The sequence below is a fragment of the Pseudomonas congelans genome (assembly GCF_900103225.1).
Lineage (GTDB): Bacteria > Pseudomonadota > Gammaproteobacteria > Pseudomonadales > Pseudomonadaceae > Aquipseudomonas > Aquipseudomonas congelans.
Genome location: NZ_FNJH01000004.1, coordinates 113265 through 228607, shown reverse-complemented (window position 1 = coordinate 228607; position 115343 = coordinate 113265). Strand labels below are relative to the sequence as shown.

Below are 115343 nucleotides of genomic sequence, written 5' to 3'. Positions count from 1 at the left end.
AGTGAGTTCGTCGAGTGCTTTCAAAGCGTATCGCCTCCAGAGGGGAATTTCAGGCTTTCAACGAAGCGGCGGCCTGCCTGGCTCGTCGGGCGTGTTGCAACGGTCAGAACCCGTAGACCGGGTCACTTGGTGGTAGTTCTGATGATCAGGCCTGCGCCGGACTACCGGTTCCGGCTTCGCTCGAAGGCGGCCAGAATCGTCCGTTCCGATTGCACCAGATAATCCTCGAGCATGCGCGTCGCCTCATCGGTCTTGCCCGCGTCCAGGCGCCCGAGTACCGCGGCGTTCATGTCCAGATAGGGCGAATGCAGCAGCTCCGGATTGTTGAGCAAGCCGAAGGCCAGTCGCAACTCGGCCGATATCTGCGCATAAAACGCCACCAGTCGCGGGCTGTCGGACAGTTCGACGATGGCCTTGTGAAACATCATGTTGGCGGTGCCCACGGCAATCCAGTCCCTGGCCTCACGCGCCTGCACGCCCGCCTCGACCGCATTGCGCATGTGCAGCACACCGGGATGCTGTGGATAAGCCTGGGCAATCGCCCCGCATTCGATGAAGCGCCGAATGCGGTAGATATCGATGATCGAAGCCATATCGGGCTTGGCCACGGTAACCCCGCGATTGGGCTCGTGGGTCAGCAGCCCTTCGCGGGTCAGCACTCTGAAGGCTTCTCTCAGGGTATTACGGGAAATATCCAGACTCTCGGCCAGAGCGGCTTCCGAGAGGCGTTGACCGGGTACCAGCTCGCCCTCGACCAGCATTCTGCGAAGCTCAGTGGTGATCGATTCTCCGAGGGTGCGCGGGAGGACAGAAGCAGCGTCGTTCATAAAGGGTCCAGAGAAAGAAAAGCCAGGTCGATATTCCACGACAGCTCATTGGCTGGCAAGGACGAAGGTCAGCAGATGCTTCATCAGGTAGCACGCGTGAGTCCCGGCGTAACAACATGGTGCATATGGTTGATTCATGTAATCAGCATTGTTCAACAATATTATCTTTATGTATCTACAACTTGGCGCGCCTGAATGACCCTTGGCATGGTCATTGCTCTGGCAGAATACCTCTCATCTCAGGAATGCCGCCGTGACACAGACTGCCAATGAGTTCACCAAGGCGCGCCGCGCCTCTCTGATCGCCGCGATCTTCATGATGGCGACGTCTGCCATCGGTCCTGGCTTTCTGACCCAGACAGCCACGTTCACCGCGACTCTGGGGGCCGCGTTTGCCTTCGGCATCCTGGCCTCGATCCTGATCGACTTCGTGGTGCAGTTGAATGTCTGGCGCATCGTGACGCTGACCAGAATGCGCGCGGCCGATCTGGCCAATGCGGCGATCCCGGGTAGCGGTTATCTGCTTGCGGTACTGGTCATCTTCGGCGGCCTGGTATTCAGTCTGGGCAACATCGCCGGTGCAGGCCTGGGCTTGAATGCGTTGACTGGTCTTGATCCCAAGTGGGGTGGCGCCTTGAGCGCGCTGATCGCCATAGCGATCTTCTCGTCGCACCGCGCCGGCATCGCCATGGACCGCATCATGATGGTACTGGGCACCCTGAAGGTCTGCCTGATTCTGTTCGCCGCCTTTGCATCGCACCCGCCGCTGGGCGAGGCTCTGCGTCAGACAGTCCTGCCGGACATGGTCGATTTCGCGGCCATCACCACCATTGTCGGCGGCACGGTCGGCGGCTATATCACTTACGCCGGTGCTCACCGCTTGCTGGATCGCGGCACCGTCGGGGTCGAGAACATCGATGTGGTGTCCAAGGCGGCACTGACCGGTATTCTGGTCACCGGGGTTGTTCGTTACATACTGTTTCTGGCGATCCTCGGCGTGGTCGCCAGCGGCGTCGTCATCGACGTGTCCGGCCAGGGCGCAAACCCTGCGGCCCAGGCGTTCACCGCTGCCGCTGGCAACTTCGGCCTGATCATGTTCGGTCTGGTGCTCTGGGCGGCCGGCATCAGCAGTGTGATCGGCGCGTCCTATACGTCGATGTCGTTCATCACAGTGTTTTCCAAACGCATCACCGAGCGCGCACGCAATCTGGCGACTGTCGGCTTTATCCTGATTACCGTGGTCGTATACGTCATGTGGGGCAAACCACCCGCCGCGCTGCTGGTCTTTGCCGGGGGCTTCAATGGCTTGATCCTGCCACTGGGCCTGAGCATTTTCATGTACGTCGGCTGGCGCCGGTCCGACATGATGGACGGCTACCACTACCCGCGCTGGCTATTGGTGCTGGGCGTGCTGACTTGTCTTCTGTCGTGGTACATGGCGTTCAAATCAGTCGGTCCCATCTTTGCCTTTATCAATGCAGCCTGATTTCGGAGAACAAAAAATGCCTGCGATAGACCTCAACAGCGACCTCGGTGAAAGCTTCGGCGCCTGGAGCATGGGCGATGACGAGGCGATTCTCGATGTGGTCAGCAGCGCCAACGTGGCCTGCGGTTTCCATGCCGGTGACCCGGCCGGGATCCTGCGCACCCTCGAGGCCGCTGCGGCCCGGGGCGTTGCCATCGGTGCGCATGTGGCCTACCCGGACCTGGTAGGGTTCGGCCGCCGTAACATGGACATCCCGAGCGACCAGCTGACCGCCGATGTCATTTATCAGATCGGCGCGCTTCAGGGTCTGGCCCGCAGCGCCGGGACAAGCGTGAGCTACGTCAAGCCTCATGGCGCGCTGTACAACACCATCGCCGGTGATCAGCGTCAGGCCACGGCGGTCATTCAGGCGCTGTTGCGCATTGATCCCGCGCTGAAGCTGGTGTGCCTGGCCAACTCGCCGCTGCTCGACTGGGCACGCGAAGCCGGGCTTTCCTGCGTCGCCGAAGCGTTCGCCGACCGCGCCTACACCGCCGAAGGCACGCTGGTCTCGCGCTCGCGGCCCGGTGCGGTTCTGCACGACGCCGAACGGATCGCCGAGCGCATGCTGCGCCTGGTGCGTGAAGGCGTCATCGAGGCTGAAGATGGCCGCGAAATCAGCCTGCAGGCCGATTCCATCTGCGTACATGGCGACAGCCCGGGCGCGGTGAACATCGCACGCATCCTGAAAAACCGTTTGCACGACGCAGGCGTCACTGTCCGCGCATTCAATCGAGGCTGATCATGAACTCACTGCAACACGCCCGCGAGGCCGCCAGCGCCGCCCGTGCCCGTTATCGCCAGGGATTCGTCGCGCCGACCGCTGGCCAAGCGCCCGGCCTGACCCAGTGCAACATGATCACGCTGCCGCGTGAATGGGCGTATGACTTTCTGCTGTTCGCGCAGCGCAACCCGCAAGCCTGCCCGGTGCTGGATGTGACCGAGCCCGGCAGCCACACCACACTGCTGGCTGAGCAGGCTGATCTGCGCACCGACCTGCCGCTGTACCGGGTCTGGCGCGATGGGCAACTGGCCGAAGAACTGAGTGATGTGAGCCACATCTGGGCGCAGCACACTGATCTGGTCAGCTTTCTGATCGGCTGCAGCTTCACCTTCGAAACCGACCTGATGCACGCCGGCATTGATGTGCGCCACATCAGCGAAGGCTGCAATGTGCCGATGTACCGCAGCAACCGGGTCTGCCGCCCGGCCGGCCGCCTGCAGGGCAACATGGTGGTGTCGATGCGCCCGATCGCCGCGGACCGGGTTGCCGAAGCGGCGCGCATCACCGGTCGCTATCCCGGTGTGCACGGCGCGCCGGTACATGTCGGCGAGCCTGGACTGCTCGGCATCAACGACCTGGCGAACCCTGATTTTGGTGATGCGGTGACGATCAGGCCCGGCGAGATTCCGGTGTTCTGGGCCTGCGGCGTGACCCCGCAGGCGGTGGTCATGGCGTCCCGTGTGCCGTTTGCGATTTCCCACGCGCCGGGCCACATGTTCATTACCGATATTCCGGACAGCTACTACCACGTATAGGAGAGGCTCATGCGTTTCTACCCGGCCAACCTGGATGCCCTCCTGGTTGAACTGTCGAATCTGGACGAGACCCTGGCCCTGTTCGAATCGTTACAGCAGATGCCCATCGCTGGCGTCGAGGAAATCGTCCCGGCCGCCCGAACCTTGCTGGTGCACTTTCGTCCGTCAGCCATCGGTTTCGAAGCGCTCGCCACACAGATCGCCTCGCGCGACATTCGTGGCAAGGCCCGCGAGGCGGGCAAGCTGATCGAAATACCTGTGCATTACAACGGCGAAGACCTGGCCGATGTCGCCCGCGAGCTGGACATCAGCGTCGAGGAAGTGATCAAGCGCCACACCGGCAGCGACTACAACGTTGCCTTCTGCGGCTTTGCGCCCGGTTTTGCCTACCTCAGCGGCGGCGCCGGTTTCGTGGTGCCACGGCGCAGCACGCCGCGCACACGTATTCCGGCTGGCGCCGTGGCACTGGCCGGTGGTTTCAGTGGCATTTATCCACAGGCCAGCCCCGGCGGCTGGCAGATTATCGGGGTGACCACCTCAACCATGTGGGATCTGGGCCGCGACGAGCCCGCCTTGCTCCAGCCCGGCTACCGCGTGCGTTTCCAGGATGCCGGACCGCTCCCGGAGACCCGTGTGCAGGTTGCCGCACCTGTCCGGCCGCAGGCGACGACGGTCAGCGAAGACTATCTGCAGATCGAGACGCCAGGTCTGCAGACCCTGTTTCAGGACCTGGGCCGCCCCGGCCGGGCGGGGCAGGGAGTTTCCGCATCGGGTGCGCTGGATCGCGGCGCCTTGCGCGCTGCCAACCGCGCGGTGGGTAACGATCCGGCGACGGCGTGCCTGGAAATTCTCATGGGTGGCCTGACGTTCACTTGTCAGGGGCAGACCGTTGTGGCGATTACCGGGGCTCAGGCCAGCGTTGAAGTGCTGACCGCCGAAGGAGAAAGGCTGCAGGCACCGTTGTATGCACCGCTGGCCTTGCAGAGCGGCGATCAGGTGAGCATCGGCTCGCCCAGCGCCGGCCTGCGCAATTATCTCGCGGTTCGTGGCGGTTTCATTCATGAACCGGTGCTTGGCAGCCTGTCCACCGACACGCTGGCCCAGGTCGGACCGGCGCCGCTGGCGGCGGGTGATCGACTTGGTTTTCAACGCAGGTCCGGTGGATCGGCTGTGTCGGTCAGTGAACAGCCCTCCTTCGAAATGCCGCGTGCCGATCAGGTCATCACCCTGGATGTGGTCATGGGCCCGCGCAGTGACTGGTTCAGCGCCGAAGCCCAGCAACTGCTGGCGCAACAGACCTGGCGGGTCACGCCGCAGTCCAACCGTATCGGTATTCGCCTGGCGGGCGAGCAATCGCTGCAACGTGCCGTCGATGGCGAGTTGCCCAGCGAGGGCACCACGGTCGGCGCCATTCAGGTGCCGCCCAGTGGCCAGCCGGTGCTGTTCCTGGCCGATCACCCGTTGACCGGCGGTTACCCGGTGATCGGCGCAGTCGCCACCTACCACCTGAACAAGGCCGGGCAGATTCCGGTCAATGCCCGCATTCGCTTCAACCCGCTGAGCGCCTTCGAGCCCGTGCGCCCCGCCACTTCAGACGAGACCAAGAACAGATGAAAAAGGTTCTGATTGCCAATCGTGGCGAAATTGCCGTTCGTATTGCCCGTGCCTGCCGTGACTACGGGGTCGCCTCGGTGGCGGTGTACGCCGATGCCGATATCGACGCGCTGCACGTACGTCAGGCCGATGAAGCCTATGGGCTGCAGGGCGAGCGCCCGACCGACACCTACCTGAACATCGAAAAGCTGCTGGCGGTTGCCGCTCGTGCCGGTGCCGATGCGGTTCACCCCGGCTACGGCTTCCTCTCGGAGCGCGCCGAATTCGCCCGCGCTGTGATCGACGCCGGTCTGATCTGGATCGGTCCCGATCCTGCGACCATCGACGCGCTGGGGGACAAGGTCCAGGCCCGGCGTATCGCCCTGAAGGTCGGCGCACCGCTGGTGGCCGGTACGGAAGACCCGGTGAGCGATGCGTCTGAAGTGGTCGCGTTTGCCGAGCAACATGGCCTGCCGATTGCCATCAAGGCAGCCTTTGGCGGCGGTGGTCGCGGCCTGAAAGTCGCCTGGAAGCTCGATGAAGTCAGCGAGCTGTACGAGTCTGCGGTGCGTGAAGCGGTGACCGCGTTCGGTCGTGGCGAGTGCTTCGTCGAGCGCTTCCTGGATCGCCCGCGGCACATTGAGGCCCAGATCATTGCCGACCGTCATGGCCGGGTGGTTGTGGTCGGCACCCGTGACTGCTCGTTGCAGCGTCGCAACCAGAAGCTGATCGAGGAAGCGCCGGCCCCTTATCTGACGGACGAGTTGCGCCAGCGCATTCATGAGTCGGCCCGCGCGGTCTGCGCCGAAGCGGGTTATGTCGGTGCCGGTACGGTGGAGTTCCTGCTCAGCGGCGATGGCACCTTGTCGTTTCTGGAGGTCAACACGCGCTTGCAGGTCGAACACCCGGTGACGGAAGAAACCAGCGGCGTGGACCTGGTCATCGAACAACTTCGCGTCGCCGACGGCCTGCCGCTGTCGTTCGATGGCACGCCTGTGCCGCGCGGCCACAGCTTTGAATTCCGCATCAACGCCGAAGACGCGGGCAACGGCTTTCTGCCGACGCCGGGGTCTATCACTGTCTTCCAGCCGCCATCCGGCCCGGGCGTGCGCCTGGACACCGGCGTGACGGAAGGCTCACGGGTCTCACCGAACTTCGACTCGATGATCGCCAAGCTGATCGTCACCGGCGCAACCCGCGAACAGGCCATCAGCCGCGCCCGCCGTGCGCTGGCCGAGTTCAAGGTGGAAGGCGTGGCCACCGTGCTGCCGTTCCATCGGGCGGTGATGGCCCATGACGACTTCACTGCGGCCAATACCTTCGCCGTCCACACCCGCTGGATCGAAACCGACTTCGCCGAGCACGTCACCATCGCCCCGCGCAACGCAGAACCGGTCGACCCCGGCGTGCTGCGTACCTTCGTTGAAATCGACGGCAAACGCCACGAGCTGGGCCTGCCTGCTGCGCTGCTGGCTGGCATGAGCCTGAACGCTGCTGCACCAACTGATGCCAGACAGCCAGCTGTCGACGCCCCGGACCCGCATGCAGTCCTGACCCCGGTAGCGGGCAATCTGCATGCCTGGGCGGTTGAAGACGGTGCGACGGTAGAGAAGGGTCAGGTGATCGCGATCATGGAGGCGATGAAGATGGAAACATCGATACTGGCACCGTGTGCCGGAACCGTGCAGATCAGCCAGGAGCCTGGTGGGTATCTGGAGGCGAAGGTGGTGATTGGGCGGGTTGAGGCCTGAGTTATTCGCTAGTGTGCGTCGACCGGGTGGCAACCCGGTCGACGTACGCCGTCAGTCTTCTCAATCCAGCCGCAACTCAGGCGGCTCGGGCGCATCCTTGGTCGCTGGGGTCACGGTGGTGTTCACAGGCTGCAGGGTGGTTTTTCCGGTCGGCGCATTGCCCTTGTCACCGGGCTCTGCAGGCACCAGTTTGTATTCCAGACCCTGAGTGTTCTTGAGGTAGATCTCCATCTGGCGGAACGAGATGTTGATGTGCTGCTTCTTGAACTCGCGATTGATGAAGCGGTTGATCTCGTCGAGCACCGGGTTGCGGTCGCCCAGATCGCGTACGTGCATGCGCAGTTCGTGGTCGAGGGTGCTTTCGCCGAAGTTCAGGAAGTAGACGATCGGCTCTGGTTCCTTGAGCACCCGAGGGTTTTCCCGGGCAGCTTGCAGCAGCAGGGAGCGCACCAGGTCCAGGTCCGAGCCGTAATCCACGCCCAGCTTGAGGGTTACGCGGGTAACGGTATCGGTCAGCGACCAGTTGATGAGCTGGCCGGTGATGAAGGTCTTGTTCGGGACGATGATGTCCTTGCGGTCGAAGTCGGTGATGGTAGTGGCACGGATGCGGATCTTGCTGACCGTCCCCGACAGGGCACCGATGGTGATGGTGTCGCCGATCCGCACCGGACGTTCGAAGAGGATCATGATGCCGGAAATGAAGTTGGCGAAGATTTCCTGCATGCCGAAGCCCAGACCCACCGACAGCGCCGCGACCAGCCACTGCAATTTGTCCCAGCTCACGCCCAGCGTCGACAGCGTGGTGACGAAGCCGACACCGGCGATGGTGTACGACAGCAGTGTGGTCGTCGCATAGGCACTGCCTTGCGCGAGGTTCATGCGTGACAGCACCAGCACTTCCAGCAGGCCGGGCAGGTTGCCCGCGAGCACGAAGGTAATGACGATGATCACCCCCGCACCGAGGAAGTCGCTCAGGCTGATCGGCACCATGCTCATGTTGGCACCGGTGCCGCTGGTGTATTCGTAAAGGATGATGTTGTCCAGGTAGGCGAACACCGTGATCAGCTCGGCCCACACCAGGTACAGAGCGCCGACGAATCCGGCCAGCAGGGCCAGACGGATCAGGCGCAGCGACTGCTGGTTGACCTGTTCGATGTCCAGCTTGGGTTCTTCGACCGGAATGTCGCTGTCGCCGTTTTCTCTGGCTGCCTGACGTTTGGCCAGCGCGCGCTGATAGGCCAGGCGCCGGGCGGCGACGCTCAGGCCGCGGACGAAGGTTGCCTCGACCATCAGCCAGATCATCATCAGGTACAGGGTGTCGATCAGACGGTCGCTGAGCTTGAGCGCGGTGTAGTAATAGCCAAAGCAGACCGCGAGGAAGAGCGCGACGGGCAATGCCGTGAACACCACGCCGACGGTTTTGCGGAACAGTGAGGCATTATGATGCGTGGGGCTTGAGATCAGTAGACGAGCGAGCAGCCAGGTCATCAGTGCGTAGCAGGTCAGCACCACGCCGATCCCCAGCACGTCGTCGGCCAGTGCGGCAGGCTGGTGTTCAGCGACGGCCACTACCGCCACCAGGGCCAGGACTACCAGCCCCAGGCGCCGCACCCAGCCACGCAGGAATTCGACCTGCGCCGTCTCCCAGCGGAAATGCAGTTGCGCGACGCCTTGCGGGGCCAGGACGCGATAGGCGGTGTAGAACACCAGCCAGGCCAGGGCGATCTGCAGCAATGCCTCGCCCAGGTTGGCGTTTTGCCCACGGGCGTCGATCTGCAGCGCGTAGCCGCACAGGGCCAGACCCAGTGCGACGGGCATGGCCAGCAGCACGTTGATCAGCAGCGCCAGCGGTGTCTTCCATTGGCTGTCACGTTTGAAGTGGCCGATGTCGGCGTGCAGGCGATTGAGCTTCTGGTACAGCGCCTTGCGTCTCCAGGTCAGTATGCCGATCAACAGCAGCAAGGGCAGGAACAGCAACGGCCGCTGAGTCAGGCCGTCTGACAGTTCGCTGAGGCTGGACGTCCACGGCAGGGTGGCGACCTGCTTTTGCAGACGCGGCCAGATATTCTGAAACCATTCCACGTCCAGCGGCTTGTTGCTGGGGATCCAGAACATCTGCTCGTCGAGTGTGGAGCGCAGCCCCTGAGCAGTACTGGTCAGCTGCTTCTGGTTCAGTTGCAGGGTGATGGACTCGTTGAGCAACGCGCTCAGCTCGCGATTGAGGCGCTCCAGCAAGTCACTGCGGGTGATGGCCAGGTCCAGCAGCGTCCGGCGCAATTGCGGGGTGACGTTTTCAGGTGGCTGGGTGGCGAGCAGCTTTTCGACGTATGCGGTCGGCGTGCTCATCTGTTCGCGTTGCTGGTTGATGTCGAACTGATACAGGCGGATGTTGGCGATTTCGTCGGCCAGCCCTTTGTCCAGCTCCAGATGCGGCAACGCCTGCTTTTGCTTGTAGAGGATCTTGGACAGCAGCAGGCTGCCGCTCAGCACGTTGATCTGCTCGCTGAGGGCTTGATCGGTCTGGGTCAGGTTGTCCAGTTGCTGCTTGGTCTTGAGGTTCTGCTGGGTAAGCTCGTTGAGGCGATCGGTGCCGCGCAACAGGTAGTCAGACAGCTTGAGGTTGGCGGCGCTTTCGGTCGCCAGCAGGCTGCTGCCGCCGGACTTCTGCGCTTCCAGGGACAGATCGGCGACCGTTTTCTGCGACTGGGCGCGACGCTTGTCGTTGATCAGGGTCTGCAGGTCCTGAATTTCCTGCTCCTGGCGCGCGACCTTCTCGGTCAGCAAGTCATGCTGGCTGTTGCCCAGGTCCTGCAACTGGCTGTTGCCGGCCAGCTCCTGGCGGCGCAGCAGGTTGAGGGCGTTGATCGAGGCCAGCTCTGCATTGAGCAGGTTGCGCTGGTCGGCGCTCAGGGTCTTGCCGTTGTCCTTGCCATTCTTGAGGATGGCGTTGATCTGCTGGATGCGCGTCTGGTTGGCGCTGATTTCGGTCTGCGCACGTTCCGGCCGGGTCTGCGCGGTAATGGCCAGGCTGTTGGCGTCGTTGAGTTCGCTCTGCAGATCACTTTGCTGGGTGCTGCGCTGACTGAGCAGTTGCTCCAGCTGCGGCACGTCGAGACCGCCATAGCGCTGGGCCACGGGCACCACTTTGCTTTCTTTCAGGCGGGCCAGTTCACGCTGGTTTTCCGATGTCTGTTTGGGCGCCTGGGCGAGCTGCTGTTTGAGCGCTTCGAGCTTCTGTTCGCTGTCCTTCTTGCTGGCCAGAAAAGCCAGTGTCTGTTCGAGGACCTGTTGCAGCGCCTTTTGCTCGGCGTCAGGCAGCTTGCGGTCGGCAATCTTGTCGAGGCTTTGCTGAACAGCGTCGCTGCTGGGCGGATCGGCGGCGAGCGCCGGGAAGGAAGACAGGCAGAGCGCAAACAGTGCGGCAGCACAAAAGGAACGCAGGGAAAACATAGACACCGGTCGCATGATGATACGTGTGGGTTGGCAGTTTAAAGGAACAGTCCGGGGCCCGGGCGGGTTCCTTCGGGGAATTTGACGCCCACTTTCTGGATCTTGTTCCCGTCCATGACGGCAACTGTCCAAATAGTTCCATTCCATTCAACCTGGTCGCCGACCACCGGCTCGCCACGGTTCTTCTGCACGATGAACTGGCTGAGCGGCATTCCAGGGTCGATGCCGTCGAGTTTCAGGCCATACAGGGCCGCCACTTCACCCAGCCTTGCGTCGCCTTCGAGCACGAAGTCGCCGAAGAAACGCAGGTCCAGCCCGCGCTGCGGTGCCTGGCTGAACAATTTGCCCAGCGCCGGGAGGTCGTGTTCGTGGCCGATCACGCACAGCAGATCACCCACTTCCAGGGTCGTACTGCCGGACGGGTGGAGCAGTTGCTGGCCGCGGAACAATGCCGCGATACGCGTGCCTTCCGGCATCTTCAGCTCACGCAGCGCCGCGCCGATGCACCATTTTTCGGCGCCCAGTCGGTAGACGAACAACTCCCACTCGCTGGTGACGTGTACCTCCAGCGCGGCCCGGGAAATCGGCGCGGGATCAGGCGGAACCGTCACTTTCAGCAGTTTGGCCATCCACGGCAGGCTGGTGCCTTGCAGCAACAGCGAAACCAGCACGATAAAGAACGCCAGGTTGAAGTACAGCTGCGCATTGGGCAGGCCGGCCATCAGCGGAAACACCGCGAGGATGATCGGTACCGCGCCACGCAGGCCGACCCAGGCGATAAAGACTTTTTCGCGGTCATGGAAGGCCTTGAACGGCAGCAGGCCGACCATCACAGACAACGGGCGTGCCACCAGAATCATCCACAGCGCCAGACCCAGTGCGGGTATCGCGATCGGCAGCAGATCGTGCGGTGTGACCAGCAGGCCCAGCACCAGAAACATGCCGATCTGCGCGAGCCAGGCCATGCCGTCGAGCATATGCAGGATGCCATGGCGGCTGCGAATCGGCCGGTTGCCGAGCACCAGGCCGCACAGGTAGACCGCGAGAAAACCGCTGCCGTGGATGGCGTTGGTCAGGGCGAAGATCGCCAGACCGCCGGCAATCACCAGAATCGGGTAGAGGCCGGCGGCCAGATTGATGCGATTGACCAGTTGCAGCAGAATCCAGCCGCCGCCCAGGCCGATGAAGCTACCGATACCGAATTCCTGGATCAGGTGCCCCAGCAGTCCCCAGTGCAGCCCGGTCTGCCCGCTGGCGAGCATGCCGATCAGGGTGACGGTCAGGAACACCGCCATGGGATCGTTGCTACCCGACTCGATCTCGAGGCTGGCGGTAACGCGCTCGTTCAAACCTTTGCCGCCCAACAGGGAGAACACCGCCGCGGCGTCCGTGGAGCCGACGATCGCGCCGATCAGCAGGCCCTGGATGACGCTGAGATTGAATAGCCACGCAGCCATCATCCCGGTCAGTACCGTGGTGATCAGCACGCCTACCGTCGCCAGCGACAAGGCCGGCCACAGCGCAACCCGGAAACTGGCTACCCGCGTTCGCAGCCCGCCGTCGAGCAGGATCACTGCCAGTGCAAGGTTGCCCACCAGGTAGGCGGTCGCATAGTTGTCAAAGATAATCCCGCCGCCATCGACGCCTGCGACCATGCCCACTGCAAGGATGATGACCAGGATCGGAATGCCGAGGCGTGACGAAAGAGAACTGACCAGGATGCTTGCGGCTACCAGCAACGCGCCGATCAGGAACAGGCTGTTGATGGTGGTGGCGTCCAAGGGCGGTACTCCGTAGAAAACTGAATTGAAGCAGGAAGGGCGAAAGCTGACCATGCAGTCCGCGTGCCAAGGGATTTAACCTGTTGAATTGCTTGGCTGTCAAAGAGCAATTTCGAGTGATTGACCCAGGCCGGCGCTCCCGGGCTCACGATTGGTTGCAATCCAGCGGCTGACACAGAGTTATATACCGCAGACCAGGCCTTCTTGCGCCCTACTGTCGGGGCTCCTACCACCAAGAAGGTTTTTCATCATGGACGATGAATTTGCAGCACAGTACGACTTCGGCGATGACGACAGGGCTGGCGATGATGACTCTGACGCAGAGTTCTGGGCGCGGGTAGACGAAGACTATTCGGTCAGCGATTACTTCCGGCTCAACCCGATCAATCTGCAGTCACCTGCCGCTCTTGCCGCGCGGGATATCGCACAGGAATGCCAGTCAAGGTGGGGTATCGAGATCGATCCGGACGACACCCTGATCGCCACTCTGTATATCGAAGCCCCGAAGCTCCATCCCGCCCCTCACCGCGCCAATGTCGCTCACTCGATGACGCTGACCGAGGCGCTGCTGCGTAACTGGCAGCAAAAGGGCAATGGCGACTGGTTTGATCACCTCGGGCACTTGCAGCCCCATCATGATGGCGGTCTCGACTGTCAGGTTGTGGATGAAAAATTACCGTCTTATGACTGCGTCGCTTATGAGGCGGTGTACCGGAAAACCGATCCGCAGCACTACGATTCGACGACGCAACTTAGCCTGACTGCCGAGGCGTTCAAGCAGTACATCTGGGACCAAAACCTGCAAGCCTGCTATCTCGCCTACCTGAAACAGTTCTGGCAGGCGCACGCAGAAGACTACAACCTGATGCTCAAGGCCGGTCTGTTCAGGGCGGCCTGGCTGCAAGCCGAGGAAAACATGCTCAAGGCCGAGCACAAGGACATGGTGCTGGAGGCGCTCGGGCTGCCTGCCGATCAGGGTTGGAAACAGCTGAGTTTCGACGCTTTTGTAGCCGCGCCGATTTCCACTCGCGTGACGATTTCCGAGTTGCAGGTGCATGGCTACAGCGCGGCCGACATCATGGTCATACGCAGTGCCGATTCGCCGACCGTGCTGCTCTACATCCCTGGCAATTCGTCACCGATTCACGCATTCGCCAGCGCCGACGCACTCAAGGACTGGGTCGCGCTGATGTGCAAGGATCCGGGCAAACGCCGGTCCTTAGAGGGGCATTTCAATGCCACGGATGACGTCGATGGCTTTTTCTACAGTGGTGTTGCCACCGCCCTCAGAGGCTTCGCTGTCTACCCGAAACTGCTGGACGCCGCGACCGGTGCGTGGAACCCGCGCAAACTGGTGCGGTTCGGCGAGCCGCTGCAGCCCTGGCCGTTCTCGCACTTCAAGGATCGGGTCAAGGCGAAATCTGAAGCTGACGCGCTGCAAAAAATACGTAGCCATGGCGACTACTGGAAAGAGGAAGCCAGCAGTGGCTTGAGCGAGTGTGTGTCTGTTCTGGGCGGTGTTGCCATCGTCTTTCCCGAACTGATTCCGGTCATCGCGGGGCTGTCCCTTGCACTGGTCGGGCTGGGCGTCGACGCGGCAGTCAATGGCCGTACGCTGGACGAGCGCCAGGCGGGGCTTGGGCGGATTGCATTCGGGGTATTGAACGCGCTGCCGATTCTTGCCGAGGAGGGCGCTGCGGTCGAGGCTGGCGCCGAAACCGGGCTGATTGACAAGACGGGAGACGGTTATGAAGTCTCCGTCCCAACCCCCTCGATCGACCCTGCTGTCGAGGTCGAGCCGATTCCGGTGTTCAGGGAAGAGCCGCCGGCCTTGCGTTCGCTCGATGCCAAAATGCGCCGCCTGCTGCGCGCGCTCGAAGTGACTCAGGATCTGCCGGGACTGGCGTCGGGAGAAGTGGCGGGCATTTATCCGCTGCAAGGCAAAAGTTACATCGAACTGCATGACCAGGCGTTTCGGGTCGAGTGGGTGCCACAGGAAAAGCAGTACCGGATTCGCTCTGATTCTGATCCGCGTGTCTGGGGGCCTTACGTGAAGACTATCGACACCGGCTATTGGGATCTGGACCTCAAGCTCGGTTTGCGCGGCGGGGAGAGCTTTGACGGCTCGCGATTGCCGCCTGTCAGCGAGGCCGAAAGCGCCGTGGTCACGGTCGTACCCGACGAGCCTGCCGTCGAGGTGCAACGCTGGGGACCCAAGGTTCAGGTCGAGTTGCCACTGGATCAGATCATGGTCGAGGAAGTAATGAGCGAGGCAAAAGGGACGGTCGTAGAGAAGTACTTCATTCAGATCGGAGGGGGCAGGAAGAACGTCTATTACGATGCGGACATTCCGTGCTGGCGAACTGACCCGTCTTCAAATGGCCTTGTCTGGCTGGACCGCAACGGAGTCTGGAACGGCGGGTCGGAAGATGCATTCAGGAAAGTAGAGGCCAACCTGCCACAGAGTCGGCGCTTCGAAATCTATTCTTTTCCTCGCGTGCCCAGGTTGCCTGCAGATGCCGAGCCCATCAGCCGTGTGGTTCACCACATATGGCTGGGCGAACGCATGCCGGGCGATAACCTGCTGGAAAAGATGCTGGACAACATGCGCACCAGCCCGGACTTGCGCTTCGAACTGCATATCGATATCAATCACCCGACGGCGCATCAGCAGTTGCTGGATTACTTCAGTGCCCATCCACAGATGCAGATTTCCAGGCTCAAGGAAGAAGCGTTCTTTCCCACGTTCCTGAGTGGTGAAAACGGCGAAGCCTTCAACTATTTCATGCACTCGGATAATCGTAATTATGCGGCGGCGTCGGACATTCTGCGCTATCGGCTGATCAACGAATACGGTGGTATTTATCTGGATTGCGATGACACCATCAATGTCCCTTTCGCAGGCACGCCATTGAAAGCAGGGCCCAATGATGTGTTGCTGGGAAGGCGTCTGGATGCGCAGCAATTGAGCTACACCGGGCCGGGTAACAGCCATTTCGCCAGCCATCCGGATAATCCGGTCCTGAAGAGGATCCTGAAGGAAATAAACACGCGTTTCCAGAATGAAAAACAGACCAACAAGGCGTTTTTCAGTACACGCAGACCCTTTATCGACCACAGCAACGAAGCCTCGCGAAGCGCTTCCAAGGAGCGAATGACGCCATACATGACGCGCATTTCGGACCTGACCGGTCCCAAGCTCATGTCAGACGTCTTGAGAATGCTGCGGCCAGATTATTTCGATCTGCTGGAGCGTTCCTATTTGCCGGTCGACGAGGTCTTGTCCGTGTTGTACATCGATCACCTTAACGAGGCCGTGGACTTTTATTTTCCATTCAAGAGCAGGGCGAAGATTTCCCCGGGCTCCGAGAATGGTTGGTAAGGCATTCAGTATTTGCAGTATTTGCAGTATTTGCAGTGGCTCGTTGGCTGAGCCGCCACCTGTATTCACAAGTTCGTGGCGGTATAGATAGTTAGCGCCATGAACGCTCCGATGAATGATTACGTGCATGACTTCTCTCATACAGGAAGACGTCATGCCACCGAGTTCTCTGCAAACACCTGAATCCGACCAGAAACTGCTGCGCGAACGTGCGCAGCAGTTCGTTCTCGATTATCCCGATCTTTACGACCTGGCACACACCGCCGCCAGCAGGATCATTCTTCAGCACACACAGCGCGTGTTCGCTCCGGAGCGGGTGTATTGGCATCGTTTCAGCAGTGCCAGCAGCAGTCCGCGCACGTTTACCGGCTGGCAGCATTCCGGAACGCCGATGCAGTCGATGACCTTGATCGAGCTGCTCATGCGGCACTTCAGCGCCCACGATCAGGAAGCCAGCGACGAGCTTTCCCTGTACGGCGGCTTCTATACCGATGGCCAGGATCATGGGGTTTTCGACGAGCGCAATGAGGTGCCCATGCTGCCTCAGGACGTGCTCAAAGACATGTGGACGCTTGATTTCAGCACGCTGTACACCCGCCGTATGGAGCGATTCTGGAGCCTGCACAGCGAGAACTTCTGCACCCTGGCCAAGGCACACTATCTGGTTGCAGCCAGTCACTGTCTGCGCAAGGGCCAGCTTTCAGCCGTCGATTTCAAGCATGTTACGTGCGTCGTCACCACCGACCCCTTGCAGCCCCCTACACTGAAGACGTTGCAGGGCACGCCTCCTGCAACTCCCGGTGTCACGGTACACACGCTGGATATCGATGGCATCAAGGCTCATGACATGCTGCGTATCGTCACTGCCACTGGCCGCGAGATAATCTACTGGCCCGATGCCGAACAGCCGTTCATGGTGTTCTATAGCGAGCGCGAGGTGTACCGCTGGCTCAAGGCCCGGTTTATGGGCGAGCACGCAGACAAGGCGATAACGCGCCAGTTTCTGCATGGTGAGGCGTCACGGACAAAGGACGGTGAGCGATTCTTTCGCGCGGTGAGCCAGTTGCTCGCGCACGATTGGCGTGCCGACGTTCGACTCGTCAACCTGGCGCAGGCACCTATTGCCGGTGATCCCTTCGTGTATCTGCGAGACTTCGCCCGTCAGGGAATGACCGCCGAGGCGCGTGAACTGTTGACCTCCAATGCGGATATGCGCAAGCAGATGTGGATCGGCTACCTGGGCGCGTTCCTGCAAGTGTTTGGCGGGCTTGCGCCGTTGGGTTGGCCGATCGCCTTGACGCTGGTCGGCGCAAGCGTCGCCAATACCGGTTTGAACATCGATCAGGCGGTCAATGGCAAGACTGCGGTGCAGCGCAAGGCGGGTGTGTTGGGCGCGATCAACAACATTATTTATCTGCTCTTCAACCTGCCGCTGTTGATGTCCCTGCGTGCCGCCCCCCAGCCTGTGTCGGTGGCCGCAATCGAAGGGCTGCCGATCTCCAGCGAGGTACTGGAAGGCAGCAGCGCGCCGGCCCATACGCTGGACAATATGGAAGGCAACCTGCTGCTCGACAGCCTTACGCCTTCAGCCGCGGAGGGCAGGTTTCGCGGCATCTACACGCTGGGCAATGGCGAAACCTGGATCAAGCTTGCGCAATTGCCCTATCGCGTGATGTTCAATGAGCCGCAGCAATGCTGGTTTATCGTCAACCCGGACAACCCGTTTGCATTCGTGGGCAGCAAGCCGGTGCGCCTGAGTGTCAGCGGGGAGTGGGCGTTACTTGACTCGCCGGGTCTGCAGGGCGGTGCCCCGATGGATGTGCCGGTGCCGTCCAGCAGTGCATCCGCCGCGACGGGCAAGCCTTATTTGACAGTGCAATCGGCCTTTTGGGACAGGTATCTGCAAACGGATCTGTTCAGTGAGCAGCACTATGCCGAAGCGGCCTTGGCCCGCCAGAAAGACGTCATGAGCATTTGGCAGCCAGACCCTGAAGATGTCCCTGTGTCGGACTCATCACCTGACGGCGACGAGGTGTACAAAGACCCTTGGCATGGCAAACATCGGGTCTTCAAGCTTGGTGAGGACGATTACTACGGCAGAAATATCATGCTCTATACCCAGGATGACGCTGAATTCAATCAGTTCCTGCGCACGGGCGAGAGCAAAAGGGTCAATCAGGTACAACTCATCGAACGACTGGCCGATGACATTCATGTGGTGGGGTACAACAATGATGTCGAGTTGTACCGAGGCGGCAGCGGTGATCGAGGGACTTCGGGGGCCGTGTTCCGCAGCGGGCAGATCAAGGTCGGTGATGTGCTGGTCAATACCGATGTCACCTCGTTCAGCGAAAACCCCTATGTGGTCAGCGCCTTCGCCAGCAGTCGGGCCGGCGCGCCGATTAACGCCATGCAGGGGCCGGTAACCTTCGATGACACGTCGGTGGTCTTCGTTTTGCCCAAGGGGCGTTACCTGAGGGCCACACCGGTTGCGCCGTTTTCAGCCTCCCCCGAGGAGGCCGAATCGATCTTTTTGCCCGGCTGCTACTTTCAGATCGATAGCATCGAAGAGGTGAGCGGCGAGTTTTACCGCATCATGAAAATCCAGATGCAGGAGGTCGATCGCCCTCATCCGGGACGGGCGCTTTACGACATGCGCACGGGCGAGCCCTTCAGCCGAGAGCAGTACGCACTCAAACTGGGTAATGATGCCAAGCCACTGGTCGACCTGTTTTTCCCGCAGGAGCCATTGGCTGACCTGTTCGGCTTTCACTGATTGACCGTATGCCGAACCTGCGTCCTGTCTGCTTAAAACCACTCACCGCGCATCGACAGGCAGGTTTCATCGCGGCTCTCCAGAATCGCCAGTTCATGATGGCAGCCCGGTACTTCCCATGTCAGGAAGTATCGGGCTGCCTGCAGCTTGCCGCGGTAAAAGTCGTTGTCGGCCTGATTGCCGCGGCTCAAACCTTCTTCTGCGCGGATCGCCTGTTCGAGCCATCGCCAACCGACTGCCGCGTGGCCGAATGCCTTGAGGTACAGCGCCGAGTTGGCCAGCGTGCTGGTGATTCTGCCCTGGGCCAGATCGGTCAGCAGCCCGAGGGTGACGGCCTGCACGCGTGCAACCAGTTGCTGCAGGGGCTGGCGCAGCTTGTCGAGTGACTGATGGGCCTGGGCGCGTTCGCAGGTCGCCGAGATCAGGCGCAGCAGTTGCTTGAGACCGGTGCCGCCATTCTGAGCCAGCTTGCGGCCCAGCAGATCAAGTGACTGGATGCCGTGAGTGCCTTCATGAATCGGATTGAGGCGGTTATCCCGGTAATACTGCTCGACCGGGTATTCGCGCGTGTAACCGTGGCCGCCCAGGACCTGGATCGCCAGTTCGTTGGCCTTCAGGCAGAACTCCGACGGCCAGGACTTGACCACCGGGGTCAGCAGGTCCAGCAGTTCGTGTGCGTGCTTGCGATCGTCTTCGGTTTCGCCGGTCTGCGTGTCATCGAACAGTCGCGAGGCGTACAGGCACAGGTCAAACGCGCCTTCCACGTAAGCTTTCTGGGTCAGCAGCATGCGCCGCACATCAGCATGTTCAATGATGGATACCGGTTTGCTGTCCGGGCTTTTGCTGTCCGGCAAGCGTCCTTGCGGCCGCTCGCGGGCGTACTCCAGTGAATAAAGGTAGCCGGAATAACCCAGCATCGCCGCACCAAGCCCGACGCCGATGCGCGCTTCGTTCATCATCTGGAACATGTAATTCAAGCCATGGTGAGGTTTGCCCACCAGATAGCCGACACACTCACCGTTATCGCCGAAATTCAGCGCGGTGGAAGTAGTGCCTTTCCAGCCCATCTTGTGAAACAGGCCAGCCAGCAGCACATCGTTGCGCGTGCCGAGGCTGCCGTCATCGTTGACCAGAAACTTGGGCACGATGAACAGCGAGATGCCTTTGACCCCGCCTGGCGCATTCGGCAGTTTTGCCAGGACCATGTGCACGATGTTTTCCGAAAGCGCATGATCACCGCAGGAAATGAATATCTTGTTGCCACGCAGTCGATAAGTGCCGTCGCCTGCCGGCTCGGCGCGCGTACGGATATCTGACAGCGACGAGCCGGCATGCGGCTCGGTCAGCGCCATGGTGCCGAAGAAGCGTCCTTCGAGCATGGGTTGCAGAAAACGCTGCTTCTGCTCGTCGTCGGCAAAACTCTCGATCAGGTTGGCGGCGCCCATCGTCAGAAACGGATACGACGTGGTGCCGACATTGGCAGCCTGAAAGTGGGCAAAACAGGCTTGCGACAGCAGCGTGGGCAACTGCATGCCGCCTGCGTCGAAATCGCGTGATGCATTGAGAAAGCCTGCCTCGAGAAACGCGTCTATCGCGGGCTTGACCTCTGGTATCAGGATCGCTTCGCCATTTTCATAGCGCGGCTCGTTTTCGTCTGCCTTGCGGTTGTGCGGTGCGAAGTATTTTTCCGCAATGGCGCGCGCCGTCCCCAGCGCCGCATCAAAGGTTTCCCGCGAATGCTCGGCAAAGCGCTCGCGACGTGTCAGACCTTCGGCGTCCAGCACTTCATACAGCTCGAAAGCCAGATTTCGGGAACTGAGCAGCGACTCGGACATGATGGCGTACCTGTTCTTGGAATGGCTCAAGTCTAGGTCGGGTTGAGGGGGGAGGGTAGCAAGATTGATTCGGGTGATGGTCAAGCGTGTGCAGGGGGTATCGAGAGTGGTCAGAACTGCGTGCCAACGCGGAGCATTGGCACGATAGTCATGTCAGAGCATGGGGACGGTCGGTGTCCTTCGACACCTCCCGTTCCGCACGCTCCAGCGTGGGAATGCCTTTCGTGACGCTCTGCGTCAGCTGTTACCGCATGGCATCAGCCGATCGTCATCAGGCTCGCATTGCCACCCGCCGCCGCAGTATTGACGCTCAAAGCCCGCTCGATCACCAGACGTTCCAGCGGCACGTTGGTTTCGCCGTGGGACAGGCCGTTGACGCCGACGATGGCACCGCTGCGTTGTGCGATCTGCTGGCAGATGGCGCGTAGCTGATCGGAGTCGCCGTGGTGCAGGACGGCGTCGATGGCGACTTCGTCCTTGGTCCAGTCAGGTATCAGTTTGATGCGTGCCTGCACGTCCTTTGGCAGACGGGCGCGGAGCGGTTTGCTGATGTCGGTTTCCGGCCACACCGCAGAGCCGCCCACAGCCAGGACCGCCGCCAGTTGAATCAGCAGGTCGTTCTCGTCGTCAGCCAGGCAAAGTACATGTTCACGCGGCAGGATCGCGTAGCTGTTGCGCTCGCCCGTCGGGCCCGCCAACTGGCGGGTGATGCCGCTTTGCGATTGCTCGGCGTATTGGCTGCACAGGGTGTCCAGATCAGTTTGCTGGTGGCTGGCAGCCCAGGCCTTCAGTGACTGCAGCGGCTTGCCCAGCACTTCACGCAGGCGCGTATCCGGTGCAGACAGCGCGTCGCTGCGGACGAACGATTTCTCGATGGCATCCTGCGGGCGCGTCGACAGCAGGCGATACAGGTAAAGGGGGCCACCGGCTTTGGGGCCGGTGCCGGACAGGCCTTCGCCGCCGAATGGCTGAACGCCCACCACTGCGCCGACGATGTTGCGGTTGACGTAGACGTTGCCGGCATGGACGTTATCGATGACCTTGGCGATCGTCTCGTCGATGCGGGTATGCACGCCCAGAGTCAGGCCATAACCGGACGCATTGATCTGGTCGATCAGCAGGCCAAGCTCCTTGCGCTTGTAACGCACCACGTGCAGTACCGGACCGAAGATTTCGCGTTGCAGCTCATCGAAGCTTTCCAGTTCGATCAAGGTTGGCATCACATAAGTGCCACGCTTGAGTTCGGCGCTGTCGGCGATGGCCACCTGATAGACCGTGCGGCCCTTGTCGCGCATGGCCTGGATGTGTTTTTCGATGCCCGCCTTGGCCTCTGCGTCGATCACCGGGCCGATGTCCACGGACAGGCGTTCCGGATTGCCGAGGCGGCTCTCGGCCATCGCGCCCTTGAGCATTTCGATGACGCGGTCGGCAGAGTCTTCCTGCAGGCACAGCACGCGCAGTGCCGAGCAACGTTGACCGGCGCTGTCGAATGCCGAAGACACTACGTCGATCACCACCTGTTCGGTCAGCGCCGACGAGTCGACAATCATCGCGTTCTGGCCACCGGTTTCGGCGATCAGCGGAATGGGGCGACCCTGTGAGTCCAGGCGACCCGCTACATTGCGTTGCAGCAGGCGGGCGACCTCGGTCGAGCCGGTAAACATGACGCCTTTGACACGTTCGTCGCCGACCAGCCCGGCACCTACGGTTTCGCCGCGTCCGGGCAGCAATTGCACCACGCCTTCCGGGATGCCCGCTTCAAGCAGCAGGCGCACGGCCTGTGCGGCGATCAGCGGTGTCTGCTCGGCAGGTTTGGCCAGCACCGGGTTACCTGCCGCCAATGCAGCTGCCACCTGGCCACTGAAAATCGCCAGCGGGAAGTTCCACGGGCTGATGCAGACCACCGGGCCCAACGGACGGTGACCGTCGTTGGTAAAGTCGTTGCGCGCCTGCACGGCGTAGTAGCGCAGGAAGTCCACGGCCTCGCGCACTTCGGCGATGGCGTTGGCGAAGGTTTTGCCCGCTTCACGGACCAGCAGGCCCATCAATGGCTGGATTTCAGCCTCCATCAAGTCAGCGGCACGCTCCAGAATCGCCGCGCGTTCGACAGGCGGAGTCGCCTGCCAGATCGGACCGGCGCTCAAGGCGCACTGGATGGCGTTATCGACGTCTTGTAGAGAGGCTTCCTGCACATGACCGACCACGTCACGCAGGTCCGATGGGTTCAAGGCAGCACTCAGCGTGCCTGCACTCGAGTGGCAGCCCAGCATCGGGGCAGCTTTCCAGTCGTTGTGCGCGGTCGCCAGCAGGGCTGAAGACAGCGAAGCCAGACGATGCTCGTTGGCCATGTCGATGCCGCTGGAGTTGGCGCGTTCGGTTCCGTACAGATCACGCGGCAGCGGAATGCGCGGGTGCGGCAGGCCGAAACCGCCTTCCTGTGTCGCCATGCGTTCGATCTGGCTGACCGGATCGGCCACCAGTTCCTGAATGGAGATCGAATGGTCGGCAATCCGGTTGACGAACGAGGTGTTGGCGCCGTTTTCCAGCAGGCGCCGAACCAGATAGGCCAGCAGCGTTTCATGAGTGCCGACCGGGGCGTACACGCGGCAAGGACGATTCAGTTTGCCGTCGGCGACTTTGCCCACGACCTGCTCATACAACGGCTCACCCATGCCATGCAGGCACTGGAACTCGTACTGGCCGGGGTAATAGTTCTGCCCGGCGATCTGGTAGATCGCCGCCAGGGTGTGGGCATTGTGCGTAGCGAATTGTGGATAGATGACTTCCGGTGCTGCCAGCAACTTGCGGGCGCAGGCGATGTACGACACGTCGGTGTACACCTTGCGTGTGTACACCGGATAGCCTTCCAGGCCTTCGACCTGGGCGCGCTTGATCTCACTGTCCCAGTACGCGCCCTTGACCAGACGGATCATCAGACGATGACGGCTGCGGCGCGCCAGGTCGATCACGTAATCGATTACATAAGGGCAGCGCTTCTGATAAGCCTGGATCACGAAACCGATGCCGTTCCAGCCGGTGAGCTGCGGTTCGAAACACAAGCGTTCGAGCAGATCCAGCGACAGCTCCAGGCGATCGGCTTCTTCGGCGTCGATGTTCAGGCCGATGTCGTATTGCTTGGCGAGCAGGGTCAGCGACAGCAGGCGCGGGTACAGTTCATCCATCACCCGCTCATACTGGGCGCGGCTGTAGCGTGGGTGCAGTGCCGAGAGCTTGATGGAAATCCCCGGACCTTCGTAGATGCCGCGACCGTGGGAGGCCTTGCCGATGGAGTGAATAGCCTGCTCGTAAGACGCCAGGTACTTCTGCGCATCATGTTCGGTGAGTGCCGCTTCACCCAGCATATCGTAGGAGTAACGGAAGCCCTTGGCTTCGAAGCGACTGGCATTGGCCAGAGCTTCGCCGATGGTTTCGCCAGTGACGAACTGCTCGCCCATCAGGCGCATGGCCATGTCGACGCCCTTGCGGATCATCGGTTCGCCGCTTTTACCGATGATGCGGCTCAGCGAGGACGTAAGGCCCGCCTCATTGTGAGTGGCAACCAGCCTGCCGGTAAGTAGCAAACCCCAGGTGGCGGCGTTGACGAACAGCGACGGGCTGTTGCCCAGGTGCGGCTGCCAGTTGCCGTTGCTGATCTTGTCGCGAATCAGGGCATCGCGGGTGCCCTTGTCCGGAATACGCAGCAGTGCTTCGGCCAGGCACATCAGCGCGACGCCCTCCTGAGAGGACAGTGAAAACTCCTGCAACAGGCCTTGAACGATGCCCGCGCGACCGCCAGCACTTTTCTGGTTACGCAGTTTCTCCGCAATCGACGCGGCCATCTTGTTGGTGGCTTCGGCAACAGGTGCGCTCAGGCGGGCCTGCTCCAACAGCATCGGCACCACTTCCTGCTCGGGGCGACGGTAGGCCGAAGTGATGGCTGCACGTAATACGGACTGCGGTTGAATGCTCTCGGCAAAATCCAGAAAGCATTGCAGTCCTGCATCCTCCACCAGCTCGCCGCGGTCTTCGTTGTCCTTGCCGGCAACGCCGTTGAGCTCCAGCAGGGTTGCACCACTCTCGAGCTTTTCCAGGTAATTGAAAATCGCCTGCTTGATCAACCAGTGCGGGGTGCGGTCGATGGAGTTGGCTGCGGCTTTCAAACGCTCGCGGGTCGGGTCGTCAAGTTTGACGCCCAGAGTGGTGGTGGCCATGTGTTGTCCTCTTTATAGCCACGCGGAGGTGGCATCGGCTTTGGCGCAGATTAGCGTCGCGACGGGGTAGGGTGCAACCGGGTGCAACCTGATTTGGAGAATATTTCATGAGGTTCCCGGCGAGTGGTTGATAAAAACGACTCTGCGCTCAATGCTGGTGCGCGTTTTTTTGTAAATTGAACTGAAAGCGCCCTAAAATGGCGCGTAAATGCGCGTGCGCCGGGTTTTTTGTAACAGGTACAACTTGCGCGATGAAATGGGTTGCACCTTGTTTGCTTTGTTTAATAGGATTCGTTCCTGCGGTGCAACCGCCAGTCATTGATTGCCGATCCTTGCGGAGCGATCAGTCAACGCGGTGTCGGGTGCAAAAGCAGGGATGGGCCGGATATCGGTCGCTATTCCCTTTGGCATCGGGTGCCAACATAAAAATAATGCCAAGGCAGAACTCATGAGTGTCAGCAACCCTACCTTGATCACGTTCGTGATCTATATAGCGGCAATGGTATTGATCGGCCTGATGGCCTATCGCTCTACCAATAACCTTTCGGACTACATTCTTGGCGGACGCAGCCTCGGCAGCGTGGTCACCGCCCTTTCAGCAGGTGCCTCTGACATGAGCGGCTGGCTGTTGATGGGTTTGCCCGGTGCCATCTATATGTCCGGCCTGTCGGAGAGCTGGATCGCCATCGGTCTTATCATCGGCGCCTACCTGAACTGGCTGTTCGTGGCCGGCCGTCTGCGTGTGCAGACAGAGCACAACGGCGACGCACTGACCCTGCCGGATTACTTCAGCAGCCGTTTCGAAGACAACAGTGGCCTGCTGCGCATCATCTCGGCCATCGTGATTCTGGTGTTCTTCACCATCTATTGCGCTTCGGGCATCGTCGCGGGGGCGCGTCTGTTTGAAAGCACCTTCGGCATGTCCTACGAAACTGCCCTGTGGGCCGGTGCTGCGGCGACCATTGCCTACACCTTCGTCGGTGGTTTCCTGGCGGTGAGCTGGACAGACACCGTGCAGGCCACGCTGATGATCTTCGCGCTGATCCTTACGCCGATCATCGTTCTATTGGCAACGGGCGGCGTCGATACCACCTTCCTGGCGATTGAAGCGAAAGATCCGACCAGCTTCGACATGTTCAAGAACACGACTTTCATCGGCATCATTTCCCTGCTTGGCTGGGGCTTGGGCTATTTCGGTCAGCCACATATCCTGGCGCGCTTCATGGCAGCCGATTCGGTCAAGTCGATTGCCAGTGCCCGACGCATTTCCATGGCCTGGATGATCCTCTGCCTGGGCGGCACCGTGGCGGTGGGTTTCTTCGGCATCGCCTATTTCTCGGCGCACCCGGAGGTTGCCGGGCCGGTGACTGAAAACCCGGAACGGGTATTCATCGAGCTGGCCAAGCTGCTGTTCAATCCCTGGGTTGCAGGCGTGCTGCTGTCGGCCATTCTGGCTGCGGTCATGAGTACGCTGAGCTGCCAGTTGCTGGTGTGCTCCAGTGCGTTGACCGAGGACTTCTACAAGGCTTACCTGCGCAAAGGCGCTTCGCAGGTCGAACTGGTCTGGGTCGGTCGAGCAATGGTATTGCTGATCGCGATCATCGCCATTCTGCTGGCGGCCAATCCTGAAAACCGCGTGCTGGGCCTGGTGAGTTACGCCTGGGCCGGTTTCGGTGCAGCCTTTGGCCCTGTAGTGCTGATTTCGGTGCTGTGGAAGGGCATGACCCGCAACGGCGCTCTGGCCGGGGTGATTGTCGGGGCGGCGACCGTGGTGCTCTGGAAACAGTTCAGTACGATGGGACTGTATGAAATCATCCCGGGCTTCATCCTTGCCAGCATCGCCATCGTGGTATTCAGCCTGATCGGCAAGCCTGCTTCTGCGTCCATGCAGACGCGTTTCCTGGCAGCCGAGCAGGATTTCAAAGCCAACCGCTGAGAGGTCTGACTGAAACACAAACGGCCCGTTCTTCCTGGTGAAGTGCGGGCCGTTTTGTGTATGGGCAGGGAGCAGCGTGTCAATCAGCTCTGGTTGTGATCGATGTCCAGGTTGTAGAACGTCGCCTTGCCGCCTTCCGAGGTGTAGCCAGTATTGTCCTGGGTATACACCCCCGCCTTGAAGTACAGGGGCTTGTCCCGCCAGGTCTCGCTGATGCGCGTGCTCCAGTCCTTATCCTTGGCGCTGACGGACAGTTTTCCGCCCTTGCTCAGGTGAATGACGTAATTGAATGTCTCATTCAGCTTCACCCCTTCTGCGATGGTGTAAACCTTGCTTTCGTCATCGTCATAGCGGTTGCGGACTTTTGCAACGATATCGCCGGTCTTGGTGTCTTCCTTGTATTGAAACTCGACTTTCAGAAGCGGCTCTGTGCTCTCGTAGGCGTGTATTTGTCCGATGACAACCTTGCCTGTGGAGGGCACCTGGTCGACTTCCAGTTTGGCATTCAGATAGTTGTCGGCATCCGGATATACCCAATTGTGCAGCGAACCATCGGCCCACGTTTCGCGAAGTTCGCTACGGGAATATTTTGCGTTCTCGGTTTTACTGCCGGTAACGGGCGACCAGAACACAATGGAGTCGGTTTTTGATTTGAAATATTTACCGTCATAGCCTTTTACTAACTGAGCGGTTTCGATGGTCTTGGGGGGTGACCCCACCGGGATGCTGAGATTCCACGATCCAAGATCTACCATTATGTCTCCGTCCGTAAATGTCTTTGTATCGCTCATAGAAAAAGCCTCTGGCGCGAGACTTCAGCCGACTTTTATACGGCTTGTAGGACAATTTGTTAATAAAAAAATGTCGAACGGATGGCGTCAAAGTGCTGTCACTTCTTCTGCAGGGCAGAGCCTGCAAGGGGTGTAGAGAATGACCGTTAGTCGGCTAGATCGAACTTTGACAGTAGGGAAGAGGCGCCTTGCTTCTGCTTTTGGCAAGACGAGGCTAGAGTTATTCCAAAGTATGACGGTCGTCCTGAGTCTCAGGCGTCATGCCCACACAGAGAAGCAGCATGGAACGCGTGCCAACCCAGCCAGATGATGGCTCTTCAGTTTTACTTGTTGTAGACGATTACCCGGAAAATCTGGTGACGATGTGCGCTGTTCTGCAAAGAACGGACTGGCACATCGTGACGGCAAGTTCCGGAATCGAAGCATTGACGGTACTTCTCGAGCAGGAAGTCGACCTGGTTTTGCTGGATGTGCAGATGCCGGGCATGGACGGTTTCGAGGTCGCGCGACTGATGCGCGGCAGTCAGCGCACCCGCCTTACGCCGATTATTTTTCTCACCGCCAATGAGCAGACCCAGGACGCGGTACAGAAGGGCTATGCGAATGGTGCGACGGATTATCTGTTCAAGCCCTTCGACCCGAATGTGCTCAAGCCCAAGGTACAGACCCTGCTGGAACAGCAGCGCAATCGCCGTGCGCTGCAACAGCTTTCGCTGGAGCTGGAATCGGCTCGTGCGTTTAACGCGTCGGTGCTTGCAAATGTCGCCGAAGGCATTCTGGTCGTTGATGAAACAGGCACTATCAGCTTCGCCAACCCGGCCATCTGTCAGTTACTGAACACCACCGTCGATCACCTTCGCGGCACCCAGGTGCTGGACTACATCATCGAACCGAAGGTGGGCAACTGGCTGGATTCGGGTTTCTACCAGCACTATCGCAAGGCCGATACCTATCGGGCGCATGACGCCATTCTGCGTACCGCGCAAGGCACGCAGCTGCCGGTTGCGCTGTCCTGCGCGGCGCTGCCTGCTGAACAGAAAGCGATGGTGTTGACGGTTCTCGATATGTCGGTGGTCCGTGATCTTTATCAGCAACTTGAAAAACAGGCCGTTACCGATGCCTTGACAGGTCTGCTCAATCGCCGGGGGCTTTACCAGGCGGTTGAAAGCATGCTGTTGCGCAATGAGCGGGCTGATAAGTATCTGGTCGTGCTGTTCATGGACCTGGATGGTTTCAAGCAGATCAACGACGCGCTGGGCCATGAAGCGGGTGATCAGGTATTGCTCTGGGTCGCCGAGCAGTTCAAGGACAGCATGCGCCCCTATGATGTGCTGGCGCGCATCGGCGGCGACGAGTTCACGGTGGTGATCGACGGGCTGGATTACCCTGAGCAGGCGGCCAAGATCGCCGAAAAGCTCATTGAGCGGGTGTCCGGCAGACGCCAGGTCGACGGTGTCGATATCACCCTGGGTGCCAGTGTCGGCATTGCGACTTTTCCGGACTGCGGCTCGAATCTGGACGGTTTGCTGCGCGCGGCAGATATCGCCATGTACGAGGCCAAGCGTGCGGGGCGGCAGCAATACCGGTTCTATGATCAGAACATGAACGGGCGCGCCCGCTCGCGACTGATGCTTGAGGAAAGCGTACGCACGGCCATCGACGGCAAGGATTTTTCGGTGGTGTACCAGCCTCAGATCCATGTGGCGGATGGTCGCTTGCGTGGGTTTGAGGCCTTGCTGCGCTGGCAGCATCCTGCAGTCGGAGAGGTCCCGCCGGCGCTGTTCATTCCGCTGCTGGAGGAGACTAGGCTGATCAACCGGCTCGGCAGCTGGATCTTTGATCAGGGCGCCGAGCAGCGTCAGGCGTGGAGCCGGATCTTTGCGCCCGACACGGTGCTGAGTGTCTGCGTCAGTCCCACACAATTCTGTCTGCCCAATCTGGCCTCGGAATTGAAACGCGCGATGGATCGCTTCGAACTGAAGCCGGGGCAGATCGAGGTGGAAATCACCGAAACCGCGCTGGTGAACAACCTTTCGCACAGCCATAAACAGCTGAAGTTGTTGCATGACGTCGGCGTGCGCATTGCGCTCGATGACTTTGGTACGGGCGAATGCTCGCTGTCGCACCTGCGCAATCTTCAACTCGACACCTTGAAGCTGGACAGGCGTTTTGTGGCCAACATCGTCGGATCAAAGCGCGAGGCGGCGATGGCCAGCAGTATTATCGACCTGAGCCGCAACCTCGATATGCTGGTGATTGCCGAAGGCGTCGAGACGGCCGAGCAATATCAATGGCTGGCCGACAACGGCTGTCAGGTCATACAGGGGTTCTTGATCGCTCATCCAATGGTGCCGGAAGATGCGTTGCGCTTTCCCGGACACTTTGACGTGGCGGGCTTGAGGCAGAACAGATTGTTGTAGAATGACGTCTTTCGATCTCATGCAAAGGCCCCATGACTGCATCCCGCCATGCTCCGCTCAAATACCTGCAGGCCTATCCGCAGGCGCTGCAGGATCAGGTGCAGCAACTGATTGCCGAGGGTCGCCTGGCGGATTATCTGCAGCAGCGCTACCCCGCGCGTCATCAGATCCAGAGCGACAAGGCCCTGTACGCCTATGCGCTGGCGCTCAAGCAGGATCACCTGCGCAACGCGCCAGCCATCAAGAAGGTTCTTTTCGATAATCGTCTCGACCTGACGCATCGCGCGCTGGGTCTGCACACCAAGATATCCAGAGTACAGGGCGGCAAGCTCAAGGCCAGTAACGAGATTCGTGTGGCCGCGCTGTTCAAGGAAGCGCCGCCGGAGTTTCTGAAAATGATCGTCGTGCACGAGCTGGCGCACTTTCGTGAGTCAGACCACAACAAGGCGTTCTACCAGTTGTGCGAGCACATGTTGCCCGGTTATCACCAGCTGGAATTCGATTTGCGCGTGTACCTGACGTACCGCGATCTGCAGGCCGCATGAGCGCCATGCTGAGCCAGGCACTGAAAAAGGATTCGACGATGCAGATCAGCAAGACCAAAAGCAGTTTCTATCGCCGCCTGTACGTGGCGTATCTGATCGACTCACAGATCGCCAGCAGTGTCCCTGAGCTGATGGCGGCAACCGGCATGCCTCGTCGTACTGCTCAGGACACGATCAGTGCGCTGGCCGATCTGGACATTGTGTGTGACTTCGAGCAGCTCGAAGGCGGCCGCAATCACGCCGGCAGCTACCGGATCCGTGACTGGGGCGCCGTTGACAAGAATTGGATTGCCGACAATCTGCCGCGCATCAAGGCCGTGCTGGAGTATCCCTGAGCGGTGTTCAGTCCAGATCGCGACGCATGCCGATATGCGGGATGTCGTCTTCCAGGTAGACCTCGCCCACCGGATTGAAGCCATAGCGGCTGTAATAGCCCTGCAGGTGCGCCTGTGCCGATAGATAGATGGGTTGGTCGGGCCATTTGCGTTCGGCGTTTTCCAGAGCTTGTTCCATCAGTTCATGGCCGATGCCCCTGCTGCGGATCGAAGGCGCTGTCACCACCCGGCCGATGGTCACGTCGCCGCCTTGCTGAATGGGGTCAAGCAGACGCAGGTAGGCGACCAGCTTGTCTTCCTGCCAGGCCATCAGGTGGCAGGTGTCGCCCGTCAGGTCCTGTCCGTCGACGTCCAGATACACGCATTGCTGCTCGACCACAAACACCTCGGCACGCAGTTGCAGCACGGCATAGAGTTGCTCGATGCTCAGCTCGGTGTGATGTTTGCAGATCCATTTGATAGACATGTCGCAGACTCGCAGGGAAACCAGAAGCGAAGTCTAAACGTATCCGGCGACATTCCCAATAAACGCCGTCAACGATGTGAATGTTGCGTTGGGTGAGCATGTTGCCTGCCCGGCTTGTCTACTGCCTGCTTCAGGTCTTCAATTAAAAACTGCAGGCGCTCTCACGGACGAGCGCTTTACTGCCGATAGGATTAAATCGGGCACGCCGCCCCTTTCAGGAACCTGAGCATGTCGCAGTTGCTTCGAGCGGTGGGGTTGCTGGTCGTTCTGCTGATGGCGCACGCCAATGCAGCGGAGAAGCTGCGTCTGGTCGCCGACCCCTGGCCACCGTTTACCGACGCGCTGCTGCTCAACGGCGGGCTGGCAACCGATATCGTCAATACCGCGCTGCGCCGTGCCGGGTACACCACGCTGTATGAGCAAGTGCCGTGGGCACGCGCGATGCTGGGCTTGAGCCAAGGGCGTCATGATGTGCTGATCAATGCCTGGTTCAGCGAGGAACGTACGAAAATTGGCCAGTTTTCTGCGGAATATCTGCTCAATCGGGTGCGCCTCATCAAACGCAGGGAGTCGACCATTGGCACGCTGACCCATGAGCAGTTGCACAAGTACATGATCGCGGTGGTGCGCGGTTACGCTTATTCGCCTGCGTTTGACAGCGACACCCTGTTGCAGAAAGTCCCTGTGCAAAACTTCTCCACTGCCATACGCATGCTTGCCGCCGAGCGTGTCGACCTGACCCTGGAGGACGAATACGTAGCCCGCTATAACCTGGCGATGGAACCGGACGAGGTTCGTGACCGGGTCGAGTTTCTACCGGGTTCGTTGAGCGAGAACAGCCTGCATATTCTGGTCAGCCTGAAAAATCCCCACCACGAAAAGATCGTCGCTGACTTCGATCGCGAAATTGCCGCCATGAAAGCGGACGGTACCTACGATGAATTGCTCAGACTGCATGGGTTGCAGGCGCCTCCGGAGCTTTGATCAAGTGCGCGGCGAGGGTGCGCAGCGGTGCCAGTTGGCGGCAGATCAGTGCCAGTTGGGCTTGCACCAGCCGCTGACTTTCATCCATGTCTTCGGGCAGTTGCTCAAGTTGCGCGGCCAGCCCTTCCTCGGCATCGCTCTGTACCGCAACAGGTTTCTTCTCGGCAAGCCCTGCGGCGATTTCGTCGATGCTGGCGGCCAGTGTGGCACCGACGTTATCGATCAGGTGTTCGCGGACATCACTCGGCAACTGCGTATCACGGTGCGCGCCGAGGCCTGAGAGGTAGCTGAGCAGCGTGTGTGACAGCACCAGAAAGCGGAAGCCGACGTCGGCCTCCTTGCGGAAATGACCGGGCTCCATGAGCATGTTCGCCAGCGTGGTCGACAGCGCTGCGTCGGCGTTGTGGGCATTGCGCCGCGCCAGCCGGTAGGCCAGGTCGTCACTCTTGCCCTTGGCATACTGTTGCATGATCTGCCGCAGGTAGATGCTGTTGCAGGTCAGGGTATTGGCCAGCACCTTGTTCAGGCGCCGCCCCTGCCAGTCGGGAAGAAACAGGAATACTGCGAGACCGGCGATAAGGCTGCCCAGCAACGTATCGAACAGCCGGGGCAGGAACAGGCCGTAACCGTCGCCGACCTGGTTGAAACAGAACAGCACCATCACCGTGATGGCGGCAGTCGACAGGGTGTAGCGCGTGGTCCGATTGACGAAGAACACCACACCGGCCAGCACCGCGCACATCGATTGCAGAATCGGGCTGGTAACCAGATCGAACAGCACCCAGCCGACCGTCAGGCCAATCGCGGTGCCGATGATCCGCTGGCCGAGCTTGAGCCGGGTGGCGCCGTAGCTGGGCTGGCAGACGAATACCGTGGTCAGGATGATCCAGTAGCCCTGTGACGGGTGAATCAGGTGCACCATTGCGTAGCCGATGGTCAACGCCAGCGGCAGGCGCAGGGCGTGACGAAACAGCAGCGAGGTCGGGGTCATCTGCAGGCGCAGGCGCGTCCAGACATCCTTGAGGTTGCGCGGCGAGCGGTCCAGCAGGCTGCTGTCGGTGGCGTCGGCCACGGCGTCCGGGTTGCTGGCATCGCTGATCAGACGGTCCAGGGTACCGAGGTTGGCGGCCAGCGCACGCAGCGAACGCAGCAGGCCACGCCACGCAGGGTTGCTCTGGATGCGCAGATGCTCGAGGGACGCGTGCAAATCTTCCATGGCTTCGGCGAAGCTTGGGTCATACACGAACGGCTGACGCAGCTGGATGGATTCCGACAGCGCCTGACAGGCAACCCCCTGTTGCCGTAGCAGGCGCTGACAGCGGAACAGTACGTCGCTGTGGAAAAACGCATCGGCCAGTGAGTTGTAGGGGTAATGCGACGAGCTGGCGCGCTCGTGGATGTCCTGAGCGATGAAGTACAGCTTCAGGTAGCGGCTGACTTTGGAGCCGGGGCGACCGCTGCCGACGCGGTGCAGGATGATTTCCTTGGTGGAGTTCAGCGCGGCGACCACTTTGCCGTTCTGCTGCGCCAGTTCCAGACGACGAGCCTCCACGTTGAGCGTACGAATCGGTTCGAACAGGGTCGACTTGAGTTTCAGGTACTGGCCCAGCTCACGAAACAGCCGCGCCAGCGCCTGTTGCACCGGCTGGTTGGAAAACAGCATCTGCCACAGCACCGACAGCAGGCCGTACCAGGCAGCGCCCGCCACCAGCAGCATCGGTTCATGCCAGAAGTCCAGTACTTCACCGCCACGCTGATCGACGCCGATCATGGTGTAGACCGAAAGGATCAACGTGCCGTAGGCAATCGCGCCATAGCGTTCACCCAGCGCGCCCAGCATGGTCAGGCAGAAGCTGGCCAGCGCCAGTGAACAGACAAACAGAATGGGGTAGGGGAAGAGCAATTCGACAGCCAGGGCGGCGATGCTGAAACACACCAGGGTCACGGCCAGGGCATTGAGTCGGCCTTGCCAGCTGTCATCGGTCTCGGCCAGGGCGCAGGCGATAATCCCCAGAAACAGCGGGATCAGTAACGCCATTTCGTTCTGATACCAGCACAGCGCCATGCTGCCGGTCAGTGCGATAAAGACTCGAACGCTATAGCTGAATTTATCCAGCGCCCACAATCGACGGAATGTATGACGGAGAGATTTCGATGCCATGGGTCAGCTGACGGCCTTGTTCACAATTGATCGATCGTGCAGGAGGATATGTACAGACCAAATGACTGGCTGTACATCCGCCTCGCAAAATTTATACCGGTTTGCCGTGTCTTGATGTTGCGTATCAGCGACTACGTCACACGTATTGTGCGGCAGCATAGGCCGACGCCCACGCCCACTGAAAGTTGAAGCCGCCCAGATGGCCGCTCACGTCCAGTACTTCGCCCACGAAATAAAGACCGGGGGATTTCAGCGATTCCATGGTCTTGGACGACACTTCACGGGTATCAATGCCACCCAGCGTCACTTCGGCCGTGCGATAACCCTCGGTGCCCGCCGGGACCACCTGCCAGCTCGCCAGCTTTTCGGCGATCTCGGCCAGTTCGGCGTGGGTGTACTGCTTCATCGGTTTTGAAACGAACCAGTGTTCGGCGATCAGGTTGGCCATCTTCTTGGTGAAAATCTCGCCCAGCAGGGTTTTCAGTTCACTGTTGGGGCGCTCTGCCTGCTGTTGGTTGAGCCAGGCGGGTACGTCATGATCAGGCAGCAGGTTGATTTCCACCGTGTCACCGGGCTGCCAGAACGAGGAAATCTGCAGGATCGCCGGGCCACTGAGGCCGCGATGGGTGAACAGGATGTTCTCGCGGAAGCTCGTGTCGTTGCAGCTCACCAGGCAATCCACCGAGGTGCCTGACAGCTCGGTGCACAGCTCCTTGAGCTGATCGGTGATGGTGAACGGCACCAGCCCGGCGCGGGTCGGCAGCAGCGTGTGGCCGAATTGCTTGCCGACCTGATAGCCAAAGCCGGTCGCGCCCAGGGTCGGAATCGACAGACCGCCCGTGGCAATCACCAGCGACTGGCAGTTCAGGGTGCCCATTGTGGTCTGCAGGCTGTAGCCGGCGTCGGTCTTTTCGATCTGCTGCACAGCGGTGTCCATGTGCAGGCTGACACCGGCTTGTCGGCACTCTTCCAGAAGCATTTCCAGAATGTCGCTGGACTTGTTGTCGCAAAAAAGCTGGCCGAGCTTCTTCTCGTGATAAGGCACGCCATGTTTGGCGACCATCGCGATGAAATCCCATTGGGTGTAGCGGGCCAGGGCCGATTTGCAGAAATGCGGGTTCTGCGACAGGAAGTTGGCCGGCTCGGTGTACATGTTGGTGAAGTTGCACCGCCCGCCACCGGACATCAGGATCTTCTTGCCGGGCTTGTTGGCGTGATCAATCAACATCACCTTGCGCCCGCGAGCGGCAGCGGTGAACGCACACATCAGGCCGGCGGCACCGGCGCCAATGATTACAACGTCAGTAACGGGCACAGCGTGGTTCCTCGATCTTCAGGTCATGATCGTTCCCATGCTCCGCGCTAAGCTATACACAAGTCTGTTCTTGATTCTGGCCGAAGGCCGTGGGAGCGAATGTGTTCGCGAAAGGGTCGGTATGTTCTCCGAAGATTTATCGTCTGAACTACCGTCTTCGCGAACAAGTTCGCTCCCACGCCCTACGGGCAGAGGCCTGAAAACCGCGTTTTCGGGCCCTTCGGTGCCTGTATATGACGCTTGGCGCGGAGTGTAGGGACTATCAGGGTCAACGATAAACTTTACAAAATCCGCACGCGCAGCGACTTGCCCTTGATCTTGCCGTTGTTCAAACGCTCCAGAGCCTGTTTGGCCATGCTGCGCTCTACGGCAACGTAGGCCTGGAAGTCGAAAATCGCGATCTTGCCGACCTGAGTGCCAGCAATGCCTGCCTCACCGGTCAGTGCGCCGAGAATGTCGCCCGGACGCAGTTTGTCCTTGCGGCCCGAACCGATGCACAGGGTGGTCATGGCAGGCAGCAGCTTGCCGCCTTCCTTGATGCTCAGTCTGTCGTATTGCTGCCAGTTCAACGGCGCTTTCTGCAACTCTTCGATGGCACGGGCGCGCTGGCTTTCCGACGGCGCCACGAGGCTCACGGCAATACCCTTCTCGCCCGCACGACCGGTACGGCCGACGCGGTGGATGTGGATTTCCGAATCGCGCGCCAGCTCGACGTTGATCACCATGTCCAGCGCGTCGATATCCAGACCGCGCGCGGCCACGTCGGTGGCGACCAGTACCGAGGTGCTGCGGTTGGCGAACATCGCCAGCACCTGATCACGGTCACGCTGTTCCAGATCGCCATGCAGACCGACCGCAGACATGCCCTTGGCGGTGAGGTGATCGACCACTTCCTGAACCTGCTGCTTGGTGAAGCAGAACGCCACGCAGGACGTCGGACGGAAATGGCCGAGTACCTTGACCACTGCTTCCAGTCGCTGCTCCGGGGAGATCTCGTAGAAAATCTGCTCGATCTGACTGTCGGCGTGCAGTGCCTCAACCTTGACGGTCTGCGGGTCACGCATGAACTTCGACGACAACTGCTTGATGCCAACCGGGTAGGTCGCGGAGAACAGCAGGGTCTGACGGCGCTGCGGGGTCTGCTCGATGATGTCGGCGATGGCGTCGTAAAAACCCATGTCCAGCATGCGGTCGGCTTCATCGAGAATCAGCGTGTTCAGGCCGTCCAGGACCAGCGAGCCCTTGCGCAAATGCTGCTGTATGCGACCCGGCGTGCCGACGATGATGTGCGCGCCATGCTCCAGCGAGCCGATCTGCGGGCCAAAGGACACGCCGCCACACAGGGTCAGGACCTTGATGTTGTCCTCGGAGCGCGCCAGGCGGCGGATTTCCTTGGCGACCTGATCCGCCAGCTCGCGGGTCGGGCACATGACCAGTGCCTGGCAACCGAAGAAACGCGGGTTGATCGGGTTAAGCAGGCCGATACCGAACGCAGCGGTCTTGCCGCTGCCGGTCTTGGCTTGCGCGATCAGGTCCATGCCCTTGAGGATCACCGGCAGGCTCTGCGCCTGAATCGGTGTCATTTCGGCATAACCAAGCGACTCCAGGTTAGCCAGCATGGCAGCGGACAGAGGCAGGGAATTGAAAGCGGTGTTAGTCACGACGGTGGACCTGCAAAACAAAAATGTCGCGTAGTGTATCACCCGCCAGTCAGACCTGGCACCGACGATAAAGGTCGTGGGAGCGAGCTTGCTCGCGAAGGGGCCCTTACAGTCCCAGAAGATGGGGCGTCAGGACCATGGTCTTCGTGAGCAATGCGGATCGCCGCCCCGGTCACTCCCACAGGATCCAGCAATGAGCGCGGAGCATGGGCGCGATATCCAGGGCAAAAAAATCCCCGCTGGAGGGCGGGGTTGAGGTTCGAGCGTGGCAGCTCGCAAAGGTGTACAGCAAGGCCCGTCCGGGGACGGGCCTGCAGGGCTTACAGCAGGATTGTGCGGATGTCCGCCAGCAATTCGCTCAAGCGCTTGGTGAAGCGGGCAGCAGCTGCGCCGTTGATCACGCGGTGATCGTAGGACAGCGACAGCGGCAGCATCAGTTTCGGCTGGAAGGCTTTACCGTCCCAGACTGGCTGGATGGTTGCCTTGGAAACACCGAGGATCGCCACTTCCGGCGCGTTGACGATCGGCGTGAAGCCGGTGCCGCCAATGTGGCCGAGGCTGGAGATGGTAAAGCACGCGCCCTGCATGTCGTTTGCAGTCAGTTTCTTGTTGCGCGCCTTTTCCGCCAGTGCGGCGGCTTCGGCAGCCAGTTGCAACAGGCTCTTCTGATCGACGTCGCGGATGACCGGGACCAGCAGGCCGTCCGGGGTGTCCACGGCAAAGCCGATGTGCACGTACTTCTTGCGGATCACGGCCTTGCCGCTAGGCGCCAGCGAAGCGTTGAAGTCCGGCAGCTCCTTGAGCAGGTGTGCGCAGGATTTGAGCAGCAGCGGCAGAACTGTCAGCTTGACGCCAGCCTTCTCGGCAGCGCCTTTCTGCGCGACACGGAAAGCTTCCAGGTCGGTAATGTCGGCCTGGTCGAATTGCGTGACGTGCGGAATGTTCAGCCAGCTGCGGTGCAGGCCGGAAGCGCCGAGTTGCATCAGGCGCGTCATCGGTACTTCTTCGATCTCGCCGAAACGGCTGAAATCGACTTCCGGAATCGGCGGGATGCCCGAGCCACCGCTTGCGCCGCCAGCTGGAGCTTCCTTGGCCTTCTGCATCATGGTTTTGACGTAAACCTGAACGTCTTCTTTCAGCACACGGCCGTGCGGACCGGTGGCGCTGACCGCGCTCAGCTCGACGCCGAATTCGCGGGCCAGCTGACGAACGGCCGGGCCTGCATGAACCTTGGCACCGTCTTTGGCCGGAGCCGCTGGAGCAGGTGCAGCCTCTGCCTTGGGAGCAGGGGCTGCAGGAGCTGCGGCCTCAGCCTTGGCCGGGGCAGCAGCGGGTGCGCTGGCTGCAGGCGCCGGAGCAGCGGCGGGCGCGGCGCCTTCGACTTTCAGTTTCAGGATCAGGTCGCCGGTACCGACTTCCTGGTCCAGCTTGACTTCGATGCTCTCGACAACGCCTGCTGCCGGAGAAGGAATCTCCATGCTGGCCTTGTCGGATTCCAGGGTGATCAGCGACTGATCGGCCTGGATGCTGTCACCGACCTTGACCATCAGTTCGATGATCTTGGCCTTGCCCGACGAACCGATGTCCGGCACGTGGATGTCCTGAACGCTGGCGCTGGCTGCCGGGGCAGGCTCGGCGGCAGCCGCAGGTGCAGGTGCCGCTTCGGCCGGCTTTTCGGCAGCGGCAGGGGCAGCGGCAGGTTCGGCAGCAGGTGCCGGGGCCGCAGCCGCTTCGCCTTCCACTTCCAGTTCGAACAGCTCGTCGCCTTCTTTCAGGCGGTCGCCCAGCTTGACCTTCATGGCCTTGATGACGCCAGCCTTGGGAGCAGGGATTTCCATGCTCGCCTTGTCCGACTCAAGCGTCAGAACGCTCTGGTCGGCTTCGATGCGATCACCGACCTTGACCATCAATTCAATGACTTCGCCTTCACCGTTGCCGATGTCGGGTACACGAATTAACTCACTCACTATGTCTCTCCTTAGGAGAACCTGTTCACTCACGAATACGCTGGTTCAGTTACAACGAAACAGCCTTGGATGCTCATTTACGGCAAGTAAATTCCGCATCCTCGGCTGTTTACGCTCTGATCAGCGCTCTTGAAGCAGACTCTTAGCAGTCCAGTGGATTGCGTTTTTCAGGATCGATGCCGAACTTGGCGATGGCTTCAGCCACGACTTTAGGTTCGATATCGCCACGATCAGCCAAGGCTTCCAGGGCTGCCAGCACCACGAAGTGACGATCGACTTCAAAGAAGTGACGCAGCTTCTTGCGGCTGTCGCTACGGCCGAAACCGTCGGTGCCCAGGACTTTGTATTCCTTGGTTGGAACCCACTGACGAATCTGATCAGCGAACAGCTTCATGTAATCCGTGGATGCGATGACCGGACCTTTGCGACCGTTCAGGCATTCCTCGACATAGCTCAGCTGCGGCTTCTGGCCAGGGTGCAGGCGGTTGTTGCGCTCTGCAGCCAGACCGTCGCGACGCAGCTCGTTGAAGCTGGTGACGCTCCACACGTCGGCACCGATGTTGAACTCGTCACGGAGAATCTTCGCCGCTTCGCGAACTTCACGCAGGATGGTGCCCGAGCCCAGCAACTGGACGTGGTGCGCCGCTTCCTTGGTGTCTTCTTCGAGCAGGTACATGCCCTTGACGATGCCTTCTTCCACACCGGCCGGCATGGCTGGCTGGGCGTAGGACTCGTTCATCACGGTCAGGTAGTAGAAAACGTCCTGCTGCTCTTCGAACATCCGGCGCATGCCGTCCTGGATGATCACTGCGAGTTCGTAACCGTAAGTCGGATCGAAGGTGCGGCAGTTCGGGATGGTCGATGCCAGGATGTGGCTGTGACCGTCTTCGTGCTGCAGGCCTTCACCGTTCAGTGTGGTACGGCCGGCGGTGCCGCCGATCAGGAAGCCACGGGTGCGGCTGTCGCCAGCGGCCCAGGCCAGGTCGCCGATACGCTGGAAACCGAACATCGAGTAGAAGATGTAGAACGGAATCATCGGCTGGTTGTGGCTGGAATACGAAGTACCGGCAGCGATGAAGGAGGACATGGCGCCCGCTTCGTTGATGCCTTCTTCGAGGATCTGGCCTTTCTTGTCTTCGCGATAGAACATCACTTGTTCTTTATCGACTGGCTCGTAGAGCTGGCCGACCGACGAGTAGATGCCCAGTTGGCGGAACATGCCTTCCATACCGAAGGTACGCGCTTCGTCCGGGATGATCGGCACGATGCGCTGACCGATTTCCTTGTCCTTGACCAGTTGCGTCAGGATGCGCACGAAAGCCATGGTGGTGGAAATTTCACGATCGCCCGAGCCATCCAGGATGGCCTTGAGGGTCTCGAGTGGCGGGGTCGGCAGGCTGAAGCTCTGCGCGCGACGCTGCGGTACGAAGCCACCCAGCGCAGCACGACGCTCGCTCAGGTAACGGGCTTCGGCGCTGCCTTCTTCCGGCTTGTAGAACGGCAGGGCTTCGAGTTCGGAGTCCTTGACCGGAATGTCGAAACGGTCACGGAAGTGACGCAGGCTGTCGACATCGACCTTCTTGGTGTTGTGCGCAGTGTTTTTCGCTTCGCCGGCGCCGGTGCCATAACCCTTGATGGTCTTGGCCAGAACAACGGTCGGTTGACCCTTGTGGTTGACGGCTTCGTGGTAGGCCGCATAGACCTTGTACGGGTCGTGGCCGCCACGGTTGAGTTTCCAGATCTCGTCGTCGGACAGATCGGCAACCATCGCCTTGAGTTCAGGCGAGTTGAAGAAGTGCTCGCGGACGAACGCGCCGTCCTTGGCCTTGTAGTTCTGGTATTCGCCGTCGATGACTTCGTCCATGCGACGTTGCAGGATACCGTCGACGTCCTTGGCCAGCAGTGGGTCCCAGAAACGGCCCCATATGACTTTGGTGACGTTCCATTGGGCACCACGGAACACGCCTTCGAGTTCCTGGATGATCTTGGCGTTGCCGCGAACCGGGCCGTCGAGGCGCTGCAGGTTGCAGTTGACGACGAAGATCAGGTTGTCGAGCTTCTCGCGACCGGCCAGGGCGATGGCGCCCAGGGATTCCGGCTCGTCGGTCTCGCCGTCACCCAGGAAGCACCAGACTTTCTGCTTGCCTTCCGGGATGTAACCGCGGTGCTCCAGGTACTTCATGAAGCGCGCCTGGTAGATCGCCTGGATCGGGCCAAGGCCCATCGATACCGTCGGGAACTGCCAGAAATCCTTCATCAGCCACGGGTGTGGGTAAGACGACAGGCCATTGCCGTCGACTTCCTGACGGAAGTTGGTCATTTGCTCTTCGGTGATGCGGCCTTCCATGAATGCACGGGCGTATACGCCTGGCGATGCGTGACCCTGGAAGTAGATCAGGTCGCCGCCGTGTTCGTCGGTCGGGGCCTGGAAGAAATAGTTGAAGCCGATGTCGTACAGCGTGGCGCTGGAGGCGAAGCTGGAGATGTGACCGCCCAGATCCGGGTCGCCGATGTTGGTTTTGACAACCATGGCCAATGCGTTCCAGCGCACCAGCGAGCGAATGCGGCGTTCCATGAACAGGTCGCCAGGCATGCGTGCTTCGTGGGTGACAGGAATGGTGTTGCGATATGGCGTGGTGATGGCGTACGGCAGCTGCGAACCACTACGGGTGGCCAGCTCGCCCAAACGGGTCATCAGGTAGTGAGCGCGGTCTTCGCCTTCTTTGTCGAGAACCGATTCCAGGGCGTCCAGCCATTCCTGGGTTTCGACGGGATCGAGGTCTTGCATGGCTTGCTCCAGGGCGGAAAGGCTTCCAGAATCGGTTGCCTGAGTTTGCGACTGGCCTTGTGGGCAGACGACATAAATTCTTGGATTACCGGAGGGTGGGATCCGGCGGCGTGTAGTTTTACTACAAATCGACGACGATTTCAGCCCTCCGAGTATCGGACCCAGTAGTAAAACTACAGAGAAGCGTCTCAATCGCTCCTGTTGTCGTGTAGCTTAAAACGTTACTGTTGATCGCTATTGAATATCTTGCAGGGAAAAAGCGGATTTTTATGCTTCTAATTTGATTTTTCCAGCAATTTATAACCTTTGTTCGACAAGCGGTGCTGGCAGACGCGTCTCGCCGTAACGACGGACGGGCGTCTGCACGCCGATCAAGGATAGACCATGAGCCTACCTTTACTGGCCGAATTTCCGGCCATTCTGCTGCCATCGATCACCCGCGCCCGGCAGATGTTTCAGGCCGCGCTGACTGCCTTGTCCGAGGACGCGCTGGCTTCTTTCAAAGCCTGGCCCGAGGCTCGAAAGGCAGCATTCGACCGGGTCTGCGCCGCCAGTGATTTTGTAACCGAACAAGTCTGCCGAGATCCGCAGATGCTCCTGCAACTGGCCGACTCGGGCGAGCTGGAGCGTAGTTTCTCTGCCGGCCAATTGCGCGGTCAGCTTGCCGACGCGCTGTCGAGCGCCGCCAGCGAGGATGAACTGGGGCGTAATCTACGTCGACAGCGCGCACGCCAGCAAGTACGGATTATCTGGCGTGACCTGACCCGTCAGGCAAACCTGATCGAAACCTGCCGTGACCTGTCGGACATGGCCGATGCGTCGATCGATCTGGCTTACCAATGGTTATACCCCCGGCATTGCCAGCAGTTCGGCACCCCGACAGGACGTCATTCCGGGCAGCCCCAGCATATGGTCATTCTGGGCATGGGCAAGCTCGGCGCGGTCGAACTGAACCTGTCTTCGGACATTGACCTGATCTTCGGCTACCCGGAGGGCGGCGAAACCGTCGGCACCAAGCGTGCGCTGGACAATCAGGAGTTTTTCATTCGCCTGGGCCAGCGGCTGATCAAGGCGCTCGACCCGGTGACCGTCGACGGTTTCGTGTTCCGGGTCGATATGCGCCTGCGCCCTTACGGTTCTTCCGGGGCGCTGGTGCTCAGCTTCAACGCGCTGGAGCAGTATTATCAGGACCAAGGCCGGGACTGGGAGCGCTACGCGATGATCAAGGCGCGTGTGGTCGGTGGCGATCAGGCTGCCGGTGCCGAACTGCTGGCGATGCTGCGTCCGTTCGTTTACCGCCGCTATCTGGATTTCTCGGCCATCGAAGCGCTGCGCACCATGAAGCAGCTCATTCAGCAGGAAGTGAAGCGCAAGGGCATGGCGGAGAACATCAAGCTGGGGGCTGGTGGCATTCGCGAGGTGGAGTTCATCGCCCAGGCCTTTCAACTGATTCACGGCGGCCGCGACCTGAGTCTGCAGCAGCGGCCGTTGTTCAAAGTGCTGAAAACCCTTGAGGGGCAGGGCTATTTGCCCTCGGCCGTGACCGAAGAATTGCGCGAGGGCTACGAATTTCTGCGTTACACCGAGCACGCCATTCAGGCGATTGCCGACCGTCAGACGCAGATGCTCCCGGACAACGAACAGGATCAGGCGCGTGTTGCCCTGATCATGGGCTTCGCTGACTGGGCGGCCTTTCACGAACGGCTGATGTACTGGCGTGGCCGTGTGGCCTGGCACTTCCGCCAGGTCATTGCTGACCCCGACGCCGACCCGGACGACGAGCAAGATGAAGATGACGAAGTGGTGGTGGGGGGCGAGTGGCTGCCGTTGTGGGAGGAGTCCCAGGACGAAGAAGCCGCAGGCCGCCAACTGTCGCAGGCCGGCTTCGTCGACGCCGAGAAGGCGCTGAAAAATCTGGCCAACCTGCGCAGCAGCCCCAACCTGCGTTCGATGCAGCGTCTGAGCCGTGAACGGCTGGACGCGTTCATCCCTCGTCTGCTGGCTCAGGCGGTGGAACATGAGAAGCCCGACCTGGTACTGGAACGCGTGCTGCCCTTGGTTGAGGCCGTCGCGCGGCGCTCGGCGTACCTGGTGCTGCTCACGGAAAACCCCGACGCGCTGCGACAACTGCTGACCCTGTGCGCCGCCAGCCCGTGGATTGCCGAACAAATTGCACGCTTCCCGTTGCTGCTCGATGAGTTGCTCAACGAGGGGCGCCTGTTCAATCCGCCGCTGGCCCCGGAACTGGCGGCTGAGTTGCGGGAGCGGCTGATCCGTATCCCCGAGGACGACCTTGAACAACAGATGGAAGCCCTGCGGCATTTCAAACTGGCGCACAGCCTGCGGGTCGCGGCGTCCGAGATATCCGGCAGCCTGCCATTGATGAAAGTCAGTGATTACCTGACCTGGCTGGCCGAGGCGATTCTCGATCAGGTGCTCGCGCTGGCCTGGCGCTACAGCGTGGCTCGTCACGGCACGCCTTTACGCCCGGACGGCACGTTGTGCGATCCGGGTTTCGTGATCGTCGGCTACGGCAAGGTCGGCGGCATCGAGCTGGGGCATGGCTCCGATCTGGATCTGGTGTTCATTCACGATGGCGATCTGGAGGCAGAGACCGACGGTGCCAAGCCGATCGATACGGCGCAGTTCTTCACTCGGCTGGGGCAGCGGGTGATCCATTTGCTGACCACCCAAACCAACTCCGGTCAGTTGTATGACGTCGACATGCGCCTGCGTCCTTCGGGGGCCTCTGGTCTGCTGGTCAGCTCTCTGGGCGCTTTCGCCCGTTATCAGGCCAATGAAGCCTGGACCTGGGAGCATCAGGCGCTGGTCCGGGCGCGGGTCATGACCGGCAGCCGGGATGTCGGCGAGCAATTCGAGAAAGTCCGTGCCGATGTGTTGGGGCGCGAACGCGATCTGGACAAGCTGCGCGCCGAAGTCAGCGAGATGCGCGCCAAGATGCGTGACAACCTCGGCACCCGCGTGACAGCGGCCGGCAGGGCGGCCAATGCCTTCGAGGCGGCGGTGCCATTCGACCTCAAGCAGGACGCCGGAGGTATCGTCGATATCGAATTTATGGTGCAATACGCCGCCTTGGCGTGGTCCAGAGAGCATCCCGCGCTGCTGCAATACACCGACAACATCCGGATTCTCGAAGGGCTTGAAGAGGCCGGACTGCTGCCGGATACGGATGCCGGCCTGTTGCGCGAGGCCTACAAGGCGTATCGCTCGGCGGCACATCGCCAGGCCTTGCAGAAGCAGGCAGGCGTGGTCAGCGGCGATCAGTTTCATGCCCAGCGGCGTGAAGTGATGCGGATCTGGACGCAGATGGGGTTGAGCTGAGCCTCACGGCAACGCCACATTCCGCTGCAACACTCTATAAAGCTATGACAGGGAGGCGACAGGTTGTGTGGGAACGTCACGCAGTCTGATCGGCCTCCCTGATCGTTTCTGGTCGTTTTTGGATAGAACATGAAAATTCTGATCGTTGGGCCTAGCTGGGTCGGTGACATGGTGATGGCACAAACGCTGTTCCAGTGTCTGAAACAGCGTCATCCCGAGTGCGAAATCGACGTGCTGGCCCCTGAATGGAGCCGTCCGATACTGGAGCGCATGCCGGAGGTTCGTGCTGCGCTCAGTTTTCCGCTGGGGCACGGAGCCCTGGAACTGGCGACCCGTCGCCGGATCGGCAAGTCCCTGGCTTGCCAATACGATCAGGCTATCCTGCTGCCCAACTCGCTGAAATCCGCGCTGGTGCCGTTTTTCGCCGGTATCCCGAAACGTACCGGCTGGCGCGGCGAGTTTCGCTACGGCCTGCTCAATGACGTGCGAACCCTCGACAAGCAGCGCTACCCGCTGATGATCGAGCGTTTCATGGCCCTGGCCTTCGACAAGGGCGTCGAGTTGCCGCGTCCTTACCCGCGGCCAAGCCTGCGCATCGACCCGACCACGCGCGATGCGGCACTGAGCAAATTCGGCCTCACTCTGGATCGTCCGGTATTGGCGCTGTGCCCCGGCGCGGAGTTCGGCGAGTCCAAGCGCTGGCCCGCCGAGCATTACGCACAGGTTGCTGACGCGAGCATTCGCGAAGGCTGGCAGGTCTGGCTGTTTGGCTCGAAAAAGGATCACCCGGTCGGTGAGAGCATTCGTCAGGAGCTGATTCCCGGCCTGCGCGAGGAGTCCGTCAACCTCAGTGGCGAGACCTCGCTGGCCGAAGCCATTGACCTGCTGTCGTGCGCCGATGCCGTCGTGTCCAACGACTCCGGCCTGATGCATGTGGCCGCGGCGCTGAACCGTCCGCTGGTGGCGGTCTACGGGTCGACCTCGCCGGGCTTCACGCCGCCGCTGGCCGATGAAGTCGAGGTGGTGCGACTCGGCATCGAGTGTAGTCCGTGCTTTGAGCGTACTTGCCGTTTCGGCCATTACAACTGCATGCGTCTGCTTGAGCCGGACGCCGTGACTCAGGCGCTGAGCCGCCTGAGTAGCACGCCGGTGGAGGTTGCCTGATTTTGCGGGTACTGCTGATCAAGACCTCTTCACTGGGTGATGTGATTCATGCCTTGCCCGCGCTGACCGATGCGGCGCGTGCGCTGCCCGGCATTCGCTTTGACTGGGTGGTCGAGGAAGGCTTCGCGGAAATTCCCGCCTGGCATCCTGCGGTCGACAGAGTGATCCCGGTGGCGATTCGCCGCTGGCGCAAGCACCTCTGGCAGACCTTCAAATCCGGCGAGTGGCAGCGCTTCAAACAGCAGGTGCGCGAACAGCGCTATGATCTGGTGATCGATGCGCAGGGCCTGTTCAAAAGTGCCTGGCTGACACGCTATGTCGATGCACCGGTGGCCGGTCTGGATCGGGATTCGGCACGCGAGCCGGTCGCCAGTCGCTTTTATGATCGTGCTTTTCCAGTGGCACGCGGGCAGCATGCGGTCGAGCGGCTGCGTCAGTTGTTCGCTCAGGCACTCGGTTATCCACAGCCATCCGGCATGGGCGATTACGGTCTCAAGCCGCTGGCGACCCTGAATGACAGTTTGCAGGCCCCGTTCGTGCTGTTCCTGCATGGCACGACCTGGGACACCAAACACTGGCCCGAGCTGTACTGGCGACAACTCGCCGAATTGATGGCTGCGCGCGGTCTGCAGGTGCAGTTGCCGTGGGGCAATCCGGCAGAGAAGGCTCGCGCCGAGCGTATTACCGACGGTCTGAGCAATGCGCACGTGCTGCCAAAGCTGAATCTGGCAGGGGTAGCGCGGGTGCTGGCCAGCGCACAGGCATGTGTCGCGGTCGACACCGGCATCGGGCACCTGGCCGCCGCACTGGATGTGCCGACCATTTCCCTGTTCGGCCCGACCAATCCGGGCCTGACCGGAGCTTACGGCAAGTCGCAGGTGCATCTGGCCAGCGACTACCCGGGCTGCACGCCGTGCCTGCAAAAGAAATGCACGTACCAACCGACCGCCGACGATCAGCGCCGGTTCGACCTTAAACGCGAGTGGCCGATGTGCTTCACTCGCTTGAATCCCGAGCGAGTAGCGAGCCAATTGGGCGCGCTGTTGCTGGCAAAGGAACCTGGCTGATGCAACTGGCTTTTGTACTCTACAAATACTTCCCGTTCGGTGGCCTGCAACGCGACTTCATGCGCATCGCGCTGGAGTGTCAGCAGCGCGGTCATCAGATCCGCGTCTATACCCTGATCTGGGAAGGCGATGTGCCGCCCGGTTTCGAGGTGCTGGTCGCGCCGGTCAAGGCGTTCTTCAATCATCGACGCAACGAAAAGCTCAGCGCATGGATGGAGGCGGACCTGGCCAAACGTCCGGTGGACCGCCTGATCGGGTTCAACAAGATGCCCGGTCTGGATGTGTATTACGCCGCCGACGGCTGCTTCGAGGACAAGGCGCAGAACCTGCGCAGCCCGCTGTATCGCAAGTGGGGCCGTTATCGCCACTTTGCCGACTACGAGCGCGCGGTGTTCGCCAGGGACTCGAAAACCCAGGTGTTGATGATTTCCGAGGTGCAGCAGCCGCTGTTCATCAAGCATTACGACACCCCGCCGTCGCGCTTTCATTTGCTGCCGCCGGGGATTTCCCAGGATCGCCGCGCGCCGCCGGATGCGCCTGAGATCCGTGCAGGCTTTCGCATGGAATTCGGCCTTGCCGACGATGACCTGTTATTGGTGCAGATCGGCTCCGGTTTCAAGACCAAGGGCGTGGATCGCAGCCTGAAGGCGCTCGCGGCTCTGCCCGCCGAGCTGAAGAAGCGCACGCGACTGTTTGTAATCGGTCAGGACGACCCCAAAGTATTCCAATTGCAGAGCGCGTCGCTCGGCCTGGGTGATCAGGTGACCTTCATGAAAGGGCGCAGCGATATTCCGCGTTTTCTGCTGGGTGCCGACCTGCTGATTCATCCGGCTTACAACGAAAACACCGGGACCGTGCTGCTCGAAGCGCTGGTTGCCGGTTTGCCGGTGCTGGTCAGCGCGGTCTGTGGTTACGCTCACTATATTGCCGAGGCCGATTGCGGGCGGGTGCTGGATGAGCCGTTCGAGCAGGCGCAGCTCAATCGCTACCTGTCGGAGATGCTTCAGGACGATGCCGCACGCAGTGCCTGGTCGAGCAATGGCCTGACCTTTGCCGACACGGCAGACCTTTACAGCATGCCGCAACACGCTGCGGACGTGATTCTGGCGGAGCACTACTGATGAAGCTGTTCCTTGCTGAGCCGTTCAAGAGCCTGTGGGCGGGGCGCGATGCGTTCGTCGAGGTCGAAGGCCTGAGCGGTGAGGTCTACCGCGAACTGGAAGGGCGCCGCACGCTGCGCACCGAGGTCGACGGGCGCGGTTACTTCGTCAAGATCCACCGCGGTATCGGCTGGGGCGAGATCGCCAAGAACCTGGCGACCGCCAAGCTACCGGTGCTGGGCGCGGGCAAGGAATGGGACGCCATCGAGCGTCTGCACGAAGTCGGTGTTCCGACCATGACCGCCGTGGCCTATGGTGAACGTGGCAGCAACCCTGCCGCGCAGCACTCGTTCATCGTCACCGAAGAACTGGCACCGACCACCAGCCTCGAAGACGTCAGCCTCAACTGGCGTAACGAGCCGCCCGAGCCGCGTCTGAAAAGAGCCTTCATTGCCGAAGTCGCCCGCCTGGTCGGCATGATGCACCGCGCAGGCGTCAATCATCGCGACTGCTACATCTGCCATTTTCTGCTGCACACCGACAAGCCGGTGACCGCTGACGATTTCAAACTGTCGGTCATTGACCTGCACCGTGCCCAGACCCGCCGTGCGATCACGCCGCGCTGGCGCAACAAGGACCTGGCCGCGTTGTATTTTTCGGCGCTGGACATTGGCCTGACCCGTCGCGACAAGCTGCGTTTTCTCCAAGGCTATTTCCAGAAGCCGTTGCGCGAAATCCTCCTCAAGGAAGCGGCATTACTGACCTGGCTGGATAAAAAAGCCGACAAGTTGTACCAGCGCAAAGTGCGCTACGGAGACGCACTCTGATGGCGGGCTGGAAGCTCGAGCCCGAGTACGCCTTCCTGGAGCAGGAATTCGGTAGCCTGGATGCCGTGTTCGCCCTGCAAGGGCAGCAGTTGACCCGCGACCCGCTGTCCGACGTCATCCGCGTCGAGCGCGGCGGAGTTTACTACTACGTCAAACGCTACGTGGGCGCGGGCAAGGGCCTGCGTCGCTACATGGGCAAGCCGAGGGTCAAGTCCGAATGGCAGAACCTCAAGCGCTTCGCCAAATGGGGCATCCCCACCGCAGAGGTCGTGGCCTGGGGGCTCGAGCGCAATGGCGCGGCGTATGATCGTGGCGCACTGATCACGCGTGGCTTGCCGAACACTGAAGACTTGTCGGCGCTGGCGCAACGCAAGGACCCGCGACTGGCCGACCGCCACTGGGTCGACGCGCTCAGCCGCCAGTTGGCTACCTTTACACGGATCATGCACGACAACCATTTCACACATAACGATTTGAAATGGCGCAACCTGCTGGTCGATAACGAAGGCAGGCTTTTTTTCATCGACTGCCCCAATGGCGCATTCTGGTGGAGCTTCATGCTGCGCTACCGGATCACCAAGGATCTGGCCTGCCTGGACAAGGTCGCCAAGTATCACTTGTCGGCCACCCAGCGTCTGCGCTTCTACCTGCAATACCGCCAGCGAACGCGTTTGAACGCCTCCGACAAAAAACGTATTCGACATATCGTCAGCTTTTTCGAGGGCCGTGAATGAGCGTTTTTATTGCCAGCGCCGACCAGCCTTTACTGGCGCGTCACAACCTGGCTGATTTTGAATCGCTTTGGAACATCAGACTCGATGCGGTCGATGAACCCAATACCGGACGCGGCGGCTGGAGCAGTGTGTTCCGCCTCGACCTGGACGGTCAGGGGTTTTACCTCAAGCGCCAGAGCAATTACCTGACTCATACGTTGCATCACCCGTTTGGCGAACCGTCGTTCTCGCGCGAGTTTCGTAACATCAGTCGCTATCGCAAGCTGGGGATTCCGGCGCTGCAGGCGGTGTTCTACGGTGAGCGCAAGGTCGGCGGCGAGCGTCGGGCGATCCTGATGACGCGTGCGCTGGACGGCTGGACCGATCTCGACGAACTGTTGCAGCAGTGGGACCACATGGAGGCCGCTCAGCGTCAGGCAATACTGCACGCCTGCGGCCAGCTGGCGCGCACGCTGCACGGCGCCGGACAGGTGCATGGCTGCTTCTATCCCAAGCATATTTTTCTTCAGGCCGCCGGTACGGCGTATAAGGCGCAACTGATCGACCTGGAAAAAACCCGCCCGGTGATCTTTGGCAAGCGTGACCTTGCCCGCGACCTCGAACCGCTGCTGCGCCGTGCGCCTATGTGGAATGAGACGGATCGGCGTGAGCTGTTGGCGGCTTATCTGCAAGCCACGCCGAACAGCCTGCTGGTCGACGCCTGGAGTGCGCGTCTGGGCAAGCGCGGCGCTCACAAACGAGACCTTCAACACCGCGATGATAAAGAGACCCGTTGATGCGCCTGTCTGAACTCAAGACCGCCGGACGTACCCCCGAGTTGCCGATGAGCCTGACGCTGGCCGACGCTGCCGGATCGGCTGAACTGCAATTGCTGACCCTGCTGCGTGTGTTGCCGGGGCAGCGTTATGTCGGGGCCGGTGTCTGGCGAGGCCGGCCGGTGCTGGCAAAACTGCTGGTGGGCGACAAGGCGGCCCGGCACTTTCAGCGTGAGCTGGCCGGAGTAAGGCTGCTTGCCGAGCAAGGCCTGACCACACCGCTGCTGCTGGCCGACGGTCTGCAGGACGGCGAGGGTGGCTGGCTGTTGTTCGAGTTTCTGGAGCAGGCCTCAAGCCTGGGCGATGCCTGGAACGCCGTTCAGCACCTGCCACCGCTGGCAGACGAGCAGCAAGCGGTGCTCGGCGAGGCGCTATCGGCTATTGCCCGGCAGCACGCAAAAGGCCTGTGGCAGGAAGACCTGCACCTGGACAACCTGCTGCGCCACAACGGGCAGCTGTACCTGATCGATGGCGCCGGCATTCGCGCTGAGCAGGCTGGTACGCCGTTGTCCCGGCAAAAGGTGCTGGAAAACCTCGGCGTGTTCTTTGCCCAGTTGCCCAGGTCTTTCGAACCTTTCACTGAAGAGCTGCTGGTTTATTACCTGTTGAGCAATGCCGAACATGGTTTGCCGATGGAAGCGCTGCAAAAGCAGATCGACAAGGTTCGCAGCTGGCGGTTAAAGGATTTCATGAGCAAGACCGTGCGCGACTGCAGTCTGTTCAGCGTCGAGGACAGCGCTTCGGTATTCCGCGCCATCCGTCGTGAAGAAGAGCCTGCGATGCTGCCGGTGCTGAGTCAGGCGGATGCCTTGCTCGACAAGGGCCACCTGTACAAGACCGGGGGCGCTGCGAGTGTCGGTCGTGTCGAAGTCAGCGGTCGTACGCTGGTCATCAAGCGCTACAACATCAAGAACTTCAGCCACTGGCTCAAGCGTTTCTGGCGCCCCAGCAGGGCCTGGCATTCGTGGCGTGAAGGCAACCGGTTGATGTTCCTCGGCATCGCGACACCCAAACCGCTGGCAGTGCAGGAAAAGCGCTTTCTCGGTTTGCGCAGCAAGGCCTGGCTGGTCACCGAATTCATCGACGGACCGGACATCATCGAACGCTTTGCTGCGTATGTGGAAAGCGGTGATGCGCCAGAGGTCGAACTGCTGGCGCTGGATCGGCTTTTCGCGCAGCTTATCCAGGCGCGCATCAGCCACGGTGATTTCAAGGGGCATAACCTGTTCTGGCATGTGGATCGCTGGGCGATGATCGACCTGGACGCCATGCAGCAGCACAGTTCGCAATCGTCATTCGCGGCGGCCTACGCCCGGGACCGGGCCCGCTTCATGCGCAACTGGCCCGCGCAGAGCGCGCTGCACCAGTTGCTGGAACAGCGCTTGCCGAAGCTCGCGACAGACTGAGCCCAGCTGACTCTCTTGCCAGCGCGGATCGCTCATCGGTAGGTGCAGACTCTCGTCATTCGGTTCTGGACGCTCTACGTTCTCTGTGTGACGCAGAGCGTCCGCATCCTCAGGTAGCGCGTTTGAGGTTCATCGCTTCGAGTGCCGCCACCAGTGCATCGATGTCGTCGAAGGGCTTGAGGTGGATACTCGGCCAGCGCAGACGTTCGATGTACAGCTTGCCTTCGGCATTGCGCAGCACCGGTGTGTGGTGAATCCAGGTGTCGCGTGCGCGATGGACGATGGTTTGCAGGTCGCCTTCACCCTCCTGTAACAAAAACATTCCCGGCCTGGAGAGGCGTTTCTCGGTGCTCGGCAGCCTGGCTGACTGTGCACGCAGCACTTCCATCTCCACCCGATAATCAGCTTTGATGTAGACCTTTTTAGTCGCTATGCGACCCGAGACGAGCTCCCCCGGATCCAGCGTTATGCCCTTCGAATGCCCCGGAGCCACATCGACGACCCGCAGGCCGATCCCGCCTTCCAGTTCGGCAATACCGGGCACGACGCCCTGGTAGGTATTGGAATGGCTGTTGCCGACCAGCGCTATCCACTTGTGTGACCCCATTACGTCCTGATGCCTGCGGATTGTGCGCGAGGCAAAGTAATTCATCATTTGCTGGCGGGTAAGGGGCTCTTCCTCGGCGAGGCCTTTGAGGTGGTAACTGCTTGCGCAATCGATGGCGCGAATCTCCAGACCCTGCTGCCGCGCCCTGATGATCAGCCGTTCGAAGGTGTAGACCCCGTCCGGATCGGTGTGATGCCCGCGGTCCAGGGTTTTCAGGTCATGCAGCAGGGTTTTGCTCATCTGCCCCGTTTCGAGGAAACGATCCAGGTCTGCCTGATGCAGATCGCTCAACAGGTGCTCCATGTACAGCGTTTTGACGTTCTGCTGCGACAGCAACGGCAGGTTGTCGATAATCAGCTTTTTGCTGGCGATCGAAGAGTGTGACTCGCCAATAACCAGGCCTTCAGTATGGCGATACAGGGTCTCAAGCAATCCGGCGGTGCTTGTCTGAGGTTCGATGGCGGGTAACGTCGGGCGAGGCGGCAGTTGAGTTGCACTGATCCTGGCGGCGTCCTGTTGCAGATTCTTGCGCCGCAGGTCGAATGTATTGCGCACGGTATCGAGTTCGATGTCGTCAAAAAAATACTCCATATCGAGCCCCTTCTTTTCGAAGTTCGCCAGGCGATGCAGCGTTGTTCTGGTGTCCAGCGGCATTTCGTAGGTGGCATCGGTCAGCGATTGCTGGATGGCCGTCATTGCTCTGTCAGCGCTCCAGTCATCAGGTTCCACGCGCAGCCAGGTATCGTTTTCGTCAAGGACAAACCCGTACTCGCCCGCCCAGCGCTCTCCCTCGGTAATCGCGGCCGGGTCGCCCAGCTCGCGAATCAACAGGTTATCCAGAGCAGTGGCAGGGGGCAGCGGTCCGGCGGGCAGCGCCGGATCGGCAAACGCTATGGTGAAGTCGCAGTGGGTCGGCGTGTTTTCAGGCGCACCACTCGCGCCTTGCCTGATGCGGGTCGGTCGTCCGGCGGGGATGTCCTGAACATGCACACTGACTGCGCCCTGCATTTCAGCGATGCCGGGCACTTGATCGTGTGTGGTGGCAAGCTTCTGGTCGAGCAGTGCCACCCAGCGCCTGGCGGAGGCCGGCTCGATGTCCTGATTCATAACGTTGTGGCCGAAGAAATTGCTCATTTTCATGGCCGAGGTCGGGTCATCGGCAGCCGCCAGAACCGTATGGCCGATAAACGGATAGCTGATCGAGGAACTGAACGGGCGAACCTCGATACCGTAACGGTGGGCTGTCTTGATCAGGTGATAGTAATCGTATTCGCTGCTGGCGTTATTCAGGGCGCCACGATTGGTCTCTTGCAGGTAGTACTTGAGCTCACGAGAGCCTGAGCGACTCTTTTTGCCCAGTTGGCGATACCTGGCCAGCTTGCGAAGGTGTTTGTCGGTCAGCAGGTGCTCGATGTACAGCACCTCGACACGCTGCTCTGCGAGCAAGGGCATGTTGAGCAGCAGCAGACGCTTGCTGGCCACTGACTTCGGGGCCTCGCTGAACACCAGCCCGTTACTGTGGCTGAAGATGTGCTTGATGAGTGTGTCGACGCTGCCGGGCAGGCCATAGGCGGGCAGGTTCGGCCTGGGTAGCGGCGTGAAACCGGCAAAAAAAGCCAGGGCGTCTTGATAGAGTTTTTCCCGGCGCGCGGTGAAGGTCTGGCGCACCTCGGTGAAATACGTTTCGAAATAGACTTCCAGGCCTGCGCCGGTCGGATCGAAGACTTCCTTGTTGATGACGATGTCCAGGTGCGCACGCATGTCGCCCGGCATCTCGTAGTCGCCCAAGGTGTTCAGCGAGCTGGCGCTGGCTTCCTCAGGCAGCGGTCGATAAGTGCCCGGAGCGTCAAGCCCGCCGCCGCGCAGGCGCTGCCGTTCGACGAGCAGCCACTGGTCCTGATCATTCAGGCGAACCGGCTGTTTGCCGAAGAAGGCGAACGGATTGGCCGGGTCGATGATCTGCCAGTAACGCAAGTGTGCGTCGTACTGAACTTCAAAGGCCCGGTCTGACAGCTGGATGTAGTGTTTTCCATTGATCGCCTGCACGCCTTTTGCGTGACCATCGGCGATGCGTGGCACGTTATCCAGCGAAATGTCGACGGCCAGATCGATGCGCAAACCCGATGGCACGCGCTTCGCGGCCGGTGGCAGCGGGAAAAGCGGCTGCCAGGCGCCACCTGTCTCTCGTGCAGCGAACTGACCGGTTGCCAGCGGTGGTGCCGAGGCGACATGGGACGCCTGGAAAACCGCAGCATGCCCGTGGACATTGGGCTTGCCGAGCAGGAATACCTGCTCTTGCAGCTCTACCGGGTACAGATCCTCGTAACGTGGCAGCGAAGGCTGGCGCTGGAGCGAGCGCAGCACCGGGGTCGAATGCTGACTGTTCTCAAGCTGATGCAAAACGCCCAGTCCTTTCAGACCCACCAGCAAATCGCTGCCTGCACCGAGGCCGTTGAGCAGTGCCGACAGCATGTAGCTCGTGGCGCGCTCCCGGTCGCCCGCGCTCAGCGCGGCCAGTGCCTGACTGCTGTCATGCAATGAAATCAGGCTGCCCACCGCAAAGCTTGCCGGCGGGAAGGGCAGGGTCAGGGCCGTGGCAATGATTTCGACACTGACCCAGATCAGCTTGGCCAGCATGTCGTGGCGGCCGGTGGTGGTTTCTTCCACATCACGCAACCGGCGCTCCAGTGGCCGGTTGAAACAGGTATCGGCAAAGTCTGAAATGAATGCCCTGGGGATGACCGGAGGCTTGTTGGCGTTGCCCCTCTGCATGTCCCGCAGGAAGAACGACAGGGTCCGGCGGGCCTTGATGCGGCAGCGATCCTTGTAGTAATCGATCATCCCTTCGCTGTTCAGCGAGTTTACGAAGTCGCTGAACAGACGGAATTCGATACCGTCAGGTGCCTGCGGCGTATAAAGCAGCGCGGCGTGACGGATCTGTGTCGGCAAAATGATCAGGCAGCCCTGAACGGTTTCGATGTGAGTCAACAGCGGACTGGGGATAACCAGTTGATCGACATCGGTCAGTCCCGAGGCGATCAGGGGTTTGTCCACATGTACTTGCAGGGGGTAAAGGGGATATTGCTCGCGTGAAGCCAAATCGCTCAGGTGCGCGTTATCCAGTGATTGCTTGAGCCAGACATACTGCGCGGCTTCGACATGACCTTTCAGAAGACTGCGCAGTGCAGCTGCCTTCATCTGCAGTTGGGTGATCATCACGCTGCACTGGCGACGGTAGGCGTAGCCATCGTTTTCGCTGTTCAGCAGGGTGTTTCTGATCAGCGCAATGTACTCGTCCGCCAGCCACTGGCCGCGCACCGAGCCAGCGACAGCAGCAGGTGACAATGCGCTCAGGTCGATACCCGGCGGGCCGCTGAACGTGGCGTCGGTGGCTGCTGAAGTCCTCAAGGGATCGATACTGTCGTCGTAGCCTTTGAGCAGCATGTCGGTGTAGGTCAGCGTTTCGCGTTCGCTGGTTATCACGACCAGATCGGGGTCTACCGTACCTGCAGGCACGCCCAGCAGTTTGCCTATCTGTTGGCTGGCACGCTGGTGCAGGTAGTCCTTGAACGATTGAACGCCGGTGTGCGGTTGGGCCTTATAGTTGCCGAGCGCGCCATCAATGGCGTGTTCAAGGGCCATTAGTTCCCGGCGTTGGGCGCGGCTGGCGCGCAGGTACCAGTCCGGAGTATGGCGCGCCTGCTCGGAGAGCAATACGCGGGTCTGCTCGTCGGTAAAGCTGCGCAACGCCGTCTCGCAGTCGGGGTGATCGATGAATTGCAGAAAGTTCTTTGCGGGCTGCGGTTTCTCGCGCAGGGCCGCCAGTTGCGCGGCCAGTTCCGGGCGGGCAGCGACCTCTACCTGATCGAGCAGCCAGGCCGTCATTACGGGCGATGCGGTCCAGCCGATCAGCTCATGCAGCAGGTGGGTCTCGGTGTCGAAGGCCTTGAAATACTGCTGCCCAGGCGCCTCGACGGCGACCATGACTAGCCGCTGCGCCCGGACTTGAGCGTCCTGCTTGCGAAACACCAGCAATCTGGCCATCACGTTGCGGTCATTCAGTTTGATCTGCTGCACACGCAACGTGGGATCAGGCGCATCCGCTGCCTTGTTGGTCAGCGCTGCGACAATGGCAAAATCATCGGGCTGGATATGCCCCTGCATCTTCGCCGCCCAGCCGAGCGTGGTCAGTCGGGTTCGCGCCAGTGCGCGCAGCATCTGTTGGTTGTGTTCCTGTTGGTAGGCGTCGCGCTGAAACGTGCCAAACACCGCGCGCAGATCGAGTTCGTCAATCACACGGGCAAGGTAGGCCGGGCTCAAGGCCGAATAGGCTGCATCCAGCGGCTGGCCATCGAGGGTGATGAGCGTCTGCTCGAGGAAGTCCGAGCCCGCTGTCTCGTCACCTGGATGCAGGCCATAGAGTGCCAGTTCGGTCAGCGGCAGCGTCACGCGATAGGTCTCGCTCGTCGATGGCAGCGTGCGCCGGGTGTCGATGATCAAGGCCCGAGGGTCCAGATCGTGGCCCAGGTCATTGGCCAGGCGCGTGCGCAACTGCATGTCGGCAAACCGCTCCGGCGACGCCGCGCTGCCCAGTACGCTGAGCATTGCTGCATGCGCCGCGTCGTAGTGTTGCAGGTGCAGGGCATAGGTCTGCAGGTCAGCCGCGCTGGCGATCTTCATCCATTCGGGCAAGTCCCGCTGATACTGACGTTGTCTGTTGGTCAGTTCACGCAGCTCGAGCATGGCGGCCGGGCCCAGCAGGCCAGGCATGTCGATGGCTTGCTGGATCAGCGACTGACGCTTGAGCCGATCCGCCATGCCGGGCTGTTCGCAGGCGTAACGGATGTCGTTGCGCTGTTTGTTCAGCAACCGGTCGAACGCGTGAATGAACGGTGCCGTGGTGACGGGCTGCAAGTGCACGTCGGCAGCCGTGAAGGGTTCCAGATACAGGTCGGCGTCCTGCAGTATCTCGGCCAGCCGGTCCTGATGCTGTCGTTCCGCGTTGCTGAGCAGCGCATCGCGCAGCCCGGGTGTGTTGAGCCACTGCGCAAGGCTTGTGATCATCATGGCCTGTGTGGCAAAGCCGGTGATTCCGAGCCCCGGCAGCATCAATAACGTGCGCCCCTGACCCTCGGAAATCACCAGCACACCGGCCATTTCAATCTGTTCGTCGTCGTGCAGTTGCACCCGTACCGTAGAGCAGGCAAGCGCGGAGTCTTGTGCCTGATCGGGTGACTCGGGCAGACAGGCCAGGTAGCCACTGTCGAGATCGCGCTCGTGAATCCTGACGCGGGCTTCGTCGTGCAGGGCCCGTTGTAACGCCGCTACGAGTCGATCCCGGCGGCTTTCACCGGTTTCGCCCGGGGCGCTCCAGTAGTCGTCGATCTGTTGCAACAGGCTGAAGATTTCCAGTTCGCGCTCGGACACGTCGGTGCCTTCGAGGGCGCTCAGCAAGGCTTCGCCAGGTCGGGGTAACGCGTCCAGTTCCCTGGCCAGAAGGGTGCGCAGTTCATCGAGCCTTTTCAGTGACGCGGACGCGCCAGGCCAGGTATCGACGGGCGTCACCGGTACAGGGGTCAGGGTTGAAAGGTTGAAATTCAGAGGGGGTGTTTGCGTCATGACAGGCTTTCCATTGCGTTAGGCGCTGAGGGTTTGATCAACGGCCTCGGGGGGCTGTGACTGAAGGCCTCAATTAATCAGACGCAACCAGCCGCGACGTTATAGATAAATATGGGGTGTGACGAAAAAGACGTTTCGTACACCGTCTGGCGGGCGGCCTTCAGTGACATTTCAGCGCGTCGAGCCAATCCGTGGTCATTACGCTATAATCCCGCCCTTTAGCTGCCCTCAGCCCGCTGTGCGGGGGCACACCTTTTCTCGGGCGCCCTGCGCCTGCATGCAGACTAAAGAGGCTAGACACTAGTGGCATTGACGATCCTTGGCCTGTCCGGCGCCCTTAGCCATGATCCTTCCGCAGCGCTTTATATCGACGGCAAGCTGATAGCAGCGGCCGAAGAAGAGCGCTTCGTTCGTGATAAGCACGCAAAGAACCGCATGCCCTACGAGTCGGCGAAGTTCTGTCTGGAACAGGCAGGCATCAAGCCTTCGGACGTCGACGTGGTCGCGATTCCGTTCGCCCCGATCAGCCTGTTCGGCAAGGCCCGCTGGCATTACGCCAAGCGTTACTGGTACGCGCCGGATCGCGCCCTCGATGCGCTGCTGATGGGCAATCGCCGTTACAAGCGCTACCGCAACAAGATCGTCTGGTGCCTAGAGCAACTGGGCTTCGATCCGAAAAAGATCAAGATCGAGCCGGTCGAGCACCACTTGGCCCACGCTTCCAGCGCTTACCACTGCTCCGGTTTCACCGAGAAAACCGCGATCATGGGTATCGACGGCAAGGGTGAGTACGCCACGACCTTCTTCGGCTATGGCGAAAACGGCAAGATCCACAAGATCAAGGAATTCTTCGATCCGGACTCGTTGGGCGGCCTGTACGGCGCGATTACCGAATTCCTCGGTTTCGAGATGCTCGACGGCGAATTCAAGGTCATGGGCATGGCGCCGTACGGCGATGCCAGCAAGTATGACTTTTCGCGTCTGGCGGCCTTCGAGAATGGCGAGCTGATCATCAATACCGAGCTGGCCAACGTCATCGGCCTGCGTCGCTATAAAGAGAACGGCAAGGGCTTCTACTTCTCGCCGAAGCTGATCGAATGGCTCGGCCCGAAACGCGTTGGCGACGTGGCCGACGAGCCCTACATTCACTACGCCGCAAGCATGCAGGCGCTGTTCGAAAAGCTCGCGCTGCAGATGATGGATCACTACCTGGGTGACATTCTCAAGGAAACCGGAAAGATCGCTTTCGCCGGTGGCTGTGCGCTGAACGTCAAACTGAACCAGCGCATCATCGCCCGCCCTGAAGTCAAAGAGTTGTTCGTGCAGCCTGCGTCCGGCGATGCCGGTACGGCGGTGGGCGCTGCGGCCTATGTATCGCACGCCCGCGGTGTGCCGGTCGAGAAGATGGAACACGTCTACCTCGGCCCTGCGTACAGCAACGAAGACGTGATTGCAGCCTGTGCCCGTCACCCGAGCAAGCCGGTCTGGCGCCAGATCGACAACACGCCGGAGCGGATTGCCGAGATCATGGTCAAGGGCAACCCCGTTGCCTGGTTCCAGGGGCGCATGGAGTTCGGTCCGCGCGCGCTGGGCGGTCGTTCCATCATCGGTTGCCCGAGCGTCACCGGCGTGGCCGACCGCATCAACCATCAGATCAAGTTCCGCGAGCGCTGGAGGCCTTTCTGCCCGTCGATGCTCGACACCGTCGCCCCGCAGATGATCAAGATCGATCACCCGGCGCCGTTCATGACCTTCACCTTCGAAGTGGCCGAGGAGTGGAAAACCCGCGTTCCGGAAGTCGTCCATGAAGACGGCACCTCCCGTGCTCAGGTGCTCAAGCGCGAATACAACCCGCGTTACTACGACATGATGAAAGCGCTGGAAAACCTGACCGGCAATGGCGTGTCCCTGAATACCTCGCTGAACCGCCGTGGCGAACCGATGATCTGCTCGCCGACCGATGCGCTGAACATGTTCTTCGGCTCGGATCTCGAGTACCTGATCATGGAAGACATCCTGGTGGTAAAAGAGGGCGTCGAGGCTTATGACACGCTCGGTTGAACGTCACGTACTGCAATTCTGTCACGGCTATGACGGGCCGTTTCTGGACTGCGCACGGCAATACGCCAGCCTGTTCGCCGGCAAGGGCTACCGGGTAACGACGGTGTTTCTGACCGGCGCCGCCGACCCGGAAGTCGTCGCCGACTGCGGTTCGGACGAAGTGCTGTTCATGGAGTACAGCTCCAGTGCCATTCGTGGCTTGAAGCTGGGCGCCATCCGTGACCTGCGCAGGATCGCGGCGACGCGCTCGTTCAGCTTTTGCATTGCGCACCGCTTCAAGCCGGTGTACATCGCCCTACTGGCGACGAAGTTGCCGGTGATCGGTGTGCACCATGCGTTCGGCGATTACCGCCGGCGCAGTCGCAAGCTGTTCGCCAACCTGTTTCGCAAGCGCCTGAGCCTGCTCGGTGTTTCCGACGCGGTTCGCGACGACATGCGCAGCAGCCTGCCCAAATGGCCGGCCGAGCGCATTCAGACCCTGTACAACCGGATCGATGTCGAGCAACTGCAGGGCAGTCAGTTTTCCGCTGAAGGCGCCCGCGCAGAGCTGGGCCTGTCGGCGTCGGCCTGGATCGTCGCCAATGTGGGACGTCTGCATCCCGACAAGGATCAGGCCACGCTGTTGCGCGGTTTTGCCGAAGCGCTGCCCGATCTTCCGGATAACAGCCAACTGGTGATTCTCGGCAAGGGTCGCCTGGAAGAAAACCTCAAGGCGCTGGCGCTGGAGCTGGGCATCGGCCCGCAGGTGCTTTTCCTCGGGCAAGTGCCTGAGGCGCGGCGCTACTTCAAGGCCTTCGATGTGTTCGCCTTGAGCTCGGACCATGAACCGTTCGGCATGGTCCTGCTGGAAGCGATGGTCGCCGGTGTACCGCTGGTTGCAACCTCATGCGGCGGCGCTAAGGAAGTGGTCGAAGACGTTGGCCTGCTGTTCCCGCTCGGTGACGTGCATAGCCTGGCACACGGCCTGGTGCACATGGCCGGCCTGGATGCCGAACAACGTCAGGACTGTGCCGAGCGCATGCTGTTGCGCTTGCGCGAACGCTTCTCCGATCACGCGGTACGTAATGTCTTCTGGCGTCTGCCACAAGTCTCCAGCCTGACAGCGGGGGCCTGATGCTCAATCGATTCAAGGGCTGGCGCGAGCGTGGCTGGGTGCAGATCGATGCGGCTGCCTACGAGCAGGCCTGGCAGCGGTTTGGCGGCAGCGTCGCCACTCATCCGCTGGTGGTCGCGCGTCTGTCTGCCTTTTCCGGCATCGCTGTGCGTTATCTGGCCTGGGAGCAGGGCGGTGAAGTCAAGGCGGCGATTGCCACCTGGGGGCGCTCGCTGGCGCTGTCCAAGGACGAACTCAAGCGTCACGGCAAGAAAGGGCTGTTCGATCTGGGTAATGCCGAGCTGATTCTGCCGGTGGCCGACGATATCGAGGTGCCGGTCCGGCATCGTGCCCGCTATGTGTCCTCGCTCAACGAAGGCCGCATCAGTACCTTCAAGCCACAGACCGAATCCCTGGCGATGGCGCGCACGCCTGAAGAACTGTCCAAGAAGTTTCGTTACAACCAGCGTCGTGAGCTTCGTTTGCTGGAGGAGGCCGGCGGTACGGTAAGGCCTGTCAGCGAGTTCAGCAGCGCCGAACTGGCGAGTATGTACTGCGATCTGTTTCAGCGTCGCTGGGGCTTCGAAGCGACCGGCGCCCGGCACAAGGCCGAGGTCATCGAGCTGTTGCGCGAGCTGCTGATCGGTTCGGTGGTGTTTCTCAACGATGCGCCGATTGCCATTCAACTGGTGTATCGCGTCGAAGCGCCGCAGTGGGTCAGCATCGAGTACGTCAACGGCGGTGTTGATCCGGAAACCCGTGATTTCAGTCCGGGCAGCGTGCTGAGCTTCGTCAATACCCAGTCCGCCTGGGAGAACGCCCGCGCACTGGGCAAATCACTGCGTTTTTCCTTCGGTCGTGCCGACCGCGAGTACAAGGACCGATGGTGCAACCCCGTTCCGGTGTTCCAGATTTGAGTCGCAAGCAGCAATTGCTCAAGCGCCATCGCCGTAACAAGCGGCTGGCGTTGCTGGGTGGGCTGCTCCTGTTGATTGCTGTTGGCGTGCTGGTGGCCTGGTGGCTGGCCCCGGTGCTGGCCGTTTGCGCATGGGTCGCTCATGAGGCCTGGTTCGCCGATCATCTGTTCTATTCACCGTCTGACGACTACCAGTACAACTTTGCTGCCGACAGCGAAGTGCCGGGTGTCCGCCTCGACGATGGCACGCTGCTGATCGACCCCGCTGTGCAACTGAATGGCGACGAAACGCTGATACTGGCGCTGACGGTCAAAAGCACCTGGCTCGGACGTTTTCTCGATCCGGTGGTCGAGCTGCAAGGTCAGGGCATGAACGACCGGCAGGCGTTCGAGCGCGGCGTCTGCGGTGTGCGTTATCTGAACCTGACCGGGCTTGCCGAGCCGCTGGCCGCAGGTGTGCTGAAACTGCGCGGGCGTTGCTGCCGTCTTGCCGGTACGCCACGGCTCTGGCTGTTTCGCCAGCCGGATGCGCGAAAACAGCGTGTCATGGTCATCGCACCGCACGCCGATGATGCCGAGCTGGCCGCGTTCGGGCTTTATAGCCAGGCCGAGGAGGCGTGGATCATCACGCTGACCGCCGGTGAGATCGAGGCCGAGCATTATCGGCAGATGGGCATGGAGCGTGCCGAAGCCGCACGCATGAAAGGCCGCTTGCGGGCCTGGGACAGTATCGCCGTGGCGCGATGGGGCGGGGTGCCCGAGTCGCAGTGTGTGCAACTGGGCTATTTCTGCCTGCAACTGCCCGCCATGCAGGCTGCGCCGGATACGCCAGTGGGCTCGCGGGAGGCGGATCTGACCGATACCCGCCTGTTCCGCCAGTTCAATACCCTGCCATTGCCCGGCGACAACGGTCAGCCGACCTGGAATAACCTGCTCGCCGACCTGCGCGCGCTGATTCTCAAAGCCAGGCCGCAGGTTGTGGTGATGCCGCATCCTGCCATCGACCCCCATCCCGATCACATCTGCGCCCAGGCTGCAGTGCGCGAAGCCTTGCTCGGGCTCGAATGGCAGCCGGACGTGGTGCTCGGCTATGCCAACCACTTGCACGACAACGACCGCTGGCCGATGGGCGATGCCTACAGCGGCATTAGCCTGCCACCGGTATTCGATGCCGCGTTGCCGCTGGTGCCGTACAGCCTTCAATTGTCGGTTGCCGCGCAACGTGACAAGGCCATGGCACTGGGCATGATGCATGACCTGCTGCCGCCGATGCCGTTCAAGCGCCGTGTGCGCCGTGCGCTGCAGCGTATTCTGGCCGGTCGTCACTGGCCGGCCGAGGGCGAAAACGAATTCTTCCGCAAGGCGGTGCGACGACACGAGTTGTTCTGGTGCAGCCGTGATCTCTGATTCAGCAGGCGCAGTACTGCAAGGAAAACCATGAAAGTTCTACTGCTGGTCCAGAAAGAGCAGCGTGCGATTCTGGACCGTCTCTACGACGGCATCGCCGCACATTGTGAATGCGAAGTGCGCTGGCTGAGCTCTGTGGAGCAACGAAACCTGCGTGGCTATTTCCGTCGAGAGGTGGACGTCAGCCGCTATGACCGGATCGTGTTTTTCCTGCGTTTCAAGCAGGAAGTGCGTCAGGTCGGGTTCATCCGCACGATTCCCAATCTGGTCATCCTCGAACACGATGCCTACCAGAACTACATCCCGTGCAAATACACCGGCAAGTTCAGCGCGCACTACCGCAAGCTGCCCTGGGCGCGGGTGATCTGTTCGGGGTTCATGGTCAGCGAGCGTCTGCGTCAGGAAGGTTTCGACGCCGTGTTCGTGCCCAAGGGCTATGACCAGAGCCTGTTGCAGTTGCAGTCACGCGAGCGTGACATCGAACTGGCCTTCGTGGGCAGCACCAACAGCGTTGCCTACAGCGGTCGCAAGGCGTTGCTGGACGAGTTGGGTCAGGTCGAGAATCTGCTCGTCACGCGAACCAAGTCCGGCGAAGAGTATTGCGACACCCTGAACCGCATCCGTTTTTTCGTCAGTGCCGACGTGGGCATGGGCGAGTACATGATCAAGAATTTCGAGGCCATGGCGTGCGGCTGCGTGCTGCTTGCCTTCGATCAGGGTGCTGAAGAAAACCGCGCGCTGGGCTTTGTCGACATGCACAACATCGTGCTCTATCGCGATATTCCCGAGCTTCGCGAAAAGCTGGCGAAATTGCGCGATAACGTCACACTGGCCAGTGAAATATCCTGTAATGGGCAGACTTTGGTCGAGGAACGCTTTACATTCCATGCCCTTGGAAAAGCCATCGTGGACGCCATGCATGCGCCACTGCGCAGCATGCCGGCGGCGAGCTGGATCGATCGCCTGCGGTCACGATTGGGATGGTAGGGAATTATGAATATTCAATGATTGGGAACGAATGATGGTATTCAGCGAAAACAGCGACATTACGCTGGTCGTCACCAGTTGTGGTCGATTCGACCTGTTGAAGCGCACCCTGGAAACGTTCGACCATTTCAACACTGCGCCCATACGCCACGTGCTGATTACCGAAGACTCCGGCGATGACCGGGTTCAGGCCTGCATTCCCGAACACTGGCACCCGCATACGCGCTTTATCATCAACAACCCCAAGCTGGGGCAGATGCGCTCTGTCGATGCGGCCTATTCGCTGATCGAAACGTCCTGGGTGTTCCATTGCGAAGACGACTGGGATTTCTACCGTCCGCACTTCATCGAAGAGTCGATGACGCTGCTGGAACACGACCCCCAGGCCTTGCAGGTCTGGTTGCGCAGCTACAATCACGATCTGCGCATTCACAGCCCTTACGTTTACCTGAACGAGCGTGAAGTGGTAGAAGGCATCCCGTTTTACAAACTGGGCTCGCACAAGCCGGAATGGCAGGGTTTTTCCTTCAATCCCGGGCTGCGTCGCCTGGCTGATTACCAGCAGCATGCGCCTTATGCCGGGCACGGTGGCGAGAAGAAACTTTCACAATTATTCGCTGCGCAAAACCGTTACGCTCTGATTCTGGAAAATGATGCCGTGTTGCACACCGGGTTTGGTGAGCACGTGGAGGTGCCGCAGGAGCGGCTTGACAAACAGCGTCGCAAACGTCGGGATCGCGTCAAGCTGCTCGTCGCTGTGCTCGCTGGCCTAATAGCAGGTTGGTTGCTTAATAATGTCAGTTGACCCGATAAGAGTACCCGGCAGCAAAGTACAGCAGTACTTCACGGCTGCCATCGTCATCTTCCTGCTGAGTTTCATCCTCAACCCTTCGGCCAAGATCACCAACAATCTGTTTTACGCATTAACGGCGCTGCCGGGATTTTTCTTCCTGATCAAGTACCGCGGTGCTGGCGTGTTTGCCAAGCCCCTGGGTATTGCGTGGGCGGTGTTCATGGCGTGCTTTCTGGTCCCTGCGTTACAGGCGCAGGAGTTCCAGTATTACAAGCACATCATCTACGTCAGTCTGTTTGTCTTTGTCGTGGCCGCGATTACCGATAGCGGTTTCTTCAGGCGCGGCGTATTCGTGCGCAGCATGTTCTGGGCGCTATGCCTGTACATCCTGCTCAGCAGCATTCGCAGCTGGGTGACCGGGCAGTTCGAGTTCGGCCAGCGTGTGGCGATTCTGCCGGGGCGAATGGAGAACGTGATCTACGCCAGTGCCTGGCTGGTCTGCAGCCTTGCGTTGGCCATGCCGTTGTGGGCAAGAGAGCGTCGCTGGATCGAGGCTGTCTGCGCCGTTCTCGTTACCCTGGTGATAACCGCCTTTGTCGTGCAGACGCGTACTGCGCTGGTGGGCTGCGCCGTTCTGTTTGCCGTCTGCACCGCCTACTCGCTGTACCGTTTTCCGCTGCGCACGATAGTGGCCTTGCTGGCGCTGGGCGTCGTGGCGGCGGCAGCCTTCTGGTTCGTCAAGGATGAGCAGTGGGTAGCCCTGCTGATGGTCAGGGGTGATTCCTACCGCATCGAGCTGTTTGAAATCATGACCGGTGAATGGCGTCGCTGTGGCTGGATGCTAGGCTGCGGTGTCGATTTCTACACGACCCAGACCCTGACGGGCGGGGTACCGATCCAGCACCCGCACAATATTTTCGTGTCGCTGGGGCTGTATACCGGCGCGGCATCGCTGGTGATGTTTCTGGTCGTGATGGCGATGACGCTGTGGGACGCCTTGCGCAACGGCGATGCCTGGGGGCTTTACCTGTTGTGCGCGCTGGTCATGCTCAACTTCGACGGCGCCCAGCTGGTCGGTAATCCAGATGAGCTCTGGGTGCTGGTGCTGTTACCTGCGACCATGGTGCTCGGGCGAGTGGTGCAGACGCATCGGCTCAGGCAGCAGCAATAGCATCAAAAAATGGCCGCTTCGAAAGCGGCCATTTTTATGGGGCGGGTTATTGGACAGCCTGAGCCAGTTCAGAGGTGTCGCAGAGGGTCTGAGCGCTCATGTAGCCATCGAGGAAAGCCGGGTTGCCGTTTTCCAGCAGCCATTGGCGGTCCTCCTGATAGCGCAGCATGTGCTTGAAATTGCGCAAGCGAAGGCTTTTGCGCAATGCACGGCGATAGGTTTTCATGTCGGCAATGTCAATCAGGCCGAGGCTGCCTTCCGGCGTAAGGATCACATTGCCAAGATGAGCCGAGCGAAAGTAGATGCCTTTTTCGTGCAAGCCGGCGATGAAGCTTCCCAGTTGCCTGCGCAGCTTGTCGTCGGCAATCGCACTGCCCAGCAGCTGGCGCAAGGTGTAGCCGGCCAGCGGGTCATAATGTACGGCATCGCGCTCGATCTCGGCGATGCGGCTTACCGTGAGTATCCGTGGGCAGGGAATGCTGCGTTCGGCCAGCGTTTCACAGTTGTCTGCGAAACGCTGCGCGTAGGGGTACCAGGCTGCGGAGCTGACTAGGCGTTTGCGCCGAAACAATTTCAGCATGGAGCCGTCACGCAGACGGAGTACCTTGTCGCCCGTGCCGTCGGCTTCAAGTACTTCGGCACCTTGAACCAGTTCAAGGTAATGGGCGTGGTCAAGCGCTTGCATCGATACTCCGGTTTTTACGCCCTTGGGAACGGACGAGCCGCCTATGTTACCGCAGCAGGCAGCCGCGAAAACCGCTGTGATACAATTCGGCCTCTTTTTAACACGACGGATTCTCATGACAACCTCCGAATCGTCCACAACCTCCAGCGTGAAAATCTATTTCCGCCTGTTGTCTTATGTGCGTCCGTATGTGGGCATTTTCCTGCTCAGCATCATTGGTTTCGTGATCTTCGCTTCGACCCAGCCGATGCTCGCCGGCATCCTGAAATATTTCGTCGATGGCCTGACCAATCCCGAAGCGGTGCTGTTTCCCAATGTCCCTTATCTGCGCGAGTTGCAGCTGCTGCAGGCCGTGCCATTGCTTATCGTGCTGATCGCCGCATGGCAGGGGCTGGGTTCCTTTCTGGGCAACTATTTCCTGGCCAAGGTTTCCCTGGGGCTGGTGCATGACCTGCGGGTCGAGCTGTTCAACAAGCTGCTGGTATTGCCCAATCGTTACTTCGACACGACCAATTCCGGTCATCTGATCTCGCGCATCACCTTCAACGTCACAATGGTGACCGGCGCTGCCACCGATGCCATCAAGGTGGTGATCCGCGAAGGCCTGACCGTGGTGTTCCTGTTCATCTATCTGCTGATGATGAACTGGAAGCTGACGCTGGTCATGCTCGCGATCCTGCCGTTGATTGCCGTCATGGTCGGCACCGCGAGCAAGAAATTCCGCAAGCAGAGCAAGAAAATTCAGGTGGCAATGGGCGATGTCACGCATGTTGCCTCGGAAACCATTCAGGGCTATCGCGTAGTCCGCAGCTTCGGTGGCGAGTCCTACGAGCAGGCGCGCTTTGCTCAGGCCAGCAACAGCAACACCAAGAAGCAGCTGCGCATGACCAAGACCGGCGCCATCTACACGCCGATGCTGCAATTGGTGATCTACAGTGCCATGGCGGTGCTGATGTTCCTCGTGCTGTTCCTGCGTGGTGAGGCGACTGCGGGTGATCTGGTTGCCTATATCACCGCTGCGGGCCTGCTGCCCAAGCCGATTCGTCAGCTGTCGGAAGTCAGTTCGACGATCCAGAAAGGCGTTGCCGGTGCCGAAAGCATTTTCGAACAGCTGGATGTGGAAGAGGAAGTCGACACCGGCACCATCGAGCTTGATCGCGTGACCGGCCATCTCGAGGTGAAGAACCTCAGCTTTTTCTACCCGCAGACCGAGCGTCAGGTGTTGAACGACATCAGCTTCTCCGCCGCGCCGGGGCAGATGATTGCCCTGGTGGGACGCTCCGGCAGCGGCAAGTCGACCCTGGCTAACCTGATCCCGCGTTTCTACGGGCATGACATGGGCAACATCCTGCTCGATGGCGTCGAAATCAACGATTATCGCTTGCGTAACCTGCGCAGGCACATCGCTCAGGTCAATCAGAACGTCACGCTGTTCAACGACTCGATTGCCAACAACATTGCCTACGGCGATCTGGCCGGTGCGCCGCGTGCCGACATCGAAGCGGCTGCCGCTGATGCGTACGCCAAGGAATTCATCGACCAGTTGCCGCAGGGGTTCGATACCCAGGTGGGCGAAAACGGTGTGCTGCTGTCCGGCGGTCAACGGCAGCGTCTGGCCATTGCCCGCGCGCTGCTCAAGAACGCTCCGTTGCTGATTCTCGACGAAGCCACCTCGGCGCTGGACACCGAGTCCGAGCGTCACATTCAGGCGGCGCTGGACCACGTCATGAAGGGCCGTACCACGCTGGTCATCGCCCACCGCCTTTCGACCATCGAAAAGGCCGACCTGATTCTGGTCATGGATGCCGGGCAGATCGTCGAACGCGGTACGCACTCAGAGCTGCTGGCGCAGAACGGCTACTACGCCCGCCTGCATGCCATGGGGCTGGACGAGCCTGCTCCTGTCGGCGCGGTCTGACCTCTTCTTCACCGGGCGGGCCCACGCGGTCCGTCTGCCTTCGGGCGGCGTGATTCAACAGCCTGTCGGTTGCAAACCCCTGTGCTAAGATTCCGCCCCTGTCCATTTTTCAAGTACGGGTTGTTCCATGAAGCTATCCATGCCGCGCTTTGATCAGGCCCCTGTCCTGGTGGTTGGCGATGTCATGCTCGACAGATACTGGCATGGTGGTACCTCGCGTATTTCCCCTGAAGCGCCAGTGCCTGTGGTCAAGGTCGATCAGATCGAGGACCGTCCGGGTGGCGCTGCCAACGTGGCCTTGAACATCGCTGCGCTGGGCGCACCCGCCTCGCTGGTCGGTGTGACGGGGGATGACGAGGCTGCCGAGAGTCTGACCAACAGCCTGAAGGCTGCTGGTGTGCTGGCGCGCTTTCAGCGCATTGCCGATCAGCCGACCATCGTCAAACTGCGTGTCATGAGTCGCCACCAGCAATTGTTGCGCATCGATTTCGAAGAACCGTTCAGGACCGATCCGCTGGCGCTGAGCGCAGAGGTCTATAGCTTGCTGGATGGCATCAAGGTGCTGGTCCTGTCGGATTACGGCAAGGGCGCACTGAAAAACCATCAGGCGCTGATTCAGGCAGCCCGCAAGCGCGGCATTCCGGTGCTGGCCGATCCCAAGGGCAAGGATTTCGCGATTTATCGCGGTGCCAGCCTGATCACACCGAACCTCAGCGAATTCGAGGCCATCGTCGGTCATTGTGTCGATGAGGCCCAATTGGTCACCAAGGGTGCGCAGTTGATGCAGGAGCTCGATCTCGGCGCTCTGCTGGTGACCCGCGGTGAACATGGCATGACGTTGCTGCGTCCTGACCAGCAGGCGCTGCATCTGCCAGCCCGTGCCCGCGAAGTGTTCGATGTGACCGGCGCTGGCGATACGGTGATTTCTACCCTGGCGGCAGCGATTGCTGCCGGCGAGGAGTTGCCGCATGCGGTAGCGCTGGCCAATCTGGCGGCGGGCATCGTGGTCGGCAAGCTGGGTACCGCGGCCATCAGCGCCCCCGAGCTGCGCCGGGCCATTCAGCGTGAGGAGGGCTCCGAGCGCGGTGTACTGGGTCTGGAGCAACTGCTGCTGGCGGTCGATGATGCGCGCGCGCACAAGGAAAGGATCGTCTTCACCAATGGCTGCTTCGATATTCTCCACGCAGGTCATGTGACCTATCTGGAGCAGGCGCGCGCCCTGGGTGATCGCCTTATCGTTGCCGTCAACGACGATGCGTCCGTCAGTCGCCTGAAAGGGCCTGGCCGACCGATCAACAGTGTCGACCGGCGCATGGCGGTGCTGGCAGGTCTGGGGGCCGTGGACTGGGTCATCAGCTTCCCGGAGGGAACCCCTGAAAACCTGCTGACCCACGTCAAGCCCGATGTTTTGGTCAAGGGTGGCGACTACGGTGTCGATCAGGTGGTCGGTGCCGATATCGTTCAGGCTTACGGTGGTGAGGTGCGTGTGTTGGGGCTGGTGGAAAACAGCTCCACCACCGCCATCGTCGAGAAGATTCGAGCCCAGTAACTGTAATGTTGCCGCTTGCATCCCGGCGTGCTCAAGGATCCAGCACCTTGCAGCCGCCGGATGACTTACTTGCTCAGGCTGCCGCGTGCCATTTGCAGCAGCTCCCGGGCCTTGCCGGTCAGGCGTTTCAGCCCTGACTTCTTCGCCGGTGGGGCCATGCCCTGCTGACGCAGCCAGTCCTTCCAGCGAATCCGTTCTTCACGTACCACCCAGCCATCCTGCGCGGCGAAACTTTCGGCAAGGTACAGCCCTCTCGTGCCAGCCGGAATCAGCTTGTCGCGCTTGAGCGTGTACAGCTCGGGCAGGGGCGCGCCATTCTCCAACGGCATCAGGTACAGGTCAGGCTTGCTGCGGTTGAGGCGGGCGACCAGTTGATCGTTTTCCAGGGCTTCATCGACATGGAAAAGACTGACCGGGCGGGCTTCCTTGGGGATTTCCAGGCGCATGTCGTAAATCAGCTGCAAGGACGCCGTAGGCAAATGCACATAGGCCCGTGGACGTTCCAGCAGGGTCAGACTGCCGGTTCGCACGGGTCTTGCGGCCCCGGAGAGGGGGCTCAGACGAAAGGGCATGGCCTCGCGATAATGCAGCGCGGCAGCATAGGGCGCAGGTAGCCAGGTCTCCTTGAACAGCCCGCTGAGCCAGCCCTGCGGTGTTTCGATCAGGCACTCTTCGGCCACTTCCTGAATCGCGGTGTGCAGCGGCAGCGTCAGCTCATGGGCCGGAACGTAACCCGAGATCAGCTTGAGCACGACATCGCCGCGGTCCTGACGACGCTGACGGACCAGCACCCAGTAATCGCGATTCTGCCAACTGACGGTCAGGCGAACGGACACCCCCAGATTGGCCAGCTCGGTGGCAAAGTGTTCGGTGTCCGGCACGTCGATCTTGCGCCGCCGCTGCAAGGTCTGCGCGAAGTTCATCGGCATGCCGACGCTCTGGTAGCTCAGGCTTTCCGCAGTGGCCTCGACAAACAGCGGCAGGGTCTTGAAGTTGCTGGGATTCTTCCGGATCAGTGTTCGCGGCATAACGGCTCCTTCTTGCGTTGGGGTCGGCCGCCTCAATCAGGCTTGACGGCAAATCACGGCAGCGGCAGTTGCAACGTTGTGTGCCAGGTGCAACGGGTTGATGGTGCCGACAATAGCACTGGCAACCGCCGGATGTTCAAACAGTAGCTGGAAACTGGCGTGTACCGGATCCATGCCGGGTGTCAGGCAGACATGACCACTGGCCAGTGCTTTCTTTACCAAAATGCCTTTGCCATGAACCTGCGCGTAATCCAGTACCGGCTTTTCGTCCTGTTCGTTGAGGTTGTAGGTGACCATTGCGCAGTCGCCGTCACGCAATGCCAGCAGGCCGCCTTCGACGGTCTTGCCGGAAAAGCCGAAGCCGCGAATCTTGCCTTCGCGCTTGAGATCAGCGAGCGTCTGGTACACCTCGGCGTCGTTGAGGATCGCCAGATCGTTGCCGTCCGAATGCACCAGAACCAGATCGAGAAAGTCAGTTTCAAGACGTTTCAGGCTGCGCTCGACCGATGTACGAGTATGAGCGGCGCTGAAGTCATGGCTCGACTGGCCGTTGACGAATTCCTCGCCGACCTTGCTGACGATCACCCAGTCCTGGCGCTGACCGCGCAGCAGCGGCCCCAGTCGCTCTTCGCTGGTGCCGTAGGCGGGGGCTGTGTCGATCAGGTTAATGCCCATGTCGCGGGCCATGCGCAGCAGCATCTGAGCCTGCTGGTCATCGGGAATCTTGAAGCCGCAGGGGTATTTGACGCCCTGGTCGCGCCCCAGTTTGACGGTGCCCAGCCCCAGCGGCGATACGTTCAGGCCGGTACTGCCCAGCGGGCGATGCAGATCGTGCAGGGTTTTCAGGCTCATGGCAGCAGTTCATCCCAGACAGGTATGGCCATCGGCGGCCGTGGCACGTCGCTCAGCGGAGCTTGCGGGGTCGGGTGGATACCGTCTCTGGACAGCTGCGACAGCACCCGGTCGGCGAAGTCCGGGGCCAGCGCCAGCTTGGTCGGCCAGCCGATCATCAGGCGTTGCTGGCTGTCGAGGAAGGCGTTGTCCGGGCGCACCAGCCCTGATTGCGCCGGCTCGGCACGATCAACGCGCAGTGTCGCCCACTGCGCCTGACTCAGGTCGACCCACGGCAGCAGCGCCTCAAGCTCTTTGCGGGCGACGGCGATCTGCGCGTCCGGTTGGCGTGCCACGCCATCGGCTTCGGCCAGATCGCCACCCAGATACCACACCCACTGGCCATCTGCTGCCGGGTGCGTGGTCACAGTGATGCGTGGCTTGGGCCCGCCACCCAGGCAGTGAGCGAACAGCGGCTTCAAGGTCGGACCCTTGACCAGCACCATGTGCAACGGGCGGCGCTGCATCTGCGGTTGCGACACGCCAAGAGCGTTCAGCAGGTCGGCGTTACCGCCACCGGCACTGAGCACAATGCGCTGCGCATGAATATCGCGACCATCGACGCGCAGACCGATCAGCTCATCGCCCTCGTACAGCGGTTCAATGTGCTGACCGGCCAGCAGGCTGTCACCGGCCAGCTCGGCGAGCCGCCCGATCAGGCTGGGTACATCGACCACCAGTTCTGCAAGCCTGTATACCTTGCCTTTGAATTTCGGGTTTTGCAGGGCTGGCGGCAGTTGCTCGCCCTTGACCTGATCCACGCGACCGCGCACGGCCTTGCTGGCGAAGAAACTGGTGAGGTTGCCGGCGATGGTGCCTGGCGACCACAGGTAATGGGCCTCGGACAACAGGCGTACGCCGGACAGGTCCAGCTCGCCTTTTCCGTCTAGGGCTTCACGCCAGCGGCGCGGCATGTCGGCAATCGCTTCGGAGGCACCCGACAGCGCGCCGTGCAGTGCGTACTTGGCGCCGCCGTGGATGATCCCCTGAGACTTGAGGCTTTGCCCGCCACCCAGGCTGGCGCTTTCTACCAGCACTGTCGAGAACCCTTGACGACGCAACCGGGCATTGAGCCAGAGACCGGCGACGCCAGCCCCGACAATCAGCACGTCAGTGGAAATAACCGATGGCATGAGCACCTCAGTGAGCAAAAAGTACGAGCATTATAAAGGATCGGGTTTTCAATGCCCGGCGGTTTTCGAGAACAGCTGAATGACCGCCACACCCGCCACGATCATGCCCATGCCCAACAGGGCGGGCAGGTCGAGCTTCTGGCCGTAGATGAAGAACGCCGCGATGCTCACCATGACGATGCCCATGCCCGACCAGATGGCGTAAGTGATGCCTACCGGGATGGTGCGCATCACCAGAATCAGCATCCAGAACGCGATCGCATAGCCGGTAATCAGCAGCACCAGGGGCAGTGGTGTGCTGAATCCCTTCACGGCTTTCATGGACGTGGTGGCGATGACTTCCGCGCAAACAGCGATAGCCAACAGGTAATAAGCGTTCATGGTGCATTCCTTTTCGTCAGGCGGCGCATTCTAGCGACTTGTGATGGCGGGCTGATAAACTCCGCGCCCATGAATAGAACTCTTTATACCGTACTGTTTCATCTCGGCCTGCCACTGGTTGCCCTGCGCCTGTGGTTGCGTGCGCGCAAGGCCCCGGCGTATCGCCAGCGCATCGGCGAGCGCTTCGCCCGCGGCTTGCCGGTCATGCAGCGCGGCGGTATCTGGGTGCATGCGGTGTCGGTGGGTGAAAGCATTGCCGCGGCGCCGATGATTCGGTCGCTGCTGGTGCAATATCCGCAGTTGCCGATCACTGTGACTTGCATGACGCCCACAGGTTCGGAGCGAATCAGGGCGTTGTTCGCCAGCGAGCCGCGGATTCAGCATTGCTACCTGCCCTACGACCTGCCGTGGGCGGCCGCTGGTTTTCTCGATCAGGTGCAGCCACGGCTGGGGATCATCATCGAGACCGAACTATGGCCCAACCACATCCATCAGTGTTCCCTGCGCGGGATTCCCGTGGTCCTCGCCAATGCCCGGCTTTCGGAGCGCTCGGCACGAGGGTACGCACGCTTTGCCGGGCTGACGCGACCGATGCTCGCGGAAATGGCCTGGCTCGCGGTGCAGACTGAAGTCGAGGCGCAGCGCTTTCGTGATCTGGGCGCACGTCCCGAGTGCGTGGCGGTGACCGGCTCGATCAAGTTCGACCTGAGCATCGACCCGCAACTTCTGCAACGTGCCGCCCACCAGCGTGAACAGTGGCAGACCGCGCAGCGTCCGGTATGGATCGCTGCCAGTACGCATGCGGGCGAGGATGAAAGCGTGCTGGCGGCTCATCGCACGTTACTGACCAGTCACCCCGATGCGCTACTGATTCTGGTGCCGCGTCATCCCGAGCGTTTCGACAGCGTGCATGCGCTGTGTCTGCAGCAGGGTTTTGCAACGGTGCGACGTTCCTCTGCACAGGCTGTCACGACGGACGTCTCGGTGCTGATGGGCGATACCATGGGGGAATTGCTGTTTCTCTATGCGCTGGCTGACATCGCTTTCGTTGGCGGCAGCCTGGTGCCCAATGGCGGACACAACCTGCTGGAGCCTGCGGCGCTGGCCATGCCGGTACTCAGCGGCCCGCACCTGTTCAACTTCCTCGAGATTGCCGCAATGCTGCGCAAGGCCGGTGCGTTGCAGGAGGTCAACGATGCGGCTGCGCTGGCCGCCGCCGTGCAGCGTCTTGTCGACCAGCCACAACAGGCGCGCAACATGGCCGATGCCGGGCTTGCGGTGATGAAGGCGAATCAGGGCGCGCTGCAACGCCTGCTCGACGGGATCGGGCGGTTGATGGGCAGGCACTGAATCGGGGAGGACGCGGAGCGTCCGGAACGGCATGCCCACGCGGAGCATGGGCACGATAGTGATTTCCAGACACCTTGCTTCTTTCACGCTCGTCCAGACACCTATCGTTCCTCACGCTCCAGCGTGGGAATGCCTTGGGTGACGCTCCGCGTCACAAATCTGCGTCGCGCTGCATGACTTGAAATCGGGCGCAGAGCATCCAGAACGGCCAGCAATCTCAGCGCTTTGCGGGCCGCTCGAAGTTCTTCTGCGCGGCAGTTGCCAGGTCCGGCGGCAGGAAGTCCTTGTCCGGGTTGTAGTCGGCCTTCAGGTAGCGCGACAGATCCTGCAGGTCGCCCGGGTTCAGGGTGCCTGCTGCCTGCTTGAGGCGCAGGTTGTCGAGGATGTAGTCGTAACGCGTGTTGTTGTAGTCACGTACCGAGGCATACAGCTGGCGTTGCGCATCCAGCACGTCGACGATGTTGCGGGTGCCGACCTGATAGCCGATTTCAGTGGCTTCCAGCGCGCTCTGGTTGGAAATGATCGACTGCTTGCGGGCCTGGACCTGTTCCACGTCGGTATTCACCGCGCGATGCAGGTTGCGCGTGTTTTCCACCACCTGACGACGCAGGCTTTCACGGCGTTGCTCGCTCTGGCTCAGGCGCGCATAGGCTTCGCGTACCTGAGAGCTGGTCAGACCACCGCTGTAGATCGGAATATTCAACTGCACGCCGATGCTGCGCTGCTCGGCGTCACCGCCGTAGTTGCGGCCGGTGTAGTTGGGGTTGCTGAAACCCAGTGCATCGTTATCGCCACGCTGATAAGTCGCCACGGCATCGAGCGTCGGCGCGTGTCCGGCCTTGCGCTGACGCAGGGTTTCTTCGGCGGCATTGACCGCGTAGTTGCTGGCCAGCAGATTGAGGTTCTGCTGCGCGGCAGTATCAACCCAGGCCTTGGCATCATTGGGCGTCGGCGCCAGCACAGGCAGCGTGTGCACGATGCCTTCGATCGAGTTGTACTCCCGGTTGGTCAGCGTTACCAGCGCCTGAAAGGCATCCTCGACCTGACGTTGGGCAATGAGTCGGCTGGCGCGTGACGTGTCATAGCTGGCCTGCGCCTGCAGCACATCGGTCTTGTCCGACAGGCCGACATCGAAGCGCTCGTTGGCCTGATCCAGTTGGCGCTTGAAGGCCGCTTCCTCGGCCTTGGTCGAGGCCAGATTGTCCTGTGCACGCAATACGCTGAAATAGCTTTGTGCCGATTGCAGGATCAGATTCTGCTCGGTAGCCGACAGCTCGAGTGCCGCCTGTTCGTTGCTCGCTTCGGCAGCCTGCAACTGGAACCAGCGGTCGGCGCGGAATATTGGCTGGCTCAGCGTGGCCTGGTAGAGGTTGCCGCTGCGGGTGGCCACGGCCCTGGGCTGATCGATGCTGGTACGGGTGCTGCTGTTCTGGGCACTGCCGGAAATGTTCGGCAGCAAACCGGCACGGGCCTGCGGCACGGCTTCCTTGCGCGCATCGTAATCGGCGCGCGACGCCGCGAGGTCGGCGTTGTTGTCCACTGCCTGCTGATAAACGCTCAACAGCCCTGTCTGCGTTGGCATTGGCAATTCGGCTGCCCAGGTCAACCCGCTGGACGCAAACGAAACAGCCACGACCAACGAAAGTTTGCGCAACATGAGGCATTCCCTGTTCATGAAGAAAATAATTACAGTTCGGGTTGAAGAGACACCGGGCTAGGGAGTGTAGAGCCAGACGCTTTTGGCAACAATCGTCGATTTGCGCCATTTATCGAGCCCCATGCAAATAGGCTGGCGTTGCGACGCCACCCCGTCATAGACTGGCGACGTTCTTGTCGGGGTGCCTTGCTATGAGGCTGAGATCGGTTAAACCGGATCCCGTTGAACCTGATCAGGTTAGCGCCTGCGTAGGGAACAAGATTTCTCGTCTCCCGGCGAGTCCTCTTGAGTGCCGTCCGGGGTCGATTGTTCAAATAATGAACAGTTTCGCCTCCTTTCGATACTCAGCGCCAGCACTGGTGCACCCGTCCGTCATGTCAGGTCACTCCGACAATAAATCCGCAACTGGATGTCTGGAGAGCCGTGATGAGTATAAAAGCAAAAAACGCAGCCCATTTGAGCGAGTCGGCGCAGGTCGATTCCGGATCGGTACAGCCGTTTACCCGTTCGCAGAAAATCTACGTTAAGGGCTCGCGCCCGGACATCCGCGTGCCGATGCGCGAAATCACCCTGGACGTTACTCCGACTGACTTTGGCGGCGAGATCAACGCCCCGGTCACGGTCTACGACACCTCCGGCCCCTACACCGACCCCAATGTGATCATCGATGTGCGCAAAGGCCTGGCTGACGTGCGCTCGCCATGGATCGACTCGCGCAATGACACCGAGCGTCTGCCGGGTCTGAGCTCCAACTTCGGTCAGCAACGCCTGAGCGATGCCGAACTCACTGCGCTGCGTTTTGCCCATGTGCGCAACCCGCGCCGGGCCAAGGCCGGCGCCAACGTCAGCCAGATGCACTATGCGCGTCAGGGCATCATCACTGCCGAGATGGAATACGTCGCCATCCGCGAGAACATGAAGCTCCAGGAAGCCCGCGCTGCGGGTCTGCTGACTCAGCAACATGCCGGGCACAGCTTTGGCGCGAGTATCCCGAAGGAAATCACTGCCGAGTTCGTGCGTGAAGAGATTGCCCGAGGACGCGCGATCATCCCGGCCAACATCAACCACGTCGAGCTTGAACCGATGATCATCGGCCGCAACTTCCTGGTGAAGATCAACGGCAACATCGGCAATAGCGCACTGGGGTCTTCTATCGAGGAGGAGGTCGCCAAGCTGACCTGGGGTATCCGCTGGGGCTCGGACACGGTCATGGACCTGTCCACCGGCAAGCACATTCACGAAACCCGTGAGTGGATCATCCGCAACTCGCCGGTACCGATCGGTACGGTGCCGATCTATCAGGCGCTGGAAAAAGTGGGTGGTGCAGCCGAGGACCTGACCTGGGAGCTGTTCCGCGACACGCTGATCGAGCAGGCCGAGCAGGGCGTCGATTACTTCACCATCCACGCCGGCGTGCTGCTGCGTTACGTTCCGCTGACCGCCAAGCGTGTCACCGGAATCGTCAGCCGTGGCGGTTCGATCATGGCCAAATGGTGCCTGGCGCACCACAAGGAAAACTTCCTTTACACCCATTTCGAAGACATCTGCGAAATCATGAAGGCCTACGACGTCAGCTTCTCACTGGGCGACGGCCTGCGTCCGGGCTCGATTGCCGACGCCAACGATGCGGCGCAGTTCGGCGAGCTGGAAACACTTGGCGAACTGACCAAAATTGCCTGGAAGCATGATGTACAGACCATGATCGAAGGCCCCGGGCATGTGCCGATGCAGTTGATCAAGGAGAACATGGACAAGCAGCTGGAGTGCTGTGACGAAGCGCCGTTCTACACCCTCGGCCCGCTGACCACCGACATCGCACCGGGTTACGACCACATCACTTCAGGCATCGGTGCGGCCATGATCGGCTGGTTCGGCTGCGCCATGCTGTGTTACGTCACGCCCAAGGAGCACCTGGGACTGCCGAACAAGGATGATGTCAAAACAGGGATCATCACCTACAAGATCGCGGCCCACGCGGCGGACCTTGCCAAAGGCCATCCGGGTGCGCAGATCCGCGACAACGCGTTGAGCAAGGCGCGTTTCGAATTCCGCTGGGAAGACCAGTTCAACCTCGGCCTGGACCCGGACACCGCGCGTTCGTACCACGACGAAACCTTGCCAAAAGACTCCGCTAAGGTCGCGCATTTCTGCTCCATGTGCGGGCCGAAATTCTGCTCGATGAAGATCACCCAGGAAGTTCGCGAATACGCCGCCAATCAGCGCATCGAGGCGGTGGACGTCGACGTCGCCAAGGGACTGGCCGAACAGGCCGAACGCTTCAAGCAGGAAGGCAGCCAGTTGTACAAGAAGGTGTAGAGGGCGATAGCCCGTCGTTATACACAGTTCCGCTTTGATTCTGCCCGAAGGGCGTAGGAGCGACCGGGGCGGCGATCCGCATTGTTCGCGAAAGGGGCGTTACATCCGCTGAAGATGTATCGCCCGGAATAAAGCTTTCGCGAACAAGTTCGCTCCTAAGCCCTTCGGCCAGAAGCGTGCTCTGCGTCCGATTCTGAGTGAGCAGTGCGGCGGCACTCGGTCCCTTTACTTTCCACACGAGACACCTCTGTGAACACACCCGGTACCTATTCTCCCGACACCCCTGTCCCCGCCAGCCAGCGCGTGTTCGGCGGGCGGGATCTGTTTTCCCTGTGGTTTTCCCTCGGTATCGGTCTGATGGTGCTGCAGACCGGAGCCTTGCTGGCGCCGGGGTTGGGCATGTCCGGCTCGATGCTGGCGATTTTCCTCGGCACGCTGGTGGGCGTCTTGCTGCTCGCCAGCGTCGGCGTGATCGGCAGCGATACCGGCCTGTCGTCAATGGCCGCGCTCAAGCTCAGCCTGGGCAGCAAGGGCGCGTCGCTGCCAGCGATATTGAACCTGCTGCAACTGATCGGTTGGGGTTCGTTCGAGATCATCGTCATGCGCGACGCAGCCAGTCTGCTTGGCGCCAGGGCTTTTGCAGAGGGCAGCCTGTGGAGCAATCCGCTGCTCTGGACGCTGTTGTTCGGCGCGCTGGCGACTTTGCTGGCAGTCAGCGGGCCATTGACCTTCGTACGCCGGTTTCTGCGCAAGTGGGGCCTGTGGATACTCTTGACGGCGTGTGCGTGGCTGACCTGGAATCTGCTGGCCAAGGCTGATCTGACCGCGCTGTGGGCAACGTCCGGCGATGGTTCGCTGCCGTTTGCCTCGGGGTTCGACATTGCCATCGCCATGCCACTGTCCTGGCTGCCGCTGATTGCCGACTACTCACGCTTCGGGCAGCGCGCTAAGAGTGTCTTCGGCGGCACGGCCGCAGGCTTTTTCATCGGTAACTTCTGGCTGATGAGCCTGGGCGTCGCCTACACCCTGGCGTTCGCCCCGAGCGGCGAGGTGAATGCCTTGTTACTGGCGCTGGCCGGTGCAGGCCTGGGTATCCCGCTGCTGCTGATTCTGCTGGACGAGACGGAGAATGCGTTCGCCGATATTCACTCGGCTGCGGTCTCCAGTGCTCTGCTGTCGCGCATCAAGGTCGAGCATCTGGCGTTGGCGATTGGCGTGATCTGCACGCTGATCGCCTGTCTGGCACCGTTGGCGCAGTATCAGAACTTTCTGTTATTGATTGGCTCGGTATTCGCGCCGCTGTTCGGCGTCGTGCTGGTTGACCATTTCATCCTGCGTCGTCGCAGTGGTCAGGTAGCGGAGGGCGGTTTGCGCTGGATGAGCCTGCTGGCGTGGCTCGGCGGGCTCAGCACCTATCATCTGCTGGCCAATCTTTATCCTGAAGTGGGCGCAACACTGCCAGCGCTCATTGTCGCTGGCGTGTTGCAGCTGCTGATCGGCGGTGCGATCAACCGCGGCCGGGGAACAGTTCCGGCTTGAGAATGCCATTGAGCTGCGGATAAGGAATCTTCAGCTCGATGTGACCCATCGAATACGGCGCGATGGTATCGACCGAGTACTTGAGGATCACTGCACCGTAGGTCAGCGCAATGTTGGGGGTGCGCTTGAACGGCCAGGTCTTCATGAACTCGCTGTCTTCATTCATCTTGGTCGATACCAGCCAGCCCTGGTGGGCCAGTTGGGCTTTCTGCCAGAACTCGCTTTCCTTGCCCGGGACGATCATGTCGGCCAGGGTCAGGACTTTCTGCTGCTGACGCGAATAGTTGATGAACGCCCGGCCCGGGTTGCCGTGGGCACCGCCGGTGTCCAGATAACTGGACAGTTCGACCACTACGATACCGTCATGCTGCTCGCGTACCTTGGCCTGCAGATAACTGGCGTTGCGACCCTGGGCCTGGCTCAGGAACTGCTCCTGATAGGCTTTGATCGACGCAGGCGGCGATGCGCTGCTGTCGGCAACGGTCAGTTGCAGCAACGTCTTCTGAACGATGGCGTCCAGTCGCGGCTCATCGGGGAAATGCACGGTATCGATGTTCACCAGCGGGCAGTCGGCTGTGGTGCAGCCCGGCTTGATCAGCTCGGAAGCATCGCGCTGGACTTGCAGCGGTGCGCGCATGTTGGGCGTGAAGAGGCTTTGGCAGGCGCCGAGCAACAGGGCCAGGCAAGCCAGTGAAGTGATCCTCAATAACGACATGTTGATCCTTGGCAGTGTCAGTAAAGGCGGTTGCGTTGTACGTATGCAGGCTGGTTGGACTGTAAACAACGTCTTCGGTTCGATCATGGCAGATTAGAATTGTTTTAAGTCCCGGCCGTCTACCCTGCATCTTCAAGGGGGCTGCATCCGACTGCCGATGCGCGTTAGGATGGCCCGATGTCAAACACGGCGGCAAGCGAGAAACCCATGACCCAGACCACACGATCTGCACCAAGCGCTTTTGAAACCATAAAGCGTGAAAACTGCTTCAAGGGCTTCTATAAGCTGGACAAGCTGCATGTGCGCCACGAATTGTTCGCGGGCGGGATGAGCAAGGAAATCAGCCGAGAACTGTTCGTTCGCCACGACGCCGTCTGCGTGTTGCCTTATGACGCCAAGCGTGACGAAGTCGTGCTCATCGAGCAGTTTCGCGTAGGGGCCATGAAAAAGACCAGCAACCCTTGGCTGGTCGAACTGGTCGCAGGCCTCATCGACAAGGACGAGCAGCCGGAAGAAGTTGCTCATCGAGAGGCGGAGGAGGAAGCTGGGCTGAAGTTCGAAGCGCTGTGGCCGATCACCAAATACTTCCCTTCGCCGGGTGGCAGCGACGAGTATGTCCACCTGTTTCTGGGGCGCTGCAGCAGTGAAGGCGCGGGCGGCCTGCACGGGCTCGAGTCTGAAGGCGAAGACATCCGGGTTACCGTCTGGTCATTCGATGACGCCATGCAGGCGATGAAAGACGGAATAATCAAGAACGCATCGACGATCATCGCCTTGCAATGGCTGGCGCTGAATCGTGCAGAGATAAGGGGTTTATGGTCGTGAATCTATTGCGCGAACGCTACCGTGTCGATCTTGCCGGACTGCAGGCCGCGTGCGAGGCCAACTACGCGCGCCTGATGCGCCTGCTGCCCGACATGCGCAACGAACAGCGCTCACGCCGCGTCGCCGTTACCCAGGGTGATCAGATGCTGGGTGTACTGGCCGTCGAAGTGTTGCTCGACTGCCCGTACACCACCACCCTGCAAGTCCGCCAGGAACACAGCCTGCCCTGGCTGCCGGTGCCGGTGCTTGAGGTGCAGGTCTACCACGACGCACGCATGGCCGAAGTCATCGGTGCCGAACATGCGCGGCGCTTCCGGGGCATCTATCCCTACCCTAATGCCGACATGCACCAACCGGATGAAAAAGCCCAGCTCAACCTGTTTCTGGGCGAATGGCTGAGTCATTGCCTGGCGTGTGGGCATGAGTTTGAGGCGGTGCGTTAACTCCTTTCCTCAGTTGTTCTCGTACTACCGCTTCCCGGCTTCGCTCTGGATTTCTCCCACATCTGATTGACCAGCAAGTGACATCAACTGACAGTGGGTGTGCTTCGGTCCTGTAGGTTGTTTCTGAAAATAACCCGGCACCTTGGATTTGAAACCCAATGCCTTACATTCGACCTGAATTGATTTGCAGGTATAACGAATGAGTTACTTAGGCACTCCTCGACGTCAGTTAGCGTGCTTCGCGGGAATCACTTTCAGCCTTTTCAGCTATATCGAGGTGATAACCCTGACAGGCAGCGCTCTGCGTGGGGAGCACTCCCTGTATATGGCCATTATCGGAGCGGTCATCGGTATTCTGTCTTTGAGGCTCATGCCGTGGATCGTTCATCTGGCTGGATTGGCAGGAATGATTCTTGGTGTTGCCCTTGAGCTTTTGCTGGCGGTATATCTCTGGCCCGGAATGCCTTATGAGCGCGTGTTGAGCTATCTCTTGGGTGCGGGACTTGCAGGCATGGTGTCGGCCGGACTTATTGCTTCGATTGTGCTCAAGCACCGAGCGAATCAGCAAATGTGACCAAATGCTCGTCCGCACGCACATTCCCGGTTTACCCGCTCGTTGCCGCATCACATAATCGCGCTGAATCCTCTCTGGGAGACGGTCTTGCCGAGCGCAGCCCTTTCGTCGTCAGTTTTGCTGGTGCAGATATCCGATAGCCACTTGTTTGCCGAGGCGGACGAGGCGTTGTTGGGCATGAGCACGCGGGACAGTCTGGAAAAAGTCGTTGACCGAGTGCTGGTCGAGCAGCCGCACATCGATCTTGTGGTCGCCAGCGGCGATATCTCGCAGGACGGCAGTGTCGAGTCTTACGAAGCGTTTCGTCGGATAAGCGGGCGGATCGACGCGCCAGCGCGCTGGTTTGCCGGTAATCACGACGAGCTGCCGCAGATGGAGCAGGTTGCGCAGCAAAATGGGTTGCTCGACCCGGTGGTGGACATCGGCCAGTGGCGGGTGACGCTGCTGGATTCGGCGGTGCCCGGTTCGGTGCCGGGTTTTCTCGCGGAGACGCAATTGCAGTTGCTGGAGCAGTCGCTGAGCGAAGCGCCTGACCGGCATCACCTGGTCTGCCTGCACCATCATCCGGTCGCGATTGGTTGTGAATGGATGGCGCCGATCGGTTTGCGCAATGCCGATGCGTTGTTTGCCGTGCTCGATCGTTTTCCGCAGGTTCGCGCCATACTGTGGGGGCATGTGCATCAGGAGTTTGATCAGATGCGTAACGGCGTGCGCTTGCTCGCCTCGCCGTCTACCTGTATTCAGTTCGCGCCGGGCAGTGTGGATTTCAAGGTAGACACCACGGCGCCGGGCTATCGCTGGTTGCGACTGCATGACGACGGACGGCTGGAAACGGCTGTTTCCCGAGTGGTCGGCCTGGAGTTCGAGGTCGATTACGGCGGCACCGGCTATTGAATGAGCAGGCGGATACGTTTCCTGTGAGGTGCTGTAGCGTAAGTCCCTGTAAACTACACGGCTTTGCCTTGCACCCGGGAGCGACAGCGTGACGAGCGACACACCTTCACTGCTATATATCCATGGCTTGAACAGCTCGGCCCTGTCGAGAAAGGCCTGTCAGCTGAGCGCGCTGATGAAGTTCCTGGGGCTGGCTGATCGTCTGCAAGTCCCTGAACTGCATCATCATCCGCGTCAGGCCATGCTCCAGCTTGAGACGGCTATCACGGCGCTGGGACGGCCATTGCTGGTCGGCAGCTCCCTCGGCGGCTACTATGCGACTCATTTGGCGCAGCGGCACGGCCTCAAGGCGGTGTTGATCAACCCTGCGGTCAATCCACATCAGCTGTTCGACGGGTTTCTCGGCGTGCAACAGAACCTGTACACCGGCGAGCAGTGGCAGTTGACCGAAGATCATATTCGGGCGCTGGCCGAGCTGGAAGTTCCCGCGCCACAGGATCCGCAGCAGTTTCAGGTATGGCTGCAGACCGGTGACGAGACGCTCGATTATCGTCGCGCCGAGAAGTTTTACCGCAGCTGCGCCTTGCGCATTCAGGCGGGCGGCGACCACAGCTTTCAGGGCTTTGCCGAGCACATGCCAGCACTGCTGACCTTTGCCGGATTTGCCCCCGATCTGTTGCAGAAGATCGATCTGTCGGCGCTGTAGGTGATCGATGCCCGGTCACATGAATGCAAGAACATTGAACCCCCGAAATTCCATGAAAGATTGATAACGAGAACCCATGGCCAATCCCAGCGCTAGCTCTTATAACGCAGACGCCATCGAAGTCCTCTCGGGCCTCGATCCGGTTCGCAAACGTCCGGGCATGTACACCGACACCTCGCGGCCTAACCACCTGGCTCAGGAAGTCATCGACAACAGCGTCGACGAAGCCCTGGCCGGTCACGCGCGTTCGGTACAGGTCATCCTTCATGCCGACAATTCGCTCGAAGTCTCCGATGACGGCCGCGGCATGCCGGTGGACATCCACCCGGAAGAAGGCGTGTCCGGCGTCGAGCTGATCCTCACCAAGCTTCACGCAGGCGGCAAGTTCTCCAACAAGAACTATCAGTTCTCCGGCGGCCTGCACGGCGTGGGCATTTCCGTGGTCAACGCGCTGTCCACTCAGGTTCGGGTGCGGGTCAAGCGTGATGGCAACGAATATGAAATGACCTTCGCTGACGGCTACAAGGCCACCGAGCTGGCGGTCGTCGGCACCGTTGGCAAGCGCAATACCGGGACCAGCGTCTATTTCGCCCCCGATCCGAAGTATTTCGATACACCGAAGTTTTCCGTCAGCCGTCTCAAGCATGTCCTCAAGGCCAAGGCGGTTCTGTGCCCGGGCCTGCTGGTCAGCTTCGAAGACGAATCCAGCGGCGAGAAAGTCGAGTGGCATTACGAAGACGGCCTGCGCTCCTACCTGCAGGACTCGGTCACCGAGTTCCTGCGCCTGCCGGACGAGCCGTTCTGCGGCAGCTTCACCGGTAACAAGGAGGCGGTCGACTGGGCGCTGCTCTGGCTGCCCGAAGGGGGCGACAGTGTTCAGGAAAGCTACGTCAACCTGATCCCGACCGCGCAGGGCGGCACCCACGTGAACGGCTTGCGCCAGGGCTTGCTGGATGCCATGCGCGAGTTCTGCGAGTTCCGCAACCTGTTGCCGCGTGGTGTGAAGCTGGCCCCGGAAGACGTCTGGGAGCGCATTGCTTTCGTCCTGTCGATGAAAATGCAGGAGCCGCAGTTCTCCGGGCAGACCAAAGAGCGTCTGTCGTCCCGTGAAGCGGCGGCCTTCGTCTCGGGTGTGGTCAAGGACGCGTTCAGCCTGTGGCTAAACACGCACTCCGAGCTGGGTCTGCAGTTGGCCGATCTGGCGATCAACAACGCCGGTCGTCGTCTCAAGGCGAGCAAAAAGGTCGAGCGCAAGCGCATCACCCAAGGGCCGGCGTTGCCGGGCAAGCTGGCCGACTGTGCCGGACAGGACCCGGCACGCTCCGAACTGTTTCTGGTCGAGGGTGATTCTGCCGGTGGCTCCGCCAAGCAGGCACGCGACAAGGAATTCCAGGCGATCCTGCCGCTGCGCGGCAAAATCCTCAACACCTGGGAAGTGGACGGCGGCGAAGTGCTCGCCAGTCAGGAAGTCCACAACATTGCCGTGGCCATCGGCGTTGACCCCGGCGCAGCCGATATCAGCCAGCTGCGTTACGGCAAGATCTGCATCCTGGCCGACGCCGACTCGGATGGTCTGCACATTGCGACGCTGCTGTGTGCCTTGTTCGTGCAGCACTTCCGCCCGCTGGTCGACGCCGGGCACGTGTATGTCGCCATGCCGCCGCTGTACCGGATCGACCTGGGCAAGGAAATCTACTACGCGCTCGACGAAGCCGAGCGTGACGGAATCCTTGACCGTCTGGTCGCTGAAAAGAAACGTGGCAAGCCGCAGGTCACCCGATTCAAGGGCCTGGGTGAGATGAACCCGCCGCAGTTGCGCGAAACCACCATGGACCCGAACACCCGGCGCCTGGTACAGCTCACGCTGGATGATTTCGCGGCCACCTCGGAAATGATGGACATGCTGCTGGCGAAGAAGCGTGCAGGTGATCGCAAGTCCTGGCTCGAGTCGAAGGGCAACCTTGCCGAGGTCCTGACTTGATACGAGCCTGGCTCGCCGCCCTGATCCTGATTGCCGGGCCGGTTGTCGCTGCGCCGTTCGAGGCCCTGAAGCTGCAATCCGAGCACCCGGTAGATGACATGGCCGGTGGCAATCTGTCAGGTCTGGCAATGTGCAACGGCCAGTTGTGGACCGTGTCCGACCGTGACGACGATGTGCTGTACAGCCTGGATGTGTCGCAAGACACCTGGAAGGCTCAGTCACATCACATTGACGCACCGTCTCCGCAAAGCTATCTGCCATTGAAGTTGCGTTTCATGGCGGGGCTTTCCGCGCTTGTACGCGGCGGCAGTCTGGATTTCGAGGGTGTCAGCTGCGATGCAGCCGGCAATCGCTATCTGGTCAGTGAGGCTTATGGCGCAGTGCTCAAGGTTCCGGTCAGCGGCAAACCGTTCTGGCTGGATTTGCCGCAAGCGCTGGTGGATCAGGCGCAGGCTCAGGGCATGTTGCAGCGTTTCAACGCGATTTTCGAAGGGATTGCCGTGAATCCTGCGGGCGACCGTCTCTGGCTGGCGGCCGAACGCGAGAAGCGCGGCTTGCTGGTGGTGCAACGCAACAAGGAGCAGTGGTCCTGCGGGCAGAACTGCGTGCTGCTGTCCGAGTCCGGTCTGGATGCGTTGCCGCCGGAGCAGGGCAGCAAAAAGGTGTCGACGGACTTTTCCGATGTGTCGTTGTACAACGGCAAGCTGTTCACGCTGGAACGCGCGGTGTATCGCATCTGTCGGCGTGATATCGAGACCGGACAGGTCGAGCGTTGCTGGTCGTTCGCCAAGGAGGCCATGGTGCCGTCGCGTCGTTACGATCAACCCTACGGCCTGACCGAGGCGCTGGTGGTGGACGAGAAGGGCGCGTGGGTCGGCATCGACAATAACTTCGGTGTGCGTGCCGACGGTGAGAAACGCCCGATCGTCTGGCGTTTCGCGACACCCGAGGCGGGCTGGAGCGCCGGGCAGTGAGCGACGTGCAGCCCGGCAAGCGCGCTGGCAAGGTGCTGATGATCGTGGTCTGGGCGGCCGGTCTGTTTCTCGCGACGCGCTTTTTCGGCGATTGGGAAGACCGGCAGCAGAACCCCAATGCCGTGGTTACCTCGCAACACGGTGACGGCTATATAGAAGTGCAGCTGGCAGGTAATCGTCAGGGGCACTTCGTCACCACCGGCCAGATCAACGGTCGGACAGTGGAGTTCATGATCGACACCGGGGCGACCGATGTGGCCGTACCCGGTGATATGGCTGACCGTCTGGGGCTCAAGCGTGGCTTTCCGGTCACGGTCAGCACGGCCAATGGCAACAGTCAGGGTTTTCGAACCACGCTTGACCGCTTGCAACTGGGCGATATCGTCCTGACCAATGTGCGTGCCCTGGTGGCACCCGGTCTGGACGGTGAACAGGTGCTGCTGGGTATGAGCGCAATGAAACAACTCGAATTCACACAGCGTGGCGGCAATTTGCTGCTGCGCCAGTCAACGAAATAATGAGGCCCGCATGAGCGACTCCCTTGACCTCAGCCTGGATGGTGTAGAACGCCGATCGTTGGCTGACTTCACCGAACAGGCCTACCTAAACTACTCCATGTACGTGATCATGGACCGTGCCTTGCCGCATATCGGTGATGGCCTGAAGCCTGTTCAGCGACGCATTATCTACGCGATGAGCGAACTGGGCCTGGGTGCCGACGCCAAGCACAAGAAGTCGGCGCGCACCGTCGGCGACGTGCTCGGCAAGTTCCACCCGCACGGCGACTCGGCCTGTTACGAGGCGATGGTGCTGATGGCTCAGCCGTTCAGCTACCGCTACACGCTGGTGGACGGGCAGGGCAACTGGGGTGCGCCGGATGATCCCAAATCCTTTGCGGCCATGCGCTACACCGAGGCGCGTCTGTCGCGCTACTCGGAAGTCCTGCTCAGTGAATTGGGCCAGGGCACCGCTGACTGGGTGCCGAACTTTGACGGCACCCTGGACGAGCCCGCGGTGTTGCCGGCACGTTTGCCGAACATCCTGCTCAATGGCACTACCGGCATTGCCGTCGGTATGGCTACCGATGTGCCGCCGCATAACCTGCGCGAAGTCGCCAGCGCCTGCGTTCGTCTGCTGGACGATCCCAAGGCCACGGTTCCCGAGCTGTGCGAGCACATTCTGGGGCCGGACTATCCGACCGAAGCGGAAATCATCACGCCGCGTGCCGACCTGCTGAAAATCTACGAGACCGGGCGTGGCTCGGTGCGCATGCGCGCGGTTTATCGCATCGAAGATGGCGACATCATCGTCACCTCACTGCCGCATCAGGTGTCCGGTGCCAAGGTGCTGGAACAGATCGCCGCGCAGATGCAGGCCAAGAAGTTGCCGATGGTTGCCGACCTGCGCGACGAGTCGGACCACGAAAACCCTTGCCGTATCGTGATCATCCCGCGCTCCAATCGGGTTGAGATGGACGAACTGATGCAGCATCTGTTCGCGACCACCGAGCTGGAATCCAGTTACCGGGTGAACATCAACATCATCGGTCTGGATGGCAAGCCGCAGCTCAAGAACCTCAAGACGCTGCTCGGCGAATGGCTGACGTTCCGTATCGGTACGGTGCGTCGCCGTCTGCAATTCCGTCTGGACAAGGTCGAGCATCGTCTGCACCTGTTGGACGGTTTGCTCACGGCTTACCTGAATCTGGACGAAGTGATTCACATTATCCGTACCGCCGAGCATCCGAAGGCGGAGCTGATCGCGCGTTTCGATCTGTCGGAAATTCAGGCCGACTACATCCTAGACACCCGCCTGCGTCAGCTGGCGCGTCTGGAAGAAATGAAGCTGCGCAGCGAGCAGGACGCCTTGCGCAAAGAGCAGGCCAAGCTTCTGGCGTTGCTGAGCAGCGAGTCCAAGCTGCGCAAGCTGGTGCGTGCCGAGCTGATCGCCGACGCTGAAACCTATGGCGACGACCGTCGTTCGCCCATCGTTGCGCGTGCTGAAGCCAAGGCGCTGTCTGAAAACGAACTGATGCCCACCGAGCCGGTGACTGTGGTCCTGTCGGAAAAAGGCTGGGTACGCTGTGCCAAGGGCCACGACATCGATGCTACCGGGCTTTCCTATAAGGCGGGGGACGGCTTCAAGACCTCGTCCATCGGCCGCTCCAATCAGTTCGCCGTGTTCATCGACTCGACCGGGCGCAGTTATTCGGTTGCGGCTCACACCCTGCCGTCTGCTCGAGGCCAGGGCGAGCCGCTGACGGGCAAGCTGCAACCGCCACCAGGCGCGACCTTCGAATGCGTATTGCTGCCGGAAGATGATGCGTTGTACGTGATCGCGTCGGATGCCGGTTATGGTTTTGTCGTCAAAGGCGAAGACCTGCAAGCCAAGAACAAGGCGGGCAAGGCGCTGCTGAGCCTGCCGGCCGGGGCGAAAGTCATCCTGCCTCGCCCCGTGCCCGATCGTGAGCAGAACTGGCTGGCGGCGGTGACCACCGAAGGCCGCCTGCTGGTGTTCAAGATCAGCGATTTGCCGCAGTTGGGCAAAGGCAAGGGCAACAAGATCATCGGTATTCCGGGTGAGCGGGTAGCCAGTCGTGAAGAGTATGTGACTGATCTTGCAGTGATCGGACAAGGCGCTACGCTGGTACTTCAGGCGGGTAAACGAACGCTGTCGCTGAAGCCAGAAGACCTCGAACATTACAAGGGTGAGCGCGGCAGACGTGGCAATAAACTGCCAAGGGGCTTCCAGAGGGTTGATGCATTATTGGTGGAAAATAGCTGAAAACATTGATCTGGCACCAAGGTTCTTCGTTTTGCCATGAAGTACGATGCATAATCGCTGGAGTCATGGTGCATATTCACGGATGATATGGGGTCTTGGGGTGCATGCGTGGCTCAGTGCCTGCATGGGTCTTGAAAGTACTAATACTGTGGCCTGTCTCTGGACGGCCACCTGGATGGGACGATGAATTTTCTACGCCTTCCCTTGATCCTGCTGATGACTGGCGTTCTGGGTCTGGCTGGTTGCAGTGTGCACCAGCCGACCGCGCTTTATCAGCTCGATAGTGGTGAGCCTGGTCAGCCGAAACAGAGTAGTGGTCTGGCAGTATTGCTGGGTCCTGTTTCGGTGGCCGACTATCTGCAACGCGAAACCCTGCTGCAACGCCAGCCTGACGGTACCTTGACTGCCTCGTCCGATGGACGCTGGGCGGGTAACCTGTCTTCGGATATCGACCAGTTGCTCTTGCGTCAGCTGGCCTGGAAGCTGGACAGCCAGCGCGTCGTCATGGCGCCTGCGACGGCCAGCTTCACGCCCGATGTTCAGGTCGTGCTGTCCATCACCCGTTTGGACTCCGGTGCCAAACAGCCCGCGGTACTGGACGCGCAATGGCGACTTCTTGACCGCAAGGGTCATGTCCGTGACAGCCGGCTTGTCCACCTTGAACAAGTCCATGCCGGCAGCTCTGCCGATCAGGTCAAGGCCCAGGGCATGCTGTTGCAGCGCCTGGCTGATCAGGTCAGCACGGCGATCAAGCCGATTTCCTGGCAGGCGCTCGAGGAGCCGAAGAAAACGCCTGTCGCCAAGGCCAAAGAGCCTGACAAGCCAAGAATTCCACTGGCTTCCCCCATACGTACCGATCTTGAAGTGTTCCGCTTCTAGGATTGGCCCAACAAAAAGCCCGCAGCGATGCGGGCTTTTTGTTGGGCGCTCTTCTCTGGTTCTCACACCCAGGCGTTCCTGACGTACTGCACAGTCAGGATAGGACGCAGAGCGTCCAGAGCGGCATGCCCACGCGGAGCATGGGCACGATGGTGATCTTGCGGGCACCTGTCATTCCTCACGCCCCGCGTGGGAATGCACTTCTTGACGCTCGGCGTCAACTGTTTGCGCCGGGCCAGGTTAGTCAGGATCTGATGCAGAGCGTCCGGAACGGAATGCCTACGCTGGAGCATGGGCACGACGGTGATCTTGTGGACACCTATCGTTCCTCACGCTCCGCGTGGGAATGCAGTTCGTGACGCTCTGCGTCACCTAATTGCGCCGGACCAGATCAGTCAGGATAGGACGCCGAGCGCCCAGAGCGGCGTGCCCATGCAGAGCATGGGCACGAGAGAAGAGTATACGGAGGAGATCAGGCCTTGTTGGACTCGTGCATGCGCGCCAACTGGCGTTCGAGCATCGACGGGTAGGGCTCCATCAGGCGTTCTACGCAGCAGGCCCCTTCCGGGCTGGCGATCGGGCGGATGCGGGCGCGTTGTCGGATCAACGGGTCGTCGTTGATGCGGCGTTCGACCAACAGCAGGTTGCGGCTGTGCTGAGACAGCGCCAGTGCGTCCTGCGCCGTTTCAGTCAGCAACAGGTCGATCTGGCTCAGACCACTCAAGCCTTCGCCCAGCGTAAGGCCCAGTTGCAGTTGCAAGGTGATGCCGCTGTCGGCCACCTCGATCTGCAAGGCGTGACTGAGTGCGCGCAACAGCTCACCGCAGCAGATTGCGTTGGTCAGGTAGTCATCACCGCTTTCGTGACTGTGGAACAGCATCAGCGTGCTGCCGTCATTCAGCGTATGCAGCTCGCTTTCATACAATGACGCAGCCTGATCGAGGCAGTCGCGGTAGCGTTGCAGCAATTCGGTCAGGCGTGCGCGCGGCAGGCGGCGCAATTGATCCTGCGCACCCAGCTGCACGGCCAGCACTGCACTGTTGTGCGGTTCGACCGGCGCTACCGAGGCAGACACGGGGCGAACGGCTGGCGAGTTGTCCGAGTGGTCGCGCAGATCGGCGAACGGATCGTCATCGTCGTCTTCATCTTCATCTTCCTCGGCAACGATGCGGCGCTGCACCGGTGGTGCCGGCAAGCGCGGTTTTGCTTCGCTGTTGCGTGCCGAAACCGGTGGCGCAGGCTTCTCTTCCGGCTCCAGATAAGGATCTTCGCTGTCGTCTTCCTCGCCCTCATACTCGGGCTCGGGCAGCGGTTCTGGCTCCGGCACCGGCGGCGCGAACGAGGTGCGCAGCTGCCGCGCCAGATCGCCGATTTCATCCTGGCGATCAGTGGCTGGTGTGTACGGGTCAATATCGCGCAGCCAGATACGCATCTGCATCAATGGCGTGGAGATGTGACGGCCAAGGCGCAGGCTCAATGCCAGCGCCAGCGCCAGCAGGATACCGGCCAGAATGCCCATGCTTTGCAGGCTGATGGTCATCGGCTGCTGGAACTGCGACATGTCGAGGCTGATGCGCAGATGGCCTGCCATCACGTCCTGGAACGTGATCTTGATTTCATACAGGCCCTGAGCTTCCCCCAGTAGCCCGTTTTTCGGGCGCTGACCGGCCTCCGCGAGGATGCGGTTATCCACACTGTAGATAGCGGCATGCGCTACCAGTGGATTCTTGACCAGATTGCCCAGCAGCACGTTGAGACTGAGGATGTCGTTGGACACCAACAGCTCGGTAGCCGAGGTGGCGGTCTGGGTGGTCAGGGCCTGCCCCAGCGCATCAGCCTGTTCATGCATGGCCTGCTTGAACTGCAGGCCCATGACACCGGCGTAGATCACCAGCGCCAAAGCGACCAGGATCACGTTATGGCTGGCAATGCGCAAAGCGATCGGTACACGGCGATGACGCAGGGCACGAAAGATGAGCAGGAAGAAATTATCGGTTTTAACGGGCGTGGGCCGGTTCACAGAGCACGGCTCTTTCGGTGAAGTTGTCGCGCAGTATAACGAGCGACCCAGTGGCGGCAAAGCGCTGCCTGTGCCCGGTGGTCACTGAATGTGGTTAGAATGCGGTTTTTTTCCACTGCGGGGGTGCGCCTTGCGCGAAATCGTCCTGATTAACATCACTGGTGTCGACCGTCCCGGTCTCACTGCAGCCATCACCGGCGTTCTCGCTCAGGGTGGCGTGAACATTCTCGATATTGGTCAGGCGGTGATCCACGACACCCTGTCGTTCGGCATCCTGGTTGAAATTCCGGATACCGTGCAGGGATCCTCGGTGCTCAAGGACATCCTGTTCACCGCCTACGAACTGGATCAGCAAGTCCGTTTCACTGCGGTGTCCGAAACCGATTATCAGCATTGGGTCGAAGGCCAGGGCAAGGCGCGTCACATTGTTACGCTGCTGACCCGCAAGGTCACGGCCGAGCAATTGCAGTGTGTCAGCGCTATCACTGCCAAGTATGGACTGAATATCGATCAGATCGATCGTTTGTCCGGTCGCATGCCGCTCGACACCCCGGCCGACAAGGGCAAGGGCTGCATCGAGTTCACCGTACGCGGCGAGCCTGCCGACCCGAAGGCCATGCAGGCCGAATTCCTCGCGGTTGCGCAGGATCTCAACGTCGATATCGCATTCCAGCAGGACTCGCTGTTCCGTCGTAATCGGCGCCTGGCGGTGTTCGACATGGATTCGACCCTCATTGAGGCCGAAGTCATCGATGAGCTGGCCAAGGCCGCAGGCGTCGGCGAGCAGGTTTCCGAGATTACCGAACGTGCCATGCGCGGCGAACTGGATTTCAGCGAAAGCTTCAAGGAGCGCCTGGCCCTGCTCAAGGGCCTCGATGTGAGCGTGCTGGATGAAATCGGCGCGTCTCTGCGTCTGACCGAAGGCGCTGAAACGCTGTTCTCCGAGCTCAAGCGGCTGGGTTACAAGACGGCGATTCTGTCGGGTGGCTTCACCTATTTTGCCAAGCAGCTGCAAGCAAAGCTGGGCATCGATTACGTTTTTGCCAATGAGCTGGAAGTGGTTGACGGCAAGGTGACCGGCGTAGCGGTCGAGCCGATCGTCAATGCGCAGCGCAAGGCCGATCTGTTGCGCGAACTGGCCCACAACGAAGGTTTGAGCCTGGAGCAGACCATCGCGGTCGGCGACGGTGCCAATGACCTGCCGATGCTGGCTATTGCCGGTTTGGGTGTCGCGTTTCGCGCCAAGCCACTGGTCAAGCAATCGGCCAAACAGGCCATTTCGACGCTGGGACTCGATGGCGTGCTGTATCTGTTGGGTTTCCGCGATCGCGAAGGAAAGCGCTGACGCTCAGGCCGTCGTGTTCTGCCCCTGATTGCAGGGGGCAAATTGCGACGGCTGTCGCAGTGACCGTTACAGCGTGCCCCACAAGGAATCGAATTCCTGATCCGGCCTGGTCTTTTCGCTCTCGGCGGCTTTCGGGGCGTCGTACATCTGATACTCGAACTGATTGTAACTGGCGCTGCTGACCTGCCGGTTGCTCAGTGAGGCGCGACGCTCTTCACCACCGACATTGATCATTACCTTGTTGCCTTCCTGAAACGGCAGGCGCGGTGCGAGCACGGTGGGCGGTTTTTCCATGGCGCGAACTTCCGGCAGCATCAGGGTTCGCAGGTACTGGCTGTTCTGCTGTTCGCGAATAAGCTGCATGCCGCACGGCTGAGCAAACGGGGCGATCAGTTCGATCCCCATCTGTGTACCACCGCTGCGTACCTGACGGATCCAGCGCACCATGGCAATGCTCCAGCCCTGGCCTGCGTCATCCTGAATGCCCACCAGTTCGCCAGCTTGCAACTGCTGAGGCACGTCCTTCTGCCATGCCAGGCAGTAACCGCCCGGGCTGTGGTTGACGATATTCAGGTCGAAAGTCGGAAACGTATGCTGGCCGTTGGAAAGCGATTCGCTGTCGCCGTCGTTTTTCGGGTATTCGATCTCTTCGTAGGGCAGCAGGACGGATGAGGTCTTGCCGCGCTGAGTATCAAAAGCAGAGGCCCACGGATCGTCTGCGTCATCATTGGCCATCTTCAACGAAAAACTCGCTGCACTGGTGGCGCTGTTCAATTGCAACAGCTCGCTGAACGACTTCTGGCCGGCGACATAGAAATGCAGCGCGCTCATACCGATGCACAGTTTCAACGTGCCCTTGCCGGGAGTGCGTTGAAAGGTGCGTTCGGCCACATCACCCCAGGCGACCGCCAGATGTTGCAGCAGGTCAGTGTTGATACCGGTTGGAATCAGCAGCGGCGAGGGCGTGCGCTGATCATCCGGCAGGGCCAGGTACTGATTGATCGCTTCCGCCAGCGCGAAGGTATTGATACCCAGCAGCCGTGGAGATTGTTCGTCGTTGAACAGGGTGCGATACAGCGGCGGTTTGTCGACTGTCGGGTCCAGGGCGAACAGGCTGCTTTCCGTGGCGGGCGAATGCAGTCTGACTAGCGGGCTCCAGGCCTCCAGCGCGTCGGCCAGTTTGCCGATGTTCAACTGACGCATCTGATTGCAGCGCGAACAGCCCATCAGCAGCGCGATCACGTAGGTCTGTTCCACGCTAAGCACTTTGCTGTGATGGGCCAGGGGTTCTTCGACCGGCGTATTGTGCAACTGGTACTGACGGGCAATCTGGTAGATCTGATGCAGTTCGAGCCACAGTCCGTCCTGAACGGGGCAGTAGAGCTGATTGGCGCGGATCAGCGGCCCGTTGAGCCCGTGTAATGCTCGTTGCAGTGCAGTGCTGAACAGCCCTGCCTGATCTCGGGTGTAGCGTGGGGCGACTTGCTGAATGATCTGTTTGTAACCGGTCGCCAGATGGTTTTGCAGCGCCTGGCAGAGGTTGGCAACCTTGCGTGGTCGCTCGTCCAGCACAATGGCCTGATTGAGAAAGTGACGTTCGAGGTGCTTGCAGACGAAGTACACCTCGGGCCGCAATAGCTCGAGCAATTGCAGGCGGTTTTCGCTCGGAGTGATCAACTGGTTCAGCTCGGTCAGCCCTTGATAGAGCTGTCGCGCCATTTCTCCGAGGTTCGCCTTGGGCAATCTGGAGATCCAGCGTTTGAGGTCGCGTGGGTTGGCTTCACTGAATGTCAGGCTCGACTGCGTCGGCGTGGGGGCACGCAATAGCAGAGGGAGGCTAAAATTACTCATGTGACAGGCAAACTCCAACAACTCACTGGCCCGGACGATGGCTTCATAGGGGGGCGAGGTTATCGCGCACCTGCGGTTTGCCGAGCATACGCCCATGAAAGTGCGAAGTATCCTACAGCATCAATCGTGCGACTTTACCAGTATAGGCATCGCTTCGCAGAAAATATGGCTCTAAGCCATTATCGTCCGGCGGCACGTTGCATGAGCGCCACTGTCCATCATCGGACACTCATGCATCGAGGCTCAGGCCGCCATCATGCCTGGGCCGGAACAGCCAGTGCCTGGCCCATTTGAACCTTGGAGCCAGCGGTCAGTTGTTCAGCCCATTTCACCTGACCTGGACCGAACAGCACGATGGCGGTAGAGCCCAGCTTGAACCGACCCATTTCGGCACCTTTTTCCAGGTGGATCGGTGCACGCGACGCTTCGTCGTAGCTGAACGTCTTCAGTTCACGCTTGGGCGGCGTGACCAGCCCGGCCCATACCGTTTCGACAGACGCCACGATCATCGCGCCCACCAGTACTACGGCCATGGGGCCGCGTTCGGTGTCGAACAGGCAGACCACTCGCTCGTTACGGGCGAACAGTTCGGGTACGTTTTCGGCCGTGGTCTGGTTGACCGAGAAGATGCGGCCCGGTACGTAGACCATTTCGCGCAGCGTGCCAGCCAGTGGCATGTGGACGCGGTGATAATCTTTCGGCGACAGGTAGACGGTCGCGAACTCGCCGCCCATGAACGGCGCCGACAGCTTGGGATCACCGCCGAGCAGTTCGAGCACGCTGAAACTGTGGCCCTTGGCCTGGAAGATCCGGCCGTGGTCGATGGAGCCCAACTGGCTGACGGCACCATCGGCTGGCGAAAGAATCGCGCCTGGCGTGGTATCGAGAGGGCGGGCGTCGGCTTTCAATGCCCGTGTGAAGAACGCGTTGAAGTGCTCGTAGGAAGTCAGGTCTTCGACCAGTGCCTGCGACATGTCCACCTGATAACGGCCGGCAAACCACGCGGTGAAAGCGTTTTTGAACCAGCGTACGCGGCATTCGGCAACGCAGCCTGCCAGTCGGGACAGCAGGTGGTGCGGCAGCAGGTATTGGCTGATGATGAACAAGCGGTCTTTCATTGAAGGTCCTGAGGATGAGTGTCCTGAATATTTCTGTGAGGTCCGTCCCGGTTCGGTGGCGCGGACCGGTTCGACGCGTTCGGCTGGTGCTGGGGCTGGCTGAGCAGGCGCTGCGGGTTGCGCGACTTCGACTGCCTCGGCCGGCGCGGCGGCCACATCCGGTACTGCTACCGGTGTCTCCGGGTGATTGCCCCATTCACCCCACGAGCCGGCATACGCCTTGACCCTTGGATAGCCCAGCGCCTTGGCCACCAGATAGGTGAAGCCCGAGCGGTGATGGGTCTGACAGTGAGTGATGATTTCCTTGTCGGGTGTGATGCCCAGGTCGCGAAGGATCTCCGGCATGTCCTGGCGAATACGCAGGTTGCGTGCCTTGTCCATGCCCGCCGTCCACTCGAAATTGACGGCGCCGGGTATGTGTCCGCCTTTGGCTGCGACCACTTTCTCGCCCGAATACTCGGTTGGCGCGCGGGCATCCCAGATCGCCAGGTCGGCGGCGCCCAGACGGCTTTGCAGGTACTCACGCGTGGCGGTAGGTTCGTCGTGCAGCGTCAGCGTTACCGGGGCATCGGCAGCAGGCGGAACGTCAGTGCTCAGCGGTAGCAATTGCGCTTCCCAGGCCAGCAGCCCACCGTCCAGGTAGTGATAACGGCTGTGGCCGATGACATCCAGCAGCCAGATGAAACGCCCGGCCCAGCCGCCGCCTTCGTCGTCGTAGACGACATAGACGGCGTCGGGGTTGTGGCCCAGCTCGCCGAACAAGTGCTCAAGACTGGCAGTGTCGGGCAGCAGGCCGGGGGCAGGAGGCTTGCCCAGTTGTGTACGTTTCGGATCGACGAAGCGGGCACCGCGAATGTGCCCGGCTTCGTAGCGAGCGCTGCTGGTCAGATCCACGAGGATCAGTTCCGGGGCGTCTAGACGCTCAAGCAGATCGTTGGGTTCGATGACCAGCGACAAGCCAGTGAATGCGGACATTTGCAGCCTCCGATGAAAGGAAAGGGGCGAATTGTACGCCAGGCCTCATGCTTTGCGATGACTAAAGATGCCCAGTGCCCGTTCAATACATTGCGCGGTTTTTCCGAATGCCTGAACGGAAATTTCCGACAAGGCCCCGCCGCCCTGGTCGGCGACCACCAGCAGCATCACTTTGCCGTTGTTGCTCAGCGAGCGAATCAGCCAGTGCTGGCCGCTGAACAGGGTTTTCAGCTGCGGCGGCAGCAGGGCGGCAAATTGCGCGCTGTTGGCGGGCGTCATGCGTAACTGCGTCGGCTGGGTCAGCAGGCGTTGCAGCACGGTGCTTTCCTTGATGAACAGCTGCAAGGCCGCGGCATCCTTCGGCAGTCCCGCAGTCTGATTGACGCGCAGCACAGTCGCGGTCTTGTCCAGCATCAGCAGCATGACCCGCTCCATGCCGCACGACATGAAGGCGTCGCGCGCCGAGGTGGTCAGGTGCATGGCGTTGATGAACGGGCTGGGATCCTGCAGCAGCTCGGCGCATTGCTTGCGCCACAGTTGCAGGGCGTCGGCCGATGGTGGTGGTGCAGGTTCATTGTCGCGCCTTACACGGCGCGCGTCCCAAGGCCAGATCAGCGATTCGGCCGGGTGCCAGAGGTCTTTTTCCGCATGGATGCGTGCGCTGCTGGCGGCATTCTGGTGCGCCTGTTGCTGTACTTCGCTGATCGACTGTTGCAGGTACAGGCTGGTCAGCCGTTCCCAGCGCAGGCAGTGCGGGCTGTTCCAGGCATTTTGCGCGGCCAGCGCCAGGCCATTGCCCAACAACACGGTATTGGCTGGCTGATTCAGCCAGCGTCGCAGGTTGGGGTTGTCGTCCATAAGTTGTTGCTGGTGCAGCGGGCTGTGTTCTTCGCGGGCGATGCGCAGCGCCTTGGCCAGATCGCGTCGCTCGTTGATCAACAGTTTATAACCGCGCGTGACCCAAATCGGCAGGCGCCAGAACTCGGCGAGTGCCAGGCACAATTCCAGCAGGTTGACGCCAAACAGCTCTTTTTCCACGGCAACGCTGGAGTGGCCTTTGTGAATAACCCGCAGTTCCAGTTCTTCAAGCAGCTTCGGATAGGCCAGCGCCATCGGCCACAGCGGCGACAGAAACAGCAAGCTGCCCATGTGGATGTCCTGCCAGAGTCGCGCAAGGCGGCTGGCAAACAGGCCGTTGGCCTGTTGCGTGGCGTGCTGGCTGACCAGAATCAGTTGGCGATAGGCCGCAGGAATGTCTTCGGGCGGTTTGGCCGGCAAACGGCCCAGAAGGACTTCGGTGCGCGCCAGACCCAGGCGGTTGATCGCAATTTCGAGGCTCTCGGCCTGCTCGGTCAAACCATGGGTGTGATGGTTGGCCTCGCGCATCACGCTCAGCACCAGCGCAGGACTTTCCTGCATCATTTCGGCGATTTCACGCAGCGAGCGACGACTGTCGTTCAGTGCGGCGCGAACGTGCCCATGATTGACGGCAGGGACCGGCAACGCGATGCCGTCAAGCAGTTTGACCCAGGCATCCAGCGTCTTCGGAACGAGGTGATGTGCGGCGTGTTCTGTCGGCATTCGAGGGCCTGTGCGGCTGATTATCTAAGCTGGGAAATCGCCAGCGTACGGGGCGCTGAGGCCATTTTCCTCCTTTTACGGAGGCGGATAAATGGGTTTTTCAAAAGAACCGGCTATAGTCTCGCCCAGTTAGGCCGATAAGGAGAAGAAGAGATTCAACAACTTCCGGACTGTCCCTGAACCCGACTCAGTAAAGTATTTTTTCCTATGGCTAAAATCATCGGCATCATTGTCGTTATCGCAAGTGTCCTCGGCGGATATGTGCTCTCCCATGGCAAGATCATGGCGCTGTTCCAGCCCTACGAGGTCTTGATTATCGGCGGTGCTGCACTGGGCGCGTTCCTCCAGGCCAACCCTGGCTACATGTTCATGCACGTGTTCAAGAAGTCGCTGAAGATGTTCGGTACGCGCTTCACTCATGCCTATTACCTCGAAGTGCTGGGGCTGGTCTACGAAATCCTCAACAAGAGCCGCCGTGAAGGCATGATGGCGATTGAAGGCGATATCGAAGACGCTGCCTCCAGCCCGATCTTCGCCAAATACCCGGGTGTCCTCAAGGATGAGCGCATGACTGCGTATATCTGCGACTACCTGCGCATCATGTCGTCCGGCAACATGGCCCCCCACGAGCTGGAAGGTCTGTTCGACATGGAACTGCTGAGCATGAAAGAAGAGCTCGAGCATCCATCCCACGCCATTACCGGTATCGCAGACGGTATGCCCGGCTTCGGTATCGTGGCTGCGGTACTGGGTATCGTGGTGACCATGGCATCGCTGGGTTCGGGCGACAAGGCTGCGATCGGTATGCACGTAGGTGCGGCGCTGGTCGGTACATTCTTCGGTATTCTCGCGGCCTACGGTTTCTTCGGTCCTCTGGCCACCAGCCTTGCGCACGATGCCAAGGAAGAAATGAACGTCTACGAGAGCATCAAAGCGTCGCTGGTGGCCTCGGCCTCCGGCATGCCGCCTTCGCTGGCTGTCGAGTTCGGCCGCAAGGTTCTCTATCCGCTGCATCGCCCCAGCTTCAGCGAGCTGGAACAAGCGGTTCGCGGTCGCTAAGTCATGGAAAATAATCAGCCGATTATCATCAAGCGCGTAAAGCGCTTTGGTGGCGGACATCACGGCGGTGCCTGGAAAATCGCGTTTGCCGACTTCGCGACCGCGATGATGGCGTTCTTTCTGGTGCTGTGGCTGATGTCGTCTGCCACCCCCGAGCAGTTGCTCGCGGTCGCCGGGTACTTCAAGGACCCGGTCGGTTTCTCGGACAGCGGTTCGCCGTATGTGATCGATCTGGGCGGTTCGCCGGAGATGTCGCCGAACCAGACGCTGAACCCTGAGGTAAAGACCACGCCATCGCCGGATACTGTGCCGATCGAGGCGGAAACTGCCGAGACCAAGGCTGAAGCGGTGGAGCAGGAGCGTCTGGAGATGCTGCTCCAGGAATTGCAGAACAAGGTCCAGGAAAATCCGCAACTGCAGAAATTCAAGGACCAGATTCTGTTCGAGATCACTCAGGACGGCTTGCGTATCCAGATCATGGATGCTGAAAACCGGCCGATGTTCGACTCGGGAAGTGCGCGCCTCAAGCCTTATTTCGAAGACATTCTGCTGGCCTTGGCTGACACCATCAAAAGTGTGCCGAACAAGGTCAGTATCAGTGGCCATACCGATGCGACGCCTTTCGTGGGCAGTGGCGGGTTCGGCAACTGGGAGCTGTCGGCCAACCGTGCCAACGCTGCGCGCCGCGCACTGGTAGCGGGGACGTATCCGGATTCACAGGTGGCCAGGGTAGTGGGGTATGCGTCGTCTGCTCTTTATGACCACCAGAACCCGACCAACCCGATCAATCGCCGCATCGATATCGTGGTACTGACCAGAAAGGCCCAGCACCGCATCGAGGGCGATCAGAACTCCGGTGGTGCGCCAGCCACGCCAGCCACGCCAGCCACTCCGGCAGCACCAGCGCCATCGACACCGGCGGTGCCTGCTGCTCCGGGTGCTTCTACAACTGCGCCGCCCGATCCGCAGGCCTACGCCCAGCCGCGCGAGATCCGGCAGAAGCTGAACATCTTTGATGATGGCAAGTTGCGGGTCGAGCCAGCTCAGAACTGAGCTGCCACGGGTACAAAAACGCCGCGATCATCGCGGCGTTTTTGCGTGCGGCGTTCGGTCTCAGTAGCTGTCTTGCGGCAGGCTGGCAATGATCGAACGGTAGCTGTTCATGCGCTGCTGTTGCACGCGGCCGTCTTCAAGCCCCTTGAGCAGGGCGCAGCCCGGTTCGCGGTCATGCTTGCAGTCACGAAAGCGGCACGTGCCGATCAGATCGTTGAACTCGATGAAACCTGCCTCTACATCAGCACGGCTGACGTGCCCCAGGCCGAATTCACGGATGCCCGGCGAGTCGATCAGATCGCCGCCACGCGGGAAGTGGAACAGGCGGGCGGTGGTCGTGGTGTGTGTGCCCTGGCCGGAGACTTCGGACAGCGGGCCGACCCGAGTGTCCGTTTCCGGCAGAAGGCTGTTGACCAGCGAGGACTTGCCGACGCCGGACTGGCCGACGAACACACTGATGTGCCCGTCAAGCTGGCTTTGCAGGCTCTGCATGCCGTCACCGTGGTGCGCGGAGACTTCCAGCACCGGATAACCCAGCGTGCGGTAGACCGCCAGCAGCGCGTTGAGCGCGGGCGCATTCTGTTCGTCGATCAGATCGGCCTTGTTGAGCAGCAGCAACGGACGAATCCCGGCATGCTCGGCGGCCACCAGATAGCGGTCGATCAGGTTGGCATGCGGCTCGGGCATCGGCGCGAAGACGATCACGATCAGGTCGACGTTGGCAGCCACAGGCTTGAGCTGGCCGCGTGAATCCGGGCGGCGCAGTTCGGTGGTGCGAGGCAGTTGCGCGACGATGACGCCAATGCCCTGATTGCCGGCGCGCCATACCACGCGATCACCGGTCACCAGTGCAGGCAGGTTGGCGCGCAGGTGGCAGCGAAAGACCTGACCGGTCGCTTCGCCTTCCTGAGCCTCGACTTCGACCTGTACGCCGAAGTGAGCGATCACCAGGCCCGTCTGCTCGGGGCCGAGGTCGCCACCCTCGAGTGTTTCAAGCGTAGCGGACTCGCGTTTTGCCGCGCGGGCAGCACGCTCGCCCTGAATTTTTTCGATGCGCCAGTTCTGACGACGATTGAGTTGGCGTTTGGCCATGGGTGTTCCGATGTGATGTAACCGATGAATTAGGCAGTACGATTGATCGGCAGGAGTCTAGCACGGCAGGGTGAGCTAAACTGCGCGCCTATGCTGAGGAGTCGACACATGCAGAACAAGCAGAACCTGATCTGGATCGATCTGGAAATGACCGGTCTTGACCCTGATACCGATGTCATTATCGAAATGGCCACGATCATCACCGATAGTGAGCTGAACACCCTGGCCGAAGGCCCGGTGATCGCTGTTCATCAGAGCGACGAGACGCTGGCGAAAATGGATGAGTGGAACACTCGCCAGCACGGCGGTTCGGGCCTGACCCAGCGCGTGCGGGAAAGTACCGTCAGCATGGCTGAGGCGGAGGCGCAGACCCTCGAGTTCATCAAGCTGTGGGTGCCAGAGCGCAGTTCGCCGATCTGCGGCAACAGCATCTGCCAGGATCGCCGCTTCCTGTATCGCCACATGCCGGCGCTGGAAAACTACTTCCACTACCGCAACCTGGATGTCTCGACCCTCAAGGAACTGGCTTCGCGCTGGTCCCCCGAACTGAAATTCAAGAAAGGCAGCACGCACCTGGCGCTCGATGACATCCGCGAGTCGATTGCCGAGCTGCGCTTTTATCGTGAGCATTTCATCAAGGTTTGATCGAGACTGGCGCGTGCAGTGAATAATCTTCGCTGCACTCTTTCAGTGCGTTGGTCGGCTGGTTAGACTGCGCGCCTTTGTCGCAGAGTCGCCGCCATGTTGCTGATGCTTTATCTGATCGCTATCACTGCTGAAGCCATGACGGGAGCCCTGTCTGCGGGGCGGCGCGGGATGGACTGGTTCGGCGTGGTGCTGATCGCCTGCGTCACTGCGCTGGGTGGCGGTTCGGTCCGCGACGTGCTGATCGGTCATTACCCGCTGACCTGGGTCAAGCACCCGGAATATCTGGTCCTGACCAGTGTGGCGGCGCTGGTGACGATCTTCATCGCGCCATTGATGCGTCACCTGCGCTCACTGTTTCTGGTGCTCGATGCGCTGGGGCTGGTGGCCTTCACCCTGATCGGCTGCATGACCGCGCTGGAGGCCGGACACGGTGTGCTGATCGCGTCAGTGTGTGGTGTGATCACCGGGGTTTTCGGCGGCATCCTGCGTGACATCTTCTGCAACGATATCCCGCTGATCTTCCGCCGCGAGCTGTACGCCAGTGTGTCTTTTCTGGCCGCGTGGTGTTTTCTACTGTGCCAGTACCTGCAGTTGCCGAACGAGCAGGCGGTGTTGATCACCCTGTTCGGCGGCCTGCTGCTGCGCCTGTTGGCGATTCGTTTCCGCTGGGAAATGCCCAAGTTTGTCTATAAAGACGAGCCTTGAGGCAGGCGCATAGCGTAGGCACGATAGTTGGAGAATTATCGTTCCTCACGCTCCAGCGTGGGAATGCCTTTCGTGACGCTCCGCGTCACACGTCTGCGCCGCGCTGCAGGTTTAAAGCGGCGCCACGCCATGCCTCTGCAGCGCCCATTCCACATGTTCCCTGACCAGTTCCGACGGGTAGTCGCGCCGTGCTTGCAGGGCCTCGATCACCGGAATGGTGGAGGGCGCGTTGCCCAGCCCCACCGCCAGGTTGCGTAGCCAGCGTTCATAACCCGCCCTGCGCAGTGGTGAGCCCTCGGTGCTGCCGAGGAATTTCTCTTCATCCCACAGGAACAGCTCGGCCAGCCCCGCGTTGTCCAGATTGTGGCGCGGCTGAAAGTCGCTCTGCTCGGTGGGGCGGGCGAAGCGGTTCCACGGGCAGACGATCTGGCAATCGTCGCAGCCGAACACCCGGTTGCCGATCAGTGGCCGCAGCTCTTCGGGGATCGCCGTCTTCAGCTCGATGGTCAGGTAAGAGATGCAGCGCCGCGCGTCCAGTACGTAAGGCCCGATAAACGCCGCCGTCGGACAGATGTCCAGACAGGCCGTGCAGCGCCCGCAATGTTCGGTTGCATGAGGTGCGTCGACCGGCAACGGGATATCGACAAACAGTTCACCAAGAAAGAAGAAGCTGCCTGCCTTGCGGTTGAGCACCAGCGTGTTCTTGCCGATCCAGCCCAGCCCGGCCTGTTCGGCGATGGCCTTTTCCAGCACTGGCGCGCTGTCCACGAAGGCCCGGAAGCCAAACGGCCCGATGGCCTGCTGAATACGCTCGGCCAGTTGTTGCAGGCGCTTGCGGATGAGTTTGTGATAATCACGGCCCAGCGCGTAGCGTGAGACATAGGCTTTTTCCGGTTCGGTCAGGCGTTGCGCCATTTCGGTGTCGCCCGGCAGATAATCCATACGCAGCGACACCACTCGCAGCGTTCCCGGCACCAGCTCATCCGGGTGGGAACGTTTGCTGCCATGGGCTGCCATATAGTCCATTTCCCCGTGATAGCCTGCATCGAGCCAGCGTTGCAGGTGCTGTTCGTGCTCTGCCAGGTCCAGGCCGCTGATCCCGACTTCCTGAAAGCCCAGCTCACGCCCCCACGCCTTGATTGATACGGCAAGGGCGGCAAGATCATCGGAAGTTGGAAGTACAGCAGTAATAGCGGACATGCGCAGAGAGAAACCGGGGCCAAGGTGCGTATAATTCTGCCAGACATCGGAGCCCATAGACGCATGTTCGACACTAAACCTCATTTACCCGACGCGCTGTACAGCGCTGCGCAGGTCCGCGACCTCGACGCACGGCTGATTGCTGCCGGCACGCCCGGCCTGGAATTGATGTTGCGCGCTGCGCAGGCGTTGTGGCGCACGATACTTCGGCGCTGGCCGGAGGCGACCGAACTAACGGTGTTGACCGGGCGTGGCAACAATGCCGGTGACGGGTATCTGGTGGCGGCAATGGCTCACAAGGCCGGCTGGCAGGTCAGGGTGCTGGCCGTGGGCGACCCGGCCGCACTGACAGGTGATGCTGCCTCGGCGCATGGTGCGGCTTTCGGTATTGATATTCAGGCATGGGCCGGACAGCCGCTGGCCGGTGTCGTGCTGGATGCGATGCTCGGCACCGGGCTCGACGGCGAGGTGCGCGAGCCTTATGTCTCGGCCATCAACGCCGTTAATGACAGTGGTCTGCCCGTCATCGCTGTGGATATTCCATCGGGCTTGAGTGCAGATACCGGGCAGACGCTGGGTGTCGCGGTGCGTGCCGATGTGACCGTTACATTCATCGGACTCAAGCTGGGTTTGCTGACGGGCGATGCGGCGGATCTGGTGGGTGAGCTGATTTTCGATGACCTGCGTGCAGACCCGGCGCTGGTGGCGCAGGCGCCGTTCAGCGCGAAGCGTCTCGATAAACACACCCTGCCACAACTGGCAGCGCGTCCGCGTACCGCTCATAAAGGCATGTTTGGCCGGGTACTGGTCATCGGTGGCGATCACGGTTTTGGTGGTGCGGCGTTGCTCAGCGCCGAAAGCGCCCTGCGCAGCGGTGCAGGCATGCTGACGCTGGCCACGCGGCCCGAGCACGTTGCGGCCGCCCTGACACGCATGCCGGAAATCATGAGCGCGGCGATTCATTCGGCCAACCAGTTGATGGGCTTGATCGAGCCAGCCAGCGTGTTAGTGGTCGGCCCCGGGCTGGGTCAGGCGGCCTGGGGGCGCAGCCTGCTGTCGGCGGCTGCCAATGCGGATCGTCCGCAGGTGTGGGACGCCGATGCGCTGAATATGCTCGCCGCCGGGCTGGTCAGCCTGCCCAAAGGCAGTGTCATCACCCCGCATCCGGGCGAGGCGGCACGGTTGCTGGGTGTGGGCATCAAGGAAGTCCAGGCGGACCGGGCCGCTGCGGTACGGGCGCTGGCGCGTAAATTCGATACGGTTTGCGTCCTTAAGGGCTCCGGCAGCCTGATTGCCGATGCGCACGGGCAACTGGCGCTGTGCGATCGCGGTCATCCGGCCATGGCCACCGCGGGGCTGGGTGATGTGCTGGCCGGATTGATCGGTGCGCTGATGGCGCAGCATCTCAAACCGTTCGACGCGGCCTGTCTGGCGGTATGGCTGCACGCAAGCGCCGGTCAGAACGTCGGTGAACACGGCCGAGGGCTGGCCGCCAGCGATATTATTCCTGCCATTCGTCAGTTATTGGAGGAGCTGCAACCGTGTCTGATTTAACGCTGCATGTGGTTGGCGAAGAGGCAATGATGGATTTTGGTGCACGCCTGGCCAGGGTTACCGAAGGCCTTGGCGTCATCTTTCTGGATGGCGATCTGGGCGCTGGAAAAACCACGCTTTCGCGGGGATTGATTCGCGGCTTCGGGCATGTCGGGGCCGTCAAGAGTCCTACTTTCACGCTGGTCGAACCTTACGAAATCGGCGCAATAAAGGTGTTTCACTTTGACCTTTACCGGTTGGTCGATCCGGAGGAACTTGAGTACATGGGCGTGCGTGATTACTTCGACGGCGACGCACTTTGTCTGATTGAATGGCCCCAGCGTGGTGCAGGCTTTTTGCCAAAGCCCGACCTGACCATTACCATTGGGCCGCACGGAGAAGGTCGGTCCGTGATATTGAGCCCGCTGGGCTCGCGTGGCGAACGTTGGTGTGCCACTTTGGCTTTGGAATTCAAATAGATATGGGGTTAGGTATGCGCATGCGCGCGCTGGTTACTGTAGTTGGTCTGCTGTTGATGGCCCTGGCTGTCGAGGCGGTTGCCGCTACGCAAGTACGAAGTGTCCGCTTATGGCGAGCGCCGGATAACACACGTCTGGTCTTCGACCTGACGGGGCCGGTTCAGCACAGCCTGTTTACCCTGACTTCGCCTGACCGTCTGGTGATCGATATCAATGGTGCGACGCTCGGCGGCCCCTTGAACGTACCGACGGCCAATACGCCGATCAGCAGCATGCGCTCTGCCCAGCGCACGCCTACCGACCTGCGCGTGGTCATCGACCTTAAAAAGGGGGTGACCCCGAAGAGCTTCACGCTTGCGCCCAACCAGCAGTATGGTAACCGTCTGGTGGTCGACCTTTATGACAACGCCGCCGATGCCAATCCCACGCCTGTGATTCCCGATACCGCTGCCAACACGGCGCCTGCTGTTCCGGTCAGCCCGGCCAAGCCTGAAATCAAGCTGACCCCGGTGCCGAATGGCAAGCGCGACATCGTCGTGGTGATCGATGCCGGGCACGGCGGGGAAGACCCCGGTGCCTCGGGCGGCGCCGGTCAGAAAGAGAAGAACGTGGTGCTGTCGATTGCCAAGGAACTGCAGCGCCAGGTGAATGCCGAGAAAGGCTACCGCGCCGAACTGACGCGGACCGGCGACTACTTTATTCCGCTGCGCAAGCGTACCGAGATCGCCCGCTCCAAGGGCGCCGACCTGTTTGTATCGATCCACGCCGACGCCGCGCCGTCCTCCGCTGCGTTCGGCGCATCGGTGTTCGCCCTGTCCGATCGCGGTGCTACTTCCGAAACCGCACGCTGGCTGGCGGACAGTGAAAACCGGTCCGACCTTATTGGTGGTGCTGGCGCTGTCAGCCTCGATGACAAGGACCGCATGCTTGCGGGCGTATTGCTGGACTTGTCCATGACCGCGTCGCTGTCTTCGAGCCTGAACGTTGGCCAGAAGGTGTTGAGCAATATCGGTCGCGTGACCTCGCTGCACAAGTCACGTGTCGAGCAGGCGGGCTTCATGGTGCTCAAGTCGCCGGATATCCCGTCGATTCTGGTGGAGACCGGCTTTATCTCCAACGCCAATGAGGCCAACAAGCTCGGTTCTGCGTCGCATCAGCAGGCGCTGGCGCGTTCTATCACGTCGGGCGTCAAACAGTTCTTCCAGCAGAACCCGCCGCAGGGCACCTACATTGCCTGGCTGCGTGATAACGGCAAGCTGGCTCAGGGGCCGCGCAATCACGTGGTTCGCTCCGGCGAGACTCTGGCCATGCTCGCAGCGCGCTATGACATGAACATCGCCACCTTGCGCAGCGCCAACAATCTGAAAACCGATGAATTGAAGATCGGCCAGGACCTGCGCATTCCAAGTTCCGAGGTGGCGACTCAGTAATGACCGATCTCCTGCTCGACGGCGCCGAAGCCGATAACGCTCAGACTGCCCTGAACGCAGCACGCATCGAATTGCTCAGCCCGCGTCTGGCCAACCAGATTGCGGCGGGCGAAGTCGTCGAGCGTCCGGCTTCGGTAATCAAGGAGCTGCTGGAAAACAGCCTCGATTCCGGCGCGCGGCGCATCGATGTCGACGTCGAGCAGGCTGGCATCAAATTGTTGAAAGTGCGTGACGATGGCAGCGGTATTTCTTCGGATGATCTGCCGTTGGCGCTGGCACGTCACGCAACCAGCAAGATTCGCGACCTGGAAGACCTTGAGCGGGTCATGAGCCTGGGGTTTCGCGGCGAAGCGCTGGCTTCGATCAGCTCGGTGGCACGCCTGACGCTGACCTCGCGCACCCGGGACGCCGATCAGGCGTGGCAGGTCGAAACCGAAGGTCGGGACATGGCGCCGCGCGTGCAGCCAGCCGCGCATCCGGTGGGCACCTCGGTTGAAGTGCGCGACCTGTTCTTCAACACGCCTGCCCGGCGCAAGTTTCTGAAAGCCGAAAAAACCGAATTCGATCATTTGCAGGAAGTCATCAAACGCATGGCGCTGGCGCGTTTCGACGTGGCCTTCCACCTGCGGCATAACGGCAAGACCGTGCTGAGCCTGCATGAAGCGCACGACGATACCGCCAGAGCGCGACGTGTCTCGGCAATCTGCGGGCCGGGCTTTCTGGAGCAGGCGCTGCCCATCGAGATCGAGCGCAATGGCCTGCATCTGTGGGGCTGGGTCGGGCTGCCGACTTTCTCGCGCAGCCAGGCCGACCTGCAATATTTCTTCGTCAATGGCCGGGCCGTACGCGACAAGCTGGTCGCCCACGCGGTGCGTCAGGCGTATCGCGACGTGTTGTTCAATGGCCGCCACCCGACCTTCGTGCTGTTCTTCGAGGTCGATCCGGCTGCTGTGGACGTCAACGTTCACCCGACCAAGCATGAAGTGCGCTTCCGCGACGGGCGCATGGTGCATGACTTCCTGTATGGCACCCTCTACCGTGCGCTGGGCGATGTGCGCCCTGAAAATCAGCTGGGTGGCAGTGTGCCGGTTGTCGCCGAGACACGCCCGAGCGGGCCTGAAGCGGGCGAGTTCGGGCCGCAGGGGGAAATGCGTCTGGCCAACAACGTGCTGGAGCAGCCGCAAGGCGAGCCTTTTGCCCGGCCTGCTGCCGCTGGCGGCACTGGCAGCGGTTATCAGTATCAATACACGCCTCGGCCTACCTCTGGCGTGCCGGTGGCCGAAGCGCAAAGCGCCTACCGTGAATTCTTCGCGCCGCTGCCCAGTGCCGCGCCTGCGTCGCTGCCCGAATCGCCCGGGGATATTCCGCCGCTGGGTTATGCGCTGGCGCAGCTCAAGGGTATCTACATTCTTGCTGAAAACGCTCACGGCCTGGTACTGGTGGACATGCATGCTGCTCACGAGCGGATCATGTACGAGCGCCTGAAAATAGCCATGGCCAACGAAGGCTTGAGCGGCCAGCCATTGCTGGTACCCGAGTCCATCGCGGTCAGCCAGCGTGAAGCGGACTGCGCCGAAGAGCATCTTGCGACCTTCCAGCGCCTGGGCTTCGAGCTGCAGCGGCTCGGCCCGGAAACCCTGGCGATCCGACAGATACCTGCGTTGCTCAAGCAGGCCGAGGCCAACCGGCTGGTCAGCGATGTGCTGGCCGACCTTATGGAATATGGCACCAGCGACCGGGTGCAGGCGCACATGAACGAGTTGCTCGGCACCATGGCCTGCCACGGCGCGATTCGCGCCAATCGGCGTCTGGCCATTCCGGAAATGAACGGCCTGTTGCGCGACATGGAAAACACCGAGCGCAGCGGGCAATGCAACCACGGTCGTCCTACCTGGACCCAGATGGGTCTCAATGACCTGGATAAATTATTCCTGCGCGGTCAATGAATGAACGCTTTACCTCCGGCCATCTTTCTCATGGGGCCTACCGCTGCAGGCAAGACCGACCTTGCGATAGAACTGACCAAAGTGCTGCCCTGCGAGTTGATCAGCGTCGATTCTGCGCTGGTCTATCGCGGCATGGACATCGGTACCGCCAAGCCGTCCAAAGCACAGCTGGCTGAGTTTCCTCACCGCCTGATCGATATTCTCGACCCGGCGCAAAGCTACTCCGCAGCCGATTTTCGCAGCGACGCTATGGCGGCCATGGCGGAAATTACCGCACGCGGAAATATTCCTTTGCTGGTCGGCGGCACTATGTTGTATTTCAAGGCTCTATTGGACGGGTTGGCGGATATGCCGGCGGCCGATGCGCAGGTCAGGGCGCAGCTTGAGGCGGATGCACAGGCCTTCGGCTGGCAGTCATTGCACGATCAACTGGCGGTGGTCGATCCCGTTTCGGCGGCACGTATTCACCCCAACGATCCGCAACGGCTGATCAGGGCGCTTGAGGTGTATCGCGTCAGCGGAATGAGCATGACGGAACACCGCGAGCAACAAACTGCGCAAAGTACCGAAGCAGCCGCATCAGGGCGCCAGCAATTGCCCTATACTGTCGCGAACCTTGCCATCGCTCCGGCTGATCGCAAGGTGCTGCACCAACGCATCGCGCTACGTTTCGAGCAAATGCTGGATCAGGGGTTTCTGGATGAAGTACTGGCATTGCGCTCAAGAGGTGACCTGCATTCGGGGTTGCCATCGATAAGAGCTGTCGGTTATCGCCAGGTCTGGGATCACCTGGATGGGAAGCTGACGCGGGATGAAATGCAGGAGCGCGGCATCATTGCAACGCGCCAGCTGGCCAAAAGGCAGTTCACCTGGCTACGCAGCTGGGAGGACTTGCACTGGCTGGACAGCCTGGCCAGCGACAATCTGTCGCGCGCCTTGAAATACCTGGGATCGGTCTCCATATTGAGCTGAGTCCCTGCAATAGCCGTCTATCCTTGGGGGGTGGCCGGTCAAGCTAATCGAATTCGATTTATTATTTTATTGATCCTTAAAGGAGTGCGGCACATGTCAAAAGGGCATTCGCTACAAGACCCTTACCTGAATACCTTGCGTAAAGAGAAGGTCGGGGTATCGATCTATCTGGTCAACGGTATCAAGCTGCAGGGTACGATCGAGTCTTTCGACCAGTTCGTCATTTTGCTGAAGAACACGGTCAGCCAGATGGTCTACAAACACGCTATTTCCACCGTCGTACCGGTTCGCCCGATTCGTTTGCCAAGCGCTACAGACGCTGACGGCGCGGACGCCGAGCCAGGTAACGCCTGATAGGAGTCTGCCTTGTTCTTTGAGCGCCACAGTGGTGGTGAACGTGCAATTCTCGTTCATCTGGATGGTCAGGACCCTGAGGCGCGCGAAGATCCGCAGGAGTTTCAGGAATTGGCCATCTCGGCCGGTGCCGATACCGTTGCGTTTATCAACGTGCCGCGTCATCGGCCTTCGGCCAAATATCTGATCGGCTCTGGCAAGGTCGAAGAGCTTCGCGATCAGGTCAAGGCCGAACAAGCCGATCTGGTCATCTTCAATCACACCCTCACGCCCAGTCAGGAACGCAACCTCGAACGCGTTTTCGAGTGTCGTGTGCTTGATCGCACCGGTCTGATTCTCGATATCTTTGCGCAGCGGGCGCGTACTCACGAAGGCAAGCTTCAGGTCGAACTGGCCCAGCTTGAGCACATGAGTACTCGTCTGGTCCGTGGCTGGACTCACCTTGAGCGACAGAAAGGTGGTATCGGCCTGCGCGGTCCGGGTGAAACCCAGCTCGAAACCGACCGACGTCTTCTGCGGGTTCGCCTGCGGCAGATCAAGGGACGGCTGGAGAAGGTTCGCAGCCAGCGGGATCAGGCCCGTCGCGGGCGTCGTCGTGCGGATATTCCATCGGTTTCACTGGTGGGGTATACCAACGCCGGCAAATCGACCCTGTTCAACTCGGTGACCGATTCGGATGTGTTCGCGGCCGATCAACTGTTTGCCACGCTCGATCCGACCCTGCGTCGTCTGCAGCTCGACGACCTGGGTCCTATCGTGCTGGCGGATACCGTGGGCTTCATTCGCCACCTGCCGCACAAGCTGGTCGAGGCTTTTCGCGCGACGCTTGAAGAATCGAGCAACTCCGATCTACTGCTGCATGTGATCGACTCCCACGAGCCCGATCGCATGTCACAGATCGAACAGGTCATGGCGGTGCTCGGCGAGATCGGTGCCGAGGGCTTGCCGATCCTCGAGGTCTATAACAAACTCGATCTGCTTGAAGGTGTAGAGCCTCAGATACAGCGTGATGCCGACGGCAAGCCGCAGCGTGTCTGGGTTTCTGCCCGTGATGGTCGAGGGCTTGATCTGCTCAAACAGGCTATCGCCGAATTGCTTGGCGATGACCTGTTCGTCGGCACGCTGCTTCTGCCTCAAAGTCTTGCCCGGCTGCGTGCCCAGTTCTTTGAACTGGGTGCGGTGCAGAGCGAAACGCATGACGAGGAAGGTGCCAGCGTGTTGGCCGTACGACTGCCGCGCGTTGAACTCAATCGACTGGTGAGTCGCGAAGGATTGCAGCCGCTGGAGTTCATCGAGCAACACACTTTGCAATAAAAGCACGAGAAAGCCGTTGTACGGCTTTCCCGAGCATTCTGTAGCATTGGTCGGCGCGCCGCGGGCGCGTCTTTGCTTTATCAGATGGAGAGCGCTATGGCTTGGAATGAGCCGGGTGGCAACTCGAATAATCAAGATCCCTGGGGTGGCAAACGCCGTGGCGGCGACCGCAAGGGACCACCTGATCTCGACGAGGCCTTCCGTAAGCTGCAGGAAAGCCTGAAGGGGTTGTTCGGCGGCGGTAACAAACGCGGCAGCGATGGCGGCGGCAGTGGTGGCGGTTCAGGCAAGGGCGGTG

General features: G+C 60.6%; 83 protein-coding genes, 1 pseudogene and 1 riboswitch (2 of these 85 cut by a window edge). Of the genes and pseudogenes, 55 read left to right on the top strand and 29 right to left on the bottom strand.

The annotated features are described in order from the left end of the window. Both selO and BLR20_RS15700 read right to left on the bottom strand, forming a co-directional pair. Positions 1 to 24: the start of a protein adenylyltransferase SelO gene (gene selO, locus BLR20_RS15705; protein ID WP_054993339.1), read on the bottom strand. The gene continues 1440 nt to the left of window position 1, outside the view; the window shows 24 of its 1464 coding nt (coding positions 1-24); the start codon lies at positions 22 to 24; the stop codon falls past the left edge of the window. A 137-nt stretch (positions 25 to 161) separates the two neighbouring features. After that, positions 162 to 827, bottom strand: a complete 666-nt coding sequence (locus BLR20_RS15700) for a GntR family transcriptional regulator (RefSeq protein WP_074594838.1) — start codon at positions 825 to 827, stop codon at positions 162 to 164. Between the two features lie 253 nt (positions 828 to 1080). Between BLR20_RS15700 and BLR20_RS15695 the strand changes: the two genes are divergently transcribed. Genes BLR20_RS15695 through BLR20_RS15675 form a run of 5 tightly spaced genes read left to right on the top strand, consistent with a single transcriptional unit; the run spans position 1081 to position 7235 of the window. After that, positions 1081 to 2313 carry an NRAMP family divalent metal transporter gene (locus BLR20_RS15695; RefSeq protein ID WP_010440067.1) on the top strand — a complete coding sequence of 411 codons (1233 nt, stop codon included), beginning with the start codon at positions 1081 to 1083 and terminating at the stop codon, positions 2311 to 2313. A 16-nt stretch (positions 2314 to 2329) separates the two neighbouring features. Next, positions 2330 to 3094: a LamB/YcsF family protein gene (locus BLR20_RS15690; RefSeq protein WP_010440069.1), complete on the top strand. Its 765-nt coding sequence runs from the start codon at positions 2330 to 2332 to the stop codon at positions 3092 to 3094. 2 nt (positions 3095 to 3096) lie between these two features. Further along, positions 3097 to 3891 (top strand): putative hydro-lyase, encoded by a 795-nt coding sequence (locus BLR20_RS15685; RefSeq protein WP_054993338.1) that lies wholly within the window; start codon positions 3097 to 3099, stop codon positions 3889 to 3891. Positions 3892 to 3900: 9 nt separating this feature from the next. Further along, the gene (locus BLR20_RS15680) at positions 3901 to 5505 is read left to right on the top strand and encodes a 5-oxoprolinase subunit B/C family protein (protein WP_054993337.1); all 1605 of its coding nucleotides are present in this window, start codon (positions 3901 to 3903) and stop codon (positions 5503 to 5505) included. After that, positions 5502 to 7235 (top strand): acetyl/propionyl/methylcrotonyl-CoA carboxylase subunit alpha, encoded by a 1734-nt coding sequence (locus BLR20_RS15675; protein WP_032615485.1) that lies wholly within the window; start codon positions 5502 to 5504, stop codon positions 7233 to 7235. Before BLR20_RS15680 ends, BLR20_RS15675 begins: the two co-directional genes overlap by 4 nt. Positions 7236 to 7295: 60 nt before the next feature. On the opposite strand, the gene mscK is transcribed toward BLR20_RS15675, so the two are convergent. Then, positions 7296 to 10685, bottom strand: coding sequence for a mechanosensitive channel MscK (gene mscK, locus BLR20_RS15670; protein ID WP_032615483.1), 3390 nt, complete (start codon positions 10683 to 10685; stop codon positions 7296 to 7298). Positions 10686 to 10723: 38 nt separating this feature from the next. Beyond that, a complete protein-coding gene (locus tag BLR20_RS15665; RefSeq protein WP_054993336.1) occupies positions 10724 to 12466 on the bottom strand; it encodes a potassium/proton antiporter in 1743 nt (580 codons plus the stop codon). A 250-nt stretch (positions 12467 to 12716) separates the two neighbouring features. Between BLR20_RS15665 and BLR20_RS15660 the strand changes: the two genes are divergently transcribed. Then, positions 12717 to 15848: a dermonecrotic toxin domain-containing protein gene (locus tag BLR20_RS15660; protein WP_054993335.1), complete on the top strand. Its 3132-nt coding sequence runs from the start codon at positions 12717 to 12719 to the stop codon at positions 15846 to 15848. A gap of 154 nt (positions 15849 to 16002) precedes the next feature. Then, the gene (locus tag BLR20_RS15655; RefSeq protein WP_054993334.1) at positions 16003 to 18624 is read left to right on the top strand and encodes a dermonecrotic toxin domain-containing protein; all 2622 of its coding nucleotides are present in this window, start codon (positions 16003 to 16005) and stop codon (positions 18622 to 18624) included. Between the two features lie 32 nt (positions 18625 to 18656). Here BLR20_RS15655 and BLR20_RS15650 read toward each other — a convergent pair whose 3' ends face one another. From BLR20_RS15650 to BLR20_RS27810, 3 genes are all read right to left on the bottom strand, one after another. Beyond that, a complete protein-coding gene (locus tag BLR20_RS15650) occupies positions 18657 to 20459 on the bottom strand; it encodes an acyl-CoA dehydrogenase (protein WP_074594831.1) in 1803 nt (600 codons plus the stop codon). A gap of 257 nt (positions 20460 to 20716) precedes the next feature. Next, positions 20717 to 24670: a trifunctional transcriptional regulator/proline dehydrogenase/L-glutamate gamma-semialdehyde dehydrogenase gene (gene putA / locus BLR20_RS15645; protein WP_054994346.1), complete on the bottom strand. Its 3954-nt coding sequence runs from the start codon at positions 24668 to 24670 to the stop codon at positions 20717 to 20719. A 148-nt stretch (positions 24671 to 24818) separates the two neighbouring features. Continuing rightward, positions 24819 to 24989 carry a hypothetical protein gene (locus BLR20_RS27810; RefSeq protein ID WP_156357972.1) on the bottom strand — a complete coding sequence of 57 codons (171 nt, stop codon included), beginning with the start codon at positions 24987 to 24989 and terminating at the stop codon, positions 24819 to 24821. Positions 24990 to 25118: 129 nt separating this feature from the next. Between BLR20_RS27810 and putP the strand changes: the two genes are divergently transcribed. Then, on the top strand, positions 25119 to 26606 hold the full coding sequence (gene putP, locus BLR20_RS15640; RefSeq protein ID WP_010440098.1) for a sodium/proline symporter PutP: 1488 nt from the start codon (positions 25119 to 25121) through the stop codon (positions 26604 to 26606). Between the two features lie 83 nt (positions 26607 to 26689). Here the strand turns inward: putP and BLR20_RS15635 are convergent, their stop codons facing one another. Further along, positions 26690 to 27361: a polysaccharide lyase family 7 protein gene (locus tag BLR20_RS15635; protein ID WP_010440102.1), complete on the bottom strand. Its 672-nt coding sequence runs from the start codon at positions 27359 to 27361 to the stop codon at positions 26690 to 26692. Positions 27362 to 27678: 317 nt separating this feature from the next. Between BLR20_RS15635 and BLR20_RS15630 the strand changes: the two genes are divergently transcribed. From BLR20_RS15630 to BLR20_RS15620, 3 genes are read left to right on the top strand one after another with little or no spacing between them, the layout of a single operon-like run. Next, positions 27679 to 29817 carry a two-component system response regulator gene (locus BLR20_RS15630; protein ID WP_054994347.1) on the top strand — a complete coding sequence of 713 codons (2139 nt, stop codon included), beginning with the start codon at positions 27679 to 27681 and terminating at the stop codon, positions 29815 to 29817. Between the two features lie 32 nt (positions 29818 to 29849). Next, the gene (locus tag BLR20_RS15625; RefSeq protein ID WP_032615474.1) at positions 29850 to 30362 is read left to right on the top strand and encodes a M48 metallopeptidase family protein; all 513 of its coding nucleotides are present in this window, start codon (positions 29850 to 29852) and stop codon (positions 30360 to 30362) included. A gap of 38 nt (positions 30363 to 30400) precedes the next feature. Continuing rightward, positions 30401 to 30697 (top strand): winged helix-turn-helix domain-containing protein, encoded by a 297-nt coding sequence (locus tag BLR20_RS15620; protein ID WP_032615510.1) that lies wholly within the window; start codon positions 30401 to 30403, stop codon positions 30695 to 30697. Positions 30698 to 30704: 7 nt separating this feature from the next. Here BLR20_RS15620 and BLR20_RS15615 read toward each other — a convergent pair whose 3' ends face one another. Next, positions 30705 to 31163, bottom strand: coding sequence for a GNAT family N-acetyltransferase (locus BLR20_RS15615; RefSeq protein ID WP_003305636.1), 459 nt, complete (start codon positions 31161 to 31163; stop codon positions 30705 to 30707). Positions 31164 to 31391: 228 nt separating this feature from the next. Between BLR20_RS15615 and BLR20_RS15610 the strand changes: the two genes are divergently transcribed. After that, positions 31392 to 32147 carry a substrate-binding periplasmic protein gene (locus BLR20_RS15610; RefSeq protein WP_032615471.1) on the top strand — a complete coding sequence of 252 codons (756 nt, stop codon included), beginning with the start codon at positions 31392 to 31394 and terminating at the stop codon, positions 32145 to 32147. Here the strand turns inward: BLR20_RS15610 and yccS are convergent. From yccS to aceE, 5 genes are all read right to left on the bottom strand, one after another. Continuing rightward, positions 32110 to 34308, bottom strand: a complete 2199-nt coding sequence (gene yccS, locus BLR20_RS15605; protein WP_054994348.1) for a YccS family putative transporter — start codon at positions 34306 to 34308, stop codon at positions 32110 to 32112. The genes BLR20_RS15610 and yccS overlap by 38 nt on opposite strands. A gap of 136 nt (positions 34309 to 34444) precedes the next feature. Then, positions 34445 to 35623, bottom strand: a complete 1179-nt coding sequence (locus BLR20_RS15600; protein WP_054994349.1) for a BaiN/RdsA family NAD(P)/FAD-dependent oxidoreductase — start codon at positions 35621 to 35623, stop codon at positions 34445 to 34447. A gap of 281 nt (positions 35624 to 35904) precedes the next feature. Then, a complete protein-coding gene (gene dbpA, locus BLR20_RS15595; RefSeq protein WP_010440122.1) occupies positions 35905 to 37284 on the bottom strand; it encodes an ATP-dependent RNA helicase DbpA in 1380 nt (459 codons plus the stop codon). Positions 37285 to 37604: 320 nt separating this feature from the next. Continuing rightward, a complete protein-coding gene (gene aceF, locus BLR20_RS15590) occupies positions 37605 to 39251 on the bottom strand; it encodes a dihydrolipoyllysine-residue acetyltransferase (RefSeq protein WP_032615467.1) in 1647 nt (548 codons plus the stop codon). Between the two features lie 142 nt (positions 39252 to 39393). Then, positions 39394 to 42039: a pyruvate dehydrogenase (acetyl-transferring), homodimeric type gene (gene aceE / locus BLR20_RS15585; RefSeq protein WP_003422379.1), complete on the bottom strand. Its 2646-nt coding sequence runs from the start codon at positions 42037 to 42039 to the stop codon at positions 39394 to 39396. A 384-nt stretch (positions 42040 to 42423) separates the two neighbouring features. On the opposite strand from aceE, the gene glnE reads away from it, so the two are divergent. The 8 genes from glnE (at position 42424) to BLR20_RS15545 (ending at position 52494) form a co-directional block, all read left to right on the top strand. Next, the gene (gene glnE, locus BLR20_RS15580) at positions 42424 to 45381 is read left to right on the top strand and encodes a bifunctional [glutamate--ammonia ligase]-adenylyl-L-tyrosine phosphorylase/[glutamate--ammonia-ligase] adenylyltransferase (RefSeq protein WP_054994350.1); all 2958 of its coding nucleotides are present in this window, start codon (positions 42424 to 42426) and stop codon (positions 45379 to 45381) included. Positions 45382 to 45510: 129 nt separating this feature from the next. After that, positions 45511 to 46545 (top strand): lipopolysaccharide heptosyltransferase II, encoded by a 1035-nt coding sequence (gene waaF / locus BLR20_RS15575; RefSeq protein ID WP_010440133.1) that lies wholly within the window; start codon positions 45511 to 45513, stop codon positions 46543 to 46545. A gap of 2 nt (positions 46546 to 46547) precedes the next feature. Continuing rightward, the gene (waaC, locus tag BLR20_RS15570) at positions 46548 to 47612 is read left to right on the top strand and encodes a lipopolysaccharide heptosyltransferase I (RefSeq protein WP_010440136.1); all 1065 of its coding nucleotides are present in this window, start codon (positions 46548 to 46550) and stop codon (positions 47610 to 47612) included. After that, a complete protein-coding gene (locus BLR20_RS15565) occupies positions 47612 to 48733 on the top strand; it encodes a glycosyltransferase family 4 protein (protein WP_010440139.1) in 1122 nt (373 codons plus the stop codon). The genes waaC and BLR20_RS15565 overlap by 1 nt, the downstream gene beginning before the upstream one ends. Beyond that, positions 48733 to 49539 (top strand): lipopolysaccharide core heptose(I) kinase RfaP, encoded by an 807-nt coding sequence (gene rfaP / locus BLR20_RS15560; RefSeq protein WP_010440142.1) that lies wholly within the window; start codon positions 48733 to 48735, stop codon positions 49537 to 49539. The genes BLR20_RS15565 and rfaP overlap by 1 nt, the downstream gene beginning before the upstream one ends. Continuing rightward, positions 49539 to 50273, top strand: a complete 735-nt coding sequence (locus BLR20_RS15555) for a lipopolysaccharide kinase InaA family protein (protein WP_032615459.1) — start codon at positions 49539 to 49541, stop codon at positions 50271 to 50273. Before rfaP ends, BLR20_RS15555 begins: the two co-directional genes overlap by 1 nt. Continuing rightward, on the top strand, positions 50270 to 51049 hold the full coding sequence (locus BLR20_RS15550; RefSeq protein ID WP_054994351.1) for a lipopolysaccharide kinase InaA family protein: 780 nt from the start codon (positions 50270 to 50272) through the stop codon (positions 51047 to 51049). Before BLR20_RS15555 ends, BLR20_RS15550 begins: the two co-directional genes overlap by 4 nt. Next, on the top strand, positions 51049 to 52494 hold the full coding sequence (locus BLR20_RS15545; protein WP_010440150.1) for a lipopolysaccharide kinase InaA family protein: 1446 nt from the start codon (positions 51049 to 51051) through the stop codon (positions 52492 to 52494). The genes BLR20_RS15550 and BLR20_RS15545 overlap by 1 nt, the downstream gene beginning before the upstream one ends. A gap of 109 nt (positions 52495 to 52603) precedes the next feature. Here BLR20_RS15545 and BLR20_RS15540 read toward each other — a convergent pair whose 3' ends face one another. Continuing rightward, complete coding sequence (locus tag BLR20_RS15540; RefSeq protein ID WP_054994352.1) at positions 52604 to 58720, bottom strand: membrane-targeted effector domain-containing toxin; 6117 nt, start codon at positions 58718 to 58720, stop codon at positions 52604 to 52606. 303 nt (positions 58721 to 59023) lie between these two features. Between BLR20_RS15540 and BLR20_RS15535 the strand changes: the two genes are divergently transcribed. Genes BLR20_RS15535 through BLR20_RS15505 form a run of 7 tightly spaced genes read left to right on the top strand, consistent with a single transcriptional unit; the run spans position 59024 to position 67148 of the window. Then, the gene (locus BLR20_RS15535) at positions 59024 to 60781 is read left to right on the top strand and encodes a carbamoyltransferase family protein (protein ID WP_054994353.1); all 1758 of its coding nucleotides are present in this window, start codon (positions 59024 to 59026) and stop codon (positions 60779 to 60781) included. Next, a complete protein-coding gene (locus BLR20_RS15530) occupies positions 60765 to 61895 on the top strand; it encodes a glycosyltransferase (protein ID WP_054994354.1) in 1131 nt (376 codons plus the stop codon). The genes BLR20_RS15535 and BLR20_RS15530 overlap by 17 nt, the downstream gene beginning before the upstream one ends. Continuing rightward, positions 61895 to 62791, top strand: a complete 897-nt coding sequence (locus BLR20_RS15525; RefSeq protein WP_054994355.1) for an antimicrobial resistance protein Mig-14 — start codon at positions 61895 to 61897, stop codon at positions 62789 to 62791. Before BLR20_RS15530 ends, BLR20_RS15525 begins: the two co-directional genes overlap by 1 nt. Beyond that, on the top strand, positions 62788 to 64197 hold the full coding sequence (locus tag BLR20_RS15520; RefSeq protein ID WP_010440164.1) for a PIG-L family deacetylase: 1410 nt from the start codon (positions 62788 to 62790) through the stop codon (positions 64195 to 64197). The genes BLR20_RS15525 and BLR20_RS15520 overlap by 4 nt, the downstream gene beginning before the upstream one ends. Before the next feature lie 30 nt (positions 64198 to 64227). Continuing rightward, the gene (locus BLR20_RS15515) at positions 64228 to 65184 is read left to right on the top strand and encodes a glycosyltransferase family protein (RefSeq protein ID WP_032615449.1); all 957 of its coding nucleotides are present in this window, start codon (positions 64228 to 64230) and stop codon (positions 65182 to 65184) included. 31 nt (positions 65185 to 65215) lie between these two features. Beyond that, positions 65216 to 65989: a glycosyltransferase family 2 protein gene (locus BLR20_RS15510; protein WP_054994356.1), complete on the top strand. Its 774-nt coding sequence runs from the start codon at positions 65216 to 65218 to the stop codon at positions 65987 to 65989. Beyond that, a complete protein-coding gene (locus BLR20_RS15505; protein WP_054994357.1) occupies positions 65979 to 67148 on the top strand; it encodes a hypothetical protein in 1170 nt (389 codons plus the stop codon). Before BLR20_RS15510 ends, BLR20_RS15505 begins: the two co-directional genes overlap by 11 nt. 46 nt (positions 67149 to 67194) lie before the next feature. On the opposite strand, the gene BLR20_RS15500 is transcribed toward BLR20_RS15505, so the two are convergent. Continuing rightward, positions 67195 to 67833: a BUD32 family EKC/KEOPS complex subunit gene (locus tag BLR20_RS15500; RefSeq protein ID WP_054994358.1), complete on the bottom strand. Its 639-nt coding sequence runs from the start codon at positions 67831 to 67833 to the stop codon at positions 67195 to 67197. A gap of 115 nt (positions 67834 to 67948) precedes the next feature. Here BLR20_RS15500 and msbA point away from each other — a divergent pair, with 115 nt between their 5' ends. Together msbA and hldE are read left to right on the top strand one after the other, a co-directional pair. Next, a complete protein-coding gene (msbA, locus tag BLR20_RS15495) occupies positions 67949 to 69751 on the top strand; it encodes a lipid A export permease/ATP-binding protein MsbA (protein WP_010440415.1) in 1803 nt (600 codons plus the stop codon). A gap of 127 nt (positions 69752 to 69878) precedes the next feature. Then, complete coding sequence (gene hldE, locus BLR20_RS15490) at positions 69879 to 71300, top strand: bifunctional D-glycero-beta-D-manno-heptose-7-phosphate kinase/D-glycero-beta-D-manno-heptose 1-phosphate adenylyltransferase HldE (protein ID WP_010440417.1); 1422 nt, start codon at positions 69879 to 69881, stop codon at positions 71298 to 71300. Between the two features lie 65 nt (positions 71301 to 71365). On the opposite strand, the gene BLR20_RS15485 is transcribed toward hldE, so the two are convergent. The 4 genes from BLR20_RS15485 to BLR20_RS15470 are packed head-to-tail and all read right to left on the bottom strand — an operon-like array spanning position 71366 to position 74733. After that, entirely contained in the window at positions 71366 to 72328 is a 963-nt protein-coding gene (locus tag BLR20_RS15485) for a hypothetical protein (protein WP_010440419.1), read from the bottom strand. Between the two features lie 36 nt (positions 72329 to 72364). Then, positions 72365 to 73180, bottom strand: coding sequence for an aldo/keto reductase (locus tag BLR20_RS15480; protein WP_054994359.1), 816 nt, complete (start codon positions 73178 to 73180; stop codon positions 72365 to 72367). Continuing rightward, positions 73177 to 74352, bottom strand: a complete 1176-nt coding sequence (locus BLR20_RS15475; protein ID WP_032615443.1) for an NAD(P)/FAD-dependent oxidoreductase — start codon at positions 74350 to 74352, stop codon at positions 73177 to 73179. The genes BLR20_RS15480 and BLR20_RS15475 overlap by 4 nt, the downstream gene beginning before the upstream one ends. Before the next feature lie 48 nt (positions 74353 to 74400). Further along, complete coding sequence (locus tag BLR20_RS15470; protein WP_003346798.1) at positions 74401 to 74733, bottom strand: SMR family transporter; 333 nt, start codon at positions 74731 to 74733, stop codon at positions 74401 to 74403. 69 nt (positions 74734 to 74802) lie between these two features. Here BLR20_RS15470 and waaA point away from each other — a divergent pair, with 69 nt between their 5' ends. Beyond that, positions 74803 to 76083 (top strand): lipid IV(A) 3-deoxy-D-manno-octulosonic acid transferase, encoded by a 1281-nt coding sequence (gene waaA, locus BLR20_RS15465; RefSeq protein WP_054994360.1) that lies wholly within the window; start codon positions 74803 to 74805, stop codon positions 76081 to 76083. Positions 76084 to 76300: 217 nt separating this feature from the next. Here waaA and BLR20_RS15455 read toward each other — a convergent pair whose 3' ends face one another. Beyond that, on the bottom strand, positions 76301 to 77740 hold the full coding sequence (locus BLR20_RS15455) for a TolC family outer membrane protein (RefSeq protein ID WP_054994361.1): 1440 nt from the start codon (positions 77738 to 77740) through the stop codon (positions 76301 to 76303). Between the two features lie 167 nt (positions 77741 to 77907). Further along, positions 77908 to 78012, top strand: a riboswitch (TPP riboswitch). Between the two features lie 154 nt (positions 78013 to 78166). Between BLR20_RS15455 and thiC the strand changes: the two genes are divergently transcribed. Both thiC and cytX read left to right on the top strand, forming a co-directional pair. After that, complete coding sequence (gene thiC, locus BLR20_RS15450) at positions 78167 to 80056, top strand: phosphomethylpyrimidine synthase ThiC (protein WP_032615439.1); 1890 nt, start codon at positions 78167 to 78169, stop codon at positions 80054 to 80056. Positions 80057 to 80305: 249 nt separating this feature from the next. Continuing rightward, the gene (gene cytX, locus BLR20_RS15445; protein WP_054994362.1) at positions 80306 to 81595 is read left to right on the top strand and encodes a putative hydroxymethylpyrimidine transporter CytX; all 1290 of its coding nucleotides are present in this window, start codon (positions 80306 to 80308) and stop codon (positions 81593 to 81595) included. Here cytX and BLR20_RS15440 read toward each other — a convergent pair. Further along, positions 81564 to 82310: an RsiV family protein gene (locus BLR20_RS15440; RefSeq protein WP_054994363.1), complete on the bottom strand. Its 747-nt coding sequence runs from the start codon at positions 82308 to 82310 to the stop codon at positions 81564 to 81566. The two genes, cytX and BLR20_RS15440, sit on opposite strands and share 32 nt — an antisense overlap. Positions 82311 to 82517: 207 nt before the next feature. Between BLR20_RS15440 and BLR20_RS15435 the strand changes: the two genes are divergently transcribed. From BLR20_RS15435 to BLR20_RS15390, 10 genes are all read left to right on the top strand, one after another. After that, positions 82518 to 83135: an NUDIX domain-containing protein gene (locus BLR20_RS15435; RefSeq protein ID WP_010439385.1), complete on the top strand. Its 618-nt coding sequence runs from the start codon at positions 82518 to 82520 to the stop codon at positions 83133 to 83135. Then, a complete protein-coding gene (locus tag BLR20_RS15430; protein WP_002551796.1) occupies positions 83126 to 83578 on the top strand; it encodes a DUF1249 domain-containing protein in 453 nt (150 codons plus the stop codon). The genes BLR20_RS15435 and BLR20_RS15430 overlap by 10 nt, the downstream gene beginning before the upstream one ends. A gap of 199 nt (positions 83579 to 83777) precedes the next feature. Then, positions 83778 to 84152 carry a hypothetical protein gene (locus tag BLR20_RS15425; protein WP_054994364.1) on the top strand — a complete coding sequence of 125 codons (375 nt, stop codon included), beginning with the start codon at positions 83778 to 83780 and terminating at the stop codon, positions 84150 to 84152. An 87-nt stretch (positions 84153 to 84239) separates the two neighbouring features. Then, positions 84240 to 85046, top strand: a complete 807-nt coding sequence (cpdA, locus tag BLR20_RS15420; RefSeq protein WP_032615432.1) for a 3',5'-cyclic-AMP phosphodiesterase — start codon at positions 84240 to 84242, stop codon at positions 85044 to 85046. Positions 85047 to 85134: 88 nt separating this feature from the next. Next, positions 85135 to 85752: a YqiA/YcfP family alpha/beta fold hydrolase gene (locus BLR20_RS15415; RefSeq protein ID WP_010439396.1), complete on the top strand. Its 618-nt coding sequence runs from the start codon at positions 85135 to 85137 to the stop codon at positions 85750 to 85752. 76 nt (positions 85753 to 85828) lie between these two features. Beyond that, positions 85829 to 87733 carry a DNA topoisomerase IV subunit B gene (parE, locus tag BLR20_RS15410; protein WP_054994365.1) on the top strand — a complete coding sequence of 635 codons (1905 nt, stop codon included), beginning with the start codon at positions 85829 to 85831 and terminating at the stop codon, positions 87731 to 87733. Further along, positions 87730 to 88707, top strand: coding sequence for an esterase-like activity of phytase family protein (locus BLR20_RS15405; protein ID WP_054994366.1), 978 nt, complete (start codon positions 87730 to 87732; stop codon positions 88705 to 88707). The genes parE and BLR20_RS15405 overlap by 4 nt, the downstream gene beginning before the upstream one ends. 38 nt (positions 88708 to 88745) lie before the next feature. After that, positions 88746 to 89225, top strand: a complete 480-nt coding sequence (locus tag BLR20_RS15400) for a retropepsin-like aspartic protease family protein (RefSeq protein WP_162235681.1) — start codon at positions 88746 to 88748, stop codon at positions 89223 to 89225. Between the two features lie 10 nt (positions 89226 to 89235). After that, complete coding sequence (parC, locus tag BLR20_RS15395) at positions 89236 to 91491, top strand: DNA topoisomerase IV subunit A (RefSeq protein ID WP_054994368.1); 2256 nt, start codon at positions 89236 to 89238, stop codon at positions 91489 to 91491. Between the two features lie 183 nt (positions 91492 to 91674). Continuing rightward, complete coding sequence (locus tag BLR20_RS15390) at positions 91675 to 92370, top strand: PqiC family protein (RefSeq protein WP_032615424.1); 696 nt, start codon at positions 91675 to 91677, stop codon at positions 92368 to 92370. A 472-nt stretch (positions 92371 to 92842) separates the two neighbouring features. Here BLR20_RS15390 and BLR20_RS15380 read toward each other — a convergent pair whose 3' ends face one another. Further along, complete coding sequence (locus tag BLR20_RS15380; RefSeq protein WP_054994370.1) at positions 92843 to 94390, bottom strand: HAMP domain-containing protein; 1548 nt, start codon at positions 94388 to 94390, stop codon at positions 92843 to 92845. Positions 94391 to 94520: 130 nt separating this feature from the next. Here BLR20_RS15380 and serB point away from each other — a divergent pair, with 130 nt between their 5' ends. Next, positions 94521 to 95735, top strand: a complete 1215-nt coding sequence (serB, locus tag BLR20_RS15375; protein WP_054994371.1) for a phosphoserine phosphatase SerB — start codon at positions 94521 to 94523, stop codon at positions 95733 to 95735. Positions 95736 to 95801: 66 nt separating this feature from the next. Here serB and BLR20_RS15370 read toward each other — a convergent pair whose 3' ends face one another. From BLR20_RS15370 to BLR20_RS15360, 4 genes and pseudogenes are all read right to left on the bottom strand, one after another. Beyond that, positions 95802 to 97586, bottom strand: coding sequence for a hypothetical protein (locus tag BLR20_RS15370; protein WP_054994372.1), 1785 nt, complete (start codon positions 97584 to 97586; stop codon positions 95802 to 95804). Positions 97587 to 97840: 254 nt separating this feature from the next. Then, a complete protein-coding gene (gene asd / locus BLR20_RS28130) occupies positions 97841 to 98704 on the bottom strand; it encodes an archaetidylserine decarboxylase (protein ID WP_032615509.1) in 864 nt (287 codons plus the stop codon). A gap of 162 nt (positions 98705 to 98866) precedes the next feature. Then, positions 98867 to 99679: pseudogene (locus BLR20_RS28125) on the bottom strand (rhodanese-like domain-containing protein); the annotation flags it as partial. A gap of 45 nt (positions 99680 to 99724) precedes the next feature. Further along, complete coding sequence (locus BLR20_RS15360) at positions 99725 to 101260, bottom strand: HDOD domain-containing protein (RefSeq protein ID WP_054994373.1); 1536 nt, start codon at positions 101258 to 101260, stop codon at positions 99725 to 99727. Positions 101261 to 101467: 207 nt separating this feature from the next. Here BLR20_RS15360 and motA point away from each other — a divergent pair, with 207 nt between their 5' ends. Together motA and motB are read left to right on the top strand one after the other, a co-directional pair. Then, positions 101468 to 102319, top strand: a complete 852-nt coding sequence (gene motA, locus BLR20_RS15355) for a flagellar motor stator protein MotA (protein ID WP_005736865.1) — start codon at positions 101468 to 101470, stop codon at positions 102317 to 102319. Positions 102320 to 102322: 3 nt separating this feature from the next. Continuing rightward, positions 102323 to 103372, top strand: a complete 1050-nt coding sequence (gene motB, locus BLR20_RS15350; protein ID WP_054994374.1) for a flagellar motor protein MotB — start codon at positions 102323 to 102325, stop codon at positions 103370 to 103372. Between the two features lie 60 nt (positions 103373 to 103432). On the opposite strand, the gene rsgA is transcribed toward motB, so the two are convergent. Beyond that, a complete protein-coding gene (gene rsgA, locus BLR20_RS15345; protein ID WP_003317188.1) occupies positions 103433 to 104464 on the bottom strand; it encodes a small ribosomal subunit biogenesis GTPase RsgA in 1032 nt (343 codons plus the stop codon). A gap of 108 nt (positions 104465 to 104572) precedes the next feature. On the opposite strand from rsgA, the gene orn reads away from it, so the two are divergent. Further along, positions 104573 to 105109 carry an oligoribonuclease gene (gene orn / locus BLR20_RS15340; RefSeq protein WP_054994375.1) on the top strand — a complete coding sequence of 179 codons (537 nt, stop codon included), beginning with the start codon at positions 104573 to 104575 and terminating at the stop codon, positions 105107 to 105109. Positions 105110 to 105205: 96 nt separating this feature from the next. After that, positions 105206 to 105817, top strand: coding sequence for a trimeric intracellular cation channel family protein (locus BLR20_RS15335; protein ID WP_010439894.1), 612 nt, complete (start codon positions 105206 to 105208; stop codon positions 105815 to 105817). 111 nt (positions 105818 to 105928) lie between these two features. Here BLR20_RS15335 and queG read toward each other — a convergent pair whose 3' ends face one another. After that, a complete protein-coding gene (gene queG / locus BLR20_RS15325; RefSeq protein ID WP_054994401.1) occupies positions 105929 to 107017 on the bottom strand; it encodes a tRNA epoxyqueuosine(34) reductase QueG in 1089 nt (362 codons plus the stop codon). A 63-nt stretch (positions 107018 to 107080) separates the two neighbouring features. Here queG and BLR20_RS15320 point away from each other — a divergent pair, with 63 nt between their 5' ends. From BLR20_RS15320 to hflK, 8 genes are all read left to right on the top strand, one after another. Further along, positions 107081 to 108571: an NAD(P)H-hydrate dehydratase gene (locus BLR20_RS15320; protein WP_054994376.1), complete on the top strand. Its 1491-nt coding sequence runs from the start codon at positions 107081 to 107083 to the stop codon at positions 108569 to 108571. Further along, entirely contained in the window at positions 108559 to 109029 is a 471-nt protein-coding gene (gene tsaE / locus BLR20_RS15315) for a tRNA (adenosine(37)-N6)-threonylcarbamoyltransferase complex ATPase subunit type 1 TsaE (protein WP_010439884.1), read from the top strand. Before BLR20_RS15320 ends, tsaE begins: the two co-directional genes overlap by 13 nt. Positions 109030 to 109031: 2 nt before the next feature. Further along, positions 109032 to 110459 (top strand): N-acetylmuramoyl-L-alanine amidase, encoded by a 1428-nt coding sequence (locus BLR20_RS15310; protein ID WP_202907622.1) that lies wholly within the window; start codon positions 109032 to 109034, stop codon positions 110457 to 110459. Next, a complete protein-coding gene (gene mutL, locus BLR20_RS15305) occupies positions 110459 to 112405 on the top strand; it encodes a DNA mismatch repair endonuclease MutL (protein ID WP_054994377.1) in 1947 nt (648 codons plus the stop codon). Before BLR20_RS15310 ends, mutL begins: the two co-directional genes overlap by 1 nt. Beyond that, complete coding sequence (miaA, locus tag BLR20_RS15300) at positions 112406 to 113377, top strand: tRNA (adenosine(37)-N6)-dimethylallyltransferase MiaA (RefSeq protein ID WP_054994378.1); 972 nt, start codon at positions 112406 to 112408, stop codon at positions 113375 to 113377. Between the two features lie 93 nt (positions 113378 to 113470). Beyond that, on the top strand, positions 113471 to 113731 hold the full coding sequence (gene hfq, locus BLR20_RS15295; protein ID WP_002551819.1) for an RNA chaperone Hfq: 261 nt from the start codon (positions 113471 to 113473) through the stop codon (positions 113729 to 113731). Positions 113732 to 113743: 12 nt separating this feature from the next. Further along, positions 113744 to 115045: a ribosome rescue GTPase HflX gene (hflX, locus tag BLR20_RS15290; protein ID WP_002551820.1), complete on the top strand. Its 1302-nt coding sequence runs from the start codon at positions 113744 to 113746 to the stop codon at positions 115043 to 115045. 96 nt (positions 115046 to 115141) lie between these two features. Further along, on the top strand, positions 115142 to 115343 hold the start of the coding sequence (gene hflK / locus BLR20_RS15285) for an FtsH protease activity modulator HflK (RefSeq protein WP_054994379.1). Its footprint extends 998 nt past the window's final position; only the first 202 of its 1200 coding nucleotides appear in the window; its start codon is at positions 115142 to 115144; its stop codon lies off the right edge, out of view.

Bases quoted from the DNA above. Each gene is read 5' to 3' on its own strand.
- thiC (WP_032615439.1), top strand. From the start codon at position 78,167: ATGAGTATAAAAGCAAAAAACGCAGCCCATTTGAGCGAGTCGGCGCAG.
- BLR20_RS15505 (WP_054994357.1), top strand. From the start codon at position 65,979: ATGTCAGTTGACCCGATAAGAGTACCCGGCAGCAAAGTACAGCAGTAC.
- BLR20_RS15475 (WP_032615443.1), bottom strand. From the start codon at position 74,352: ATGCCATCGGTTATTTCCACTGACGTGCTGATTGTCGGGGCTGGCGTC.
- BLR20_RS15565 (WP_010440139.1), top strand. From the start codon at position 47,612: ATGCAACTGGCTTTTGTACTCTACAAATACTTCCCGTTCGGTGGCCTG.
- BLR20_RS15440 (WP_054994363.1), bottom strand. From the start codon at position 82,310: ATGTCGTTATTGAGGATCACTTCACTGGCTTGCCTGGCCCTGTTGCTC.
- yccS (WP_054994348.1), bottom strand. From the start codon at position 34,308: ATGGCATCGAAATCTCTCCGTCATACATTCCGTCGATTGTGGGCGCTG.
- BLR20_RS15630 (WP_054994347.1), top strand. From the start codon at position 27,679: ATGGAACGCGTGCCAACCCAGCCAGATGATGGCTCTTCAGTTTTACTT.
- BLR20_RS15700 (WP_074594838.1), bottom strand. From the start codon at position 827: ATGAACGACGCTGCTTCTGTCCTCCCGCGCACCCTCGGAGAATCGATC.
- BLR20_RS15650 (WP_074594831.1), bottom strand. From the start codon at position 20,459: ATGTCCGAGTCGCTGCTCAGTTCCCGAAATCTGGCTTTCGAGCTGTAT.
- asd (WP_032615509.1), bottom strand. From the start codon at position 98,704: ATGAAAGACCGCTTGTTCATCATCAGCCAATACCTGCTGCCGCACCAC.
- miaA (WP_054994378.1), top strand. From the start codon at position 112,406: ATGAACGCTTTACCTCCGGCCATCTTTCTCATGGGGCCTACCGCTGCA.
- BLR20_RS15530 (WP_054994354.1), top strand. From the start codon at position 60,765: ATGACACGCTCGGTTGAACGTCACGTACTGCAATTCTGTCACGGCTAT.
- BLR20_RS15685 (WP_054993338.1), top strand. From the start codon at position 3,097: ATGAACTCACTGCAACACGCCCGCGAGGCCGCCAGCGCCGCCCGTGCC.
- BLR20_RS15660 (WP_054993335.1), top strand. From the start codon at position 12,717: ATGGACGATGAATTTGCAGCACAGTACGACTTCGGCGATGACGACAGG.
- parC (WP_054994368.1), top strand. From the start codon at position 89,236: ATGAGCGACTCCCTTGACCTCAGCCTGGATGGTGTAGAACGCCGATCG.
- glnE (WP_054994350.1), top strand. From the start codon at position 42,424: ATGAGCCTACCTTTACTGGCCGAATTTCCGGCCATTCTGCTGCCATCG.
- aceE (WP_003422379.1), bottom strand. From the start codon at position 42,039: ATGCAAGACCTCGATCCCGTCGAAACCCAGGAATGGCTGGACGCCCTG.
- mscK (WP_032615483.1), bottom strand. From the start codon at position 10,685: ATGTTTTCCCTGCGTTCCTTTTGTGCTGCCGCACTGTTTGCGCTCTGC.
- BLR20_RS15680 (WP_054993337.1), top strand. From the start codon at position 3,901: ATGCGTTTCTACCCGGCCAACCTGGATGCCCTCCTGGTTGAACTGTCG.
- putA (WP_054994346.1), bottom strand. From the start codon at position 24,670: ATGGCCACCACCACTCTGGGCGTCAAACTTGACGACCCGACCCGCGAG.
- parE (WP_054994365.1), top strand. From the start codon at position 85,829: ATGGCCAATCCCAGCGCTAGCTCTTATAACGCAGACGCCATCGAAGTC.
- BLR20_RS15500 (WP_054994358.1), bottom strand. From the start codon at position 67,833: ATGCAAGCGCTTGACCACGCCCATTACCTTGAACTGGTTCAAGGTGCC.
- BLR20_RS15470 (WP_003346798.1), bottom strand. From the start codon at position 74,733: ATGAACGCTTATTACCTGTTGGCTATCGCTGTTTGCGCGGAAGTCATC.
- waaF (WP_010440133.1), top strand. From the start codon at position 45,511: ATGAAAATTCTGATCGTTGGGCCTAGCTGGGTCGGTGACATGGTGATG.
- BLR20_RS15390 (WP_032615424.1), top strand. From the start codon at position 91,675: ATGAATTTTCTACGCCTTCCCTTGATCCTGCTGATGACTGGCGTTCTG.
- BLR20_RS15675 (WP_032615485.1), top strand. From the start codon at position 5,502: ATGAAAAAGGTTCTGATTGCCAATCGTGGCGAAATTGCCGTTCGTATT.
- rfaP (WP_010440142.1), top strand. From the start codon at position 48,733: ATGAAGCTGTTCCTTGCTGAGCCGTTCAAGAGCCTGTGGGCGGGGCGC.
- BLR20_RS15435 (WP_010439385.1), top strand. From the start codon at position 82,518: ATGACCCAGACCACACGATCTGCACCAAGCGCTTTTGAAACCATAAAG.
- motB (WP_054994374.1), top strand. From the start codon at position 102,323: ATGGAAAATAATCAGCCGATTATCATCAAGCGCGTAAAGCGCTTTGGT.
- BLR20_RS15335 (WP_010439894.1), top strand. From the start codon at position 105,206: ATGTTGCTGATGCTTTATCTGATCGCTATCACTGCTGAAGCCATGACG.
- BLR20_RS15360 (WP_054994373.1), bottom strand. From the start codon at position 101,260: ATGCCGACAGAACACGCCGCACATCACCTCGTTCCGAAGACGCTGGAT.
- rsgA (WP_003317188.1), bottom strand. From the start codon at position 104,464: ATGGCCAAACGCCAACTCAATCGTCGTCAGAACTGGCGCATCGAAAAA.
- hldE (WP_010440417.1), top strand. From the start codon at position 69,879: ATGAAGCTATCCATGCCGCGCTTTGATCAGGCCCCTGTCCTGGTGGTT.
- BLR20_RS15525 (WP_054994355.1), top strand. From the start codon at position 61,895: ATGCTCAATCGATTCAAGGGCTGGCGCGAGCGTGGCTGGGTGCAGATC.
- BLR20_RS15540 (WP_054994352.1), bottom strand. From the start codon at position 58,720: ATGACGCAAACACCCCCTCTGAATTTCAACCTTTCAACCCTGACCCCT.
- BLR20_RS15370 (WP_054994372.1), bottom strand. From the start codon at position 97,586: ATGAGTAATTTTAGCCTCCCTCTGCTATTGCGTGCCCCCACGCCGACG.
- waaA (WP_054994360.1), top strand. From the start codon at position 74,803: ATGAATAGAACTCTTTATACCGTACTGTTTCATCTCGGCCTGCCACTG.
- BLR20_RS15625 (WP_032615474.1), top strand. From the start codon at position 29,850: ATGACTGCATCCCGCCATGCTCCGCTCAAATACCTGCAGGCCTATCCG.
- BLR20_RS15320 (WP_054994376.1), top strand. From the start codon at position 107,081: ATGTTCGACACTAAACCTCATTTACCCGACGCGCTGTACAGCGCTGCG.
- BLR20_RS15550 (WP_054994351.1), top strand. From the start codon at position 50,270: ATGAGCGTTTTTATTGCCAGCGCCGACCAGCCTTTACTGGCGCGTCAC.
- BLR20_RS15430 (WP_002551796.1), top strand. From the start codon at position 83,126: ATGGTCGTGAATCTATTGCGCGAACGCTACCGTGTCGATCTTGCCGGA.
- BLR20_RS15485 (WP_010440419.1), bottom strand. From the start codon at position 72,328: ATGCCGCGAACACTGATCCGGAAGAATCCCAGCAACTTCAAGACCCTG.
- BLR20_RS15425 (WP_054994364.1), top strand. From the start codon at position 83,778: ATGAGTTACTTAGGCACTCCTCGACGTCAGTTAGCGTGCTTCGCGGGA.
- BLR20_RS15515 (WP_032615449.1), top strand. From the start codon at position 64,228: ATGAAAGTTCTACTGCTGGTCCAGAAAGAGCAGCGTGCGATTCTGGAC.
- queG (WP_054994401.1), bottom strand. From the start codon at position 107,017: ATGTCCGCTATTACTGCTGTACTTCCAACTTCCGATGATCTTGCCGCC.
- BLR20_RS27810 (WP_156357972.1), bottom strand. From the start codon at position 24,989: ATGACTGGCGGTTGCACCGCAGGAACGAATCCTATTAAACAAAGCAAA.
- BLR20_RS15555 (WP_032615459.1), top strand. From the start codon at position 49,539: ATGGCGGGCTGGAAGCTCGAGCCCGAGTACGCCTTCCTGGAGCAGGAA.
- BLR20_RS15400 (WP_162235681.1), top strand. From the start codon at position 88,746: ATGATCGTGGTCTGGGCGGCCGGTCTGTTTCTCGCGACGCGCTTTTTC.
- mutL (WP_054994377.1), top strand. From the start codon at position 110,459: ATGACCGATCTCCTGCTCGACGGCGCCGAAGCCGATAACGCTCAGACT.
- BLR20_RS15455 (WP_054994361.1), bottom strand. From the start codon at position 77,740: ATGTTGCGCAAACTTTCGTTGGTCGTGGCTGTTTCGTTTGCGTCCAGC.
- BLR20_RS15655 (WP_054993334.1), top strand. From the start codon at position 16,003: ATGCCACCGAGTTCTCTGCAAACACCTGAATCCGACCAGAAACTGCTG.
- BLR20_RS15690 (WP_010440069.1), top strand. From the start codon at position 2,330: ATGCCTGCGATAGACCTCAACAGCGACCTCGGTGAAAGCTTCGGCGCC.
- BLR20_RS15310 (WP_202907622.1), top strand. From the start codon at position 109,032: ATGGGGTTAGGTATGCGCATGCGCGCGCTGGTTACTGTAGTTGGTCTG.
- BLR20_RS15480 (WP_054994359.1), bottom strand. From the start codon at position 73,180: ATGAGCCTGAAAACCCTGCACGATCTGCATCGCCCGCTGGGCAGTACC.
- msbA (WP_010440415.1), top strand. From the start codon at position 67,949: ATGACAACCTCCGAATCGTCCACAACCTCCAGCGTGAAAATCTATTTC.
- BLR20_RS15635 (WP_010440102.1), bottom strand. From the start codon at position 27,361: ATGGTAGATCTTGGATCGTGGAATCTCAGCATCCCGGTGGGGTCACCC.
- BLR20_RS15620 (WP_032615510.1), top strand. From the start codon at position 30,401: ATGCAGATCAGCAAGACCAAAAGCAGTTTCTATCGCCGCCTGTACGTG.
- hfq (WP_002551819.1), top strand. From the start codon at position 113,471: ATGTCAAAAGGGCATTCGCTACAAGACCCTTACCTGAATACCTTGCGT.
- putP (WP_010440098.1), top strand. From the start codon at position 25,119: ATGAGTGTCAGCAACCCTACCTTGATCACGTTCGTGATCTATATAGCG.
- BLR20_RS15510 (WP_054994356.1), top strand. From the start codon at position 65,216: ATGATGGTATTCAGCGAAAACAGCGACATTACGCTGGTCGTCACCAGT.
- motA (WP_005736865.1), top strand. From the start codon at position 101,468: ATGGCTAAAATCATCGGCATCATTGTCGTTATCGCAAGTGTCCTCGGC.
- BLR20_RS15615 (WP_003305636.1), bottom strand. From the start codon at position 31,163: ATGTCTATCAAATGGATCTGCAAACATCACACCGAGCTGAGCATCGAG.
- BLR20_RS15545 (WP_010440150.1), top strand. From the start codon at position 51,049: ATGCGCCTGTCTGAACTCAAGACCGCCGGACGTACCCCCGAGTTGCCG.
- BLR20_RS15610 (WP_032615471.1), top strand. From the start codon at position 31,392: ATGTCGCAGTTGCTTCGAGCGGTGGGGTTGCTGGTCGTTCTGCTGATG.
- orn (WP_054994375.1), top strand. From the start codon at position 104,573: ATGCAGAACAAGCAGAACCTGATCTGGATCGATCTGGAAATGACCGGT.